General features: G+C 57.6%; 97 protein-coding genes and 2 pseudogenes (2 of these 99 only partly in view). 42 read left to right on the top strand and 57 right to left on the bottom strand.

All coding sequences use genetic code 11. The annotated features are described in order from the left end of the window. The 3 genes from ACZ5FP_RS21395 to ACZ5FP_RS21405 all read right to left on the bottom strand — a co-directional run. Window positions 1-692, bottom strand: partial view of a DUF2076 domain-containing protein gene (locus ACZ5FP_RS21395; RefSeq protein WP_464664069.1) — the 5' portion only. 16 nt of this gene lie to the left of the window's left edge; only the first 692 of its 708 coding nucleotides appear in the window; its start codon is at window positions 690-692; its stop codon lies off the left edge, out of view. A gap of 183 nt (window positions 693-875) precedes the next feature. Beyond that, a complete protein-coding gene (locus ACZ5FP_RS21400; protein ID WP_464664071.1) occupies window positions 876-2,432 on the bottom strand; it encodes a B12-binding domain-containing radical SAM protein in 1,557 nt (518 codons plus the stop codon). 210 nt (window positions 2,433-2,642) lie between these two features. After that, window positions 2,643-3,584, bottom strand: coding sequence for an adenylate/guanylate cyclase domain-containing protein (locus ACZ5FP_RS21405; RefSeq protein ID WP_464664072.1), 942 nt, complete (start codon window positions 3,582-3,584; stop codon window positions 2,643-2,645). A 179-nt stretch (window positions 3,585-3,763) separates the two neighbouring features. On the opposite strand from ACZ5FP_RS21405, the gene ACZ5FP_RS21410 reads away from it, so the two are divergent. After that, complete coding sequence (locus ACZ5FP_RS21410; protein ID WP_464664074.1) at window positions 3,764-4,396, top strand: PadR family transcriptional regulator; 633 nt, start codon at window positions 3,764-3,766, stop codon at window positions 4,394-4,396. Between the two features lie 30 nt (window positions 4,397-4,426). Then, window positions 4,427-5,769 (top strand): annotated as a pseudogene (locus ACZ5FP_RS21415) (FAD-dependent oxidoreductase). Here the strand turns inward: ACZ5FP_RS21415 and ACZ5FP_RS21420 are convergent. The 7 genes from ACZ5FP_RS21420 to ACZ5FP_RS21450 all read right to left on the bottom strand — a co-directional run bounded on the left by ACZ5FP_RS21420 (window position 5,766) and on the right by ACZ5FP_RS21450 (window position 12,677). After that, the gene (locus tag ACZ5FP_RS21420; protein ID WP_464664075.1) at window positions 5,766-6,434 is read right to left on the bottom strand and encodes a DUF2161 domain-containing phosphodiesterase; all 669 of its coding nucleotides are present in this window, start codon (window positions 6,432-6,434) and stop codon (window positions 5,766-5,768) included. The pseudogene ACZ5FP_RS21415 and the gene ACZ5FP_RS21420 sit on opposite strands and share 4 nt — an antisense overlap. 100 nt (window positions 6,435-6,534) lie before the next feature. After that, a complete protein-coding gene (locus ACZ5FP_RS21425) occupies window positions 6,535-7,608 on the bottom strand; it encodes an ABC transporter ATP-binding protein (protein WP_464664077.1) in 1,074 nt (357 codons plus the stop codon). Window positions 7,609-7,616: 8 nt separating this feature from the next. After that, window positions 7,617-8,393, bottom strand: a complete 777-nt coding sequence (locus tag ACZ5FP_RS21430) for a carbohydrate ABC transporter permease (RefSeq protein ID WP_464664462.1) — start codon at window positions 8,391-8,393, stop codon at window positions 7,617-7,619. Window positions 8,394-8,440: 47 nt separating this feature from the next. After that, window positions 8,441-9,343, bottom strand: coding sequence for a carbohydrate ABC transporter permease (locus ACZ5FP_RS21435; RefSeq protein ID WP_223615241.1), 903 nt, complete (start codon window positions 9,341-9,343; stop codon window positions 8,441-8,443). Window positions 9,344-9,411: 68 nt separating this feature from the next. Beyond that, entirely contained in the window at window positions 9,412-10,623 is a 1,212-nt protein-coding gene (locus ACZ5FP_RS21440; protein ID WP_464664079.1) for an ABC transporter substrate-binding protein, read from the bottom strand. Window positions 10,624-10,746: 123 nt separating this feature from the next. Next, complete coding sequence (locus ACZ5FP_RS21445) at window positions 10,747-11,643, bottom strand: sugar phosphate isomerase/epimerase family protein (RefSeq protein WP_464664081.1); 897 nt, start codon at window positions 11,641-11,643, stop codon at window positions 10,747-10,749. An 11-nt stretch (window positions 11,644-11,654) separates the two neighbouring features. Then, window positions 11,655-12,677 carry a Gfo/Idh/MocA family protein gene (locus ACZ5FP_RS21450; protein ID WP_464664082.1) on the bottom strand — a complete coding sequence of 341 codons (1,023 nt, stop codon included), beginning with the start codon at window positions 12,675-12,677 and terminating at the stop codon, window positions 11,655-11,657. Between the two features lie 164 nt (window positions 12,678-12,841). On the opposite strand from ACZ5FP_RS21450, the gene ACZ5FP_RS21455 reads away from it, so the two are divergent. Then, a complete protein-coding gene (locus ACZ5FP_RS21455; protein WP_464664083.1) occupies window positions 12,842-13,876 on the top strand; it encodes a LacI family DNA-binding transcriptional regulator in 1,035 nt (344 codons plus the stop codon). On the opposite strand, the gene ACZ5FP_RS21460 is transcribed toward ACZ5FP_RS21455, so the two are convergent. The 19 genes from ACZ5FP_RS21460 to ACZ5FP_RS21550 form a co-directional block, all read right to left on the bottom strand. Further along, on the bottom strand, window positions 13,869-14,612 hold the full coding sequence (locus ACZ5FP_RS21460; protein WP_223615246.1) for an ATP-binding cassette domain-containing protein: 744 nt from the start codon (window positions 14,610-14,612) through the stop codon (window positions 13,869-13,871). The genes ACZ5FP_RS21455 and ACZ5FP_RS21460 overlap by 8 nt on opposite strands. Before the next feature lie 10 nt (window positions 14,613-14,622). Then, complete coding sequence (locus ACZ5FP_RS21465) at window positions 14,623-15,822, bottom strand: alanine racemase (RefSeq protein ID WP_464664085.1); 1,200 nt, start codon at window positions 15,820-15,822, stop codon at window positions 14,623-14,625. Window positions 15,823-15,833: 11 nt separating this feature from the next. Further along, complete coding sequence (locus ACZ5FP_RS21470) at window positions 15,834-16,817, bottom strand: ABC transporter permease (RefSeq protein ID WP_464664087.1); 984 nt, start codon at window positions 16,815-16,817, stop codon at window positions 15,834-15,836. 67 nt (window positions 16,818-16,884) lie between these two features. After that, window positions 16,885-17,949 (bottom strand): substrate-binding domain-containing protein, encoded by a 1,065-nt coding sequence (locus tag ACZ5FP_RS21475; protein WP_464664089.1) that lies wholly within the window; start codon window positions 17,947-17,949, stop codon window positions 16,885-16,887. Window positions 17,950-17,998: 49 nt separating this feature from the next. Next, complete coding sequence (locus ACZ5FP_RS21480) at window positions 17,999-19,060, bottom strand: substrate-binding domain-containing protein (protein ID WP_464664091.1); 1,062 nt, start codon at window positions 19,058-19,060, stop codon at window positions 17,999-18,001. A gap of 36 nt (window positions 19,061-19,096) precedes the next feature. Beyond that, the gene (locus ACZ5FP_RS21485; RefSeq protein WP_464664093.1) at window positions 19,097-20,359 is read right to left on the bottom strand and encodes a M20 family metallopeptidase; all 1,263 of its coding nucleotides are present in this window, start codon (window positions 20,357-20,359) and stop codon (window positions 19,097-19,099) included. Further along, window positions 20,356-21,567: an ROK family transcriptional regulator gene (locus ACZ5FP_RS21490; protein ID WP_464664094.1), complete on the bottom strand. Its 1,212-nt coding sequence runs from the start codon at window positions 21,565-21,567 to the stop codon at window positions 20,356-20,358. Before ACZ5FP_RS21490 ends, ACZ5FP_RS21485 begins: the two co-directional genes overlap by 4 nt. Before the next feature lie 273 nt (window positions 21,568-21,840). Then, a complete protein-coding gene (locus ACZ5FP_RS21495) occupies window positions 21,841-22,191 on the bottom strand; it encodes a DUF779 domain-containing protein (protein WP_464664096.1) in 351 nt (116 codons plus the stop codon). 67 nt (window positions 22,192-22,258) lie between these two features. Beyond that, complete coding sequence (gene adh / locus ACZ5FP_RS21500; RefSeq protein ID WP_464664098.1) at window positions 22,259-23,776, bottom strand: aldehyde dehydrogenase; 1,518 nt, start codon at window positions 23,774-23,776, stop codon at window positions 22,259-22,261. 201 nt (window positions 23,777-23,977) lie between these two features. Continuing rightward, window positions 23,978-24,952, bottom strand: coding sequence for a GAF domain-containing protein (locus ACZ5FP_RS21505; protein ID WP_346306427.1), 975 nt, complete (start codon window positions 24,950-24,952; stop codon window positions 23,978-23,980). Between the two features lie 125 nt (window positions 24,953-25,077). Continuing rightward, window positions 25,078-26,880 carry an NAD(P)/FAD-dependent oxidoreductase gene (locus ACZ5FP_RS21510; protein WP_464664099.1) on the bottom strand — a complete coding sequence of 601 codons (1,803 nt, stop codon included), beginning with the start codon at window positions 26,878-26,880 and terminating at the stop codon, window positions 25,078-25,080. 75 nt (window positions 26,881-26,955) lie between these two features. Then, a complete protein-coding gene (locus ACZ5FP_RS21515) occupies window positions 26,956-28,032 on the bottom strand; it encodes a 2,3-butanediol dehydrogenase (protein WP_464664101.1) in 1,077 nt (358 codons plus the stop codon). Window positions 28,033-28,287: 255 nt separating this feature from the next. Then, window positions 28,288-30,195 (bottom strand): sigma-54-dependent Fis family transcriptional regulator, encoded by a 1,908-nt coding sequence (locus tag ACZ5FP_RS21520; RefSeq protein WP_464664104.1) that lies wholly within the window; start codon window positions 30,193-30,195, stop codon window positions 28,288-28,290. A gap of 151 nt (window positions 30,196-30,346) precedes the next feature. Then, window positions 30,347-31,189 (bottom strand): alpha/beta hydrolase family protein, encoded by an 843-nt coding sequence (locus ACZ5FP_RS21525; RefSeq protein ID WP_464664105.1) that lies wholly within the window; start codon window positions 31,187-31,189, stop codon window positions 30,347-30,349. 21 nt (window positions 31,190-31,210) lie between these two features. Beyond that, window positions 31,211-32,881, bottom strand: coding sequence for a dipeptide ABC transporter ATP-binding protein (locus ACZ5FP_RS21530; RefSeq protein ID WP_464664106.1), 1,671 nt, complete (start codon window positions 32,879-32,881; stop codon window positions 31,211-31,213). A gap of 2 nt (window positions 32,882-32,883) precedes the next feature. Beyond that, window positions 32,884-33,696, bottom strand: a complete 813-nt coding sequence (locus ACZ5FP_RS21535; RefSeq protein WP_464664108.1) for an ABC transporter permease — start codon at window positions 33,694-33,696, stop codon at window positions 32,884-32,886. Further along, window positions 33,693-34,637 carry an ABC transporter permease gene (locus ACZ5FP_RS21540; protein WP_464664109.1) on the bottom strand — a complete coding sequence of 315 codons (945 nt, stop codon included), beginning with the start codon at window positions 34,635-34,637 and terminating at the stop codon, window positions 33,693-33,695. Before ACZ5FP_RS21540 ends, ACZ5FP_RS21535 begins: the two co-directional genes overlap by 4 nt. 32 nt (window positions 34,638-34,669) lie before the next feature. Next, a complete protein-coding gene (locus tag ACZ5FP_RS21545; protein ID WP_464664111.1) occupies window positions 34,670-36,211 on the bottom strand; it encodes an ABC transporter substrate-binding protein in 1,542 nt (513 codons plus the stop codon). Window positions 36,212-36,278: 67 nt separating this feature from the next. Further along, window positions 36,279-37,424: a C45 family autoproteolytic acyltransferase/hydolase gene (locus ACZ5FP_RS21550; RefSeq protein WP_464664112.1), complete on the bottom strand. Its 1,146-nt coding sequence runs from the start codon at window positions 37,422-37,424 to the stop codon at window positions 36,279-36,281. A gap of 111 nt (window positions 37,425-37,535) precedes the next feature. Between ACZ5FP_RS21550 and ACZ5FP_RS21555 the strand changes: the two genes are divergently transcribed. From ACZ5FP_RS21555 to ACZ5FP_RS21580, 6 genes are all read left to right on the top strand, one after another. Further along, on the top strand, window positions 37,536-38,414 hold the full coding sequence (locus ACZ5FP_RS21555) for a GntR family transcriptional regulator (protein ID WP_464664114.1): 879 nt from the start codon (window positions 37,536-37,538) through the stop codon (window positions 38,412-38,414). A 160-nt stretch (window positions 38,415-38,574) separates the two neighbouring features. Further along, entirely contained in the window at window positions 38,575-38,826 is a 252-nt protein-coding gene (locus ACZ5FP_RS21560) for an acyl carrier protein (protein WP_223615266.1), read from the top strand. Further along, window positions 38,826-39,998: an acyl-CoA dehydrogenase family protein gene (locus tag ACZ5FP_RS21565; protein ID WP_464664116.1), complete on the top strand. Its 1,173-nt coding sequence runs from the start codon at window positions 38,826-38,828 to the stop codon at window positions 39,996-39,998. Before ACZ5FP_RS21560 ends, ACZ5FP_RS21565 begins: the two co-directional genes overlap by 1 nt. Window positions 39,999-40,004: 6 nt before the next feature. Beyond that, window positions 40,005-40,913: an amino acid--[acyl-carrier-protein] ligase gene (locus tag ACZ5FP_RS21570; RefSeq protein WP_464664118.1), complete on the top strand. Its 909-nt coding sequence runs from the start codon at window positions 40,005-40,007 to the stop codon at window positions 40,911-40,913. Then, on the top strand, window positions 40,904-41,932 hold the full coding sequence (locus ACZ5FP_RS21575) for a DUF1839 family protein (protein WP_464664120.1): 1,029 nt from the start codon (window positions 40,904-40,906) through the stop codon (window positions 41,930-41,932). Before ACZ5FP_RS21570 ends, ACZ5FP_RS21575 begins: the two co-directional genes overlap by 10 nt. Before the next feature lie 5 nt (window positions 41,933-41,937). Next, a complete protein-coding gene (locus tag ACZ5FP_RS21580; RefSeq protein WP_464664121.1) occupies window positions 41,938-44,418 on the top strand; it encodes a glycoside hydrolase family 2 protein in 2,481 nt (826 codons plus the stop codon). A gap of 3 nt (window positions 44,419-44,421) precedes the next feature. Here the strand turns inward: ACZ5FP_RS21580 and ACZ5FP_RS21585 are convergent, their stop codons facing one another. Further along, window positions 44,422-46,221: an alpha/beta hydrolase gene (locus tag ACZ5FP_RS21585; RefSeq protein ID WP_464664123.1), complete on the bottom strand. Its 1,800-nt coding sequence runs from the start codon at window positions 46,219-46,221 to the stop codon at window positions 44,422-44,424. Between the two features lie 188 nt (window positions 46,222-46,409). Between ACZ5FP_RS21585 and ACZ5FP_RS21590 the strand changes: the two genes are divergently transcribed. From ACZ5FP_RS21590 to ACZ5FP_RS21610, 5 genes are all read left to right on the top strand, one after another. Further along, window positions 46,410-46,712: a hypothetical protein gene (locus ACZ5FP_RS21590; protein WP_464664124.1), complete on the top strand. Its 303-nt coding sequence runs from the start codon at window positions 46,410-46,412 to the stop codon at window positions 46,710-46,712. A 182-nt stretch (window positions 46,713-46,894) separates the two neighbouring features. Next, window positions 46,895-47,797 (top strand): amino acid ABC transporter substrate-binding protein, encoded by a 903-nt coding sequence (locus tag ACZ5FP_RS21595; RefSeq protein ID WP_403184415.1) that lies wholly within the window; start codon window positions 46,895-46,897, stop codon window positions 47,795-47,797. 72 nt (window positions 47,798-47,869) lie between these two features. Continuing rightward, window positions 47,870-48,607 (top strand): amino acid ABC transporter permease, encoded by a 738-nt coding sequence (locus ACZ5FP_RS21600; RefSeq protein ID WP_464664126.1) that lies wholly within the window; start codon window positions 47,870-47,872, stop codon window positions 48,605-48,607. After that, window positions 48,607-49,299: an amino acid ABC transporter permease gene (locus ACZ5FP_RS21605; RefSeq protein WP_288194598.1), complete on the top strand. Its 693-nt coding sequence runs from the start codon at window positions 48,607-48,609 to the stop codon at window positions 49,297-49,299. The genes ACZ5FP_RS21600 and ACZ5FP_RS21605 overlap by 1 nt, the downstream gene beginning before the upstream one ends. 19 nt (window positions 49,300-49,318) lie before the next feature. Further along, a complete protein-coding gene (locus ACZ5FP_RS21610) occupies window positions 49,319-50,056 on the top strand; it encodes an amino acid ABC transporter ATP-binding protein (RefSeq protein ID WP_223615276.1) in 738 nt (245 codons plus the stop codon). A 66-nt stretch (window positions 50,057-50,122) separates the two neighbouring features. Here the strand turns inward: ACZ5FP_RS21610 and ACZ5FP_RS21615 are convergent, their stop codons facing one another. From ACZ5FP_RS21615 to ACZ5FP_RS21645, 7 genes are all read right to left on the bottom strand, one after another. Beyond that, window positions 50,123-51,019, bottom strand: coding sequence for a helix-turn-helix domain-containing protein (locus tag ACZ5FP_RS21615; RefSeq protein ID WP_464664129.1), 897 nt, complete (start codon window positions 51,017-51,019; stop codon window positions 50,123-50,125). Window positions 51,020-51,038: 19 nt separating this feature from the next. After that, on the bottom strand, window positions 51,039-52,133 hold the full coding sequence (locus ACZ5FP_RS21620) for an ABC transporter ATP-binding protein (RefSeq protein ID WP_464664131.1): 1,095 nt from the start codon (window positions 52,131-52,133) through the stop codon (window positions 51,039-51,041). After that, a complete protein-coding gene (locus ACZ5FP_RS21625) occupies window positions 52,133-53,179 on the bottom strand; it encodes an NAD(P)-dependent alcohol dehydrogenase (RefSeq protein WP_464664132.1) in 1,047 nt (348 codons plus the stop codon). The genes ACZ5FP_RS21620 and ACZ5FP_RS21625 overlap by 1 nt, the downstream gene beginning before the upstream one ends. A gap of 5 nt (window positions 53,180-53,184) precedes the next feature. After that, window positions 53,185-54,000, bottom strand: a complete 816-nt coding sequence (locus ACZ5FP_RS21630; RefSeq protein ID WP_464664134.1) for a carbohydrate ABC transporter permease — start codon at window positions 53,998-54,000, stop codon at window positions 53,185-53,187. Next, complete coding sequence (locus tag ACZ5FP_RS21635; protein ID WP_464664135.1) at window positions 53,991-54,860, bottom strand: carbohydrate ABC transporter permease; 870 nt, start codon at window positions 54,858-54,860, stop codon at window positions 53,991-53,993. Before ACZ5FP_RS21635 ends, ACZ5FP_RS21630 begins: the two co-directional genes overlap by 10 nt. Before the next feature lie 99 nt (window positions 54,861-54,959). Further along, window positions 54,960-56,225 carry an ABC transporter substrate-binding protein gene (locus ACZ5FP_RS21640; protein WP_464664137.1) on the bottom strand — a complete coding sequence of 422 codons (1,266 nt, stop codon included), beginning with the start codon at window positions 56,223-56,225 and terminating at the stop codon, window positions 54,960-54,962. Window positions 56,226-56,462: 237 nt separating this feature from the next. Then, a complete protein-coding gene (locus ACZ5FP_RS21645; protein WP_464664139.1) occupies window positions 56,463-57,290 on the bottom strand; it encodes a hypothetical protein in 828 nt (275 codons plus the stop codon). Between the two features lie 254 nt (window positions 57,291-57,544). Here ACZ5FP_RS21645 and ACZ5FP_RS21650 point away from each other — a divergent pair, with 254 nt between their 5' ends. Beyond that, window positions 57,545-58,123: a TetR/AcrR family transcriptional regulator gene (locus tag ACZ5FP_RS21650; protein ID WP_464664140.1), complete on the top strand. Its 579-nt coding sequence runs from the start codon at window positions 57,545-57,547 to the stop codon at window positions 58,121-58,123. Continuing rightward, complete coding sequence (locus tag ACZ5FP_RS21655) at window positions 58,120-59,529, top strand: apolipoprotein N-acyltransferase (RefSeq protein WP_464664142.1); 1,410 nt, start codon at window positions 58,120-58,122, stop codon at window positions 59,527-59,529. The genes ACZ5FP_RS21650 and ACZ5FP_RS21655 overlap by 4 nt, the downstream gene beginning before the upstream one ends. Window positions 59,530-59,733: 204 nt before the next feature. Here the strand turns inward: ACZ5FP_RS21655 and ACZ5FP_RS21660 are convergent, their stop codons facing one another. Beyond that, window positions 59,734-60,120 (bottom strand): ester cyclase, encoded by a 387-nt coding sequence (locus ACZ5FP_RS21660; RefSeq protein WP_464664463.1) that lies wholly within the window; start codon window positions 60,118-60,120, stop codon window positions 59,734-59,736. Window positions 60,121-60,472: 352 nt separating this feature from the next. Here ACZ5FP_RS21660 and ACZ5FP_RS21665 point away from each other — a divergent pair, with 352 nt between their 5' ends. Both ACZ5FP_RS21665 and ACZ5FP_RS21670 read left to right on the top strand, forming a co-directional pair. Beyond that, window positions 60,473-60,859, top strand: a complete 387-nt coding sequence (locus ACZ5FP_RS21665) for an SH3 domain-containing protein (RefSeq protein ID WP_223615373.1) — start codon at window positions 60,473-60,475, stop codon at window positions 60,857-60,859. 340 nt (window positions 60,860-61,199) lie between these two features. Then, window positions 61,200-62,384 (top strand): DUF2865 domain-containing protein, encoded by a 1,185-nt coding sequence (locus ACZ5FP_RS21670; RefSeq protein WP_464664144.1) that lies wholly within the window; start codon window positions 61,200-61,202, stop codon window positions 62,382-62,384. 38 nt (window positions 62,385-62,422) lie between these two features. On the opposite strand, the gene ACZ5FP_RS21675 is transcribed toward ACZ5FP_RS21670, so the two are convergent. Both ACZ5FP_RS21675 and ACZ5FP_RS21680 read right to left on the bottom strand, forming a co-directional pair. Further along, window positions 62,423-63,529 carry an NAD(P)/FAD-dependent oxidoreductase gene (locus tag ACZ5FP_RS21675; RefSeq protein WP_464664146.1) on the bottom strand — a complete coding sequence of 369 codons (1,107 nt, stop codon included), beginning with the start codon at window positions 63,527-63,529 and terminating at the stop codon, window positions 62,423-62,425. Between the two features lie 19 nt (window positions 63,530-63,548). Next, on the bottom strand, window positions 63,549-63,824 hold the full coding sequence (locus ACZ5FP_RS21680; RefSeq protein WP_105735295.1) for a hypothetical protein: 276 nt from the start codon (window positions 63,822-63,824) through the stop codon (window positions 63,549-63,551). A 377-nt stretch (window positions 63,825-64,201) separates the two neighbouring features. Between ACZ5FP_RS21680 and ACZ5FP_RS21685 the strand changes: the two genes are divergently transcribed. Both ACZ5FP_RS21685 and ACZ5FP_RS21690 read left to right on the top strand, forming a co-directional pair. Continuing rightward, window positions 64,202-65,674 (top strand): oligosaccharide flippase family protein, encoded by a 1,473-nt coding sequence (locus ACZ5FP_RS21685; protein WP_464664148.1) that lies wholly within the window; start codon window positions 64,202-64,204, stop codon window positions 65,672-65,674. A gap of 39 nt (window positions 65,675-65,713) precedes the next feature. Then, a complete protein-coding gene (locus ACZ5FP_RS21690) occupies window positions 65,714-66,718 on the top strand; it encodes a glycosyltransferase family 2 protein (protein WP_464664150.1) in 1,005 nt (334 codons plus the stop codon). Here ACZ5FP_RS21690 and ACZ5FP_RS21695 read toward each other — a convergent pair. After that, on the bottom strand, window positions 66,713-67,966 hold the full coding sequence (locus tag ACZ5FP_RS21695; protein WP_464664152.1) for a polysaccharide pyruvyl transferase family protein: 1,254 nt from the start codon (window positions 67,964-67,966) through the stop codon (window positions 66,713-66,715). The genes ACZ5FP_RS21690 and ACZ5FP_RS21695 overlap by 6 nt on opposite strands. A 200-nt stretch (window positions 67,967-68,166) precedes the next feature. Here ACZ5FP_RS21695 and ACZ5FP_RS21700 point away from each other — a divergent pair, with 200 nt between their 5' ends. The 5 genes from ACZ5FP_RS21700 (at window position 68,167) to ACZ5FP_RS21720 (ending at window position 74,668) form a co-directional block, all read left to right on the top strand. Then, on the top strand, window positions 68,167-69,363 hold the full coding sequence (locus tag ACZ5FP_RS21700; protein ID WP_464664154.1) for a glycosyltransferase family 4 protein: 1,197 nt from the start codon (window positions 68,167-68,169) through the stop codon (window positions 69,361-69,363). A gap of 37 nt (window positions 69,364-69,400) precedes the next feature. Continuing rightward, window positions 69,401-70,771 (top strand): glutamate-1-semialdehyde 2,1-aminomutase, encoded by a 1,371-nt coding sequence (locus ACZ5FP_RS21705; protein WP_464664156.1) that lies wholly within the window; start codon window positions 69,401-69,403, stop codon window positions 70,769-70,771. 145 nt (window positions 70,772-70,916) lie between these two features. Then, window positions 70,917-72,098, top strand: coding sequence for a glycoside hydrolase family 140 protein (locus ACZ5FP_RS21710; RefSeq protein WP_464664158.1), 1,182 nt, complete (start codon window positions 70,917-70,919; stop codon window positions 72,096-72,098). A gap of 142 nt (window positions 72,099-72,240) precedes the next feature. Beyond that, on the top strand, window positions 72,241-73,311 hold the full coding sequence (locus ACZ5FP_RS21715; protein WP_464664160.1) for an NAD-dependent epimerase/dehydratase family protein: 1,071 nt from the start codon (window positions 72,241-72,243) through the stop codon (window positions 73,309-73,311). Window positions 73,312-73,336: 25 nt separating this feature from the next. After that, window positions 73,337-74,668 carry a DUF4910 domain-containing protein gene (locus ACZ5FP_RS21720; RefSeq protein ID WP_464664161.1) on the top strand — a complete coding sequence of 444 codons (1,332 nt, stop codon included), beginning with the start codon at window positions 73,337-73,339 and terminating at the stop codon, window positions 74,666-74,668. 62 nt (window positions 74,669-74,730) lie between these two features. Here the strand turns inward: ACZ5FP_RS21720 and rfbC are convergent, their stop codons facing one another. Beyond that, on the bottom strand, window positions 74,731-75,273 hold the full coding sequence (gene rfbC / locus ACZ5FP_RS21725; RefSeq protein ID WP_464664163.1) for a dTDP-4-dehydrorhamnose 3,5-epimerase: 543 nt from the start codon (window positions 75,271-75,273) through the stop codon (window positions 74,731-74,733). A gap of 317 nt (window positions 75,274-75,590) precedes the next feature. On the opposite strand from rfbC, the gene ACZ5FP_RS21730 reads away from it, so the two are divergent. The 6 genes from ACZ5FP_RS21730 to ACZ5FP_RS21755 all read left to right on the top strand — a co-directional run bounded on the left by ACZ5FP_RS21730 (window position 75,591) and on the right by ACZ5FP_RS21755 (window position 83,106). Further along, window positions 75,591-76,886: a methyltransferase domain-containing protein gene (locus ACZ5FP_RS21730; protein WP_464664164.1), complete on the top strand. Its 1,296-nt coding sequence runs from the start codon at window positions 75,591-75,593 to the stop codon at window positions 76,884-76,886. Then, a complete protein-coding gene (locus ACZ5FP_RS21735) occupies window positions 76,883-77,695 on the top strand; it encodes a glucose-1-phosphate cytidylyltransferase (RefSeq protein WP_464664165.1) in 813 nt (270 codons plus the stop codon). The genes ACZ5FP_RS21730 and ACZ5FP_RS21735 overlap by 4 nt, the downstream gene beginning before the upstream one ends. Next, window positions 77,692-78,360: a PIG-L deacetylase family protein gene (locus ACZ5FP_RS21740; RefSeq protein ID WP_464664167.1), complete on the top strand. Its 669-nt coding sequence runs from the start codon at window positions 77,692-77,694 to the stop codon at window positions 78,358-78,360. Before ACZ5FP_RS21735 ends, ACZ5FP_RS21740 begins: the two co-directional genes overlap by 4 nt. A gap of 409 nt (window positions 78,361-78,769) precedes the next feature. Further along, a complete protein-coding gene (locus ACZ5FP_RS21745) occupies window positions 78,770-79,561 on the top strand; it encodes a LuxR C-terminal-related transcriptional regulator (protein ID WP_464664169.1) in 792 nt (263 codons plus the stop codon). A gap of 135 nt (window positions 79,562-79,696) precedes the next feature. After that, complete coding sequence (locus ACZ5FP_RS21750; protein WP_464664171.1) at window positions 79,697-81,811, top strand: GumC family protein; 2,115 nt, start codon at window positions 79,697-79,699, stop codon at window positions 81,809-81,811. Window positions 81,812-81,906: 95 nt separating this feature from the next. After that, the gene (locus ACZ5FP_RS21755) at window positions 81,907-83,106 is read left to right on the top strand and encodes a polysaccharide biosynthesis/export family protein (RefSeq protein WP_464664464.1); all 1,200 of its coding nucleotides are present in this window, start codon (window positions 81,907-81,909) and stop codon (window positions 83,104-83,106) included. A gap of 59 nt (window positions 83,107-83,165) precedes the next feature. Here the strand turns inward: ACZ5FP_RS21755 and ACZ5FP_RS21760 are convergent, their stop codons facing one another. Both ACZ5FP_RS21760 and gmd read right to left on the bottom strand, forming a co-directional pair. After that, window positions 83,166-84,158: a GDP-L-fucose synthase family protein gene (locus ACZ5FP_RS21760; protein WP_464664173.1), complete on the bottom strand. Its 993-nt coding sequence runs from the start codon at window positions 84,156-84,158 to the stop codon at window positions 83,166-83,168. Then, window positions 84,142-85,212, bottom strand: coding sequence for a GDP-mannose 4,6-dehydratase (gene gmd, locus ACZ5FP_RS21765; RefSeq protein WP_464664174.1), 1,071 nt, complete (start codon window positions 85,210-85,212; stop codon window positions 84,142-84,144). Before gmd ends, ACZ5FP_RS21760 begins: the two co-directional genes overlap by 17 nt. Before the next feature lie 431 nt (window positions 85,213-85,643). Between gmd and ACZ5FP_RS21770 the strand changes: the two genes are divergently transcribed. Genes ACZ5FP_RS21770 through ACZ5FP_RS21780 form a run of 3 tightly spaced genes read left to right on the top strand, consistent with a single transcriptional unit; the run spans window position 85,644 to window position 89,327 of the window. After that, on the top strand, window positions 85,644-86,843 hold the full coding sequence (locus tag ACZ5FP_RS21770; RefSeq protein WP_464664465.1) for a glycosyltransferase family 4 protein: 1,200 nt from the start codon (window positions 85,644-85,646) through the stop codon (window positions 86,841-86,843). Then, on the top strand, window positions 86,843-88,084 hold the full coding sequence (locus ACZ5FP_RS21775; RefSeq protein WP_464664466.1) for a glycosyltransferase family 4 protein: 1,242 nt from the start codon (window positions 86,843-86,845) through the stop codon (window positions 88,082-88,084). Before ACZ5FP_RS21770 ends, ACZ5FP_RS21775 begins: the two co-directional genes overlap by 1 nt. Window positions 88,085-88,121: 37 nt before the next feature. Beyond that, the gene (locus ACZ5FP_RS21780; protein WP_464664176.1) at window positions 88,122-89,327 is read left to right on the top strand and encodes a glycosyltransferase; all 1,206 of its coding nucleotides are present in this window, start codon (window positions 88,122-88,124) and stop codon (window positions 89,325-89,327) included. Window positions 89,328-89,345: 18 nt separating this feature from the next. Here ACZ5FP_RS21780 and ACZ5FP_RS21785 read toward each other — a convergent pair whose 3' ends face one another. The 5 genes and pseudogenes from ACZ5FP_RS21785 to ACZ5FP_RS21805 all read right to left on the bottom strand — a co-directional run. Continuing rightward, window positions 89,346-89,933, bottom strand: a complete 588-nt coding sequence (locus ACZ5FP_RS21785) for an LbetaH domain-containing protein (RefSeq protein WP_403184357.1) — start codon at window positions 89,931-89,933, stop codon at window positions 89,346-89,348. Between the two features lie 60 nt (window positions 89,934-89,993). Next, window positions 89,994-91,286: a hypothetical protein gene (locus ACZ5FP_RS21790; protein WP_464664467.1), complete on the bottom strand. Its 1,293-nt coding sequence runs from the start codon at window positions 91,284-91,286 to the stop codon at window positions 89,994-89,996. Beyond that, the gene (locus tag ACZ5FP_RS21795; protein WP_464664177.1) at window positions 91,283-91,945 is read right to left on the bottom strand and encodes a YdcF family protein; all 663 of its coding nucleotides are present in this window, start codon (window positions 91,943-91,945) and stop codon (window positions 91,283-91,285) included. Before ACZ5FP_RS21795 ends, ACZ5FP_RS21790 begins: the two co-directional genes overlap by 4 nt. Next, window positions 91,942-92,775, bottom strand: a complete 834-nt coding sequence (locus tag ACZ5FP_RS21800; RefSeq protein WP_464664179.1) for a glycosyltransferase family 2 protein — start codon at window positions 92,773-92,775, stop codon at window positions 91,942-91,944. Before ACZ5FP_RS21800 ends, ACZ5FP_RS21795 begins: the two co-directional genes overlap by 4 nt. Window positions 92,776-93,114: 339 nt before the next feature. Beyond that, a pseudogene (locus ACZ5FP_RS21805) lies at window positions 93,115-93,967 on the bottom strand (MraY family glycosyltransferase); the annotation flags it as partial. A 539-nt stretch (window positions 93,968-94,506) separates the two neighbouring features. Here ACZ5FP_RS21805 and ACZ5FP_RS21810 point away from each other — a divergent pair. The 6 genes from ACZ5FP_RS21810 to ACZ5FP_RS21835 all read left to right on the top strand — a co-directional run bounded on the left by ACZ5FP_RS21810 (window position 94,507) and on the right by ACZ5FP_RS21835 (window position 101,871). Continuing rightward, on the top strand, window positions 94,507-95,346 hold the full coding sequence (locus ACZ5FP_RS21810) for a helix-turn-helix domain-containing protein (RefSeq protein WP_464664181.1): 840 nt from the start codon (window positions 94,507-94,509) through the stop codon (window positions 95,344-95,346). Between the two features lie 715 nt (window positions 95,347-96,061). After that, window positions 96,062-98,083: a BTAD domain-containing putative transcriptional regulator gene (locus tag ACZ5FP_RS21815; protein WP_464664182.1), complete on the top strand. Its 2,022-nt coding sequence runs from the start codon at window positions 96,062-96,064 to the stop codon at window positions 98,081-98,083. A 33-nt stretch (window positions 98,084-98,116) separates the two neighbouring features. Further along, window positions 98,117-98,353, top strand: a complete 237-nt coding sequence (locus tag ACZ5FP_RS21820; RefSeq protein ID WP_464664183.1) for a hypothetical protein — start codon at window positions 98,117-98,119, stop codon at window positions 98,351-98,353. Between the two features lie 406 nt (window positions 98,354-98,759). After that, window positions 98,760-100,016, top strand: coding sequence for a YcaO-like family protein (locus ACZ5FP_RS21825; RefSeq protein WP_464664185.1), 1,257 nt, complete (start codon window positions 98,760-98,762; stop codon window positions 100,014-100,016). Continuing rightward, on the top strand, window positions 100,013-100,759 hold the full coding sequence (locus tag ACZ5FP_RS21830; RefSeq protein ID WP_464664187.1) for a TfuA-like protein: 747 nt from the start codon (window positions 100,013-100,015) through the stop codon (window positions 100,757-100,759). Before ACZ5FP_RS21825 ends, ACZ5FP_RS21830 begins: the two co-directional genes overlap by 4 nt. 245 nt (window positions 100,760-101,004) lie before the next feature. After that, the gene (locus ACZ5FP_RS21835) at window positions 101,005-101,871 is read left to right on the top strand and encodes a Hint domain-containing protein (protein ID WP_464664189.1); all 867 of its coding nucleotides are present in this window, start codon (window positions 101,005-101,007) and stop codon (window positions 101,869-101,871) included. Between the two features lie 173 nt (window positions 101,872-102,044). On the opposite strand, the gene ACZ5FP_RS21840 is transcribed toward ACZ5FP_RS21835, so the two are convergent. From ACZ5FP_RS21840 to ACZ5FP_RS21870, 7 genes are all read right to left on the bottom strand, one after another. Then, complete coding sequence (locus ACZ5FP_RS21840) at window positions 102,045-103,694, bottom strand: FAD-dependent oxidoreductase (protein WP_464664191.1); 1,650 nt, start codon at window positions 103,692-103,694, stop codon at window positions 102,045-102,047. 357 nt (window positions 103,695-104,051) lie between these two features. After that, a complete protein-coding gene (locus ACZ5FP_RS21845) occupies window positions 104,052-104,972 on the bottom strand; it encodes a carbohydrate kinase family protein (protein WP_464664193.1) in 921 nt (306 codons plus the stop codon). Continuing rightward, a complete protein-coding gene (locus tag ACZ5FP_RS21850) occupies window positions 104,969-106,003 on the bottom strand; it encodes an ABC transporter ATP-binding protein (RefSeq protein WP_464664195.1) in 1,035 nt (344 codons plus the stop codon). Before ACZ5FP_RS21850 ends, ACZ5FP_RS21845 begins: the two co-directional genes overlap by 4 nt. Continuing rightward, window positions 106,003-107,517, bottom strand: a complete 1,515-nt coding sequence (gene argH, locus ACZ5FP_RS21855; RefSeq protein WP_464664197.1) for an argininosuccinate lyase — start codon at window positions 107,515-107,517, stop codon at window positions 106,003-106,005. Before argH ends, ACZ5FP_RS21850 begins: the two co-directional genes overlap by 1 nt. Before the next feature lie 5 nt (window positions 107,518-107,522). Beyond that, entirely contained in the window at window positions 107,523-108,380 is an 858-nt protein-coding gene (locus tag ACZ5FP_RS21860) for a carbohydrate ABC transporter permease (RefSeq protein ID WP_403184319.1), read from the bottom strand. Window position 108,381: 1 nt separating this feature from the next. Beyond that, on the bottom strand, window positions 108,382-109,326 hold the full coding sequence (locus ACZ5FP_RS21865) for a carbohydrate ABC transporter permease (protein WP_223615318.1): 945 nt from the start codon (window positions 109,324-109,326) through the stop codon (window positions 108,382-108,384). A gap of 12 nt (window positions 109,327-109,338) precedes the next feature. Further along, a complete protein-coding gene (locus tag ACZ5FP_RS21870) occupies window positions 109,339-110,586 on the bottom strand; it encodes an extracellular solute-binding protein (RefSeq protein WP_464664199.1) in 1,248 nt (415 codons plus the stop codon). A gap of 256 nt (window positions 110,587-110,842) precedes the next feature. Here ACZ5FP_RS21870 and ACZ5FP_RS21875 point away from each other — a divergent pair, with 256 nt between their 5' ends. Both ACZ5FP_RS21875 and ACZ5FP_RS21880 read left to right on the top strand, forming a co-directional pair. Beyond that, entirely contained in the window at window positions 110,843-112,066 is a 1,224-nt protein-coding gene (locus tag ACZ5FP_RS21875; protein ID WP_464664201.1) for an ROK family protein, read from the top strand. 16 nt (window positions 112,067-112,082) lie between these two features. Beyond that, the gene (locus ACZ5FP_RS21880; protein WP_464664202.1) at window positions 112,083-114,482 is read left to right on the top strand and encodes a PIG-L family deacetylase; all 2,400 of its coding nucleotides are present in this window, start codon (window positions 112,083-112,085) and stop codon (window positions 114,480-114,482) included. Between the two features lie 63 nt (window positions 114,483-114,545). On the opposite strand, the gene ACZ5FP_RS21885 is transcribed toward ACZ5FP_RS21880, so the two are convergent. Beyond that, window positions 114,546-115,343 carry the 3' portion of an anti-sigma factor family protein gene (locus ACZ5FP_RS21885; protein ID WP_464664204.1) on the bottom strand. Its footprint extends 6 nt past the window's final position, so only the last 798 of its 804 coding nucleotides appear in the window; its start codon lies off the right edge, out of view — the gene reads right to left on this strand; it ends in the stop codon at window positions 114,546-114,548.

Here is a 115,343-nt window from a genome sequence, read left to right on the forward strand (position 1 = left end):
TCGTCGGTATCGCTGTCCTGCGCATCGTCATAGGCGTCGTCGAGACGGTCCATTTCGGCGTAATCGTTCTGCGTGCCGGTGCTCTTGTCATCGTTGTAGTAGTTGTTGATGACCGTCTCGCCAGCTTGCGGCACAGTGCCGGTTCCGCCGCCCGAGCCCCCAAACAACGAATTGCCGCCCATCATGTTCTTGATGCCCTCGAACATGAGCGCGCCGCCGGCCACACCGGCTGCCGTGGTCAATGCACCTTGCAGAAAGCCGCCGCCTTGGGCCTGCGGCGGGGCTGCCCAGCGCCCGGCCTGAGGCGGCTGTCCCTGTGCTGCATACGCGTCTTGGGGTGCTGCCCCGCCACCGCCCCACGGTCCGCTGAACCGGCCGGGAGAAGGCTGGGACGGCTGCGCACTTTGGGAACTGCCGAAGATCGAACCCAGCAAGCCGCCCGACTGTTGTTGCGGGGGCGGCGCATTCTGCAAATCCTTCACCTGCGCTTCCAGTGCCTGGATGCGCTCGTTACATGCGTTCAGGCCATGTTCCTGGACGATGACGGCCTGAGCCAGGAGATAGGGGGCCGAAGGCTGGCTCTTGATCTGGTCCAGAATGAAGCGCTCGGCTTCGGGGTCCCGGGGCGTATCGGCCGCCTGCCTTGTTCGGTCAAAGAGGCCACTGAGAAGTTTCTGTTCATCGGCATTCATTTTCACTCACCTCCTTTAGGGGAAATGTGATCTCGATCCAGATTCATGGCATTTAGATGGCCTTAACAAAATGTAATTTTGCAGCCGCAGCGGCCTTCCCGCCAATGTTTTTAGCCGCATAAATGGCTGCGGGCGCCGGAAAAGCCGAAGCACTCCCGGTCACGTCACCCGGCGTTTTACTCCCTAGAACGAGTTCACAATCGGGCCAGTCTGCATCCGCGCGATCATCGTATGGGCATGATAGTGCATCGCGCATTTTATCGCATAAATCTGCATTACCACCGGCGAGCGGCGGCGCTTCAACATGGCCCATATCCGCCGGCGGTAGGTGCGGCGCAGTTCCTTGTCGGGGACCTGCCGCATCAGGCGCAGAAAGATGCCGACGGCTTCGAGCATCCATTCCGCATTGAGCTTTACAAACTGCAAGGGATGGCGGCGCAAATGGCGCAGCCGCGTCTGCTCCGGTTCGATGCGCTCATCCAGATAAAGCGCATCGAGCCGGTCGAAATAGGCTTGGGGATTGTGAAGATCCTGCATGACCGCGAGATAGCCGTCGCGCAGTGCCTCGCGGCTGAGGTTGAGCGGAATGACATTGGTGCCAAAGGGCTGCTGATCCTCCGGATCAAGCCGCCCCTCCTTGAGCAACCGCGTGTAGAGCGGGGTCTTCGGTATGGCCGCCAGCATGCCAACCATGGCGTTGACGATCCGCGCTTCCTTGATAAAGGCGCGCTGCGCGTCGAAAATCGAGGCATCGTCGCTGTCGAAGCCGAGGATCATGCCGCACCACACTTCCATGCCTGAGCGCTGGATGGTGTGCACCTTTTCCAGCATGGTGGCGCCCTTGCGCAGATTCTGCAGCTTTTTCGTCTCCCGCAGTGCTGCCTCGTTCGGGGTTTCAATGCCGATGAAGACCACGCGAATGTTGGTATCGACCATCAATTGCATCAGTTCCGGATCATCCGCCAGATCAATGGAGGCTTCGGTCACGAAGGTCATGGGATAATTGTGCGCGACCTGCCAGGCGATGACCTCGCGCAACACTTCCTTTATCGCCTTCTTGTTGCCGATGAGGTTGTCATCGACAATGAAGGCCGTATCCATGCCTGTCGCCAGCAATGCCTCCACTTCGGCCAGAATCTGTTGACCCGTCTTGATGCGGGGCTTACGGCCAAAGACAACGATGATGTCGCAGAACTCGCAAGTAAACGGACAGCCCCGGGAGAACTGGATGCTTCCCACCGCATAATCGTCCATTTTCAGGAGATCAAAGCGCGGCACCGGAACCGTGCTCATATCTGTCTTGTCAGCCTGCTCGTACCGGCGTGAATGCCGGTGTTCAGCCCATTCGGTCAGGAATTGCGGCCAGGTTTCTTCGGCTTCACCAATGAACGCCACATCAGCGAGATCGGCGAAATAGTTCTCCTGGACAGTGATCCATGGGCCTCCGACCACGACAAAACAGCCCCGTCGCTTCAATTCCGTGATGATTTCCTTCATGCGGAAGCGCTGCACGATCATACCGGTAACCCCGACAATGTCGGCGCTGGCACACAGATCATAGTCGATGTCTTCCACGTTCTCATCGATGAGCGTGACCGTGTGTTCGGCAGGGGTCAGGGCCGCCAGCAAAGGCAGGCAGGCCACAGGAAGGTTGGCTTTTGCGTCGAATATGGGCAGGGCATGTTCCAGCCCCCAGTAAGAAGCTTCAAAACGCGGATTAATCAGCACGATATGGGGCATTGCAGTCACCCTTTTTGTTTGCTGTTAAAATGCTATATGTCTGTCCCGTTCCCGCTTGCGAATGGTATGCCTGTCTTTGAGGCTGATCCCTGCGACGTCATCGCCTTGAGAAAAAACCTGTTCCCGTCTGTATACTCCCCAATATCGGCCAATGATATCTCCAACTATCGGCCAAAATATGATGCGGCGAATAGTAAATTCATTGGCGGCTCAGCTCCGGACACCGCTCCTCTGGCGCGTGAACCAGCGGATGCTGCCGGCAACCGCAAAGGCAAGCAGCGGCCATGCGGCCCAGAACGTCCCGCTCCAGGTGATAAGGTTGATGCCGAGGAGGACGAACCCGACCATTGCCAGCATGGCGACGAACCGGTCAAGGCGGGTGGTCCGCACCCACAGACCGAAAGCAAGAGCAGCAAAGGCCAGGAGAGGCCACGCAGCCCAGAAATAGCCACTCCATGTGAGAAAATTGATGGCGGTAATCCCGGTGGCGATGGTTGCCAGCACACCGAACCGCCCTCTCCTGAACGGCAAAGGCTCCGGGTGTGCTTGCGTTTGGGTTCGCCGTAAATGGTCATGATGCGGCGGCGGCCCGGATTGCAGGGAAGGCCTCTGCGGACCGGATCCTCTGTCTTCTCCGATACGCACGGCATAGCTGGCTATACCGCCTTCAATGTTCTTGAGCGAAAGCTCGCCGAGATAGTCAAACCCGACGGTCAGCTTGTTGCGGACCTGATCGAAAACCGTGCTTGAAATCACGATGCCGCCGGGAGGGGCAGAGGCCTGCAACCGCGCGGCGACATTCACCCCGTCGCCATAGATATCGTCGCCTTCGGCAATGACATCCCCGAGATTGATACCGATGCGGAAAAGCATGCGGGCATCGTTCAAACGTTTGGCGTTATAACCGGCGAGCTCGTTCTGCACATCGATTGCCGCGCGCACCGCCTCGACGACGCTGGAAAACTCAGCAATGAGCCCATCGCCCCAAGTGTTGATGACCCGGCCGGCATGCGCTTCGATCAAACGTCGCATCGCATCGCGGTACTGGTTGAGCGTATCGAGCGTCCGCTCTTCGTCCACCTGCATGAGACGGGTGTAGTCTTGAACATCCGCAGAGAAAATCGTGGTGAGCTTGCGACGCGTTTCAGACATGGTCTTCATTTTCCCGGTTCCTGGCTCTGGCAAGAAATCCATCCGACGTCGGCGGAGAATATAGCGTGTCGCTGAATGTGGGAAGCACCTGCCGGGGCAGGAGAACAAATATCGAGACCTGCCGTTCGGGCAGCGCTTCGCAATAGGCTTGACATAGTATTTTTATTACTAGTATATATATGACTATGAAAACAATCAAACGCTCCCCGATCGCCCTTGCAATCCTCGCCATGCTGTATGAGGCACCCATGCATCCCTACCGCATGCAACAGCTCATCAAGGAACGCGGCAAGGATGAGGTCATCAATGTCACCCAGCGTGCAAGTCTCTATCAGACGGTCAACCGGCTGGAACGGGAAGGATTGATTGCCTCGCAGGGCACCTCCCGCGACGAGAACCGGCCCGAACGCACGGTCTATGAGCTCAGCCCGACCGGGCGCGCAATCATGCTGCAATGGATGCGGGAAATCCTTTCCACGCCATCACAGGAATTCCCGGATTTTCCCGCGGCAATCTCGTTTCTGCCGCTCCTGACGCCCGACGATGCCCGGCTGCAGCTCGAGCAGCGCGCCGTCGCGCTGCAGGCGGAAATCGACCGGATCGAACAAAATTTGCGCCACGCAATCGCGATGCCGGTGCCCCGTCTCTTTCTCCTGGAAATGGAATATCTGAGCGCAACCTATGGCACGCAGCTTGCGTGGGTGCGTGCTGTCACCGCCGACCTTCAGTCCGGCAAACTGACCTGGAGCGAAGCCTGGCTTCGCCAGATTGCAATGGAACTTTCCCAGCCCAGCGAACACACGTCTTCCTAGCGAAAGGCCAAGACCATGAAAACGAATACCTTGCAGGTGATCATCATCGGCGCGGGGACCGGAGGACTTTGCCTTGCGCATGGTCTCAAGCGGGCCGGCATCGGTGTCCGGGTGTATGAACGCGACCGCACGCGGCGCGATGGCCTGCATGGCTATCGCGTCGGCATCAGCCCTGCGGGAAGCCAGGCGCTCAAGAGCTGCCTGCCGCCAGAGCTTTTTGATCTCTTTGTTGCCACCTGCGCGCGGGCACCCCGCCATTTCAACATGTTGACGGAAAACATGTCCGAGCTGATATCCATGCCGGTACCCGGCAGCGATGATCCGGTCGACAGCGAAAAATCGGTCAGCCGCATGACACTGCGCCAAGTCCTGCTCACCGGGCTCGAGGATTGTGTCGTGTTCGACAAGACATTCTCAAGCTACCGGAACAATGAAGACGGCACGGTCACCATCGTCTTCGATGACGGTTCAACGGATACGGGCGATGTGCTGGTCGGTGCCGACGGCGCCAACTCGCGCGTTCGCCTGCAACGGCTGCCCGAGGCGCGCATGGAGGATACGGGCATCGCATCCATCGGCGGCAAGGTTGCGCTCACACCCGAAACCAGAGCGCTTCTTCCGGACAAGGTTTTTCACGGCATATCGATGATCATGGCACCGAAGGGCTATGGCGCCATTCTTCACGTCATGGAGTTCAAATGGGACAATGACGGCGTGAAGCACGGCGTCGGCGGCAATGATGCCGACCTGATTGCAGAATGGCCCGGACTGCTTTTCGACAACACCCGCGATTACATCATGTGGGGTGTCTGGGGTGCGCGCAAGAACCTGCCGGAGGATCCCGCGTCCCTTCCCGGCCCCGACCTTGCCAGGATCGCCGCGAAGATGACCCGGGACTGGCATCCCGACCTGCGCCGCCTGATCGCGCTTTCCGATCCAACCACCATCTTTCGCGTCAATATCCGCACGTCGGTTCCGGTTTCCCCGTGGCAATCGTCGAACGTGACGCTGCTCGGCGATGCCATACACACCATGACGCCCGGACGCGGCGTTGGCGCCAATACCGCCATGCGGGATGCTTCCTTGCTGTGCGGGCGGCTCACCGAGGTGCGGACGGTGTCATGCCGCTGGTGGAAGCCCTGCACGCCTACGAAGCCGAAATGCTGGAATACAGCGCGCGGGCAGTGCTCGAGTCACGCAAGCAGATGGACGCAAACGGCCTCAGCCACAGGCCGGTGCTCGGCCGCATCCAGCTGGCGGTCATCCGCGGCGCATTGCGCATCATCAATGCTGTCCCGGCTCTCAAGCGCCGCATGACTGACTCCGAAACCCGCCTGCGCAAAATCGACAACAAGCATGAATTTACGGCTTAGACGGGGTCGCTTGCCGGGGATGGAGGCCAGCGTTTCAACGCATCCATTCCTGCCTGCGTCAGGGCATAGACGCCCCTGTCGACACGCTCGAACCATCCGTAGACATTGCCGCGCAATATCTGCGGAGCATTGGGGGCAACGGCGCGCAGATCGCGCGGCCGCAAATGACCACGCTGCAGCGCCTCGGCACAGGCAAGCGCCTGCTGGCGGTATGCCGTCATGATCGGCGTGCGGGAACCGCCGCCCGATGTTGGATCGCCCTTGCGGCGCCGGTGCTCCGCAACCAGTCGCGAACGCTTGCGCGCATTGTTTCGCGGCATCGGCGCGGCCGGGCTGACAATGATACTGACCACACCGCCATCCGACACACCCAGCATGCCGAAACCCAGCCGGCGGCAGAGGTCGCGGAACCGGCGGTCGCTTTCGCGTCCCTTGCCCCGCGCCGAAATGCGCGCCGCAAGCCAGACTTCATCGCTGAGAGCCGCCCGGTCGACCGCCTGTAGGAGGAGCTCAAGATTGAAACTGAGCTTAAGTTCGCAAATGACCACCAAAGGCGGCTCACCATCGCTCAGCGCGACGATATCACAACCGACGATCTCACCTTTGACGCTATAGCCGGCCTCCTCAAGAAAGCCTTTGATCGGGAGATAGAGCGCAGTCTCCAAAGTGCATCCTTTACCATACATGCCATCCCCTCACGTTCGCAAAGCGAATGTGAGAGGCGGGTGTCGCCCTATAGCATTTGAGCGGGCAAAGCGGAAAGGGTCAGAAGACGGCAAGCTCCGTTTCCGGATCGAACAGGTGCACATTCCCCGGCGCGATAAAGAGCTCTGTCTCGCGGCCCCGGCTCACCCCCGGCCTGCCGCTATGGGCGGCCACCACCTGCTGGGAGGCGATGGATGCCGTCACGAATGTCATGCTCCCCGTCGACTCCACCGCTTCCACGACAACCTTGATCGCCAGATCACCGGCTTCGCGGGTGAAGGCAAGATGCTCCGGACGCAGGCCGGCCAGCAAACGCCGGCCGGGGGCCAGCGCGCGACCGAGCATGAGCGATTGAGCCTGATCCTTCTCCAGCATCAGCCTGTTGCCATCGGGCCCGACCGTGACCGGAATGAAATTCATGGCGGGCGACCCGATAAATCCCGCAACGAACCTGTTGGCAGGCCGGTCGTAAAGGTCGAGCGGGCTGCCCTGCTGCTCAACCACTCCGGCGCGCATGACAACGATATGGTCCGCCATGGTCATGGCCTCGACCTGATCATGCGTCACGTAGACCGATGTCGCCTGCAAGCGTTCATGCAGCTTGCGGATCTCGCTGCGCATGTGCACCCGCAGTGCCGCATCGAGATTGGAGAGAGGTTCGTCGAAGAGAAACACCTTGGGATTGCGCACGATGGCGCGCCCCATGGCGACGCGCTGGCGCTGGCCGCCGGACAGGGCTTTCGGCAGCCGGTCAAGCAGCGTGCCAAGACCCAGCGTTTGCGCGGCGGCACGGGTGCGCTCGGCAATCTCCTGCTTCGGGCGCCGCTTCAGGCGCATCGAATAGTTCATGTTGTGCTCGACATCCATATGCGGATAGAGCGCATAGGACTGGAACACCATCGCCACGTCCCGTTCGCGCGGCGGCTTGTGGACGACACTTTCCCCGGCGATGCGCAGATCGCCGGAACTTGTCTTCTCGAGGCCAGCGAGGGTGCGCAGCAATGTCGACTTGCCGCAGCCCGAAGGCCCCACCAGCGCAACGAAGGCGCCCTGCTCGATGGCAATATTGATGTCCTTCAGCGCGTGAAACCCGCCATAATGCTTGTTCAGGTGGTCGATTTCGATCTGAAACATGGTTCACCTCATTTCAGCGCGCCGGCGGTGAGACCGCTGACGATGCGCCGTTGCAGCAGCATGAATACGAAAAGGATGGGCGTGACGTAGATGGCGGCATAGGTCATGATCCCGTTCCAGTCGCTGGCATCGGGACCCATGAAGGTCTGCAGGCCAACCGTCGCCACCTGCAGCTCGTTCTTGGCAATCAGGGACCGGGCGTAAACATATTCACCGAAGGATTGCAGGAAGATCAGCACAGACGTGACGAGAATGCCGTTGCGCGCCAAAGGCAGCATGATGTTGAAGAACGCGCCGATGCGCGAAGAGCCGTCAACAAGGGCGGCATCCTCCAGCTCGCGCGGCACCTGCACAAATGTGGCCCGGCACAGCACGATATAGAGCGGCAGCATCTTGGCCGTCTGCGCCAGGATGACCGCCACGCGCGGGCTGGCCAGAAGGCCAATCTGATTGAACATGACGAAGATCGGCGTCACCATCAGCGAGGACGGCAGCACCTGCATCATCAGGATGGCGAAGAGGGCCATGTCCATCCAGATATTGCGGACACGCGAGAGAACATAGGCACATCCCGTCCCCATGAACGTGACGAGAATGGTGACTCCAACCGCGATCAGCAGCGAATTCCAGATATACCGCCCCATGCCCCGGCTCTGCCACACCTCGGCAAAACTCCACTGGGGATTTGTCGGCCAGAAAGTTGGCGGATATTGAAATATCTCGGAGCTGCCTTTGAAGGCGGTGAGATACATCCAGTACAACGGGAACAGGTAGATCGCCGTCATCACCAGACCGATGGCGAGGAGAATATAACGTTTCACCGGCGCTCTCCTCAGTAACTGTGTTCGTGGCGGGTGGAGCGGACATAGACGGCGGCAACGACAATGACGAAAAGGATCATCATGACCGAGACCGCGCTGCCCAGCGATATTTCATAGGTCTGGAAGGACAATTGCCACGACCAGTATTGCGCGACGTTGGAACTGTCGGCCGGACCGCCCTGCGTCAGGGCCGCAATGAGATCGAACTGCTGCAGGGTGAAGATCACACCGAGCGAAATGACCGCGCCGAGCTGCGCCCGCATCAGTGGCAGCGTGATCGACCGGAAGCGTTCGAAGGGTCCCGCGCCGTCGAGTTCGGCAGCCTCGTAGACATCGCGCGGAATGGCGGCAAGACCAACGGAGAGCAGGATCATGTTGAAGGGGATGCCGAGCCACACATTGGCAATGATGACCGCGTAAAGCGCGACATCCGGGTCGGACAGCCAGAAGACACGCTCACCGGCAATGCCAAGCGACATCAGCACATAATTGATGACACCGAAATCCCCGGCGAACAGCCATTTCCAGATCGCCCCGACCACCAAAGCCGGCATGATCCAGCCGGCCAGGAACAACCCGCGCAGATAGGTGGCTCCCGGGAAATCCTGCTGGAAAAACAGCGCAAGACCGAAACCGATCGACAGCTGGAAGACGATCGACAGGACAACGAACTTGACGGTGTTCCACAGCACTGCCATCGCAATGGGTTGCGATATCACGTCATAGTAGTTCTGCAGGCCGACGAAGGGGCGGTTGAACGAGGTGATCGTGAACATGTCCACCGTCTGCAGCGACATGATGATGTTGTAGAGAATGGGAAATGCCGAAAACGCGATCAGATAAGCCAATGCCAGACCGAGCAGCAGGATATCAAAGCCGCTCCCGTCCCTGATGGTCCTGATAATGCCCTGCATAGTGCCCTCCCGCCCCATGTGGATTGTTGGCCTGTCCCCGCATAACGAGTGCGAGGACAGGATTTGATCTACTTTTTCAGAACCACGTCGATCTGCTTCTGCGCCGCTGCCAAGGCCGTTTTCGGGTCGCTCTTGCGGGTGAGCGACGACTGTATGGCCGTGTAGATGGCCTTGGAGATCTTCGGCCATTCCGGATGCGGACCGCGGTTGCGCGCATATTTCATGCTTTCCTCGAAGACAGCGTAGATGGCCGGTGTTTTAGGATTGTTGGACTGAATCCTCGCCGCTGGCAGAAAGCCGAAACGGTTCCAGACATCCGGCATCTTACCGTAGAGAAATTCCAGCAGGATGAAGGCTTCCTTCGGGTGCTTGCTGTTGGCGAGAATGACATTGTCGCCCTCGCCCAGGGCCGAAGCCCGGGTGGCGCCCTCATGCGGAACCGGCAGCAGCGCGGCGCGGAAATCGAACTTCGCTTCCTTGCTCATGCGCGGCAGTTCCCATGGTCCGGAGATCGCCATGGCCGCATTTCCGGCATTGAAGGTGCCGGTCGAGTCATATTGCCCGCGGATGAGCGTATCGGGCGAGGCCAGCTTCTCATCGAGCAGCTTGCTCCAGAACTGCAGCACTTTCACACCGCCATCCGTATCCACCTTGTTGTAATCGCCACCCGCCATCTGCAGCCACGGGAGAAACTGGAACGTTCCCTCTTCCGTTGCCACGGCGGAAAAGGCCATTCCATAAATGTTCTTTGGCGGATCATTCAGGGTCTTGGCAGCGACATAAAGCTCATCCCAGGTCCTGGGCGGCTTGTCGGGATCGAGCCCCTTTGCCTTGAACATGTCGGCATTGTAGTAGAGCGCCAGCGTGTTGGCGCCGCGCGGAACACCATAGATCTTGCCATCCCATGTCACCGACGACAGCGGGCCCGGAAAAATATCGTCCTTCCTGATCACCTTCGATTCCGCCAGCATCGGCGAGAGATCAAGAAGCAGTCCGCGCGAGGCGAAGAGCGCCACTTCGGGATTGTCGATATAGGTGACATCGGGCGATTCACCGGTTGCGGTGGCGCGCGCCAGATCATTGACCATATCGCGGAATTGCACGGTTTTGACATTCAGCTTGATGTCCGAGTGCGCCTGCTCGAACTCGTCTTTCAGGAGATAGATATACTGATCCGGCCGGTCGATGGTCCAGATATCAAGCGTCACCGGCTCGGCATGCGCAGCCGTGCCCGACAGCATCAGTGCGGCAGCGGCAATCCAATGCGAAATACTCTTCATAGGTTTCCTCCTCGTGTTGCTCGACACCGGCATTGCGCTTCTTGGCGGCGCGTCTTTCCTGGTCGGATTTAATCTCCATCATCACCGGAACTCCCGTCCGGCAGCGGGCCCACTCGGGGGAAATCAGGGATTGGCGACGAAATCACCGCCACGGCTGTGTTTCAGATAATTCAGGGAATGCACCTGCCCGGTCATTTCCAGATCATTGCGATAGACCGGATCGTGCCAGCCCTCGATATCGATTGATCCCGACCAGCCGGCGAGGCGCAGTTCCGATATGACATCAGTCCAGTTGGTATCGCCAAATCCCGGCGAACGCATGAACACGAACTTCTCCTTGCCGAAAATCCCGTGCTCGCGGATAACCTCCCAGCGGATCGTGGCGTCTTTGCCATGAACATGGAAAATCTTGGTTGCCCATTTGCGGATCTGCGGCAGGGGGTCGATGAGATAGACCATCTGGTGACAGGGCTCCCATTCGAGCCCGAGATTGTCGGCCGGCACTTCGTTGAAGATCATTTCCCAGGCATCCGGCGTATGGGCGATATTCCAGTCGCCGGTTGCCCAGTTGCCGTCCATGGCACAGTTCTCAAAGGCAAGCCTGACGCCCTTGTCGGCGGCTCGCCGCGAAAGTTCGCCCCAGACCTTCTTGAACTGGGGCAGACTGTCTTCAATCCGCTTGCCGCGCACGCGGCCGGTGAACCCGGCAATGGTGTTGGCGCCGAAGAGATGGGCATTGTCGATCAATGCCTCCCAGCCTTTCAGCGTCTCACGATCGATGTCCGTGTCCTCAAGCGGATTGCCGAACATGCCGAGGGTCGAGATCATCACATCGGCGTCGCCAATGGCGTCCTTCAACTGCGCCGCGAGGGTCGGCAGGTCCTTGTTCATCACCTGCCAGAAGAATGGCTCGATGCTCTCGAAGCCATGCGGCAGGATGGTTTTGACATAGGCGGCGGGATCGGGTGCATTGCCTCTGATCATGGTGCCGATGCGGATCGATTGTGCCGGGTTGCTCATTCCGAATTCCTTCAGATCGTGATTTCAATACGCCGTCCGGTTTCGGCGCTTTGGATCGCACCGAACACCATGGCGAGGCTTTTGATATTTTCAGTCCCGGCCGTTTCCGGCGCGGAGCCGCCCCGGGTTGCCGCGATGAAATCCTGCATGACTCCGAGGTGACCGCCGATGCGGTGGGACGCATCAAGGGGAGGTATCTCGACGGCGGTCACCCCGGAGAACAGGCCATCCTTGCCGGAGGCGACGGCTTCGGCCCGTATGTCGTCATGCCCGTCCCAGACAATCGTTCCCTTGCTGCCGACGATGCGCCAGCTGCTTTCCCAGCTGGTCCGCAGACCGTCGGCGCACCAGCTGCCGCGATAGGTGAAGACGGCACCATTGCTGAATTCGAAGATCGCGGCGGCGGAAGAACCCTGACTGTACCAGGAATTGCTTGGCTCCCACTCCCGGGCATAAACCGCGCTGGCAGCGTCCCCGGCGAGAAAGCGCGCCGCATCGAACGTGTGGATCGCCATGTCCAGAAACAGCACATGGCGCATCTCCTCGCGAAATCCGCCGAAATGCGGCCCGAGAAAGAAATCACAATGCAGGCCGGTTATGTCGCCAATGGCTCCAGAGGCAACGAGCTGACGGATGCGGCGGATCTGGGCGAGATAACGCCTGTTCTGCACAACCGCATGAATGCGTCCGGCCCCGCGGGCACGCCCGACGAGGTCCCGCGCCTCGTCCATGGTTTCGGCCATCGGCTTCTCCGATAGCACATGACAACCCGCGTCAAGCCCGGCGGCCACGGTCGCATGGCGGGCGGCCGGAACGACGACGTCGAACAGGAGATCAGGGCTGGTCTTTGCCAGAACAGCGGAAAGACTATCTGAGGCGATTGCCGCGCCGAGGCCAAATTCTGCGATGCGCGCCTCCGCGCGCTCCCTCGCCAGGTCGACAACACCGACGATGTCGATATCGCCAATGCTCCGGGCTGCCTCGAACCATGCTTTGCTCATGGCTCCGCAACCGACTAAAACGGCACGCTGCATTGTCTCTCCTCCCAACGAAATTCACCAGAAACCGGCTAAATCGGTTGCAAATGTCTTCCGTAAACGTTTACGATTTCATATCGGCGAATTATTTTTGTCAATCCCCCTTTCGGTGTTTTAAGAATGAAAGGGCATCAGCGCCGAGTCGCACAGGGAGAAAAAGCGTGAGCATCCGGGACCTTGCCCGCCATCTCGATATTTCGATCGGAACAGTTTCCCGTGCCCTCAACGGGAAGGCTGACGTCAATCAGGAGACGCGCGAGCGTGTGCTTGAGGCGGCGAAGCAACTTGGCTATGTGCCGAACCAGTCCGGCCGCAGTCTGCGACAGGGCACCACCAACACGATCGGCTTCATGATTGAATCAACCATCGAGACGGTCGACACCGGCGGCAGCTTCTTCATGCCTGTCTTCGAAGGCGTTCAGTCAGTGTTCCGGCGCCATCACCTCGACCTCGTCGCACTTCTGTGCGGTACCGACGAAGAGCCTGCCGCCTATCTCAACCGCGTGGTCGCGCGTCGCTTTGTCGACGGGCTGATCATATCGGCAACCACACGTCACGATCCCCGCATTGATTTCCTGCTGGAGCGAAAAATTCCTTTCATCACGCTGGGCCGCAGCGAAACAGCGGGCAATTACCCATGGATCGACCTCGATTTCGAAGGCGTTGCAACGGCAGCGGTCAGGCGGCTTGCCGGGCTGGGTCACAGCCGCATTGCCATTGCCGTACCGGCCAGCGACATCAACCTCGGCTACATCTTTCTCGATGCCTACAAACAGGCCCTCGCCGCCAGCGGCATGGCGTTTGATCCGGACTATGTGTTCCGGTCCCATGCCAACGAGGAAGGTGGCTACCAGATTGCAAGTGCCGTCCTTGCCCAGGGGCGAATGCCGACAGCCATCATCCTCGTCAATGAAAACATGGCCCTCGGACTGTACCGGCGCTTCTACGAGTCCGATATTCACCCGGGCCGCGACATCGCCGTCATCGGTTTCCGCGAGAGCACCCAGAGTCGGTTTCTGTCGCCCACGCTGACCTGTTTCAGGATTTCCCTGCGCGATCTTGGCATCAAGCTGGCGGAATCCCTGCTTTCAACCATGCCTGCTTATGAAGACCATTATCCGCAGGAAAGGGTGCAGCTCGTCTGGCCGCTGCAACTGATCCCCGGCGAGAGCGACAGGCACCAGCCCGTCAATTGACGCCGGTGATCATCGATACGATTTCGTTCTTGTCCGTCTCGGACGTCTTGCGGATACCGATCTGCTTCCCGCGCCGCAAAACACAGATGCGGTCGGAGAGCTTGAAGACCTGGTCCAGACTATGGCTGATGATCAGCACACCGATGTTGCGGGTTTTCAAGGATTGCACGATGGCTTCGACCTTGGCCGTTTCGGCCACGCCCAGCGCCGCCGTCGGCTCATCCAGCAAGATCAGCTTGCTCGCCCAATGGGTTGCCCGCGCGATCGCCACCCCCTGACGCTGCCCGCCGGACAAATCCCGGATCGTGGCATGGGCCGAAGGTATCCGCACATCCAGCTCCTGGACCAGCTTTTCAGTATCGCTGATCATCTTACCGCGATCGAGCAGACCGAAGCGGTTGACCGGCTCGCGGCCGAGGAACATGTTCATGTAAACGGTCTGCTGGTCGGCGAGCGCCAGATCCTGGTACACGACTTCAATGCCATGGGCGCGCGCCATGCTGGCACTTGCCATCGTCACTGTTTCACCCTCGATGGTGATCGTGCCGGCAGATGGGGCGTATACGCCCGAGATGATCTTGATCAGCGTGGATTTTCCCGCCCCGTTGTCGCCGACAAGAGCAACGATTTCACCGGGAAAGATATCCAGCGAGAAATTTTCAATGGCCGTCACGGCATCGAAATTCTTGCGGATGTCGGTCAGTTTGAGAACAGGTGACACGTCGGTGACAGTCATTCGATTTCTCCTATACAGGCCAGGCGGCGGTTTCACCGAAACCGTTTTCGATTGTCTCGACCTTGGGCGCACCTTTTGAAATACCGGACACGCCGACAATATAGGCGCGCGTTACGAAAGCCTGGCCGCGGAAACCGAAAACGGCCGTATCGCCAGGGTGGGGTGAGCCGGGGGAAGTCGCGTCGATCATGGCGTAGTAATCAATGGCCGCGGGCGGCGGCACTTCAACACTGCGCAGCGCCGCGGCACTCACCGTCGGTTCGCGGGTGACAATCGCCTTCACGTCATAATCCGGGAAGATCGGGTCGATGTAGAAACCGCCACCGAAGCAATAGGCCTTGCCTCCGGCAAGATGCGATACCTCGGTCACATACAGTACGGCCGGAAGTTCCGGCAAATCCTCCATGACGTGAAGCGCCGTGGTTCCGTGCAGACCATTGCCCGGTTCGCATTGGGTGGCCCCCGCTTCGGCCAATGCGGCCAGCAACACTGACGATGTCGTTCCCGGCGCATTCACCTCGACATTGGTCCGGCCGGCCTTCTGCAGGGCCTCGGCAGCCTTGGTGAGCGTTGCCAGATTGGGCGTAGGTTTCACCTTGCGCGCGGCATGATCGAACAGGAGTGCCGGGAATGTCGTGATACCGGCGAAGCGGCCGCCCTCCACATCGTCGAGACGGTCGGCAACACCGGCAATATCGTCCGCATCAAATCCGCCCTCATGCCCGCGATAGAAGGTGTCGCCTTCAGCCTTGATGCGGGCAAGCAGGTTCTGCGTGTAACCGGCAGCGCTGGCGCCCTTGCCGGCCTCCGCCGCCTTTTCCGTGTTGAACACCGTCCAGTAGTCCGGGCGAAAACGGGCAGCTGCGGCGGCGGCTTCATGACGCGCGACCTGCTGCAAATGGCCGAGATGCCCGAGCTTGAGGCCTGCATTGTGCACGGCCCGGGCACAGGCCATATCGACGGCAACGGCGGCATCGATACCGCCGCGCTTGATGGCACGGCAGAATGAACTGGACCGGCCGACCTGCTTTGTCATGCCGAAGATTTTCAGGCCCTGTTTGTCCGCTTCCGACTTGAGGACACGCGCATTGGCTTCAACCGCGTCGAGATCAAGCACATAGGCATTGGCCGGAATGCGGCCGGCCTGATGCAGCTGGATTGCGCTTTCCACAAAGGCTGGGTTGCGGCGGCGTAGAATATCGAGAAACATGGAAAACTCCCTCAGCGCGACTTTTCGCGTAGCGAAACCGCCACGGCAGCAAGAATGATCAGACCGCGGACGATCATCTGGTCAGAGACGGACAGGCCCATCAGGATCAGACCGTTGTTCAGCATGCCCATCATCAGCGAACCGACCAGCGCACCGACGATGGAGCCTTTGCCGCCGTTGAGCAGCGTTCCGCCGACGATGACCGCGGCAATGACTGTCATCAGATCGGTTTCACCCAGCGTGTATTTGGCGGCCTGCAGGCGGCCGGCATAGAGGAGGCCAGCCAGTGATGCCAGCACGCCGCTCATCATCAGGACCGTCAGGCGGATGCGTGGAACGCTGATACCGGATACGCTCGCAGCCCGGTTGTTGTCTCCCGTGGCAAGCACATGCGCCCCAAAGCGGGTATGGCGGTAGACGATGTGGCCGATGCATATGGCCCCCACCGTCCACCACACCAGCGAGGGGACGCCGAGCAGTGTTCCGGAGCCGAAAAAGCCGGTGAAGGCGCTGTTTGTCACCGGGATCGAGCGAAGATCGGTCAGCGACCGGGCGACACCGGCAAACAATCCCATGGTGGCAAGCGTCACCAGAAAGGACGGAAGTCTTACGTAAGCAACGAGAACGCCATTGACCAGACCGATCAGCAGACCTGCACACAGACCGGCGGCAATACCGGCCGTCATGCCGTAGCCGTTCATGGCAACTGCGCCCGCAAGCGCGGAGACAGCCACGATGGACCCGATCGAAAGATCGATTTCCCCGGCGGAAAGGACAAACACCAAGCCGATTGCCATGATGGTCACCGGCGCTGTCTGGAGCACAATATTCGACAGGTTGCGGACCGTCAGGAAGCCGCTGTCTCTCAGCACGATCGCAAAGAACAGAAAGATGGCGAGAAACCCGAGATAGACGACATATTGCTGTAGATTCGCCTTGCCCAGAAGGGACAGCGACCGTCCGGACGGCACCAGGCTTGGGTTGGTTTTTGACATGGTATCTTCCTCAAAGGAAAGGTGAAACGGGAGCGGCCGATCCCTGCCGGGACGGCCGCCCGCACAGTCATTTCAATGCTTCGACGATGCTCTCGGGGGCGTCCTTGTTGAGCGAGGTCTTCCATCCCGCAAGGACGTTTTCTTTCGTCACAGCCAATGAGTCGACGACCAGAAAGGGTTCGGCTTTCTTCCCGATCAGCGACCCCGCCGCAGCGCGCGCGGCGGTGCGGCCAATATTGTAAGCCTCGTCGGCAACGAGCGCGGTGAAGCTGCCGCCCTTGACCATGTCAAGCGCTGCCGGTTCATTCAGGTCGAGGGCGACAATCCGGGTGCTGGTATTGCCAGCAGCCTTGAGCGCCGCCAGAACATTGAGCGCCGGTTCGGCCCAGGTGACATAGATACCGTCAAGATCGGGATGCTTGATCAAAAGCCCCTGGGCGATTTCCTCACTGCGCGCGGGATCGGCCATGCCGGCTTCGGCAACGATCTTCATATCGGGATATTTTGTCTCGATGGTTGTTTTGAATGCCCGATCCCGCTGATTGGTCACATAGAAATCGGCATCGTGATAGATGTAGCCGAGCTTCCCCTTCTTGCCGAGGGAGGCAGCCATGGCGTCGGCCGCCTTGCTGCCCATCTGGAACAGGTCATCGGAGACAATGGTCACATAGTCCTTGCCATGCTCGTATCCCGCCGGCGAATTGTCGATGAAGGCAAGCTTGACCCCGGCCTTGCGCGCGGGATCATAGACCGCTGCCGCGGTAGTCGGATCGACAGGCAGCGACACGATGATCGTCGGCTTCTTCGCCAGGACCGTTTCCACGTCGGACTGTTGGCGGGCACTGTCAAAGCTGGCATTGGTCTCCGCTACGATCGTGATGCCGAGCGCGGCGAATTCTGCTTCCGCCCCGCGATTGACCGCATTGGTGTATTCGCTCATCTCGTGCCAGACCAGCGCGGCGGTATAGTTGCCGTCCTTGATCTTCTGGACCTCGTCAGCGGTGAGGGTCACGCTGGCGGCGGGCGTCGGCTTTTCGCCATGCGGTCCGACGGTTACCCCTTCAGCCGCGAAGGCCTGCGTTGCGAAGATGCTGACAGCAAGCGCTGCCGACAATGTGAGAAATCTGGACATGACTGCCCCCTTGATTGGTTTGTCGAAAGTTGAACCGTACTGCTTCGCGCTATTTCACGGCGTCGAGGATGGATTGCGGTGCATCGCGGTTGAGCGATTCCTTCCAGCCTGAAGCGATGGTCTCTTTGGTTACGGTCAATGCCGGAGCGACGATAAAAGGCGGTGTTGCCTGATTGAGCAGGGATTTCAGGCCTGTCGCCGCCATTGTGCGGCCAAGCTCGTAGGCTTTGTCGGCAACCAGCGCCGTCACATTGCCGCCCTTGGCCATATCGAGACCCACGGGCTCGGCAAGATCGAGCGTGACGATCTTCGTCTTGGTGTTTCCGGCAGCGCGCAAGGCAGCAAGCACGCCGTCGGCGGGCTCCGCCCAGGTCACATAGATGCCGTCAAGATCAGGGTTCTGCAGCAGCATCGCACTTGCCAGTTCCTCGGCGCGTGATGGATCCGAAATACCCTTTTGGGCAACGATCTTGATGTCCGGATAGTCTTTCTCGATTGTCGATTTGAACGCATTGTCGCGCTGGTTGGTGACATAATAGGTAGCATCGTGGAAAATCCAGCCAACCCTGCCTTTGCCGCCGATGGATTTCGCCAGGGCATCGGCCGCCTGCTTGCCCATCTGGAAGAGGTCATCCGTCACAATGGCCGCATAATCGGAGCCTTGCTTGTAACCCGCCGGTACATTCGACAGGAACACAAGCTTGGTATGATCGGCAATCGCCTGCTTGAAGGCCTCGGCCGAGGTCACCGGATCAAGCGGCAGAGCCAGGACAACATCGGGCTTGGCGGCAAGCGCCGTTTCGATATCGCTGCGCTGGCGCGCGGCATCAAAACCGGCATCTGTCGTGACAACGACTTTCACACCGGCGCGGGCAAACTCATCCTTTGCGCCAGCTGAAACAGCATTCACGAAATCCGATGATGTATGCCAGAGCAGGGCCGCCTTGTAGCCCTTGTCTTTCAGCGAGGCGAAATCGGCATCAGACAGGGTAATGGCGGAGCTTGGCGTTGCCGCTTCTCCCGACGGTCCGACTGTCTGCGCAAATGACGCAGAAGCCGACAGCAAGAAACAGGTCAGAGCCGTTGCATTCAGAAATCTTTTCACAAGCATTGGAATGTTCCCTTTTTATTATTGTGGTGTCGTTGGTCATTCAATAACGCCGCAGTATTTGGCGATAAAGCTGGCAAACGCGACGATTCCGGCCAGGTATTCCTCCACGTCGACGCGTTCCTCATAGGTGTGGCAGTTGCGGATATCGCCCGGGGCGCAGTACACCGCCGGCGTTCCCAGTTGATTGACGAAGAATGGTGACTCGGACCAGAAAGGCGCGCCCTCGATCACGCCGCGCCCTTGCATTGCATCGGCAACGGCCTTTGACAGCATTGCAACCTCCGGCGCATGCCGGTCGATCTCGGCGGCGGTGCCGCCCAGCGGATGGTCGCGGCCCGCCGGATAGGAGATGTCGATCCTGATATCCGGATCGGTCACCGCGCCGCGAATGACAGCTTCCATCTCCGCTGCAGCCGTATCGAGGGATTCACCCGGTAAAAGCTTGCGGATCAGCGAAAGCGTGCACTCCTCTGGAACAGCAATGAAGCCGCCGCCCTTCAGCCCGGTAATCAACAGGAAGCCGCGGCCGATGAGGTCATGCTCCGCGCGCGCCGCCACCGCGTCAGAATGGTTCCACAGGGCCGACATGATGGCATGACTCGCCTTCAACGCATCCCTTCCGAGCTCCGGCACACCGAAATAAGCCGACTTTCCGGTTACCGTGATGTCGGCGATGAAAAAGCCGATCTGTGCCGAATAGACTGACAGCTGGGTCGGCTCGACATAGACGGTAAAGTCCGGCTTCGGGATGGCGCCTGCCTCGATGCGCGCGACATAATCCTTGATGCCCGCCGAGACGCCCGTTCCCGGCTGCCCGCTCTCCTCGTCCCCGACAAAGGCGAAGGCGACATCCCCGGCTAGCCGGATACCGGCCTTGTCCAGCAGCGATAGTGCGGCAAGCGCGGTGCATATGCCCGCTTTCAGGTCTCCGGCACCCCTGCCCCAGATTTGGCCGTCGATGACGGGAGCGGCGAACGGGTCCGCATGCGCGGCTCCCGCCCAATGTTCGGCCCAGCCATCGACATGGACTGTATCCGTATGGCCGATGAACAGGAGCCGCTTTCCACCGCCATTGCCCCGGCGCTCGCCCCAGATATTCGGGCGCCCCGGCAGAAAATCAGCGGTTTCAATGGCGGTGAGCGCACGGGCGCGCATCTGTTCGTTCAGATAGGCAACAAAATTTGCTTCATTTCCGGTGATGCTGTTGCGCCCGATTGCACCCCGCAGCAGTGCCACGGCGTCATCGGCATCGAGAACCTCGCGTAACCGCGAGGCGAGATTGCTTGCATCCTTCATCATACGACCTCCCGCAATGTGACTGTGCTGGCGGGTGGAAGCGAGATACGGCTATCGGGCGCATCGGCACCGAAGAGCGTATTGTGCAGGTGCCCCAACCCTATGGCGGCAGCGCCGATAATGGCGGCACGCGACCCAAGCACACTGGCCTCGACATCGATCGGATAGGGAAAACAGCGTGGCAGCAGGTCTTTTACCCGCGACAGCATCTCCGGCCGCAGGCCGATTGAACCGCCGAGGATGACTTTTTCCGGATTGGCAATGGCGGCAATGGCGCCGATTCCGCGCGCAAGAAGGCGGGCAGTGTCATCGAGAACCCTGTTGGCATTGGCATCGCCTGCCGTTGCGGCCTCAAAAATAGCGGGTACACCCAATGATATCCCCGACAGGGCCCTGTAACGCTCGATGATGCTCATCGAGGCGACCGCGCGCTCGAAGGCGCCTGCGCTCAGGGATTCCGGATCGAACGGATCGGAACCGAAGGGCAGAAAGCCGAGTTCGCCCGCCGCATGAATATTGCCGCGCACCAGTTGCCCGCCCACCATGAGGCCGCCGCCGATACCGGTTCCCAGCGCAATATAGGCAAGATTGTCGATGCCTTGGCCCTGGCCCAGCCAGTTCTCACCGATGACGGCGAGATTGACATCGTTCTCCAGCATGACGTCAACGCCGAACGCGCGTTCAAATGCTGTTGCCACATCCATGGTGTCGAAGCCGGCAATATTGGGCGCAAGCAGGATACGGCCGGTATCGCTGTCCGGCGCACCCGGCGCACCGACGACGGCAAGCCTGATCTTCTCGCGCGGGATAGCCTGACGAGCGGCCGCGTGAAAACACATGTTTGCGATCTGGTCGATAACCGCCTGCCCGCCCCTCGGATCCGTCGGTGCCGTATCCTCGGCAAAGACCTGGCAGGCCAGATCGACGATGGCCACACGTACCTTCGTGCCGCCCAGATCAACGGCGGCGATGTAGGCTGCGCTTGGAATGAGCTCATAGGTAACCGCGGTGCGCCCGACGTGACCGCTCGTACGTCCGGTTTCCTGAACCCAGCCTTCCGCTTCCAGCTGGCGGACAATCTCCGAAATCGTCTGTTTCGACAGGCCTGTCTGCTTGGAGATCGAGGCCCGCGAAATCGGACTACCCTGCACGATAGCTTCGATTACAGCCCGCTGGGAGAACTTACGGGACAGGCGCACAGCTTCGTTCAACACAGCCTCACATATTTAGTTCGTTCTATCACCGAACTAATAACGTCTTGTCAAACTTGTCAAGCGTGCAACGCCAAAAATCGAACTATTGCTGTGGCAGGATGAAGAATGTCGACCGGGTGCAATTCAGGGGCATGGAGCCGGCGACAAGGACTGTCTATGGCGCCGAGCCGGTTGCCGGGCGTTGCGGCGATATCCGGGCATAGGCGAGATCGGGTTCGGCAACCAAACCCGACGGGCCGTACCAGTCAGTTTTAATCAACCGACGGCTCACTATCTCGTCTCAAGCGGAGACACGACGCACACTTTCGAGCGCGTCAGGAACCGCACTTCGCGGCCATTGTCGAGCGAGAACATGCCGCCGCGGCCCGGCACGACATCGATGATCAGTTCGGTATGTTTCCACACGCCATATTGGGAGGCGCTGATATAGACCGGTGCGCCGCCGATTTCACCCAGACAGACGTCCTGGTCGCCGACGATGAAGTCCCCTTGCGCGTAGCACATCGGCGACGAGCCGTCGCAACAGCCGCCCGACTGGTGAAACATGATCGGCCCGTATTCCGCCTGCAGCGTCCGAATGAGATCGAGAGCAGCGGTCGTGGCACTGACCTGATTTTGCATGATGCTTCCCCAATGGTGACGCTGGCAGCGCCGCGCAGGCGCCGCCAGCTTTGCAACGTCAGAGTGCTCAGAAGAATCCGAGCTTCTTCGGGCTGTAGCTGACCAGCATGTTCTTGGTCTGCTGATAATGATCCAGCATCTTCAGGTGGTTTTCCCGGCCGATGCCCGACTGCTTGTATCCGCCGAATGCCGCATGGGCCGGATAGGCATGGTAGCAGTTGGTCCAGACGCGCCCGGCCTGAATGGCCCGACCGAAGCGGTAGCAGGTGTTTGCATCCCGGCCCCATATGCCGGCACCCAGGCCATAAAGCGTATCGTTGGCAATCGACAGCGCTTCGTCATTGTCCTTGAAGGTGGTGACCGAAACGACCGGACCAAAGATTTCCTCCTGGAAAATACGCATCCGGTTATGGCCCCTGAACACCGTCGGCTTCACATAGAAACCGCCGGCGAGATCGCCGGCCAACGCGTTGCGCTCACCGCCGGTCAGCACTTCAGCGCCTTCCTGCTTGCCGATATCGATGTAGGACAGGATTTTCTCCAGCTGCTCGCCGGACGCCTGGGCACCGATCATCGTCGCGGGATCAAGCGGGTCACCCTGAACGATCGCCTCGACACGCTTCAGCGCGCGTTCCATGAACTTGTCGTAAATGGATTCATGAATGAGGGCGCGGCTCGGGCAGGTGCAGACCTCGCCCTGATTGAGGGCAAACATGACGAAGCCTTCAATCGCCTTGTCGAAGAAATCGTCATCGTCGGACGTCACATCCTTGAAGAAAATGTTGGGTGACTTGCCGCCCAGCTCCAAGGTCACCGGAATGAGGTTCTGGCTGGCATACTGCATGATCAGGCGGCCGGTTGTCGTCTCGCCGGTAAAGGCAATCTTGGCGATGCGCGGACTGGATGCAAGGGGCTTGCCTGCCTCGAGGCCAAAGCCGTTGACGATGTTCAGAACGCCCGGCGGCAGGAGATCACCGATCAGTTCGGCCAGCACCAGAATGGAAGCCGGTGTCTGTTCCGCCGGTTTCAGCACCACGCAATTGCCGGCGGCCAGTGCCGGCGCGAGTTTCCAGATCGCCATCAGGAGCGGGAAATTCCACGGGATGATCTGGCCGACAACGCCCAGCGGCTCGTGGAAGTGATAGGCGACGGTATCATGGTCAATCTCGGAAATGCTGCCCTCCTGCGCCCGGATCACGCCAGCGAAGTAACGCAGGTGATCAATCGCGAGTGGCAGGTCTGCGGCGGTCGTCTCGCGGATCGGCTTGCCGTTGTCCCAGGTCTCGGCCTGCGCCAGCAGTGTCAGATTGTCCTCCATGACCTGCGCGATCTTGTTGAGGATGACGCTGCGTTCGGCAACGCTCGTGCGGCCCCACGCATCCTTGGCCGCATGGGCCGCATCGAGGGCTGCCTCGACATCGCTGGCGTCGGACCGGGCAATTTCGCACAGGACCTGGCCGTTCACCGGCGAGGTATTATCGAAATACCGTCCCGACTTCGGCTCGACAAACTTGCCGCCGATGAAATTGCCGTAGCGCTTCTTGAAATTGGGTCGAATGGTGCGGTTGAATTCTACCTTGTTCATGGTGTTCCTCCCTGTTGCAGGGCCCTCCGCGCCGTGAAAACTTCGGGAAGGCCATCTGCACGCTGATTGATACCGCCTCCTGCGGCCCGGAGAGGATCGCGCGCGGAGGTGCGGGTGTCATCCCGCATGGTCCATGCGGGCGAGCGCATTGTCTCACTTTTGAGACAATTGCCGGTGGCAATCAGCGAATACGCCGCAGCGTCAGTGAATACCGAGTTTCTTCAACTTGCGATGCAGGGTGGCACGCCCCATACCCATCATCGTGGCGGCAACCGAGATATTGCCGTCGGCTTTGGCAAGCACGCGCTGGATGACGCTGCGCTCGGCGGCAGCAAATTCCTGCTCGACATCCATGCTTTGCCCCAGGAGACTGGCCGCCGGCAGCGGCTTGCTCAAGGATTCATCGGTGAGACCCAGAACATGCCGGACAGTGCGGGAAGCCCCGATGACAAGGTCGTCTTCATCGACGGCAATCAGCGCGCTGGCACTGCGCTCATAGCTCACATCCGGCCCGAGCTTGGCGAGCATGATCCGCGCCTTGGGGAAGGCCAGACGAAAATTTTCCGCTTCCACGCGGCGCGCGGCATCAACGACAGCCATGGCGATCAGTTTGACGAAATCTTCCGTGAGGTCGTGACGCGCGGATGATACGTCAATGGCCGCCATCAGGCGCCCGCAATGATCGAATATGGGGGCAACGGTGCAGGACAAGGCCGTATTGCGGCTGCGGAAATGCTGATCCCGATGAATTGTTAAAGCCCGCTGTTCGGCCAGGGCGGTTCCAATGCCGTTCGTGCCTTCGCGTTCTTCGCTCCACACCGCTCCGGTCCACAGACCGATCTTGCAGAAGGTTGCATCGTCCGAAACGCTGCCGCGGCGGTCAACCGGCACGCCGTCCTTATCCGCCAGGAGCACGCAGCATCCGGCACCGCCAACGGCGGAATAGAGACGGTCCAGCGTCGCCTGCGCGGTGGTGATCAATGATCCCAGCCGTTCGCGGGCGTCCGTCAGTTCCCGTTCGCTCAAAAAATCCGGCGGCGTCCCCTCTTCAGGATTAAGCCCGTAGAGACGCATGGAGCGCCCCCAGGAGGCAACGAGCGCAGATTGCGCAGCGGCGCTTCCCAGAAGGGCGGACTGGATGTGTTCCGCATGCTGTCCATCGTACCGCGAAGCCATCGGTCTCCTCCCAAAGTCCAGGCGTCCTGACCCTAGGGTAAGCTAGTTTGCTTTTCGGTCAAGGGTGCGCCATGGCGGGTGAAGCAGCACGCGGCCACACGGCCGCATGCTGCGTTGTTTTCACGCTAGGACAGGTGATGCACCGTTTGAAGACCATAGACCGGTGTCGGAATACCTTCCATGCGGGCCTTCAGCTGGAGCGACAGGTACTGTGAGTAATGGCGTGACTGGTGCAGATTTCCGCCATGGAACCACAGGGCCTGCTGCTGCGTCGGCTTCCACATATTGCGCTGTTCGCCTTCCCACGGTCCAGGGTCCTTCGTGGTGTCCGAACCGAGCCCCCAGCACTTTCCGACCTTGTCGGCAACTTCGCGCGAGATCAGGTCCGCCGCCCAGCCGTTCATCGAGCCGTAACCGGTGGCATAGACAATCAGATCGGCCGGGAGTTCCCGCCCATCGTCCAACACGATACCGCCTTCATTCAGTTCGCGGATATTCACGCCGCTGATCAGCTTGATCTTGCCGTCGGCGATAAGGTCGCAAGCACCGACATCGATGTAATAGCCGGAACCGCGGCGCAGATACTTCATGAACAGTCCGGACTCATCGTCACCGAAGTCCAGCATGAAGCCAGCCTTTTCCAGCCGCTCGTAGAAGGCCGCATCCTTCTGACGGATCTTGTCGTAAACCGGCTTCTGGAACTCATGCATGATGCGATAGGGCAGCGAGGCAAAGATCAGATCAGCCTTGCGTGTGGTCATGCCGTTGGCGACGGCGCGCTCGGAATAAAGATCGCCCAGGCCGATTTCCATCAGGGAATCGGATTTGACAATGTGGGTCGAGGAGCGCTGCAGCATGGTGACATCAGCGCCCGCTTCCCACAGCGCTGCGCAGATATCGTGGGCGGAATTGTTGGACCCCACGACCACGACTTTCTTGCCCGCATAGGCTTCAGGGCCGGGATGCTGGGACGAATGCTGCTGCTCGCCCTTGAACACATCCATTCCCTTGAATTTCGGCCAGTTGGCTTTGCCGGACATGCCGGTTGCCAGGACAAGCTGTTTCGGCCGCAGCGTGATCTCCTTCCCATCCCGCTCGACGATGACGGTCCATTCATTGCGTGCTTCGTCGAACTGTGCCGACTTGCAAACCGTCGAGCTCCAGTAATTCAGCTCCATCACTTTCGTGTACATCTCGAGCCAGTCGCCGATCTTGTCCTTGGGAGCAAAAACCGGCCAGTTATCGGGGAACGGGATGTAGGGCAGATGGTCGTACCAGACCGGATCGTGCAGGCACAAAGACTTGTAGCGCTTGCGCCAGCTGTCCCCCGGCCGCTCGTTCTTTTCGATGATGATGGTTGGTACGCCAAGCTGCCGCAACCGGGCCCCAAGGGCGATCCCGCCCTGTCCGCCACCAATGATGAGGCAATAGGGCTGGACGGAGTAGCCAAGCTCAGCCGCTTCCGTCTCGCGCTTTTCCTTCCAGCTCTTCCGTCCAGGTTCGCTGCCATGCTGCGCACCCATGGGCCGCAGAAAACCCTTTGGTTCCTCATGTCCCTTCAATTCGGACATGGTCGTCAGCAGCGACCATATGCGGCCGTTCTTGAGGCGGATGTGCCCGTATCCCCGCGCCGCGCCGGTATCAAATTCGATCCAGCCCTGGGTGACACCATCATCCTCGGTGGCAACTTCGTTCAGATCCTGCCGCAGGTCATGCGGTTTGATGCGCGCCAGCTGTTCGGTCAGCATCGCACGGATCTGATCATGGCCTTCAAGGGTCTTCAGGTTCCATGTGAACGTGACAAGATCACGCCAGTAGCAGTCCTCCTGAAACAGGTTGACTGCCGCTTCAATATCGCCGTTCGCGAAAGCCTTTTCGAGCTTCCCGAGTACCGTTTCAATCTTCTGGTGGGGGCTGTCGTCAAGCATGAAATCTCCTCCATTCTGCCTGCCAATTGTATGAACTCTGTTAGATCGGATGCGGGCTCCTCCAGCCCGCCTGACCTATGACGTCAAATCGATCAATATTTTGAGATGCTTTCCCGCAGGATCAAGCAGGGTATCGAAACCCTCTGTCACCGCTTCATCCAGGGTGATCCGCTTGGTAACGACCTTATGTGCAGGCAAGAGACCAGAACTGATCAGTCTGATGACCCGCGGCCAATAATGCGTCGGGTAGGCCCATGATCCGCGGATATCGATATCCTTGAAGGTGACCTGGAACCAGTCGAGCGGATTTTCGTGCGGATGAAGGCCCGTTTGCACCACCACGCCCTGCTTGCGGACGGCATCGGTACAGGCTTTCAAAGCGTGTTCGTTGCCCACGCATTCAATGGCAACGTCGCAACCGACACCGCCTTCGGTTCTCGACCGGACGATGTCGCCGACAAGCTCACGCTTCGGGTTGATGGTGATCAAATCCGGCAGGATGCCGACCGCCAGTTCCAGCCGCGTATCGTTGATATCGGAGAGGAACAGTTGGGCGGCACCGGCAGCTCGGGCCGCAAGCAGCGTCAACACGCCAATCGGCCCCGCGCCGGTCACGAGAACACTGCTTCCGGCTGTCACCTCCCCGCGATCACAGGCATAGACCGCCACGGCAGTGGGTTCGACCAGCGCCGCTTCCTCGTCGGTCATTTCATCCGGGATGCGCTGCACATTGTATTCATTCAGGAGCGCATATTCCGCCATGCCGCCGGACTGCCAGCTCAACCCAGCCAAGGCCAGATCCGTGCTCAGGTGAAAAAGACCGCGATCGGCAAAATAATCGCCGGAGCGCGGCATGATCAAAGGCTGGACGGAAACGCGATCGCCCGGTTTAACCGACGTCACCCCCGCGCCGACCGCTTCAACGACACCGCCGAATTCATGCCCCAAAATCTGCGGCCCGCTGGCCCTGGTGAACGGATGCGGTTCTACCGGAATAAAGATGGGCCCCGACACATATTCGTGCAGGTCCGTTCCGCAAATGCCGACAAACCGGTTGCGGATCAATACCTGCCCGGCCTGCGGCGCCGACGAAGGCGCGTCGATATTTTCAAGACGAAGGTCTTTCGCCGCATGGAAACGCAGTGCTTTCATTCATTCCTCCCGGCCCCGTTTCGCGACAAGGCCTGTCTGTTGTTCGCATCAAGCTTCCAGCAGTGCGATCAACGCACGCAGCTGGTGTGCGAAAGCATTGCAAGGAACGTGCCAGCAGCCGGAGCGTCCTCTATCTGACTGACTTTCAAACGTTTTTATGACGAAGGAAGAATTGGCGACAGCGCGGTTGTTGCAATTCGCCACAGCTGTGGCGCGACGCCCTGCAACAGTTGCAACACCAGGGCAGGCCTGACATCAATGCGCTGCCTTTTGGCGGACGCGGCGCAGCTGCCTGTGTACGGTTGAACGGTCGACACCAAGCAGGCGCGCCGCAGCGGAAATGTTCCCGTCCGTTGCCGCCAGAGCTTCCGTCAACCGGGAGTGTTCATCATGCTGTTCACGGCCTGCGCTGACCGGATGATTTTGGGCCTGTCGCTGGACGTGCTCGGGAAGATCCGTCAGGTCTACACACCCGTTTTCACAGAGTGCCGCCGCAACATCAAGAACATTGAAAAGTTCGCGGATATTGCCGGGCCAATTGTGCCGCCGCAACGCCAACTTCGCTTCGGCGGAAACGACCGGAGCCGAACCCGTATCCGCCGTGCATTTCTTCAGGATTTCCGCGAGCAGCCAATCAAAATCGCTGCGGTCCCGCAGTGCCGGCAGTGACAGGGTGGCGGCGTTCAGCCGATAGAACAGGTCCTGGCGGAACGTGCCGTTGCGCACGAGTTCGGCAAGGTCGCGGTGGGATGCGGAGAGAATGCGTACATTGACCGGTTTGGCCCGCGATGCGCCGAGAGGCAAAACCTCGCCTTCGGCCAGTACCCGCAGAAGTCGGCTTTGCAGCGCCAAAGGCATGTCACCGATTTCATCGAGAAACAACGTGCCGCCATCGGCTTCCTCGACAAGCCCCTTGCGCCCCTTCGCCAAGGCTCCTGTGAAGGCACCCGGCGCATAACCGAACAGCTCGCTCTCGATAAGCTGCTCCGGCATGGCGGCACAATTGACGGCAATAAAGCGTCCGCTGGCACCACTACTGTCATGGATGGCGCGCGCCAGATATTCCTTGCCTGTACCGGTTTCGCCCTGGATCAGAATCGGCAATGACTTGCCGGCAAGCTTTGCCGCCTTTGTCTGCAGCCCAGCCAGATGCGGATCGCCGCCGCTCAACCGGCGCAGCGAGGCGGGGATGCGCTCCTGAACAATCGGTGCACCGCGCGATGGGTAGTGCGGTTCTATCGCATGCGCAAACAGAACATTGCCGTCCCGCGCGAACACCAGCCGGTCTTCGGACGGCCTCGTGCGGGTAAGATTGCCGAGATCGTCGACATCCATATCGAAAAACCGCGATATGGACTGCCCGATCAGATTCGCCGGCTGCCGCCAATCCAGCCCGGACGCGCGTGCCATGATCTTTGCGCCGTCGTGGGTCATGCCGATAATTCGCCCCGCACCGTCGATCGAGATCGCCGCTTCCGGATCGACGTCGAGAAATTCAGGAGAGCGCGAAAAACGCAACACCCACTCATTGCGCGTCTGGGCCATGAGATTGGCAAGCTCGATCCGCCGCGCCGTAGCCGTTACCAGGTGCAGCGCCAAGTTCTGGCTCGTCTTGATTTGCGGCGAACGCAGCAGCGAAATATCAAGCACGGCCGAAAACTGCCCTTGCGCGTCATAGATGGGTGCGGCGGTGCAGGTCAGCGGTGTATGGGTGTTGTCAAAATGATCGGTCTGATGAATCGTCAACGGCTCGCCTGTCTCCAGGCAGGAGCCAACGGCACAGGTGCCTGCCCGCGCCTCCGACCATTCCGAGCCGAGATAAAGACCCGCCTTGCGCAGATTGTTGTCGAACAGCGGATCGCCGAGGAATTCAACGGTGATCCCGTCGCGATCGGAAAGAAGCAGCACGTAGTTCTGACCGGCAACATGACGAAACAGGTTTTCGAGTCCCGACCGCGCGATTGAAATCAACTGCTCCGATTGCTGCCGATGCTCGCGCAACTGGGTTTCGGGAACGATGTAGGCCTCGCATGCCTGTGCCGGGTCCAGCCTGTGCTGCTTGATGCAGCGCAACCAGGATTCAACCACGGTTTCATCACGGTTGGTCGAGCCTCCCAGACTCACCGTCTCGATTTCGCGAATATGATCCGAATGCAGCGACATGAGATTTTGCCATGCGCCTCCCAGCGCACCGCTCTCCCTTCTTCAGCCAGACCAGTCTGCACGAGTTGGACTAATTGTAAATGCGCAGGGACTTCACAACTCAATGCAACTATAAGTCACAGTGCTGCGCCGCTGCCGGGATACTCCCGACCTATCCCGCACGCCGGCCCGCCAAAATGTCCGCAAGGAAATTCTGAACATGGCCGAGCACCTGCATGCGATCGTGCGAAATACCGGGAACAAGATCGAATTTCACGGAGACACCGGCACCTTCAAAGGAGCGCCGAAGAGCCGACAGCCGTTCCGGCCGCGTGCGCCCCGCATCGTTTGCCCCTGGCATCCAGTTTGTACTGCCCTCCGGAATGGTGATTTCCCATGTTTCCAGATCGGCATCGCCGACGACCATATGCATGGGGATACGAGCCAGCGCATCCCGGTCGAAGGTGATGCCAAACCGTTCCTGCAGATTGCGGATACCCACCCACCAGTCCTTGTCCGGATCAAGCAGGGTCACGGAACCGGGCGCGCCGATTGAGGCGGCCCAAAGTTTTTGCGGATGCAATATGGCAAAGCGGTGGGTGAAGTGACCGCCGCCGGAGAACCCGAACATGGCGAACATATCCCAATTCTGCTGGTACTTTGTGGCAACCTCCGCAACCATGTCCAGAAGAAGCAGATCGTAGCGGATATCGCCCTCGATCATGAACTTGTAGCCGCTGCGCGCGTCATCGCCCCGGACGCCGACGGGGAAAACGGGGCAAAGAATGGCGCAGTCGTTCCACCGGCCGAATTCGGCAAAGCCATCGCGGAAATCGAGAAACGATGTGCGTCCCGTACCGTGCACAGCCACCAGAAGATCGACCTTCCCGCCCTTGCCGACGATGGGAGGCACGTAAAGGCAATAATGAAACCGGGGATCGGATTTGCAGGCAAAAATGGCCGTGCGGCCAAGATCATAGATCGCTTGCGCCCGGTTTTCAGATGATGGTGACATGCTATTCCTCGCTACAATGATTCAAGACCGGCCACCGGCTGATTTCCTGCCAACTTCGTCAAAACGCCATCCCAGTTCGACGCCACCATTGTCGGTGCTGAACAGAGCGGGAATGGCCTGGAGCAGTTTGCGGGTATAGTCCTGTTGCGGATTGTCGAAGATCGCATCACGGCTGCCCTCTTCGACAATGACACCGTTGTTCATGACGATGACCCGGTCGGCGATCTGCTCGACCACAGCCAGATCATGGCTGATGAACAGGCACGAGAAGCCGTGCTTTCGCTGCAGCTCGGCGAACAGCTTGAGCACCTGCGCGCGGACTGTCACATCCAGTGCCGAAACCGGCTCGTCGGCGATGACGAATTGCGGCCGCCTGACAACGGCGCGGGCAATGGCCACGCGTTGTCGCTGGCCGCCGGACAGCTGGTGCGGGAAACGCGCAGCAAACGCCGAAGACAGGCCCACTTCGTCAAGAACTTCCGCGACACGCGCGCTCTTTTCTTTGCTCGTCAGTTCCGTCGAATGGCGAAGTGCCTCCCCGATCAGGCTGCCGATCGTCATGCGCGGATCAAGCGACGAATAAGGGTCCTGAAACACCATCTGACAATTGAGCCGATACTCCGTGTAATCGGCCGCCGATGTCTGGACCGACTTGCCGTTGAAAAGGATTTTGCCATCCGTCGGTTCGATCAATCCGGCGATGGTGCGCCCCAAAGTGGTCTTGCCCGATCCAGATCCGCCGACCACCGCAACGACCTCTCCGGGCATAACGCTCAGGCTGACGCCGCTCAGGGCACGCTTGGGCTGCCCCTTGCGCAACAGGCTGCGGCGCGCGGCAAAGTCGACGATGAGGCGATCGACAGTGATCCGCGCCACCGGCGAGATCTCCACAGCCCTTGCAGGCATACGGTGCGGCAGGGCGGAAAGCAGTTTGCGCGTATAGGGATGCTTCGGCGCACGCAGCAGATCCCGGGTATCCCCCTGCTCGACGATTTCGCCTTGCGACATGACCACGGCACGGTCCGAATATTTTGCCACCATCGCCAGATCGTGGCTGATCATGAGAACCGCCGTGTTGTTCTCGCGCGTGAGATCAACCATCAGTTCGAGCACATCGCGCTGGACCACCGCATCCAATGCCGTGGTTGGCTCGTCGGCAATCAGCAAGGCCGGTTTGAGCAGCATCACCGCAGCCAGCATGATACGCTGGCGCATGCCGCCGGAAAAATGATGCGGCATGGCTGCGAGTGCCGTCTGCGGGTCATTCAAGCCAACCCGGGCCAGCATGTCGACAATCAGCCTATGGCGTTGTCGTCCCGTCAGCCGCCGGTGCAGCCGCAGCCCCTCTTCCAGCTGGCGGCCGATCGTCATCGATGGATTGAGCGATGTCATCGGCTCCTGGAAAACCATGCCGATCCGGGCGCCACGCAACGCCTGCAGATCGCGCTTGTGCATGCTGCCGATTTCCCGTCCTTCGAAACATATCGTTCCGGCGGCACGCTGTACCGCTGGGGGATTGAGCGCAATGACGGCGCGGGCTGCCATCGACTTTCCGGAACCGGACTCGCCGACAATTCCGACGATTTCACCCGCTTTGACATTGAAGCTGATGGTCTTGAGTATCTGAATTCCCGTTCGTGCTACCTCAAGGGAAAGGCCGTGCACATCGAGCAGTGGTGTGTTCTCCCGCATCGTCAGCCCCTCATCCTTGGATCGAGTTTGTCACGCAGAGCGTCACCAAGCAGATTGATCCCGAGCAAAGTCAGCGAGATGCAGAGACCCGGAAATATGGCCAGCCACACCGCCTGGGATATGAAGGGGCGTCCGCTCGCAAGCATGTTGCCCCAGGTCGGCGCGGGCGGCGGCACGCCGAGGCCGAGGAAACTGAGCGCGCTTTCGGCAAGCAGCACCCAGCCGAACATCGACGTGGCGAGGACCGTAAGCGGTGCGACACAGTTGGGCAGGATGTGGCGGCCCATCGTATAGGCGTTCGAGTTGCCCATGACACGCGAGGCTTCGATGAACTCCCGCTCGCGCAGTGACAGGACGTTGCCGCGGACAATCCGCACGACAGTCGGGGTATAGGCGAGGCCAAGCGCCAGAATGATGCCATACTTGTTCGCCCCGACAATCGCTAGCAGCCCGAGCGCCAAGAGGATGCCCGGGAAGGCGAGCAGCGCGTCATTGAAGGTCATGACGATGCGATCGACCCAGCCGCGGAAATAGCCCGTCAGTATCCCGATCAGGGTGCCGGCGGTGACGGCGAGCGCCACGGTGAGCAGGCTTATCCAGAAACTGGTCGCAGCACCTGCCAGCAGCCGGCTGAGCACATCGCGGCCGAACTCATCCGTCCCCAGCCAGTGGGCGGTGCTTGGCCCGGCAAGTTTGAGCTTGAAGTCGAGGCCGAGCGGATCATAGGGCGTCCATACCGCCCCCATGAATGCCCCGGCCAGCAATGTTCCAATCAGCGCGCTACCGAGGAGCGCATTGGGAGCGAGATTTCTCATTCGGCAGTCACCCTCGGATCAAATAGGGGATAGAGCAGATCGACAATGAGGTTCACCAGCACGTACACCGTTGCAATGAGCAGAAGGCAGCCCTGGATCACCGGATAGTCCCTGGCGAAAATGGCATCGACAAGCAAACGTCCGAGACCGGGTATGGTGAACACCGTTTCAACCACCGCAATACCGCCGAGCAGATTGCCGAGGACGATGCCGATCAGGGTCCAGGTTGGGCCAAAGGCATTCTTGAACGCGTGCCGCCAGAGGACCGCGGATTCCGACAGGCCCTTGGCCCGGGCGTGGGTGATGTAATCCAGCTGCATGACTTCCAGCGTCGAGGCGCGCGCCATGCGCAGGATCACGCCGATCTCGTGCAGGAAGAGCGTCACCACCGGCAGGATGATATAGAGCAATCCCTGCGGAAGGTTCTGGGACATGGAGACATAACCCAGCACCGGAAGCCAGCCCAGCTTCAGCCCAAAGAACAACAGCAGGAGCAGCCCCATCCAGAACGCCGGGATGGAGAGCAGGATGGTTGCACCGCCGACCAGCGCCATGTCCGTCATGCTGTTTTGCCGCCAGGCGGCGATCATCCCCGCCGGCACGGCAACGATACTCGCCAGGAAAACTGCGATCAGGACGATTTCCGCACTGATGCGCAAGCGCGCCAGTATCAGCGGCAGAACCTCCTGCTGGTTGGTGATCGACCGGCCAAAGTCGCCGTGCATTATATTGCCGAGCCAGATTGCGAACTGGGCCGGAATGCTTTGGTCGAGCCCCAGCCTGGCGCGCAGATCCGCAAGGCTCGCCGGATCCGCCAGGTCACCCAGCATCAGCGATGCCGGATCACCGGGAATGAGGCGGATGAGAAAGAACACGGACACCGCCACGATGAACAATGTCGGGATCGCAGTGCCAACGCGGGTAATGGCGAACTTCAGCATGCTGACCTCTCGGGCTTATGGGAACACAGCGTCTACTGCTCGAGACCGAGCTCCCAAAGCCGGAGTTTTGCCTGCCAGACAGGCGTGCCCTTCAAGCGCTTGCTGTTGACGGTTTCACCCGTGCCATTGCAATAAATGATCAAGGGAACATCATGCAGCAGCTTTTTGTGAAGCTCGTCGAAGATGGCCTGCCGCTGCGTCTGATCCGACACCTCCATGGCTTTGGCAATCAGCCCCAGCGCCTCCGGATTGTCCCAGACCTTCCGCGGCTGTTTGTCCTTGGGCCCGGAGAACTGCTCGAAACTCAGAGCCGGATCGAGACGCGCGGAATAGGAGAAGGACATCATCTGGTATTTGCCGGAATTGTAACGGTCGAGCTGGGTTGACCAGTCGAGGACCTCAATGCGGGCGTTGATGCCGACGGCCTGAAGCATGGCCTGTGCCACCACCGCCGCATCGAAACTCGGTGCAGTGGGACGCTTGTTGGCGATGATGTTGATTTCCTCGCCCTTGTAGCCGGCCTTGGCAAGCAGGTCCGCCACCTTTGCCGGATCAGGGGCAAAGGCTTCTTTCTGGATCTCGCTGTAGTAGCGCGAGCCGGGAAAGATGGCGGAATTGTTGGGACGACCGGTACCGTTGGTCGCCTGTGCGACGAGGGTGGGAAGATCGAGCGCCGCGGCGATGGCTTGCCGCATCTCCACCTTGGAAAGGAGCGGATCCCTGGTCTGCATCAGGAATGTATGCTTGGAGGCTTCCGCTCCCGTCGTTACGGTGAAATTCGCATTGGCTGAAAACTCCGGAATGTCGGTGCTCAGAACCGATGCGACATCCAGCGCGCCGGACAATAGACCGGCTTTTACCGTCGCCGGATCGGGTACGACAAGGAATTTGATTTCCTTGATCAGCGGGCGCTTGGAGCCGACATAGCCATCGGCCTTGTCTCCGCCCGGCGAAACATAGTTTTCAAAGGCGTCGAGGGTGATGTACTCTCCGCGCTTCCAGTTGCCGAACTTGTATGGCCCGGTACCGATGGGCTTGTCCCAGCTGCCATCGGCCTTGACCGACGCCTTCTGCAGGACCGCGGTCATCCCGCAATCCGTGCGCGCCAGCGTATCGAGAAAAATCGCGCTCGGGTGATTGATCTTCATGACCACGGTTTGCGGATCGGGTGTCGTGACGGCGTCCACCTTGAGGCCATTGCGGCCGTCGAATTCCGGCAGGCAGCGCCACTCGGTCTTGGGGTCCATGTAACGGGTCCAGCTCCACAGCACGTCGGCAGCGGTCAACGGCTCTCCGTTGTGAAAGGTAACACCGGACCTGAGCTTGAACGTGTAGGTCAGCCCATCCGGCGAAAGCTCGAAGCTCTGTGCAAGCAGCGGCCCAACGGAGCCGTCTTCTTTATAGCCGACGAGACCCTCCACGGTGTGCAGGACCACAGCATCCGTATAGTCGTCGCGGTTGACGCCGGGATTGGAGCTGCGAATGTCAGCCGGAATTGCCGCGGTAATCGACTGGGCGGCGGCAGGCGCCGCGATCAGCCCCAATGCCAATGACATCAAAATAGCATTCTTCATATTCTGAACCCCATTATTCATTCGGGCTTAGGTGCCCGTTGGTTGAAGAAGGAAAGATTTCCGCCCTTTAAGCGGCCGCGACTTGAACCGGGTCCGACCGAAGGCTGTAACGGGTGAAGTTGCGGTTGATGGCCGGCAGGCAGGCAACCTCCATGGTGCCACTGGCGGGATGCATGATGACCATGGCAACCGTGGCCGAAAGGTTCCCTTCGGTGTTCAATCTCGGCGGCCTGCAAACGGCATAGGGCGTCAGGAAGTCATCGAAGAACGCGCGCTTCATATCGGCAATGCCGAGTTTTTCCCCGGCTTCCTCCAGTATCTTGCGCACGCGCCAGTCACGGTACGGGCTTTCCGGCACATGCGGCAGCCCTGTGTCCCGGAGTTTTGAAAGTGCCACGGGGCTCACCCAATGGTTGGCGTGAACAATCAACCCATTGGCCGGCAATATATGGAATACCTCGTCCGGTGCGCACTCAAGGTCGATTGCAAAACCCGCACCGGTCGAAAGGATCATGTTGTTGGAGCAGGCCTTCGGCGTTCCCGCCACCGCCCGCATCGCAAGGGCGAAATGCTCCTGCTCCAATGCCTTGCGCCGGATCAGCGCCAGGGGGACGCCCTGCTGCCGGTAGTCGCGATCGGATTCAAGATAGTTTGCGGTGATGCAGACGCCGGCGCTGTTCATGCCGTTCCGCGCAAGACCACCCGCTTCGACGAATGTCAGGAAATTCGGGCCGTCCTCCTGCAGAACCCGCAACACGATGGCCGTCTCGGCGCACTCGGTCTTCCAGTCCCAGTTCTGGCCGTGAATAAGAGTGCCGTCCAGGCTTCTCTCGGGAAGAATGACCGCTCCGGTGCATCCATCATCGATCTCATCTTCCTCATCCAGCGGAGCGTTCTTTTCCAGACGCGCCTTGGCGATGACTTCGGTGCGCGCATTGATCATGACGATATCGTCGAAAGCAACGCCAGCGCCCTCGGCGATGCCGCGCATCTCCTCGATGTAGTGCGCACCGAAATTCGCGATTTCCCCGGCAAACTCCTCGATAAGCCGCGTCTTTTCGGATGCGCTGTAGCCCAGTTTGGCAAGCTGGTCGCCATACAGCGCAACGCTTTTTTTCACGCGCTCGGGCACCGCCGCACCGTATTGGCGTCCACGCTCAAACGGCGTCCCGGAGACGGTTACGAAGGGAAAGGATGTCGGATATGAACTCATCGCTGTGCCTTATAGTGTATTTTGTTTAATTTACGTACACTTTAATACGTAATGATTGCGTGTCAATTGGCTTTTATGCAAAAATAAGCCGCATAGGATATGGAGCCAGGATTGACCGTCAGTGACCTGCAGATAGAAATCGCCCGCCAGATCGTTTCCTTGGCCTCGTCGGAGCGCTGGCCTGTCGGCGAGCGCGTGTCGGATTTTGCTTTGGCCAGAAGGCTGGGGGTCTCACGATCACCGATCCGCTCGGCTCTTGCTCTGCTGGCGAGCCGCGGCGTTCTGGCCCATGCGCCCGGCCGGGGCTATGTCCTGGCTCTCCTGCCTGATGGCAACGGCGATATCGATGGTATCGCGCCCCCATCGGAGCTCGAAGACATCCACAAACGGCTGATGGCTGACCGGGCGACGGGCGCAATACCGATGGAGGTATCAGAGACGCTGCTGGCGGAGCGTTACAGCTCCACACGGGGAACCATTCGCAAAGTCCTGCTGCGGTTTGCCGCCGAAGGCCTGGTCCAGCGCCAGAGGGGCCATGGCTGGGCCTTTGCCGAAAGCCTCGATACCGACCAGGTGGAGGAGGAAAGCTATCAGTTCCGCATGATCCTGGAATGCGGCGCCCTGCGGCATCCGGGCTTCAGGGTGGACAAGGACCATCTTACTTCCATCCGCGCCGCGCAGGCGGATATCATGCGCATTCCGCCCGCATCGGTTCAGCGCGATCAGTGGTTCAACGTCAATGCGTCGTTCCACGAAGCCCTGGCGGTCTGGTCGGGCAATCGCTTTCTCGTTCAGGCCGTTCGCCAGCAAAACAGCCTGCGGCGCATTACCGAGTACGCCTATTTCGAAAGGCTCCCGCACGAACGCATCCGTCAGGTCTGCATCGAACACATTGCCATTCTCGACGCCCTGTCCGAGAACGACGTGATCTTTGCCGAGGCCCTTTTGCGCCGTCACATCGAAGGCGCAAGCCGCTATGAGGTGGAATGACCGGATGCTGGACTTACTAGTCTCGGGTCATAATCAAACCCGTTCCTGCCGTGATTCCCAAAAAAACAACCATAACTAGAAATAAAGACTTCAGACGATAGAAACTGCCGACATATTCGCGTATTGCAGACAGCGATAAATATGTGCGGGGGTGCATCCAATGAATGAAGCCATTCGGGAACTTTTGGCTAAGGTAGGCGGTTTGCCGGTCGCGGTCGATCAGATCAGCGATGAAGAAGACCTATACAATGCGGGGTTGTCCTCGTTCGCCTCCGTCCAGCTGATGCTGGGCATCGAGGACACATTCGATATTGAGTTTTCGGACCAGTTCCTCAACCGCAAATCCTTTGCCAGCATCAAGGCTATCGAACGGACAGTGGAAGCGATCCTCAAGAACAATGAGGACGCCTGATGAACGCCGGCGCCGGTAACAGTCTGCAGCAGCGCGCGTCGCGCGTTGCTGCCATCGCCGCCCAGTTCGCCGACAATGTTGATACCGAAGCACGCTTTCCGCGCGAAGCCATCAATGCGATGAAGGCCGAGCATCTGCTTGGTATCCAAGTTCCCGCCGATCTTGGCGGCGAAGCGGCGCAGGTCGAGCAGATTGCGGAAATATGTTCCATTATCGGACAGTCCTGTGCTGCCAGCGCGATGATTTTCGCGATGCACCACATCAAGCTGTCGAGCCTGGTCGAACATGGCCAATCCGCAGAATGGCACCGGGCCTTCATGCACCGGGTTGCGGCCGAACAGCTGCTGCTGGCATCCGCTACCACCGAAGGCGGCATTGGCGGGGATTTGCGCAACAGCCTATGCGCCATCGAAATTGACGGCGATACCTGCCGCCTCGAAAAGAATGCGACAGTCATTTCCTACGGCACCGAAGCCGATGCGATCCTGATCACCTCCCGCTCGGGCGCGGAGGCCGCATCTTCCGACCAGGTCATGACCGTTTTTGTCAGGGACCAGTATACGCTGGAGAAGACAAACGGCTGGGATACCCTCGGCATGCGCGGCACCTGCTCGGAAGGCTTTGTTTTCCGGGGAGCCGGCAGCACGGAACAGATCCTGCCCCACCCTTTCGCGGAAATAGCGGCGCAGTCCATGCTGGCCATGGCACACCTCCTCTGGAGCGCGCTCTGGTACGGCATTGCAGTCGATGCCGTAACCCGGGCCCAGTCCTTCGTCAGGGCAGCAGCCAAGCGTGCGCCCGGTGTTCAGCAGCCGGGAGCATTGCGCGTCGCCGAAGCGTCGAACATGCTGCAGATGCTGAAGTCCGAAATCGTGGCCTGCCTCAATACCTACCGGCATGCCAAGGACGACAGCGACAAGCTCGCCTCGATGGGCTTTGCCATTACGATGAACAACCTCAAGGTTGGCGCATCGCAATCCATTCTGCAGATCATCAATCATGCCATGCTCGTCTGCGGCATCATGGGTTACAAGAACGGAACACCCTACAGCCTCGGCCGGCATTTGCGCGATGCCAATTCGGCTCAGCTCATGGTTTCCAATGAGCGCATTCTTGGCAACACGGCCACAATGCTGCTCATCCATAAACAGAACACCAGTCTCTTGGGGTAACACGGCATGGACGCTCAAATATCTTTTCTCGACCGCCTGTTTTCGGCTGGTCTCCTGCTCGATACCGGCGTTGACGGTCTTTATGGACGCAGCGGCCGTTTCGAGGACGTCATTGCCGCGTTCGAGCGGCTGATTGACCGCACCGGCGGCAGCGATGGTGCCGAAGCCATCCGCTTCCCGCCCGGAATGAACCGCGCCATCTTCGAAAAAAGCGGCTACATGAAGAGTTTCCCGCAATTGGCCGGAACCATCCACAGTTTCTGCGGATGTGAGCTTGATCATGTCAACCTCATCCAATGCATGGATGCCGGCAAGGACTGGACGAAGGAACAGCAAGCGACCGATATCGTGCTGACGCCGGCCGCCTGCTATCCGCTCTATCCCGTCGTCGCCCAGCGCGGCGACCTGCCGGCAGATGGCGGACTGTTCGACCTGCAGTCCTATTGCTTCCGGCACGAACCGTCGAAAGACCCGGCGCGCCAGCAGATGTTCCGCATGCGTGAATATGTCCGCATGGGCAAGGCCGACGACGTGACGGAATTCCGCCAGCTCTGGATCGAGCGCGGCACGGACATCATGCAGCGGGTGGGCCTTCCCGTTCACATCGACGTTGCCAACGATCCGTTCTTTGGCCGCGCCGGACGCATGCTGGTCAACAATCAGCGCGATCAGAACCTGAAATTCGAACTGCTTATCCCGATCACATCGACCGAGAATCCGACCGCCTGCATGAGCTTCAACTATCATCAGGATCATTTCGGTACGAAATGGGGCATTCAATTCGCTGATGGCACGACCGCCCATACTGCCTGTGTCGGATTTGGCCTGGAGCGGATTGCGCTTGCCCTGTTCCACCATCATGGCCTCGACATCGAAGCCTGGCCGGAACAGGTTCGTCAGGAATTGTGGGGCTGACCGGCGGCATGCAAGCTGTTTTCCCCCACATCGATCCGCAGACCTACCGGCCGCATGCCCTGCATGCGCAGGACCGGATTTGGCCGGAGACCAACTGCTACGTTGATCTGTGGATCGAGGTTCTTGCCGCACAGAACCTGCCGCCGGAAGCAATGCTGGGCTTCACCCTGAACCAGGACTTTGAAGGCGATCAGTTTACCTTTTTCAAGGTACCGCTGGAGGATCTGGAGACGCTCTACGGCATTCGCGTCGGCGAGCTTGCCATCTTTGACACGGTGGAAAGCCACGTGGCCGCACAGATGGCACGGGGCCGCCTCACCCTCGTGGAGATGGACAGCTATTTCATGCCGGACACCCATGGGGTGGGCTACCGCAGTGAGCACGGCAAGACGACGGTTGCCATCAACCGCATGGATACGCAAAACCGCAGCCTCGATTATTTCCACAATGGCGGCTTCTTCCGCCTGGACGGTGACGATTTTGACGGCCTGTTCCAGCGTCATCTGACTGATGAGGACATGCCGTTCCTGCCCTATACGGAATTTGCAAAATTCCCGGACCAGCCAGCCGATGCCGCGTCCATACGCGCGAAATCCGCACGTCTGCTGCCCGGCCATTTCGCCCGCCGGCCTGCAGCAAATCCCATTCGCGCGTTCATGGATGTGTTTCCGCTGCAGGCCGAGGTCGTGGCGGAACGGCCCTTTGCGTTCTTCCATAAATACGCCTTCAACACGATGCGCCAACTGGGCGCCAACTTCGAGCTTGCCGCCAGCCATCTCACATGGTTGTGCCCGGATGGGGTCTTTGCGGCGGCGGCAAACGATGCGATCCGTATTGCCGAGGTCGCCAAGGCGGCGCAGTTCCAGCTTGCCCGTGCCGTCACGCGCAAGAAATTTGCCCCGCTGGCGGATGCACTCCTTCCAGCCGCAGATGCATGGGACAGCATGATGGATATTCTGGCTTCGGAACTCGGCCATCCCAAAGTGCACACCGCTGCCGAAAGCCGCGTGGACGCTTGACGCGGATGGAGAGCGTGCCGCTGCCGATCAGCACCGGAGACGGCCAACGCCTCGATGAGGCGTGGCACCTCATCCTGACGGCATCGGGCGAGGCATCCGGACCGGATCAGGTGCGCCGCGAAGGCGCTTTGCCCAATGTCCCGGTACCCGGCACAGTGGCAGAAGCCCTGGAACAGGCCGGCCGGTTTGAACGTGACGCTCCCTTTCCACTCAATCAACAGGACGCCTGGTATATCAGGGCATTCGGCAACGAACCGGCGGGAACGGCCGTTCTCCGTTTCGAAGGGCTGGCGACAATCGCTGAAGTCTATTGGAACGGCAGCCGCATTCTGCAGTCCGGCAATATGTTCCTGTCGTCGGACGTTGCAGTCGAATTGACCGGCAGGGACGAGCTCGCCATATGTTTTCGCGCATTGGCGCCTCTTCTCAACCGGAAGGGGGCCCGCGCACGCTGGCGCACGCAACTGATGAACGAACAGGGCCTGCGTCTGCTGCGGACCACGCCTCTCGGCTACATGCCCGGCTGGTGTCCCGAAATTCATCCGGCAGGTCCATGGCGCCCGGTACGGCTGTTGCGGCCGGGCTCCGAGCCGATAGCGGATATTGACATCCACAGCGAATTGACCGGCGGTGGCGACGGCGTCCTCCGCGTAAGCTTTGCCTGGTCGGGCCCGTTCAAACACCCCGTGGTGGAATGTGCCGGCTGCAGCATCGAAGCCGTTCTGAACGATGACGGCCGCTGGCATGCGCGTCTTGATTTGCCCGGTGTGACCCAGTGGTGGCCTCACACGCACGGTTCGCCGGTCCTGCATGACGTCGTGCTCCGTGCCGGGGATGAAACATATCGGCTGGGGCGCACGGGGTTCAGGAGCCTGGAGATCGACCGTGGCGATGATAGTCAAGGCTTTGCCTTGATCGTCAACGGCAAGCGCATTTTCTGCCGGGGCGCGGTCTGGAGCTCCGCCGATATTGTCCGCCTGCCGGGCAAGCGCGAGGATTACGCAGTCTGGCTGCGCCTTGCCGCCGAAGCCGGAATGAACATGATCCGTATCAGCGGCATTACGGTCTACGAAAGCAATGATTTCTTCGATCTGTGCGACGAGCTCGGCATCCTGGTCTGGCAGGATTTCATGTTCGCCAATTTCGATTATCCCGTGAAGGATGCGGAGTTTTCAGCGCAAGTCGACGCGGAAGCCCGGCAATTGCTCAAGAGAACACGCGCAGCCCCATCCCTGGCGGTCCTGTGCGGTGGCAGCGAAATCTACCAGCAGGGCTCCATGCTGGGCTTGCCGGAAACCGTTTGGAAAGGGCCGCTGACCGAGGAAATCCTGCCGTCCCTGTCACGCAGTCTGCGTCCCGACGTGCCCTACGTCGCCAATTCGCCATGCGATGGTGCGCTGCCCTTTATCGCCAATGCCGGCGTCAGCCACTATTACGGCGTCAGTGCCTATTGCCGGCCGCTGGAGGACGCCCGCCGCGCCAATGTCCGCTTCGCCACGGAATGCCTGGCGTTTTCCAACGTTCCGGAAGCCCGCACATTGACGGCGCACCTGAACGTGCCTGCGGTCCACCATCCCCGCTGGAAGGCAAGGGTACCCCGCGACAACGGTGTATCCTGGGACTTCGAAGATGTGCGGGAGGCCTATCTCGCCATGCTGTACGGCTTCGACCCGACGACGCTGCGCCGCGAAGACATGCGGTCCTACCTGCACCTGTCCCGGGCGGTAACGGCCGAAGTGATGGAAGCCACCTTTGCCGAATGGCGGCGGCCGGGAAGCAGCTGTTGGGGCGGCCTGGTCTGGATGCTGCAGGATCTCTTGCCGGGGGCAGGCTGGGGCGTCATCGACAGCACGGGTGAGCCGAAGGCGGCATGGTACGGCTTGAAACGTGCCTCGCGCCCCGTCAATCTCACCCTCACCGATGAGGGCGTTAATGGTCTTGCGCTTCACATCGTCAATGAACGGCCGCACGGGCTGGAAGCCAGCGTGGAGGTCACATCCCTGCGCGCCGGGAAACAGCCGGTTGTATCAGACCACCGTGATCTGACGCTCGAACCCGGCCAATCATTGACGCTGGCAGCGACGGATCTGTTCGGTGCCTTCTTTGACACAACCTATGCCTATCGCTTTGGCCCGGTTTCCCATGACGTGACCGTGGCCCGCCTGAAAGACCCGCAGTCCGGCAGGGTTCTCGCCGAAGCTTTCCATTTTCCGCAAGGCCGGACGAAAGCCTTCCATGACGCGGCAGTCGAAACCGCCCTTACCCTGGAGGGGAATGTCTGGTTCCTTGAGCTGACCACACCCGTGCTCGCCCAGTCAGTCCATGTGGATATCGAGGGCTACCGGCCCGATGACAACTGGTTTCATCTGGCGCCTGGCGAGACCAGGCGGCTCGAATTGATCCCGCGGGACGGCACTGCGCTTTCAACCCGCCCAGCCGGCGAAATCCGCATTGCCGGAAGTCCTCGCACCGTCTGGTTTGAGTGATCGTTAGCCCGGAAAACGCACCGCCATCCGTTCGAGCGCGTCAATATAGATATCGCGGGCGTGTTGCGGTGTGAGATTGTGATCCGCATCGGCGATCTTCTTGACCGACACATTGGGATACCCGGCAATCCTGCCTTCCCGCGCATCGAAATAGTAGCCGAAATATTCAAGTCCGGGATCCCGGTAGCTGTAGAGCAGTTCAACGGGACTCTGCCTGTCCCTCAACACGCCGAATGCCTTGTAGACGGCCCGGCCTTCTGTCGTCCGGCCGCGAAGCAGATGCCGCGCCCGTTTGGCAATGCGCCGGCCCATTCCTCCGGCAACGTTTCGGGCAATGCCGACAAAATCCAGTTCGCCGCGGACGAGACGTTTGAATGTCGAGGCGCGCAACAGCCGGCTGCCATATTCTTCCAGGGTTCGGCTGCCTTCACGCACGGCCTCATCGACCGAACGTCCCGGTTCCCAGTAAAAGGTAATGGGATTGACGAGGACCGCGCCGGACAGCCGCGGATCGGCAACGATGTTCTGAAACCCGAGATAGGCGCCGCTGCAGCGGCCCGCAGCGATGATTGCCGGCGTGCCAAGACCACCTAGGAAAGACAGCGCTTCGGCAACGTCAGCATTCTGCGCATCATGATAAAGTACCTGATCCGGAATACCCGGCACCGGCGGACTATCGGACGCATTGGCCGTATCAAACCGGAGCGAGGCGACGCCGCGCCGTGCCAGCGCGCGCGCTATGGTGACAATCGTTCGTCCCCATCCCGCATGCCGGTCATAGGCAGAGGTCAGGAACAAGACCGTCGCCCCGCGCCGTGTGCCTTGCGGCTCGCACAACACGCCATAGAGCCGGTCACCACGACCGAAACGCAGCGGCGTTTCCGCAAAACCGTCGCCCTGCAACGGCCCGGCTTTCAGGTCCTGAACGACAGGTGCACGGGCTTCGATGGGCGGGAAGCGTCCGGTAACACCCGCGGCCCAGTCGACGATGCGGTCGGCAACGGCGAGCGGCAGCTGCGAGATGACAGGATTGGAAACCAGTTTGTCATAGCTGGTGTAGTCCTCGGTCACCGTATCCATGCCGAGCTGGCTGAGATGCGCCGCGAACTCCCGGTCGGACGGTCGGTCCACCCGCGCCAGGACCAGACACTCCGCTGCAATCTTGCTGCCAAGCGTCATCAGGTTTGCCCGGCGCAATCCTTCCGCCACTTCCGCAGGCAGTTTCAACGAGGCAATCGACACGCCAGTTTTGTCGCGCTGGGCTTCCGGCAAGCCAAGGTCAGCGTCAACCATGCCGGACCAGATCGATAGTTCACGCGTATAGTGCCGGCCTGAAACAACCGGCGCCATGAACGCAATGGCTTCGAGCCCGTCCATCCGAGCCGCTGCATCGGCGGCGACAACACAACCCAATCCCTGGCTCAGAACGATGATACGCTGGCAGCCCGAGAGGTCCTTCAACAGCCCCGCCCCGGCCACAAGCGCGTCACTCCAGACCGCCAGTCCCCTGGAAAAGTCGCCATCATCCAGCGCGTCACCGGTTCCTGGCCAATCGAAGCGGAAGGACGGGATGCCCTTCTCAGCCAGTTTCTCCGCAATGATGCGCCAGAATTTGCGGGTGCACAGTTCTTCCAGCCCCCACGGACTGGCGAAAAGCACCGCCGTACTGCCCGGATGATCCGAATCAGCCCTTTGAAAAAGTCCAATCGTCCGATTGAAAACAACAGGCTGCGCTGCCGCCCGCCCCCCTATCCTTATTGCGTCCGCAAGTTCCCCGGACTGGATATGGATTTCCTTGTTCATGGTCCGCCTCGCCCCCGATGCTGAAGGAACTGATCTAGCAGAGGAACAGGGGCAATGGCCACCGGCCCTTTCCATCCCGGTTACCAAACGCATAAGAATTCGACCTGCTGCACGCGAGAGCCAACAGCCGTAGTGACAATCGGCCGGAGTCTCCATTAACATCGCGCTGGATTACCTTGGGGTGGCCAATGGTTGAATCAGGTCGTTTTCCTGCTTCGCACCGGACGCCGCTGACCCGTATATTGACATCGCGGGAGAAAAGCATGGCCTCTTATAAATATGGAAAGTACCTGCTGAGATACGAGAGCGATCAGTTTGACAAAGAATTCGAACCCGGATCGATCCCCTACAATTCCGGAATATACCGCTGCAAAAACTGCGGTGAGGAAATAGCTGCAACAGAAGGCGTACCGCTGCCGGCTCAACACCGGCACTCGAATAACCTGCCAATCGTCTGGCAATTGCTCGTCTATGCGGCTCCGAGAGACTGAATATCCGGACATTGCAAGAGCTGGCGGCGTTCCCGTTCCATCGCCGCCCGCGGGCAGCAGAGGCCTTTCACAACAGTGGGTGTTCCACAGCCAAGCGACCCGGATTCGCAAATTGGAAGCCTAAGCGCTTTTCAATTTCGCCGAATGCGGCCATAGTTGCGGCGTTCGAATTGGAGGATTAAATGAAAAAAATTCTGATCACGGCAACAATACTCTTTGCTGCTCTTGGGTCAGCGGCACAGGCTGACGGAACTCTGGACAAGATCAAGTCCTCTGGCACCATCACGCAGGGTGTACGAGAGTCATCCGGATTGGCCTATACGCTCGGCAATGGCGTCTACACCGGCTATCACTACGATGTCTGCCAGAATATCATTGCGGACATCAAGAAGAAGCTTGGGCTTGAAAAGCTGGACATCCGGTATCAGCCCGTCACATCGCAGAACCGTGTGCCTCTGGTCCAGAACGGCACCGTCGATCTCGAATGCGGCTCAACAACGAACAACACCGCACGCGCAAAGGACGTTGCATTTGCCGATACCGTGTATGTCGAGGAAGTGAAAATTGCGGTCCGTGCCAACTCCAACATCAGCAAGCTGGAAGATCTGAACGGCAAGAACGTGGCGACCACGACCGGCACCACCTCCGTGCAGACCCTGCGCAAAAACAAGCGCGGCAAAGACATTACCTTCAACGAGGTCTATGGCAAGGATCACGCCGACAGCTTCCTGCTCCTGCAGAGCGGCCGCGCCGATGCCTTCGTGATGGACGCCTCGATCCTCGCAGCCAATATTGCCCGGGCACAAAAGCCAAGCGATTTCAAGGTTCTGCCGGAAGTCCTGTCCGTTGAACCGATCGCCATCATGATCCGCAAGGACGACCCCGAGTTCAAGAAGGCGGTCGATGAAAGCATCGTGGAACAGATCAAGGCGGGCACCATCGCCAAGCTCTACGACAAGTGGTTCATGCAGCCCATTCCGCCGAACAATGTTTCGCTGAACATGCCGGCCTCGGAAGCCACCAAGGAGGCATGGGCCAATCCGAACGACAAGCCGACCGAGGACTACAAGCAACCCGGTCAATAGGTTTGAGCTTACCAGGGCCGGGAAACGCGCAGTACCGGCCCTGTTGATGCAACACGTGCGGGTGGGCGAGAGATGATGGCGTATTGGCAGAACGTATGGGATCGCTGGCAGTTTCTTTGGGATGACCGGGGTGACGGCGTCACCTACTTTCAATGGATGCTGTCGGCTTGGGGCTATACGGTTGCCGTGGCCGCCACCTCGCTCGTGATCGCTCTGGTGTTCGGCATCGTCATCGGCACGTTGCGCACGCTGTCCGGACACCGGGTCATCTCCGCCTTCGCGGCGGGATGGGTTGAGCTTTTCCGCAATATTCCCATCCTCGTCCAGCTCTTCATCTGGTTCTTCGTGATTTCCGAACTCGTTCCGGGCATGCGGAACGTGCCGGGCTTCGTTTTGGCCTGCTGTGCGCTCGGCTTCTTCACCTCCGCCCGTATCGCCGAACAGATACGCGCCGGTATCCAGGCTTTGCCGACAGGCCAGCGCAACGCCGCCTATGCTGTCGGCTTCACCCAGTTCCAGACCTACCGCTATGTGATCCTGCCGCAGACCTTCCGCATCATCATCCCGCCGCTGACCAGCGAAGCGATGAATATCGTCAAGAACTCGTCAGTCGCCTTTGCGGTATCGATTCCCGAACTGATCAGCTTCGCCATGCAGACACAGGAAGAGACGTCGCGCGGGGTCGAGGTCTATCTGGCGGCCACGGTGCTCTATGCGGTGACCGCGCTGGTGGTCAACCGGGTCATGGCCTTCATGGAACGGCGGATGCGCATACCCGGCCTGACGGTCCAGACGCAGGGAGCGCACTGATGGCTACGCTCGACTTTTCGTTCTATACATGGGCCAATATCAGTAACTATCTGCTCAGCGGCCTCTATTTCAGCGTCTCGCTCACGATCGCCGCCACCATTGGCGGCATTGCCCTCGGCACCGTCATTGCCCTGATGCGCCTGTCCAACGTCAAGCCGCTGGAATATATCGCGACCTGGTATGTCAATGTGTTTCGCAGCGTGCCGCTGGTGATGGTGATCCTCTGGTTTTTCCTGCTGGTACCATCCGGTTTTTACGACCTCTTCCCCGGTGGAAGCGGCCAGAAATACCGGGCCGAGATTTGCGCCCTGATAACCTTCATTGTCTTTGAAGCCGCCTTCTTCAGCGAGATCGTGCGCGCCGGCATCCAATCCCTGCCGCGCGGCCAGACGAATGCGGGGCAGGCTCTCGGCATGACCTATGCGCAGAACATGCGCTACATCATCCTGCCCCAGGCGATCCGCAACATGCTGCCGGTCTTCCTGACCCAGACCATCGTGCTGTTCCAGGATACCTCGCTGGTCTATGCCATCGGCGCCTACGACATCCTCAAGGGTTTCGAAATCATGGGCAATACGTTTGGCCGGCGGATCGAAACCTATCTCCTCGCTGCCGTGGTCTATTTTGTCATCTCCTTTTTCTTGTCCATGCTCGTCAAGAAACTGAACCAGAAAATCCGCATCGTGCGCTGAACTGAAGGACGCAATCACAATGATCGAAATGAAAAGCGTTTCCAAATGGTATGGCACGACTCAGGTCCTCAACGACTGCTCGGTCAAGATCAACAAGGGAGAAGTTGTCGTCGTTTGCGGGCCGTCCGGCTCAGGCAAATCCACACTGATCAAGACCATCAACGCGCTTGAACCAATCCAGAAGGGCGAAATCTGGATCGACGGCGTCGCCGTTCACGACAAGGCCACCGACCTGCCGAAATTGAGAAGCCGCGTCGGGATGGTCTTCCAGCACTTCGAACTGTTTCCGCATCTGTCGGTCACCGACAATCTCATCATAGCCCAGATAAAGGTGCTTGGCCGCCGGCGCGACGAGGCCAAGAAACGCGGCCTGCAAATGCTGGAGCGCGTCGGGCTCATTGATCATCAGCACAAATTCCCCGGCCAGCTCTCCGGCGGCCAGCAGCAGCGTGTGGCTATCGCCCGCGCGCTCTCCATGGATCCGATCATCATGCTTTTCGACGAGCCGACATCGGCGCTTGATCCGGAGATGGTGGGCGAAGTGCTGGACGTCATGGTCGGTCTCGCCTCGGAAGGCATGACCATGATGGTCGTGACCCACGAAATGGGCTTTGCCCGGAAAGTCTCCAACCGCGTCATTTTCATGGATGTCGGCGGGCGCATTCTCGAGGATACGACCAAGGATGAGTTCTTCGGCAAGATCGAGGACCGCCAGCCGCGCACGCGCGAGTTTCTTAACAAGATTCTGCAGTATTGAGGTAGCGGCAGCAGCTTTGCCGCAGACTTCAGCTCCGGCATCGAACGTCACGGACACGTGCCTGCGCTATACCCTGTTCGAGCGCGGCACCCCCGCCAGCTTTCTGTAACCGGATGGCGTCAAACCGCACTCCCGTTTGAAGTGGCGATTGAAATTGGAGATGTTCTTGTATCCCACATTGAAACAAACCGACGTAATCGGCTCATCCAATTCATTGATCATATTGCACGCCCGGCCAATCCGTAGCTTGTGAACATAATCGACGAAGTTCTTGCCCGTCGTTCGCTTGAAATAGCGCGAAAAGGTCGAGGGTGTCATTTCCGCTAGTTCCGCGGCAACCGACATCCGGACCTCGTCGGTGATATTCCCGAGAATATAGGCGGTAACCCGCTGCATAACGGCCGCGCTGCCAGAGTCGAGATTGGGCGCGTAGTCATGGCTTGAAAGAACGGTCTTCTCGTCCGTTTCACTCATCAAGGCGATCAGTTCGAGGAACAGCGCAAACCGCTGCAATCCCTGCGCTGCCCCGATCCTGCGCATCAGGTCAATGCCCTGCTTCTCAGCGCGGCCATGAAACTGCAAGCCGCGCAGAGCCTGCTCCAAGAGCGCCCGGGGCGCGGCCATCTCGGGCATGATATTTGCAGCGCGTGCAAAGATCTGTGGATCAAACTGCAGGACCATGTCGCGGCCTGATAAGGTCTCATTGCCGAAATTTGTGCTCACCCATTCGTGCGGCAGATTGGAGCCGACGAGGCAGAGATTTCCCGGCTGGAAATCTCCGATATAATCACCGACAAAAGCGGTGCCGCTTGATTGGGTAATCAAGTGAATCTCATATTCCGGGTGATAGTTCCAACAGGCAAGCCGGTAGGGATAGTCGTGCGTAAACCAGCGGAAGGAGTGACCCGGATCACACAGAATGTGTTCGAGTTCCGCGCTCTTCGAAGCTCCCAATACGACCATTATCCTCTTGCCTTGTTCGTCATGACAAACTGCGGATCAATGTCAGTTCACTCTCCCGGTCGAATATATGAATATGTCTTTCATCGACCGTCAACCGACAGGGTTGTTTGCGTTGCGGGCATGCGTTGGAATCGAGCAGCGCGCCAATTTCAACACCGCCAAGCTCAAAATTCACCAGTACTTCATTGCCAAGATACTCGATGAGGTCAACGACGCCCGCAATAATGTTGCCATCATTGCCGTCAGAAGCGGGGACCAGATGGGCAGGCCGGATACCGACAATGACCGTCTGTCCGTCTTGGAGACGGTAGCGCTCCTTGCTCACTCTCAATCTGGTTGCAGCATTGGTGAGCACGAAGCTCGCTCCATTCGACGAAACCACCATATCGATGAAATTCATTGACGGTGTCCCGATGAAGCTTGCAACAAATTTGCTGCGGGGATTCTCGTAGATTTCCTTCGGTGTTCCCAGTTGCTCGATACGACCGTCTTTCAGAAGGACGATCCGGTCGGCCAGCGTCATCGCTTCCAGTTGATCATGGGTTACGTAGACAGTGGTGGTCTTGAGCGATTGATGCAACCGGGCGATTTCAACCCGCATATGGTTGCGCAGCTTCGCATCGAGATTGGACAGGGGCTCGTCAAAAAGAAACACGGCGGGTGTCTTGATCATGGCGCGGGCAATGGCCACCCGTTGCTGCTGCCCGCCGGACAGTGCCGCTGGCTTACGCCCGAGATAAGGCTCAAGGCCAAGCATTGAGGCCACATCCTTCACCCGCTGTTCAATCTCGGATTTTGCGACCTTCAGGCGCTTTAGACCAAAGGCAATATTATCGAAAACACTCATATGCGGATAAAGCGCATAATTCTGAAACACCATGGCGATGTCGCGGTCGCGCGGCGGCAGATCATTGACGACCTTGCCCGCGATGCTCAACTCGCCGTCGGAGATTTCCTCCAGACCTGCCAGCATCCGCAGGATGGTGGATTTACCGCAGCCGGAAGGGCCGAGGAAAACCACGAATTCGTTTTCCCTGACAGCCAGATTGAATGCGTGCACAACCTGATGATTGCCATAACGCTTGGTGATTTCATTGCAAACGATAGCGGCCATCACTGAGTGTCCTTCCCGAGATGTATCTGCAGTTTTATGTCGCGCGGCCGCCCTTCGGCCGCCCGTTCAAATGCCTGCACGCTATCTTCAAACGGATATGTTTCGGTGATCAGCGGTTTGAGATCGACCTTTCCCGAGGCAATGAGCGCCAATGCTCGATCATAGACGTTGGCATAGCGGAACACCGTTTCGATCCGCACCTCCTTCGATTGGGCGGAGACGATATCCAGTTGAACCGGCTCAACCGGCATGCCGACAAACACTGCGGTTCCGCCAGGGCGAATGAATTCAAAAATCCCCTTGAATGCACTCGGATGCCCGCTTGCTTCAAAGACGACGTCAACACCCCAATTGCTGGTAAACTCCCGTATGAAGCCGGCTAGGTCACGCTCGCGGCTATTGACAGCAACAATGCCGTCGTAACACCCGGCTATTTCAAGCTTGGGATTCTGGATATCCGAGATGATAACCGTACTACATCCCCCGGCGAGAGCCGCAAGCGCCACCATGATCCCGATGGGTCCAGCGCCGATTACCAGCGCCACGTCACCCGGCGTGACACGTGCCTTGGTGACAGCCTGCATGCCGACAGCAAGAGGCTCAATCATGGCGCCTTCGGCAAAAGAAACATTATCCGGCAGCTTGAAGGTCAGGTTGGCGGGGTGAACGACATGAGGCGTCAGGCAGCCGTGAACCGGCGGTGTCGCCCAGAAGACGACATCCGGGTCGAGATTGTAAAGGCCGAGCCGGGTGGCACGCGATTTGTCGTTGGCTATTCCCGGTTCCATGCACACCCTGTCGCCCGGCTTGAGAGCATGAACATTTGCGCCAACCTCAACCACCACCCCGGAGGCCTCGTGCCCCAGCACCATGGGTTTTTCGACGACATAGGGTCCGATACGGCCATGGGTGTAATAATGCACATCGCTGCCGCAGATCCCGACGGTTTCAATGGCGATTTTTACATCGTCAAGACCGAGAACAAGCGGTTGTTCCATGTCGCGCAGTGACAGGTGACGGGTTTTTTCCAGAACAAGAGCCTTCATGCCCACTAGTCCTTTTTCTTGAGTGCTGAATTGATGAAACCGCTCATGACGCCAACGAAAATCAGCGGCGGCAGGGACAGAACGATGACCGATGCGTTCAAGATGCCCCACGGCACGTTGCGGCCGAGCAGGGTGAACTCTGAGGCAATGATCGGAAGCGTCTTGGCATCTGATGTCGTGAGCATCAGCGCAATCAGGAATTCGTTCCAGACGAGAATGAAGCTGAAGATCACCGCACCGGTCAATGACTTCGCTGCGATCGGCAGAGCCACTTTGAAGAACACGGCGTAGGAGCTGTAACCGTCGACAATGGCCGCTTCCTCAACCTCGCGCGGCACGCGCGTGAACGCCGGGATAGCAAGCCAGATGATCGTTGACATGGTCAACAGCGTATAGGTGATGATCAGCGCCGTCCTGCTGTCGTACAGACCGAGATCCAGCCAGATGGCGATGAGAGGTATGGCCACGGCAACGGGCGGCAAAAAACGCAGTGACAAAACAAAAAACTGAATGTCATCGGAAAAGCGATTGGGATACCGCGCGACCGCATAGGCCGCTGGTATGCCAAGCACCGCTCCGATCAGCACCGACGCGCCCGCGATGACAACCGAGTTGATCAATCCATGCTGAACGTTGTCGCGTCCGAATACATAGATGTAATTGTCGAGCGTTGGCGTGAAGAACAGTTTCGGGGTCGTCGAGACAATATCGACGAGTTGCTTGAACGAGTTCAGGAACACCCAGAAAATCGGGAAAATAGCGATGGCAACGAAGATCGCAAGTGCCAACTTCGCCGTTGGAGATTTTGATTTCACTGCCATTTGCGCACCCATTTCCAAAGAACCGTGAAGGTAATAATGGTGGCGAGCATCATCAGAACCGCCATGCTGGAGGCGTAGGAAATCTTGCCCGCCTCAACGAAACCCTGTGAAAAGGCATACATATCAAGTGTTTCCGTTGCGATACCGGGACCGCCGCGGGTCATGACATAGATGAGGTCGAATGCACGCAACGACTCGACCATCTTGACGAAGACAAGACTGATCAAAGGTGCGGCAAGCATGGGAATGCCAATATAGAAATGCACTTCCCAGGTCTTCGCATTGTCGAGTCGTGCCGCTTCAAACGGTTGCGGCGGCAATGTCTCAAGTAGTTTCAGGACAATGACCGAGAAGAAAAGTCCCCATTGCCAGACGTCGACAACTGCGACCGATGCGAGTGCCGTTGCTGGCAACGACAGGAAATCAATCGGCGCGCCGGTCAGCAGCTTGACTGGATAGTTGATCAAACCAAACAGCGGATTGAACATGAACTTCCAGACGAAGGCAGCGGAGACGCGGGGCAGCATCACCGGAATAATGAAGAGGATCGAAACCAGGCTTCGCATGCGCGGTGAAGCGGTTTCGAAGAGGAAGATCGCCAGCAGCACTGCCACCACCATGGTTGCTGTCACCGTCACCACTTCCCAGATCAGCGATATCCATATCGCATTGATGAAACGCCGGTCACCGAACAGATCGACGAAGTTGGCAAACCAGACGTAGCTGCTGTTGGGAAAGCTCAATTCCCGATTTTGCAGCGCAATATTGACTGCAGCGACCGTCGGCACGAATGCCAGGATGGCCAGAATGATCAGCGGCGGTATCAGAAAAACCGCAGGAAGAGTTGTTTTTCGTTTCATTCCGGCAATCCTGTCGAACGATTGACTGGCTGGCCTGGAGGCTCCGCGTGGCGATGGTGCGAAGCCCCAGACAGCGTGACGGGAGGATATCGCCGTGGGTTAGCGGCGCGCGATCAGCTTGTTGGCGTAAGCTTCAAGTTCATCGAGCCCGCCCTTGATGTCCGTGCGGGTACCGGTGATCAATTCCTCAAGAATAATGCCCCACCGGTCACCCAGGTCCGGCCAATCCGCATTGACCCAGAAATTGACATCCGTGTACTGCGCCGTCTTGTTCAGGGCATTACCAATTTCAGCACCGTACTTCTTTTTGAAAGCATCGCTGTTGATGACACTGGTGCGGTTGATGTCGCCAAAAATACCCTGCTCCAGCCGCCGCTCTTCATTCTGTTTGGACGTCGCCCAGGCAATAAACGCGCCCGCGCATTTCCTCGCCGCATCGTCGACGTTAGCCTTTGCCCCGATAGCGAGGCCATGCCCGTAGCCGCCGCCAACCAATGGGCGCGGCGGAACGGTATAGCCAACCTTGCCGGCAACAGATGATTGCTTTGGATCTTCCGTCTGCCCGGCAAGCGGACTAGACTCGATGATCATGGCAACGTTGCCGGAGTTGAACGCCTCGGTGACCTCAGTCCAACTGCCGGTCTGGGTGCCGGGTGCGGAATACTGGAACAGTCGAAGATAGGTCTCGGTCGCTTTTACCGCAGCATCCGAGTTGAATGCCGGCCTGCCATCAACAAACCACTGGCCGCCGAATGCCTTGAAATACGTCATCCAGCGCCAGACATTGGCTCCGGAGCCACGGCCACCGCGCAGGGCTGTTCCGTAAAATCCCTTGGCCGGATCGTTCAATTTGGCCAGCGCCGCCTCGTATTCTTCAAGTGTCTTGGGCGGTGCTATTCCAGCCTTTTCCAGAACGTCCTTGCGATAGTAGAGCAGATCGCCACCGCCCTGAATGGGCGCGAAATAAGCCACGCCATTGTAACTGGCAACCTTTTTGCGGCCCGCATCGAAATCATCGTAACTGGCATCTGCCGGGTAATAATCGAGCAGCGGCACAATCCATTTTGACTCGGCAAACAGCGCAACATTGGCTTCGTCAATGTAGTAAACATTGTACTTGCCTGTTGTTGCCGCCTCCGCCCTTGATTTGGCACGGCGGTCATTTTCGTTCAGGTAGTCGAATTCAAACGATGCGCCCGACAATTTCTTGAATTCATCTTTGTAGCTTTCAAGCAGGGTAAGACTGTCGCGCGGCTGGGCCAGAACCCGCACAGTGCTGGTACACATCTGCGCATTCGCCACATTTGCAAAAATAAGCAGGCTGGCACCGCCCAAAAGGGCAATGTTATAAGACGTTCGTAGCATTGGTTATCCTCCCAAATTCCTTTTTCCCAGGATATGGCAGGCGTTTCTCCTCTTTCCTGCTCAATCCGGTAAGAAAAGTGGCAGAGGAAAGAGAGCTTCGATAGCAGCAAATTTTCAAAAAACTGATACGAATTTGCAAGGCTTATCCATCACCGGATGCAGTGGCAACCAACTGCGAACCATGCCCGCTTGGTGTCATCGCTTCAATAAGTAACAGCCCCGCTTTTGTTCAGGCCATCACTGGGCGCCGACCGGGCGTGGCGGATAGATGGCCTGCACCTGCGTGGACCTGGGCGTGCCAGATATCGCACCTGTCGTCATACCCGACGTGCCGGGGTGGGTTTTTCCGGCAATCAGCATATCTTCGTGCACCCAGCCGATCATGTCGGTAGCGGGAATCACGATATGATGCCATTTGCCGGTTTTGCCATAGGAGCGCATTTCGCGTCCCTTTTCCACGGTACCCGCCGGTTCGGATTTATCCCACGCATTGCGCCGCAAGGTCAGCCTTTCGCGCGCATACACCACCGATGGCGTCATGTTGGGCATGTTGATCCCGCGTGGCAGGTGAATGCCCGTCCGCTCAGCAGGACCAACGGCCAAGGCCGGCCGTTGCAATGGTTGCGGCTGCAGCAATGCTGCCCGCTGCAGCGGCGTGGGCACCACGGGATTCGGCTGTGCGCCGACGGGAATGGAGGGTCGTGGTATCGGAGCATTGAAAGCGGTAGCCGGAATGTTCTCCTGGCGCGGCGCGGCTTTTGCAGTCGGTTTCACATCTGCGTCTGGCTTTGCAGCGGCTGATCGACTGGTCTGTGCCGCTGGACGCTCGAACCATCCAGCGAAGGCTTTAAGCGGGCCTTTGTGCTGCGTTGCCGACCATACGCTCAATGCGCCAACGCCGACAATCACGGCAAGGGCCAGGAATATACCCGTCGAGGACCCGCGCGCTGCGGAGCGCGACGATAACCGCTTCGGCGAACGTGACGGTGAACGGGTGCTGCGCTTTCTCTTGGCCATATGAATCCTGCCCTCTTCGGCCCAGTCGCGGTTGGGCCAGATCAACATCGGGTTTGACAACGTTCCTGAGCGTCGAATCGCGATGTCACCCAGCCTGACAGGGCTTCCTTGGTATTTCGTTACCGGGCGGCAAGGACATGGTACATCAGCGGCTTGAGGGATGCGGTGGCTGGCGCTGCGGACGATTTTCATCCCTTTATGCCGAGCCCGATACTTTGCCGAACCCATTCCCTAAAGCCCAAGATCTTCGGCATGACTTCAGCCCAGTGTACATTGCACACAGATACGTGTACAAAGCACACATGACCATGGACCGGATCTTTGCGGCGGCCAAAGCCGTACTCGAACAAGACGGAATCGCGGGACTCACCATCCGCAAGGTGGCGCAGAGCGCGCAGATGTCGACGATGGCGATGTACCGCCACTTCGCCGACAAGAACGCTCTGCTGAACGCTTTGATGGCGGACGGACTTCGGGCCTGGGAAGAGCGCGCGCGCGCCATTGGCACATCCGATCCGATGGAATGGCTGGAGGAGCTCGGCGAAGCTTACTTGGACTTCGCCATCACGGAACCCCACCGGTTCGACGCGGCGTTCTTCCTGCCCGCGCCCGAGGCGCGCCGCTTTCCAGACGATTTTGCGGCCGGCCGCTCGCCCGTACTGACCATGGCCATGAAGCGCATCGAAGAGGCGCAGGCAGAGGGACGCATCGGGGACACGTCCGCGCTCGAAATCGCCTTGGCGCTCGCGGCGCTCGGTCAAGGCCTCGTCTCGATGCATCGCGCCAACCGCTTTTCGAGCGAGACGCAGTTCAAAGCGCTCTACCACACGGCCCTTCACCAATGTCTCGCTTCATTCGAATCTGCTCGGAGAACAAGATGATCGCCGTCCTCGCTGCGCTGCTGAGCGGCGCGATGTTCTACCTGTCACAAGGCCTCGACGACGTATGGATGCTGGCTTGGTTCGCACCGGTGCCGCTCCTGTGGCTGGCCTACGGAAAGCAGCCGATGTGGCAGGTGATGGCGGCGTGCGCGGCCGCGATCCTGGCAAGCGGCGGCTACATACTGCAACTGCCTTACATACCGCCGCTCTTCATAATCGTGCCGGTGCTGCTGCTTTACGTTGGCATGTTTTGCGCCGCCGTCTGGTTCGCGCGCTTTGTACACCTCTGGGCGCATCCGTTCGCCACACTCTTCGCGTTTCCAGCATGGTGGACGGCGTTCGAACTCCTGAGCCACCTTCCATCGCCCAACGGCACCTACGGCTCGTTTGCCTACAGCACGATGTCAGCGCCCATCCTGATCCAGAGCGCTTCGCTCTTGGGAATGTATGCCGTCACGTTCCTCATTTGCCTCTTCGCCAACACCATCGCCTTGGCGCTGCGCGCCAGACGGGAGACCATCGCCGCCATCACTCTGGGCATTGCGATCTGCGCGGCGAACTTGGCGTTCGGGTTCGTGCGTCTGGCCCAGCCACAGCCGTCCACCGTCCGGGTGGCAGGCATCGTGGATGAATCCATTGTAGCGAACGCCTGGCGCGCGCATGCTTTGCCGGAGGATCTTGCGGTGACGACAGCCTACGCACAGGAAATCCGTGAAGCGGCTCGCCAGGGCGCCCGTTTCATCGTGACGTCGGAAGGCGGCATGGCGTCGATCCCTGAGGCGCAGTCGGCCATCATCGCGCCGCTTGCGTCCGCTTCCAGGGAAACAGGAGCACGGATCATTACCGGCTTCCATTCCGACCACCCGCCAGCCGACTTCGCGCTTGCATTCGACCCCACGGGACCGACGCAGCGCTATGACAAGCGGCATCCCGTGCCGGGGCTTGAAGAGCGCTACGTGCCCGGTCACGCCTCCGGGTCCCTGGCCGACGGATTCGCAATGGAGATCTGCAAAGACATGGATTTCCCCAGCACCATTCGCTCCGATGCCGTGAACGGAGCCCGGCTGGCAGGTGTGCCGGCGGGCGACTTCGGCATCGACGGCTGGCAGCATGCGCGAATGGCCATCATGCGCGGCGTCGAAAACGGATTTTCAATGATGCGTCCCGCGCACCATGGTCTGGTGATCGCCAGCGATGCGCAAGGCCGTGTTGTCGCCATGAAGGAGGATGCGCCGACGGGCCTCACCATGGTGGTCACGGACCTTCCGCTTGGCCCCGGGCCGACGCTTTACACGCGGATCGGCGATCTCTTCGCATGGCTGTGCCTCGCTTCAACACTTTCGATCGCCATTCTCTCGATGTTGAAACGTCGGCGCGCAGTCACCGCTGCCGCTGCGCAGTCCTGATGCCGCCACCGGTTGCGCAAGGTTCGGATATCGAACTGGCGCTTAAACTTGCTGGTCCGCGACCATCAGGCAGCGGCCACTGTTAAAAAAGGATCGTCATGCGTGTCTCCGCCAAGTTGCAGTTGGTGGACAGACCATTGTGCCAATCTTCAATCCTGGATTACCGGAAATCTCGGGTTTTAGGGAATGGGCTCGGGATACGTGCTAGATCTGCGCTTCGATGGCGGCCTTGTCTATCACTGACCATACCCGACTGATCTTTCCGTCTCGAAACTGGTAGAACACGTTTTCGCTGAAGGACACTTTCCTCCCATTGATGGGGAGACCAAAGAAGTTCCCTTTTGGTGTCACGTTAAACAGGAGGCGGGCAGCAACATAGGATTGGTCGGAAATCAGCAGCTCAATATTGAAATACAGATCCGGAATTTCCACAAAGTCGTTCTCCAGCAGCCCTCGATACCCGGTCAACCCAATCAGCTTTCCGTTGTAGCGCACGTCCTCCTGAACGAACGTTCCGAGGTTCGGCCAATCCTGCCTATTCAAGCAGGAAATATAGGCGTTATAGATTTCCGCGAGGTTTGTCTCCGTCATGACAACTGCTCCTTGGCTGCCGGTGAGGTTCAGGACGAGGCGAATACGTGCATCGGTCATCGCATTAAGACTCGACCTATTGCGGCATGCCAACACTTATCCAGATCAGGTTCGAACCGGCCATATCCAGCGTTCACATCCGTTGGCCTTGAAGGATCAGGCAAATTGATGGGACAATTGAAACCAGAATGCCAGCGCCTCAGAATAACTTCTTGCGGCGGCAACTTTCTCATCATGCCGATGATCATCGGCTTATTCTGTAAAGCAACTGGACAAATCGCGATAATTTCAATCTATTAGACTGAAGATCCAAATTGAATCAGTGTTATTGCAGGGGGATTGAGCAATGAACATGAGAAGCTTTCTCACACTACTTGTTTTTTGTTCCACGATAATATTCTCGGCAGGTTCTGCTCTTGCTGATGTCGCCTATACAACCGGGAATGTTAATCTTCGCACCGGTCCGGCAACACATTACACCCGTGTTGGTACTCTGGCTGCGGGAATACGCGTGAATGTTCTGGCTTGCCAGTCAAACTGGTGCCGGATCGGACGGCAGGGCATCCGGGGATGGGTGTCAGCCAACTATCTCGATCGCGTGGCCGTTCACAGGCCTGCCATTGTGGTTCGGCCGACTATTGTTGTGCGGCCTCCCTATTATCATGGCCACCGCCCGCCGCCGCGGCCCCACCGCCCTCGCCCGAATTGCAAGATCGCGCCAGGATTCTCTTGCCGGTGAAATCTCGCCATTGTTCCTTCAACCGCACGGTTGGAGGAACGGCGCCATACTTTAATTTGCCCTGATCTGGTCAGTGTCCGCATTTGCGATGCTCCCGACGGACCGGTGTCCGTGTGCGGGTTGTGCGGCAATACCTGCCAATCCGTCTAGAATCATCCAAATGCCATTAACCGTAAATCGCCTTGCGGATCAGTAACATTGAAATAAATCATTTTCATTCCGCAGATTAGAGTGTAGAAACGCATTCTTATTTCTGAGATTTCGCATCTATCAATACCCATCTCAACTTGAATACAACTGATCCTCCCCCCTGAGTGTTGTTACGAGTAGGTATGCGTCGATGAAATTCATTAGCCGGAATATTCTCGGACTAGCTCTGCTCTTATTTTCCAGCCTCTTTCTTCATGTAAATGCCATGGCTGAACCAGGCATTTGCATCCGGCTTCGCCAGCAGCTCAAACTGCCAATCCGGGACGATCCGCAGGTCAATAGAGCTGTCCAAGAGCAGGCGATGAAGCTGCAGCAAGCACGCGCACGCGCCAATCAGGCGGGTTGCGGCAACACGCTCTTTTCCAGGGGAGACCCGAAGCAATGCGCGCGTTTTGAACAGAATATTGAAAGCATTGCGGCAGAGCTTGAGAGGCGCAAGCGTGCGGAAACCCGTTCCAAAAGCGCCCCTTCCTCCAAAGCGCGCATTCTTGCGGCACTGAAAGCAAATGGGTGCGCTGAAGAGCGGCGGCAGGGGCTGCTTGAGGCGCTTTTCGGCAGTTCAGCGTCCGGGCCGGAAGTAACGAAAGTCGCAACGCTTCCCAGGCAGGCGATCGAACGGAAACGGCCGCGGCAACCGACGCAAAACCCTGATGCGTCCAGTACGAAACTCTATCGAACACTCTGTGTGCGAACGTGCGATGGGTATTATTTTCCGATCTCTTTCGCCGTCCAGACCAAATATTTCGATCGCGACCAGAACACCTGCAGTGAAATGTGCCCCGCGTCGCCGGTAAAATTATACTCCCATGCCATACCGGAGCAGTCTTCCGAGGATATGATCTCCGTCGAAACCAAGATTCCCTACAAGGACCTGCCCACCGCGTTCAACTATCGTCTTACCGGCGCTCCGCCAGTGGCCAATTGCACGTGTCACAATGCGCAGCAATCGCTAAAAACATCGGTCAGCGCGGTGGCCCCCGCAGGTCAAGGAGCTTCAACAGCCCTTGGTCCTGAATTGCCAATCGCGCAACAACCCTCCGATGGAGAGACAGCAGCGGACACGGACGCCGCATCCAAAGGCAGCGGAAACCCCTTTGGCACCGTCTTGGCAGAACCCACCCAGGAGAATGATCGGCGAAATGTACGCGTCGTCGGTTCGGCTTATCTTCCCGATGAAGAACGGAAAATTGATTTCAAGGCGCCACGGCCAGCCGAGCCGCTTTTTACGCAAGACCCCGATCGAGCAAACAGGTTCACATTCGGCATGGCCATCGAAACAGTTGCGACCGATATACTGAAGCGGCTTGGAGACTAGGAATCAGCACTCGAAGCTCGTGCCAATCGACCTCCGCTTCAAACCATCGCCGCCACATATTGCGCAATGGGCAGGCAGGACGTCAGCCCCGGGCTTTCAATACCGAACAGATTGACCAGTCCTTTTACGCCGTGCGACGACGGACCCTCGATAAGGAAATCTGTCACTGTTTCGCCTGCAACACTCAGTTTTGGCCTGATGCCGCAATAGGCGGGCTGGAGAACTCCATCGGGCAACGCGGGCCAATATGTCCGTATTGCCTGGTAGAAACGCTCGGCCCGCGCCGGATCGACCGAATAGTCAATGGTGTCCACCCACTCGACATCCGGACCAAACCGCATGGTGCCTCCCAGATCGAGCGTCAGGTGGATACCCAGGCCTCCGGGCTCGGGCACGGGATAAATCAGATGTTGAAACGGCGCGGCACCCGGCACCGAGAAATAGTTTCCCTTTGCATATCGGCGCTCCGGCACATGATGCTTCGGCAATGCCGCAATTTTCGTCGCCAGTTCAGGCGCGTTGAGCCCGCAGGCATTGATGAACACGTCCGTACGAAATTCATACGGCCGGTCAGTTTCCGTCTCGATGGTGTGCACGACAAATCCATCGCTGTCAGCGTCCACGGACACCACCTTGGTGTGGAATGCGATCATTGCATCGTGCGCCTGCGCATCTCCAAGCAGCGCCAGCATCAGATCATGGCAATCAACGATTCCGGTAGACGGAGACATAATCGCGGCCGTGCAATCCAATTCGGGCTCAAGAAGACGGGCTTGCGCTCCGGAAAGGAATTGCAGATCACTCGCACCGCACCTACGGGCGCGCCCGGCAATTTCGGTCAGGGTCTCAACCTGCCGGTTATCAGTCGCAACGATCAGTTTGCCGCAGCGCTTATGCGCCACGCCGTATGCATTCGCAAACCGGTAGAGCGCGGCGTTACCTTCCACACAGAACTGCGCCTTCAAACTGGCTTCGGGGTAATAGAGGCCGGCGTGAATGACACCGGAATTGCGGGAACTTATTCCACTCCCCACCGCACCGCTCTCTTCGGCGATGAGCGTTTCAATGCCTCGTCTTGCAAATTCCCGCGCTATGGCAATCCCGATAACGCCACCGCCCGCAACAACGCAGCCTATGCGATCCACTCTTCACCCCATAGTAGATTCATGATGTCAGTTTTTTCTCCAGACTCTGCAGCGTCTCTATAATCTTGCTGCCGACCCGCTCATAGCTGGGATAGTGCAAAAGGTGTTCTTTGTCCCAGTCAGCCGGCGAGAGATCATTGGCCCCATCCTGCGGCGCAAAATTCTTCAGCTCATTGAGAAACTCCTGAACCGAGCGCGCCGTTGGCGGGGTTCCCGTCGCCGCATACAGAAAAAGGGCACGAAGCCAGAACTGGATCGCCATCATTTCTGTCCGTATCTGCTCGTCCTCGATCATGGAAATCCTGGCTCACACGCAACGCCCTCAGAACCATTTCTTTACCACTTTTGTGAGCCGGATTGGTAATTGGTCTGACGGATATCAGGTACATCCTTAAGCGTTCGGCCGAACTGTGAAGACAATAAAATCGATGATCTGCCGATATCTTTCAATGGACACGGTAGGGCCAATTATCACCATTCGATTCTTGCCCGCGTCGTATTGAGGACGCAGGTACGTCGAACGGCTTAGCCGCCTTTCAACTGAATAGACAGCTTAAACCGGCTTCTGCAAAGCGCTAGAGTTAATGCTGCCTGCGTGCCGCCGAGACGCAAAAATCCGGCTGGCAAACAAGCGCTCGAAAAACGGTCGACAATCATAAGAGAGGTCAGAGGGTGAGCGCTGTACGCCGGGCATTTTTCATGGCGATACTGGAACAGTATTCGCAAGTGATCGTCAGCGTGGCGATGATCACGATCCTGTCGCGCATGTTGAGCAGCAGCGAGATCGGGATAGCCGTCATCGGCTTGGGAATTGGCACGATTGCGCTCACCGTCAGGGAGTTCGTCACGTCAGAATACCTCATTCAGCGCGACACACTCATACGCGAAGACATAAGAACCAGTTTCACGCTGACCTTTGGGTTCTCGATGGCCACAGGCTGCGGCCTGTTTTTCTCGGCCCCGTTCCTTTCCCGATTTTACGCCGCGCCTGAGCTACTCGCATTCATCAAAATACTGGCATTCGCGGGCGTGATAGACTCTGCTGTCTGTCCGATCATTGCGCTGTTGCGCCGGGATCTTACCTTTGGTGCGGTAACCCGCATCAACGCCATCGGCGGCATAACCAATGCCGTTGTGACGATCGCATTTGTTGCCTTGCATTTCGGCTTCATGAGCTTTGCCTGGGGAACGCTGGCCTCGGCTATCGTGCGGACGCTTCTCGCTTTTCATACCAGACCAATCTTCTGGATGCTGAACCCTTGCCTGAAGAGCTGGCGGGCCGCTTTCGCCTTCGGCACATACAAAGGCGCCTCAACCCTGCTGGATCGGTCCTATGAAGCACTTCCCCAGCTTGTCCTGGGCCGGATCATGCCGCTCACGGCGGTCGGTCTCTACAATCGTGCAAACCTCGTTTGCGGGTTGCCGGACAAGATCCTGCTCTCGGCGATATTTTCCGTCGCCTTTCCCGCATTTGCATCGGAAGTCAGAGCGGAACGCGACGTCAAAGCCGCTTATCTGCGCATCATAAGCTACATCACGGCCCTGTACTGGCCAGCAACTCTGGCAATGGCCATTCTGGCCTATCCCATTGTTCGCATCGCACTGGGTCCCCAATGGTCGGAGACAGCGCCTCTTGTCCAGATTTTTGCGCTTGCCGCGCTCTTCTGGTTTCCCAATATCCTGACCTTTCCCGTTCTCGTCGCAATGGGCGCAAACAGACAGGCATTTGAAGCCAATTTCATCGGCCGGGGATTGTCGATGCTCGTGATCTGCGCCGCCAGCTTTTTCGGGCTCTATGCTCTGGCACTAAGCCAGTTCATTGTCCTGCCCTTTCAGATGTACCTTTCGCTGGTCTATGTCCGCCGGCAGGTTCCCTTTGCGTGGGACGAACTGTTTCACGTTTTATACCGAAGCGGTCTGGCGACGATATGGGCCATTGCAGGTCCGCTGCTCGTTCTTGCGGCGAACCGCTTTCAGTTTGACCTGTCGATTGCGCAAGCCTGCATTGCGGGTCTGTTCTCGGCGATAGGATGGTTGGCAGCCTTGGCTTACTTCAGGCATCCTTTCCTCGACGAAGTGGAAAACATTGCAAGAATCGCAATGCCGACACTGCTGGCAAGGATAAACGCCGCGGCTGTCAAATGAGCGGCCCCGTGCTTCGGCTCAAGAATTGGATTTTCGACGATGAAATCCATTGACGTGGTCATACCGAACTACAATTACGCTCACTATCTGAAAAACTGTGTCGATAGCGTGCGCAACCAGTCTGCTGAGAGACTGCGCATTCTGATCATCGACAATGCCTCTACCGACGACAGCGCGGCTGTTGCCAGGATGCTGGCCAGTGTCGATCCCAGAATAGAACTGATGCTGCGCCCCAAAAACCTCGGTGCGCATGCGTCATTCAATGACGGTATCGATTGGGCACAATCGGACTATTTTCTGATCCTTTGTTCCGACGATTACCTGGCACCGGGAGCTCTTGCCCGGGCGATGGCCTTCATGGAGGACAATCGGGATGTTCACCTGGCGCATGGCAAGACCCATTTTCGCGCAAACAACACGGAAGGCGATGGACTGCCGGACAATCCATTGCCTTCGGACTGGTCAAAGCAGGACGGCATGTCCTTTCTGAAATCCCTCTGTCAAAGCGGAAGGAATTTTGTGAGCGGCCCCACGGCGATCGTCCGCACGGCAATTCAGAAGAAAGTCGGGTATTACAAGCCCGCCCTGATCCACACGGATGATCTTGAGATGTGGCTGCGTTTTGCCCTTCACGGTGCAGTGGGCCGAACGGACAATATCCAGGCGGTCGCAAGGGTTCATGATTTCAATCAATCCGCGACTGTTCGCACCCTGGAGCAGTGGAGCATTGAATTCGAAGCGGCGTTCCAGTCATTCTTCGAGAATGACGGGGCAATCCTGACGGATGCTGACGTCCTTCTACGGCAAGCGCGCAATGCACTGAGTGAAAGGGCCTACTGGTCGGCAGTCGCGCAATTGTGCCGGGGTGAACCGGAGGCTATGGCATTGATGCGTCATGCCATCAAGCTCCGGCCGTCCGCAGCCTGGCTGCCGCCTCTCCGCTACCTCTTGCGCAGATCAGATGCCTCGGCATTGATTGGCCGCAGCGTCAAGGCTCTTGGGCAGCGACTTGGTACATCCACGACACCAGACGGCCGGCTATGATGACATGACAGGCTGCGCAGTGAAAAGCGGGCCAATGACCCTCTCTTCCAGCAGTTTTTCCTGAATGGAAAGCTGCCGTTGAACGCGCGCATTCACTCTGGCCAGTTCCAGATGCACCTCATTGAGGTTCGCAAGCATGCGCCGCGTCTGGTCTTTCAGGATCTCGACATCGAAGGTTTCAATATGCTGGCATGCGTGCTGATCATATTGTGCCAGCAGTTCATCATTCTTTTGGGCATATCCGAGCGAGATCGTGGGGCGAGCGAGCTTCAAGGCGCAGACAACGTTGTGATAACGCGTCACGACCACAATATCGGTCTTGCCTATCTCCCGCATCAGATCGTGGAGAGTGGCACCATGCTCCACGGTTACGCGTTCTTCGGGCTTGTCATGGGCAGGAACCGAGACTCTTTCGACAATGTCACCCACCGCCCGCCAGTCCCGCTCGTCGCCGGTCAACAAGCGGACATTGTGCCCCTCATCGAGCAGCCATTGGATAAAGGAAGCCAATTTGCCGATGTATGAGCGGTAGATTGCTTCACCAAACACCGCATCCTTTGACCATCCGCGGTAATCCATAACGCCTACGCCGACTGTTACGGGACTGTTGTATTTGGGAGGCGAGGAAGATGGGACCGGAAGCCGAAACGCGATATCGGGGAATAGGCCATCACGCTCGACGGAAAGGCCCATCCTTTTCATATAGGCCAAGGAATAAGCGTCGCGATAGGATCGGTACTGCGCCATTCTGGCCGCCGACCGCAGGAACCAGCGGCTGAGGGGATGCTCGATCGGACCTGCACCAATGCTGACGAATGCGATGTCCGCCCCACGCAAGCGGGCTGCCAGGCACCAGCGGAAGAGCACAAACGGCCAGCCAAAGGGCGTCTCCTGAAAATCATCCAGGATACCGGTGCCGGGGATGATCAACAGATCCACCCCGCTCAGGCTTGCAAACAGCATATAGATACTGGCGATACGGCGCGGGATGTCAGCAAGAAACGCGTTCATTCGAATGAACCACTGGTCTTGCAGAACCAGACCACTGATCCCGATCGATTTGATCTTGTATTCCTTTTCGACCAGTTCCGGGTTGGAACAGATGCACATGAGCTCGGCTTCGGACGGCAATGAACGCAGGAAATTCACCATAGCTTCGAGTGAACCGTCGTTCCCGGTATTACCGCTGCCAAATTGACCCAGTAAGCATATTTTCATCCACGCATCCTCAGCGTCGCGCGCGATCAATGGGATATTTTGTCCACGGAAGTTTGCTGCCGCCGCCGGGCAAAAAACACATGGTCTTTGGAACACCGCACCCAGCCTAATGAGCAAGGGGCTTCCCCCAAAGGGTTATAGGCCTCACCCGCCGCGACACATTCAATTCCCGCGGCTCCCGGTTCATGCTGTTTTCCGGATGAAGCCGAAAAACCCAAGGACAGGACTTCATGAAGTTCGCTTATTTCGTCCGCCCCCATATTGGCGGCACATATACGGTGTTCAGACAGCTGCGCGCCGCGCTGGCTGAAAAGGGAATTGACGTCCATTGGCTGGGGATGGCCACCTACGGCACTTCTTACGATGCTCAATGGCGTCCTGAGTTCTCTTACGGTTCCCTGGTGGAAACGCCCAACGGAGCAAGCGAACGGGATCAGGCCGAGGCCCTTGCGGAAGCCCTGGAAGAGGGCGAATTTGACGGAATATTCATCAACGTCCTCAGCGATCGAATTCAAACGAATATTGCGCGTTATCTGCCCGACAAATTCCTGCGCATCATGATCGTACACAACATCACTGCCGGGACTTACAGCGCGGCAAACGCGATCAAGAACCACGTGCATGCGACCGTCGGCGTTTCCGATCGCATTCGCAGTGACCTGGTCAGGAAACTGGACTTCCCCGTAGACCGAACCTTCGCGATTCCTCATGCTGCGACGGCGCCAACCCTGCGGCAATTCCGAAGGGAACCCAACCCCGCCGATACATTGCGGGTTATTTTCCTTGGCCGTATTGAGGACGCGTCGAAAGGGGTGTTCTGGTTGCCGGAAATTTTCGCCCATTTGCCGCAGTCCATTCATCTGACTGTTGCCGGCGATGGGCCGGATCTCGAAAGCTTGAAGTCAAAGATGGCAACCCGCCAACAGCAGACCACCTTTCTCGGCGCGGTTCATCCCGAAGCTGTTTTCGATCTTCTGCTTCGGCATGACGTACTCGTCATGCCCTCGCGTTTCGAAGGATTTGGGCTGACCATCACCGAAGCAATGTCAGCCGGCTGCATACCGGTTGTTTCGCGTATCCGGGGAGTTACCGACACCATCGTCGATGATGGCACCAACGGTTTCCTCTTCACCATTGGAAATGTCAGGGAAGCAGCTCAGATCATCGGCCAGATCCATTCCAGCCGGGAAACCGCGCAATGGATGTCTGACGCGGCACGACACAAGGCCAATAGCACATTCACCATCGGGAATATGGCTGAACGGTATGACGACGTGATCCAGCAGGTCACGACGCACAGACCTGCCATCGCACCACCGCTCAAAATGCGGGATTGGTCCATGCCGAAAGGCTTGCGCTCAGGTTTGCGAACATTTGTACCACGCCCGGTGAAGAATTGGCTGCGCATGATGCGGGAGCGCATTTGAAGAGATATCGGCAGATCAGGTAAAAGGGGTTTGGCACATGACTGCATCGATCCGCAATTTTGAAAATTCAGATCACCTGCGCGAACTCGCGCATGATCTGATTCCCGGTGGCGCACATACCTATGCAAAAGGCGATGATCAATATCCCCTGCTGTCGCCTGGCTTCATCGCCAGGGGCTACGGCAGTCATGTATGGGATATCGATGGCAATGAGTATATCGAGTACGGCATGGGCAACCGTGCCGTCGGATTGGGACACGCTTATCCTCCCGTCCTTGAGGCGGTCATGCGCCAGCTCCAGCTCGGCTGCAACTTCACCCGCCCTGCCGAAATCGAGGTCGAATGTGCAGCGACCTTCCTTGAGACGGTTCAGTCAGCTGAAATGGTCAAATTCTGCAAGGACGGCTCCGATGCCACATCTGCGGCCGTTCGATTGGCCCGGGCCGTCACAGGGCGGGATATGATCGGTATTTGTGCGGATCATCCATTCTTCTCGACAGACGATTGGTTCATTGGTTCAACGGAAATGAACGCCGGCATTCCAACCGCCATTCAGGCACTGACCGTTGGCTTCAAGTATAATGATCTCGAAAGTGCGCGCGCACTCTTTGAACGATATCCCCACAGGATCGCCGCGCTCATACTTGAGCCCTCGCGCAGTGATGGCCCGGCCCAACCGTTTCTGAACGATCTGATGGAGCTGTGTCATGAAAATGGCGCTCTGCTCATTCTCGATGAAATGATTACGGGTTTCCGCTGGCATGCCGGAGGCGCACAGAAGCTCTTTGGTATAGAACCCGACCTGTCGTGCTTTGGCAAAGCGCTCGGCAATGGCTTCTCTGTCTCGGCGCTCGCAGGCAAACGCGAGTTCATGAATCTCGGCGGCATTACGCAAGTGTTCAGACCGAGGGTTTTCCTGCTGTCGACCACACACGGTGCGGAAACCCACGCCCTCGCCGCGGCGATTGCCACCATGCGGATATATCAGAATGAACCGGTGATAGAACATCTTTACGCGCAAGGACAGCGGCTGAGGAGTGGTGTTCAACAGTCGATTGCCCGGCATGACCTCACCGGTTACGTCAGCGTCACCGGCGCCAATTGCTGCCTTGCCTACGCCACGCTGGATACGGAGCGCTTGCCTTCGCAAGCCTTCAGAACGCTGTTTTTACAGGAAACGATACGCCGCGGCATTCTGATGCCATCGCTGGTCGTGAGTTATGCGCATACGGATGAAGATGTTGACCGCACGATAGACGCGATTGATGGAGCGCTCGGCGTGTACAAGAAAGCGCTGCAGCACGGGGTGGACAAGTATCTCGTCGGCCGCCCGTCGCAGCCGGTCTTCCGCCGCTTCAACAGTCCCGACACGCCCGCTCCCGTTTTAAAACGCGCCAGCAATGCTTGACGCATTTCCGAGGCGGGTTCTGCTATGGGCGTTTTTGTTACTCCTTGGATTGTGCACATCGGTTAATGCAAAAGAAGCTGCGTTTCCCCTGCGCATCTCAACCAACCAACGCTATTTGGAAGATGCTGCAGGGCGGCCATTCCTGATGACAGCGGACACGGCATGGTCCCTCATAGGGGATCTGTCCCGCGAAGAAGCCGATCACTACCTGGAGGATCGCAAGAAACGCGGTTTCAACACCATCTTGGTTTCGCTTATCGAGCACCGCTTCAGCCGCAACGCACCGGGCAATTTCTACAAGCGAAAGCCATTTGCGGCAGGCGGCTTTGTCGCCCCCAACGATGCCTATTTTGACGATGCCGAGTGGATTCTGCGCCGGGCGCAGGAGCGGGGATTTCTTGTACTGCTCGTCCCGGCCTATCTCGGTGTGAATGGCGGAGATCAGGGATGGTATGGCGAGATGCGCGATGCCGGTGTCGAAGCAATGAAGGCCTATGGAACCTACATCGGCAAAAGGTTTGGAAAATTCAACAATATAATCTGGATACAGGGCGGCGACTACGATCCGCCGGATATGAGCCTGGTCGAGGCTTTGGCCGGATCGATTGCACGCGCTGACCCGGATGCACTACAAAGTGTGCATGGCGGGAGGGATGCAAGAACAGACCTTGTCTGGAAAGCACCCTGGAAAAAGCTCGATACGCTCTACACCTATGGCAATGTTGGAGAGGCTGCGCTCATTCAATATCTAGTCTCACCGGCAAGACCCTTTTTTCTCATTGAGGGGATGTATGAGGGGGAGAACGGTGCAACGGAGGAAACGGTTCGGGTAGCAGCTTATTCCGCCCTTCTGTCCGGCGCCGGCGGCCAGGTATTCGGCAACAATCCCGTATGGCATTTTTCCGGGCCCGGCATACATAAGGAAACGGTGCCCTGGCAAAAAGCGCTCGCAAGCCGCGGTGCCCAAAGCATGACCTATCTCAAACAATTCTTCGAAACCATTCCCTGGTGGGATCTTGTACCCGATCAGGGCAAAGTGCTGACGACACAAGGCCAGCCGGCAGCGGGCATCGCGGTGGCCGCGCGTTCGCCCGGCGAAAGACTTGTCGTGGTCTATCTCTCGGGTATGAACAACGTCGTTCTCAACGCACAGGCAGACTGGCAGTCCACCAGAGATATCCGTTGGTTCGATCCATCCTCCGGACAATATATGGCTGCCAAAGAGCCAATAGTGAGCGTCGCCGGCGCATTGGAATACCGTGTTCCTGCAACCCGGAATGCGTCGGGTTACCGGGACTGGCTTCTCGTTGTGAAACAGCGCGATTAACACAGATCAGGCAAAAGAAGTAGGCGCTTCGCCGAAGGTTCAGCCAATTGCATTTGCGATCCTCCAAACTCCTCTCTCGTCCCAGCCCGCCCACTGGAAGTACCGTGGCATCAAAGACGGTTTCTTTGAAAGGGTTGGAACAATGAAGGTACTTGTGACAGGACATCGCGGCTATATCGGTTCAGTCATGGTTCCCTTCTTGCAAAAGGCAGGCCATGAGATTCACGGCTTCGACAGCGAACTCTACCGGAATTGCCATTATGCGCCCGGTGGAGCCCTGCCTGACATACCGGGATTATGCAAAGACATACGCGATGTCACCGCGGACGAACTGGCAGGCTATGATGCTATTGTTCATCTCGCAGCACTCTCCAACGATCCGCTGGGGAACCTCAACCCGGAGGTCACCTACGACATCAATCATCGCGCAAGCGTTCATTTTGCGACAACCGCGAAGAAGGCCGGCGTTCCGCGTTTCCTTTACGCTTCTTCGTGCAGCAATTACGGTCAATCCGGCAGCGACATAATCGATGAAACCGGAGCATTGAACCCGGTCACTGCCTATGGTTGTTCGAAAGTATTGGCCGAACGCGACATCGCGGAACTCGCCGACGAGACGTTCAGCCCAACCTATTTGCGACCGGCAACGGCCTATGGTCTTTCACCCATGCTGCGTTTCGATATCGTCTTGAATAATCTCGTGGCATGGGCCGTGACGGAAGGTGTCATCCTTTTGAAATCCGACGGAACCCCGTGGAGGCCAATCGTCCACATCGAGGATATCTCACGGGCTTTCCTGGCGGTGTTGCAGGCACCCCGGCATGCCGTACACAACGAAGCATTCAATGTCGGGCAGTCCGAACACAATTACCGTATCCGCGATATCGCTGAAATCGTCGCGGATATCGTTCCGGGCTGCCGGCTGGAATTTGCACCCGGCGCCGGCCCCGATACACGTTCGTATCGGGTCAGCTTCGACAAGATCAGGCGGGTTCTTCCCGATTTCAAGCCACGCTGGGATGCAAAAGCCGGGGCCGAGCAATTGCATGCGGCCTATGTAACCGCGAATTTGACACTGGCGGAATTCGAAGGCCCCCGCTATCAGCGGATCAGCCATATCCGTCAGTTGCTCGATGATCGGAAACTCACCTCCAGCCTGCGCCGTATTTCAGCAGTGGAGCGCCATCCAGCGCTGTCCGATGCCGTCATATGATCATCCCGCGCCAGTTGTTAACAACATGGTAAATGCGCCCGACCGGACAAAGTCCTCCGTTGGAACAACGACAGACATCGGCCTTTCCATTCACACCCTGGCCGCCCGTCTGTTTCCTATATGTCGCAGCATCACGGGCGACGGCGTCCGTGACACCTTGGCCATTCTGGGCCAGCAAATTGATATGGTCGTGCACGAAGTCCCCACCGGAACCCCGGTGTTCGACTGGGTGGTACCGTCCGAATGGAATATCCGCGATGCCTACATCAAGGATGGCTCCGGCCGCAAGCGCATCGATCTCGCCAAATCCAATCTGCATGTAGTCAGCTACAGCAATCCCATTCACCGTATCATGCAACTGAGCGAACTCAGACCCCACATCCACACACTACCCGATCAGCCCGACCTGATCCCGTATCGAACCTCATATTACAGCGAGCAATGGGGTCTGTGTACAAGCCATAATGCCCTTCTTGCGCTCGCGGACGGCGAATACGAAGTCCTGATTGACGCTGAAAAGACTGACGGTCATCTCACCTATGGTGAATACCTCCACAAAGGCACCACCGATAGAGATGTGCTGTTTTCCGCCCATATCTGTCATCCCTCGCTTGCCAATGACAATTGTTCCGGCCTCGCCCTCTTGACCCTGCTCGGCAAGAGTTTGCAGTCCCGCAAGACACGCTACAATTATCGCTTCCTCTTTGCGCCGGGAACGATCGGCGCGCTGACCTGGCTTGCCCGCAACGAAGACAAGGTTGCACGCATCGATCACGGCCTGGTCGTGTCGTGTGTTGGGGACGGCGGCGGCCCCACCTACAAGCGCAGCCGTCAAGGCAACGCCATTATCGATCGGGCGATGGAAAGCGTCCTGTGCTGCGGCAATCGACAGGCAATCATGCAGGACTTCAGTCCCTACGGATATGACGAGCGGCAATATTGCTCCCCGGGATTCAACCTTCCCGTCGGTCTGTTCCAGCGCAGCGGTTTTGGAACCTTCCCTGAATATCACACCTCAGCGGACAACATGGCGCTCATTACACCCGAAAACCTTGCGCTTTCCTTCCAGATGATCAGCGAAGTCATCGATATCATTGAAACGAACTGGACCCCGGTCAACCTTTTTCCCAAGGGCGAACCGCAGCTGGGCAGGCGCGGCCTCTACGCCTCGCTGGGCGGTGACAAATCGGCCGTGCAGACCTCGATGGCCTTTCTCTGGGTTCTCAACCTCGCAGACGGAAATCACAGCCTTCTCGACATGTCGCTGCGTTCCCGCCTGCCCTATCCGGATATTTTCCGCGCCGCGCAATTATTGCTGGAAAAGGGTCTGCTCGGCGGGGAGCTGCCGCAGGCGTGATGGGATGAGCGTGGTTGGGGCCGGACAGGCTCCCTATATCCTTTGCCACATCCATGTTTGGGTTAACCGCAAAGCTGCTCGCTCAGGAGCGGCCAGGACCGGTCCTTGTCAGAAAGAACCGCTGGGGGCGCCGGCCAATCGATCGCAAAGGCCGGGTCATCAAAACGCACGCCGTCAGCAGCGGCTGGATGGTAAAATTCTGAAATCAGATAGGACACCACGGCATCATCGCTCAGGGTTTGGAATCCGTGCGCAAAGCCCTTGGGTATATAGAGCTGGCAATGGTTGCCATCCGACAGGTCAAATCCGGCATAACGCCGGTAGTTCGGCGAATCCGGCCGCAGATCAATGATCACATCCCATATTGCGCCTCTTATGCATGAAACCAGCTTGACCTCCGCATGGGGTGCCTTCTGGAAATGCATGCCGCGAACTGTGTGCATTGTCAGTGAATGCGAGGCGCTGTGCTGAACGAACTCGGTGGCAAGCCCATGTTCACGGAACTCCTGCGCGCAGAAGGTCCGCGCAAACGATCCCCGCGTGTCATGGTGGGGAAGCGTCTCGATAAGCCATGCTCCGCTCAGTTCTGTCTCGGTGAACCGCATCTGATCCCGCCTCGTCCACGACGACCTGCCAATGATAGGCACAATCTTGTCAGAGCCCCGGCAGGAATGAAACTCTCCAATAGAGGTAGCGAAAACTGTACTTGAGGTTGTCTGCGGCACCATCCCGCCCGTTTCGCTGCGGTGCCGTTTCAAAGCACACCGTTTGACGGAACGCCGCTTTCGCGGGTCATCCGTTCGGATGATCCGTTTGATCGCATTGGCAGGTCGCCTACCATCACGTGAGGCCATAGATTCAGACTGGGGAAGACAATCATCCCCCGCATCCAGGACACCGACAATTCATCGGGAGCGAAGGTATGAATCTACTGGCGAACACGTTTTCCCTGGCGAACCAATCAGGCAGCAGAACCCATTTCTGCCGCCTTTGCAGCGCGCCGCTCAGGCATACATTCGTTGATCTGGGTATGTCGCCGCCGTGCGAGAGTTTCGTTGCCCGCGACCGGCTGGATGATATGGAACCCTATTATCCGTTGCACGCCTTCGTTTGCGAGGAATGTCTGCTTGTGCAACTGAACGAATATGTCACCCCGCAGGCCATCTTCGAGGAATATGCTTATTTCTCCTCCTATTCGACCAGTTGGGTCGAACATGCGAAAACCTACTGCCATCAGATAGCAAAGCGTTTGCAGCTCGATACGCAAAGCCTTGTTGTCGAGCTCGCCAGCAATGACGGATATCTCCTACAGCATTTCATCCCGATGAAAATTCCGGCGCTCGGCATAGAACCGGCGGCAAACGTCGCCAAGGTCGCGATCGAAAAAGGCGTATCCACGCGTGTGGAATTCTTTGGAGAAGCCTATGCCCACCAGCTGGTCACGGAAGGCCTCCAGGCTGACCTTATCGTTGGAAACAATGTTTTAGCGCAGGTGCCAGATCTCAATGATTTCGTTGCTGGCATGGTTGCGTTGTTGAAACCGCAAGGCGTTATAACCCTCGAATTTCCGCACCTTGAGAAATTGATATCGCAAGGCCAGTTCGACACGATCTATCACGAGCATTTCTCCTATTTCTCGCTGCTCACCATCGAACATCTGGCGAAACGGCATCACCTCAAAATCATCGATGTGGAAGAATTGTCGACCCATGGCGGATCGCTGCGGGTGTACCTTACCCACGCCGCCAGCACATGGCTCGTGCGGGAAAGCGTCGCCCGGATCAGGCAGAATGAGATAAACGCGCATCTTGATCAGCTTGTCACCTACACCGCCTTCGCCAGCCGCGCCCGCAAGGTCAAGCGCGATCTCCTGACATTTCTCATAGCGGCCAAAACTGAAGGCAAGACGATTTGCGGATATGGCGCGCCCGGCAAGGGCAACACCCTGCTCAACTATTGCGGCATCGGGCCTGACTTCCTCGATTTCACGGTGGACCGCAACCCCTACAAGCACGGCCGTTATACACCCGGGATGCATATCCCGATCGAGCCTGTGGAGGCGATTGACCGGCTCAAGCCTGACTACATCCTCATTCTTCCCTGGAACCTCAAGGACGAAATCGTGAAGCAAATGCATCATGTTCGCGAATGGGGTGCCAAATTCGTCGTACCCATTCCGGGTGTCGACATTGTTGATCCGAGAGGTGACGAGCTATGAAAGTGGTTCTGTTCTGCGGCGGTATGGGTACCCGTATTCGCGAGTACTCGGAAAATGTACCCAAACCCATGATACCACTCGGTTCCCAACCCATATTGCGCCACGTGATGCAGTATTATGCCGACTATGGACATGAGGACTTTATTCTTTGTCTGGGTTACAAGGCAAATGTCATCAAGGATTTCTTTCTCAACAGCAGGCCGCAGACCTTTGCCGATTGCGTCGTCAGTGGCGACGGGACTGTCGAGGTTTTGGGTGAATCCCAAAAGGACTGGCGCATATCCCTGATTGATACCGGCATATGGCGTAACATCGGCGAGCGTCTTTGGGCAGTGCGCGATCAGTTGCGCGGCGAACGCGTCTTTCTCGCCAATTACAGCGATGGGCTCACCAATGTCGATCTTGACGATATGATCGAAAAATTCGAGGCGAGCGGCAAGATCGCCTGTTTTCTTGCCGTGCGCCCGCCCCTTACCTACCATCTTGCGGATATTGCCGATGACGGCCGCGTTTGCGAGTTTCGATCCTCCGACCGTTCGGACATCTGGATCAATGGCGGATATTTTCTCATGCGCAGTGAAATATTTGATTACATGCGCGAGTCCGAAGAACTGGTGCTTGAGCCTTTCAGCAGGCTTATCAAGGACAACATGCTCATGGCTTACAAGCATGAGGGTTTCTGGCGCTCCATGGATACGCTTCGTGACTGGCAGGCACTGCAGGAGATGGTGGAAAGAGGCGAAATGCCATGGATGGCCCATGCACCCGCCCGCAGTAACTCCAGGGCGTCAAAGGTCAAAGTTTTATGAGGTCATTGCCCTTTGCCTACCACGGGCAACGGCTGTCGGTATTATGCCTCGGCGCCCATTCCGACGATATCGAGATTGGTGCGGGCGGTACGATCCTGCACATGATTTCGGGCGGCGCCTTGCTTGACGTTCACTGGTGCGTGATGAGCAGCCCGGGTGACCGGGCTACGGAAGCGCGCGCATCAGCCGATGCGTTTCTTGCCGGCGCATCATCAACGCGTGTAGAGATCGCCCAGTTCGAAGACAGTTACTTTCCAAGTCAAACACGCGAGTTGAAAACGTGGCTCAATGCGTTGCGCGACCGCGTCTCGCCTGACATTATTTTCACCCACGCACGCCATGATGCACATCAGGACCATCGCGCGATCAACCAGCTCACCACAAACGTGTTCCGGGACCATCTGGTGCTGGAATATGAGATTCCCAAATGGGACGGTGACCTGACCGAGCGCAATGTCTACGTTCCCCTGACCGAAGAGATCATGCAGCGCAAAACGGAACTCCTTCTGAAACACTTCGGAACGCAGCGATCCAAAGACTGGTTCGACGCGGATACATTCCGCGGTCTTGCGCGCCTCAGAGGCATTGAATGCCGGGCACCGGGCAGATTTGCAGAAGCTTTCACAGCCCGGAAACTGGTGATCAGCATGGGCACCGGTCAATAGGGCAAACCGCCTTGCCTGGTTGCAGCCGAATTATCCGGCGATGGGGTGAGCTGCTTCCGGCCGCGGTACACATCGACTCAAGCGAAACAGAGCAAACGTCGTTCGCCCCGATTCGGAACCATCGTTTTGTAACGTCTGCGCGGTCTAGAACGCAGGTCTAAATCCCGCGATAAAGCCAGTAATACGCCCGTTCTATTTTGACCGGTTTACCCCTCTATTTTAATTATACTAATGGATTAGTCATTTCATAATTGCCTGCTTGCTTCCCATCCAAAGGACTACGCGTGGGATTAAAGACTTTCCTCCATGGAAGGCGTAAATTGATATTGCCAAAAGAAGTGCAATTGAGCGGAACAATCCGTTCATGACAAACAAACATGCAAAAAAGCATCAAACTTGGGGATAAATTATGGAAAACATGCATGGTAACCATACTCTAGACGAACTGGTAGATGAGGATATTCATAAAATTATAGAAATCACTGATAACTCATCTTACACAACAAGTGCCAACGAAAACAAATTCCAAAAGTATTCTACCAACGACTATTTGCTTATCATTGACCGCCGTGCCCTTGAGAGGGAGTGTCTGGCCCAGGCTTTAGCCGCCCATCACATGGGTTTGAAGGTTAAAACCTGCGGCTCGCTGCAGGAATGGCAAGCTTCCATCAACAATCCTGCTGGGCTGCGTGCCGTACTCGTCAACACGGGAAACCGCAATCTGAGCGACGGCGATCTCTCCGCAGAAATATGCGAACTGGTCGAAGCGTTCCAGAGGGTGGCTGTCGTCATGGTTGCGGACAATGATGATCTGACAACCATTCTCAAGGCCCTCGAACTGGGCGTGCAAGGTTATATTCCGACAACCGTTGGAATTGAGATCTGCATGCAGGCTATTGAACTGGCGATCGCCGGCGGGAAATTCGTTCCTGCAAGCTGCGTTCTGTCTCTCAGGAAACTGATGGGTGGCCGCAGCGATGAATTCCGGCACATAACGACCTCGTTTACGGCACGGCAATCGGCAGTCGCCGAGGGGCTGCGCCGGGGCAAGGCCAACAAGATCATCGCCTATGAGCTGAACCTGTGCGAGAGCACGGTGAAGGTTCACATACGCAACATCATGAAGAAGCTGGGTGCAACCAACCGGACAGAGGTGGCCTACAAGATCGGCGACATGATTCCACACGAAACCAGGTTTTGACGCTGGCTGGACCCCAGCCGCTCGCCATCCGATTTTGCAGGAACTCACGCAATGATTTTCTCCGATAGCATTCCTCACGCATCAGGGCCGGCAATCCATCGCCTTGTTTCAGTTGTTCTCAAGCGGCGGAAGACAATGCTTGCAGCGTTGTCGGCATGCCTCTTGCTGACCACTGCCGCCTATACGACGACGCCGGCCCAATACGTGTCCGAGGCGATCCTTGCTCTGGACGTTCGCAAGTTGCAGGCCCTGCCAACCGAGTCTGTTGTCTCTCCCTTGCCGCAGGAGAGCCCGGTGCTGCGCACTGAGCTCGATATCATCAGCTCACGCATGATGGCCGCGAAAGTGCTGACCCGGCTCGATAGCCTGAACTTTGATGCCGATGGACGCATCAATCCCGTCGATCAGCAACCACCCACAAATACAGCTGGCCCCGATCAGATCAGCCCTTTGCCGGCGCAATCGGACGAGGACCGCAATCGCAGCCGCATTGACAAATTGCTCTCCAACGTCAGCGTCGTGAATGATGGCAGGTCATACACCATCTACATCAGTTACAGGGCAGACAACCCCCAGTACTCCGCTGCGGTGGCCAACGCGTTTGGCGAAGCCTATCTCGACTATCAGGTCGATCTGCAAACATCCGCAACCCGGCGTGTGAGCGACTGGCTTGGCGGAAAACTTGTCAGCCTGCGCGCGACACTTGAACAATCGGAGCGGGCAGCCGCGGACTTCCGCGAAAAATCGGGCCTTGTCAAAGCCAATGGCATGACCCTCCAATCGCAGCAGATCGCTGCCCTCAACACGGAACTTGCCAATTTGCGGGCGAAGCTCGCGGGCGCAGAGGCGCGCCTTTCCACCGCAATCGACGCGTCGAACAACAAAGCCGGCGTTGCATTGTCTGAAATTCTCGGCTCGCCGGCCATACAGCAGTTGCGTGCCGAGCAGTCGCGCGTCGAGCGATCGCTCCAGGAAATCAGCCAGAGCGGCGCCGTACAAAGTGTGCAGCTACCTCAGTTGAACTCGCAACTTGCCTCGTTGAAGAGCCAGATTGCCGGCGAAGTACAGCAGGTTATCGACAGTTTGAGGAACGAGATCAACGTCACGCATCGCCAGCAGGCGGCAGTGGAAGCGAATCTTAGGGAAATGCAGGAAGGCATGTCCGCAGCGAACCAGGCACTGGTGCATGCTGACCAACTTGACCGCGAGGCGAGCGCAAACCGCGCAATCTACGAGAGCTACCTGACCAGATATAAACAAACCATAGAGCAGGACGGCATAGCAACGGCTGAAGCCCGCATGATCTCACGTGCCGTACCGGCACGGTCGAGAGCAAGCCCCCACCTTTCAACGTGGATGGCGCTTGGCATCATTGGCGGCACATTCCTGGGCATATGCGCATCCTTCCTTCTTGAAATAAGGGACAAGTCAATCCGGTCGGCGCAAGCGCTCGAAAATGCGACCAGAACCCCCATCATCGGCCGGATCCCCAAATTGTCCAGCCGCGAGCGCAAAAATGCCGCGCTGATTGTCAGCGAAGGGCGCTACGGCTTTGCGCGTGCGATTGCGGATTTGCAGGCTCACCTCCTTCTGTCTTCGCCACAGAAAATGGCCCGTGCCATCGCTGTCACATCAGCCGGGACCCAGGAGGGCAAAACGCTCATCATCGCCGGACTGGCCCGGTCATTGGCCGCGACAGGTGTTCGTGCCATCATCATCGACGCCAATTTCACCGCCCCCATGGTTGGGCAGGAATTCGGCGATCAGTTTGGGCCTTATCTGGAGGATGTGATCAGAGGCAGGCACACGCTGGAAGCCGTGATTCAGCACGATGTATTCTCATCGATCGACTTTGTGGCAACGCAAGCCTGTTCCGTTCCCGCTGAATTCCTGCTGGGACACGAGCAATTTGCCAAGGTGATCCATGCCCTGAAGCATCAATATGACATCGTGCTCATCGATACTCCGGCGGTTTGCCTGGGTGCGGACGCGATCCGTGTGGCCTCGCTGGCCGATACCACAATCCTTGTCGCACAATGCGAACGGGCCAACATGGACGACATTCTCAACGCCGTGAAGGTGCTCAGTTCCGACGGGCGAAGACTGAGCGGCATCGTCATCAACAGCGATCCAAGCATAAAGGATGCCTCGCCCCCCGATCACCAGCCGCCAGCACCCGCCACAGCGAAGCGCTTCGTGCTGGAAATCGCCAGCCACAAGAAACTCCGCTCTTCAGCGGCCAAGGTATGAGGGCGAAAATGCTCAAAGGACAAAGGAAAAGCCCGGCATCTCTGCTATCGCGGATAAGCAATCTCCTCATAGCGGGAACCGTATCGTCAACGCTCTTGTTTTCCCTGGCGGCTGCCCCTGCCCAAGCAAATCAGGAGCCGTACAAGATCGCTTCGGGAGATGTTCTGCTCATAACAGTCTATGGAGATGCCGGATTGACGGGTATCTTTCCTGTCAGCGTCGACGGAACAATTGCCTATCCCATTCTTGGCAATATAGCCGTTGCCAACCATACGATCACTGAAATCGGGCAAACCATCACACAATCGCTTCTGCAGCATATACCCGGTCTTTCCGTTTCTGTTGCCGTGAAGGAATACGCACCCGTTTTTGTCATCGGGGATGTCCAGAAACCCGGAAAATATGAATATCGGCCGGGAATGATTGCCTTGGAATTGTTTGCGTTGAGCGGAGGTTTGCGGCAGGCCGCCGACAAGCTCGACACCGCGGGTATCCAGCTGGTTGCGGCACGGCAGGAATATACCGACACATCGCTGCAACTCTTTGCACAGGATGTGAAGCGCGTGCGTCTCGAAGCCGAATTGAATGGAAAGCAGTTTGACTATGATCTGACAGCGAGCCTCGATGCGATCGATGACAAGGCCGAGCGGCAGCGGATCGTCGATTCCGAGCGAAAGCTTTTCGATCTTCGTCTTTCCGCCCTGCAAAGCGAAGCAACTGCGCTTGAGGCGCAGAAACAGAACTATGCCGAAGAAATCACCACGCTGGAAGAAAGCACAAAGTTGCGCAACGAGGAAATTTCACTTCTTGAGCAAAATGTGAAGGCGTCCCAGAGCCTGGTGGACAAGGGCCTTACGGCGCAATCAACATTGCGCGATACCCAACGCCAGCTTTCGGCGATGCGCCGGGATGCGCTCGAATTCGGCTCGTTCCTGGCACGCGCAAAGCAGAATGAGAATGCGATCCAGCAGCGCCTGCTCGCCCTGCACGATTCACGCTCCAATGATGCGGCCAAAGATTTGCGGGACATTGATCTCGATATCCTGAGATTGCGCAAGAAAATGGCATTCATCGCACAAACCATGGGTGAAATCGGAGCCGCGGCCCAGCGCGTGTCGTCGCGTGAAGAAACGGTCAAGCTGACCTTCACGGTGGTTCGGGTGGTGGATGGAAACTATCAGGAAACGGCCCTATCGGAACATGATGAGATCAGGGCCGGCGATATTCTGCGTGCGCAACTTGAACTGCCCAACGCGGCAACACCCGAGGCGATCGTGCCCAAGGCCGTCAACTGACTGTGCGTGTCTTGTAGTCAGAGCCTTCCGCCAGGGCGTATTCCAACGCCCCGCGTTCATCAGGATCCCGTCTGCGCCAACCCGTTTGAAGGCGCCAACGACGTCTGCCAGCGGCTGTAGAGATCGCGAATACCGGCCTCCAGCTCGATACGGGGATGCCATCCCATAGCCTCCATCTGCGACGAATCCAGCAACTTTCGCGGCGCCCCGTCTGGCTTCGACGTATCGAAATCCACGCAACCACGATAGCCCACGATCCTGGCGATCAGGAGCGCAAGGTCGTGGATGGAAATCTCTGCACCGGAACCGATATTGACGTGGCTGGCCGAGGCATAATTTTTCATTAGAAAGACGCAGGCATCGGCGAGGTCGTCGACGTGGAGAAATTCGCGCCGGGGCGTTCCCGTGCCCCACACGACAGCTCTGGGGCTACCCATCTCCTTGGCCTCATGCATTTTGCGTATCAGCGCCGGCAAAACATGGGCCTGTTGCAGATCGAAATTATCATTCTGCCCGTAGAGATTGGTTGGCATGGCTGTAATGAAGCATTGTCCGTATTGGCGCGCATAAGCCTCCGCCAGTTTCAGCCCCGCGATCTTGGCAATCGCATAGGCCTCATTCGTCGGCTCAAGGCTCCCTGTCAGCAATGCCTGCTCTTCGATGGGCTGGTCGGCATATTTCGGATAAATGCAGCTTGACCCAAGCCATAGGAGTTTCTCCACATCAAGCCGGTGCGCTGCATGCATGATGTTCATGGCGATCATGGTATTCTCGTAGAGGAAATCTGCGGGATGATGGGCGTTTGCCAGGATTCCGCCCACGCGCGCCGCAGCGATGAAAATGACGTCCGGCCGCGCAACCGCCATCCATTCCTCTGTCTCGCGTTGACGTGTCAAATCAAGCTCGGTGTGATCGATCGTGATGAGGCGGCATTCTTCCCGCCTCAGCCGCCGCACCAGAGCGGAGCCCACCATGCCGGTATGTCCGGCAACCCAGACCCGTTTACCGCGAAGCTCGAAATTGCGCCGGGACACCTCAACCATAGAAGTCATTGCGGCTTTCTTCCCGCATGATGGTCCGCATATCCGATTCTACCATTTCCGATACGAGATCTTCAAAAGCGGTCGTGTGACTCCAACCCAGCTTGACGCGCGCCTTTTCAGGGTTTCCCAACAGCAGGTCAACTTCCGCCGGCCTGAAATAGCGCGGATCGATCTCGATGATCTCCTTGCCGCTCTTGCGGTCGTAGCCGATTTCATCAACGCCGGTACCGCTCCATTCAATGGATTTTCCGACGGTTGAAAACGCTCTTTCGACGAATTCGCGCACCGTGTGGGTTTCGCCTGTCGCCAGAACATAATCATCAGGATCGTCCTGCTGGAGAATACGCCACATCCCGTCGACATAGTCGCGTGCATGGCCCCAATCGCGCTTGGCTTCGAGGTTTCCCAGACGAAGCTTATCCTGCAATCCACGCTCAATCGCGGCGACGGCACGCGTGATTTTCCTGGTCACGAACGTCTCACCGCGGATCGGGCTTTCATGGTTGAACAGGATGCCATTTGAGGCGTGAAAGCCATAGGCTTCCCGATAATTGACCGTTATCCAGTAGGCATAGAGCTTGGCCACCGCATAAGGGCTGCGCGGATGAAACGGCGTGCCTTCATGCTGAGGTGCCTCAATGCTTTTGCCGAAGAGCTCCGATGTCGAGGCCTGATAAAAACGGCAGGTCTTTTCGATCTTCATGATGCGCATCGCCTCCAGCAGGCGCAAAGTACCCATCGCGTCGGCATTGGCCGTGTATTCCGGCGTTTCGAAGCTGACCTGCACATGGCTTTGCGCTCCGAGATTGTAAATCTCGTCAGGCTGAATTTCCTGAACCACCCGGCAAAGGTTGGTAGCGTCCGTCAAATCACCGAAATGCAGATGAAACCGGACATCGTCATCATGCGGATCCTGATAGAGATGGTCGATACGGGCCGTATTGAACGACGACGATCGACGCTTCAGTCCGTGCACGATATAGCCCTTTTTTAGGAGAAACTCGCTGAGATAGGCTCCATCCTGTCCCGTAACCCCAATGATCAATGCCGTTTTCTCAGTCATTCGCAATTCCCGTCCGTGTGTCCTTGAAGTGTGGTGACAAACGCATTGCCGTGCCGAATTCCATCATGGAGAAACCCGCCCATCAGCAATGGATGGAAGCCAAGTATAGGCGGCGACATCGAATAGACACTTCGGGAATAGGGATAGGAATACTGATCGAAAACAGCGATTCCGCCATGTTAGGGCCGATAATGGCAAGACGGCATGCACGCCTGTCCGCCTCACCCTCTCCAGAAGGCGTAGGGGCTTAAGCCCCGCCAGGGCCGTCTGTAGTGCGTTTGTTGATCTTGCTTGCGCGCGCCGCCACCTGCGAAACTTCATTCCTAGCTTTGCCTGCGGCCACACAAACGGCCCGGGCATAGGAAGGATCCGGAATGAGAATCGTTTTCGCAAACCGCTATTTCCTGCCCGATCAATCGGCCACAAGCCGCATGGTATCCAGCTTGGCGTCCGCGCTTGCGCACCACGGCTTCGATGTCACGGCAATTGCAAGCCGCACACTTCACGACCACTCGGGTGTCGTTCTTCCGGCGGAAGAGATGATTGCCGGCGTTGCAGTGAAACGGCTTTGGGCCACCCGGTTCGGACGCCATCACCTGGCAGGAAGGATCGTTGATTATCTGACATTCCACATATCGGTTTTCATATGGTGCCTGAGGTATCTTCGCTCCGGCGACTTGTTCGTCGTTTGCACCGATCCGCCCTTGCTGTCGGTGACGACCGCCCTGCCGGCCTTGTGGCGCAACGCCCGGATAATAAACTGGGTCATGGATCTTTTCCCCGAAGTCGCCATGGAACTGGAGATGCTTTCGAGTAAAGGCATTCCGGGGAGAATCAGCAAAATGCTGCGCAACTGGTCTATGCGCAAGTCGACCATGATTGTCTGCCCGACCGAGATGATGGCGTCCTATTTGCAAGGCAGTGGCATTCCGGGCGATCGGATTCGTGTCATGCACCATTGGTCGGATGGCAGCGAAATCTATCCGATTCCACGATCAGACAATGGCCTGAGACGGCACTGGGGACTGCAGGATAAATTCGTCGTTGGTTATTCCGGCAACTTTGGGCGGGCACATGACTTTACCACCCTGATTGAAGCGGCAGCCCTGTTGAAAGACGACAGCGATATACAGTTTCTCCTGGTCGGGGGCGGGCAGCAGCGGGCACGTATCGAGGAAATTGCCCAGAAGCGTCAGTTGAAGAACATCCTGTTCAAGCCATTACAGCCACCGGAAAATATTTCGGAAAGCCTGAGTGCCGCCGACGCCCACATTGTCTCGCTCATTCCCAGGCTTGAGCATTGCATTGTCCCGAGCAAGTTTTACGGCATTCTGGCAGCTGGCCGCCCCACGCTCTTCGTTGGAGCGTCCGATGGGGAAGTGGCAAACGTGATTGCGTCAACCCGGTGCGGAGAGGCCGTTGAAATCGGCGAAAGTCAAAAGCTTGCGGGCCTGATCGTCCAGCTGAAAAACTCCCCCCAGCAATGCACCCAGATGGGGTGCAACGCCCGGGACCTGCTGGAAACGGTCTATTCGCGGGACAACGCAGTGCAGTCATGGTCCGACGTCATGTCTGCGTTTCAGCAACCGGGTACGGATCCGTTGAGGTCCACCATTTTTAGGTCAGCATGATGGGTGGAACAGTTGTCGTCAGTCAGTTGGGCGCGCGAATGCATTATGCCGTCCCCCGCATACTCGCCGCGCAAGGCCGGCTTGCGCATTTTTACACGGACATCTGCGCGACCGATAGCTGGCCCCGCGTGATCAACACCGTGCCCCGATCGATGCTCCTGCCATCCCTCAAACGCTTGATCGGCCGCGTGCCCAAAGGTGTGGCGCCAGACCTGACCTCTACCTTTCCCGCATTCGGCGTCATCTCGGCCATCCGCCGGCTCAGAGTTACAAATGTGATTGAACACACAAAGCATGCCGTTTGGGCCGGCACCCATTTCTCACAACTGGTGGCATCCAGCGGATTTCATGGAGCAGCCGGCCTCTACGCTTTCAGCGGCGATGCGCTCGAGCAAATGCAAGCGGCCAAAGCACAGGGAATGTGGACGGCCGTGGAACAGATGATCGCGCCGCGCCAGGTCGTTGAAGAACTTGTTCAACAGGAACAACGCAGTTTTCCCGACTGGGCAGGGAAATATGAAGTGAACCACTATGCGCAAACCTTCGCCGCACGTGAGAAGGCCGAATGGGCGCTTGCGGACATCATCATCTGTCCGTCCGAATTTGTACGCCGCAACGTCGTCGCTTCCGGTGGCCCTTCTGATCGATGCGTCGTCGTTCCCTATGGCATCGACTCTGAATTCGAAGATCGCAAGACCATTCGAACGGATGGTCCCCTGCGTGTGCTGACCGTCGGCGAGGTGGGGTTGCGCAAGGGCTCGCCCTATGTGGCCGAGGCGGCAAGGTTGGTTGGACCATCCGCACAGTTCCGCATGGCCGGGCCAACGATACTGTCGGCTGACATCCGGCAGAAGCTGGCTGCCGTAGTGGAACTGCGTGGCATCATACCTCGGTCGGAGATGATAAAGGAATATCAGTGGGCGGACGTCTTCCTTCTCCCCTCGATATGTGAAGGCTCCGCCACTGCGATCTACGAGGCGCTCGCCGCAGGTTTGCCGGTCATTTGTACCGAGAACGCCGGAAGCGTCGTCAGGGATGGAATAGACGGTTTCATCGTTCCTATCCGCGATAGCAGCGCGATCGCAGACGCACTCCTGCGGCTTGCAAAAAATCCGGCATTGCGTGCCCGGATGTCGAGCCAGGCAAAGGAGCGGGCTTCCGAATTCACCGTCGAGCGCTACGGCCAGCGGCTTATGGACGTTCTGGCTCCCCGTCTTCAAAAACAATTCGCGGTGGAATGATAGGTATGGAAATTCACCCCATGCAGCCTTTGTCTGAATGGACACCAAGCAGGAGAGTTCCGATATGCGTATAGTTCATATCATTTCTTCCATTGATCCTGCGCACGGCGGCCCACAGGGCGGGTGCATCCGTTTGGCAGCGGCACAGTCCAACCAGGGCCATGATGTTCATATCGTCAGTTATGGGGGGCCGGACATACAAAGGCGGGCTTTCAAGGCCGCAGATACTGTCCCGCATTTCGCTTCGATAAAGTGGCATTTGCTGGCAGATCCGGATATGAAAGAGCGCATTCTTTGCCTGCAGGGCCGCAAGCAATTGCGGGCAATTCTCGACGCGGCATCCTTCGTCCATGTCCACGGTGTCTGGGAGCCGTTGCTCAAGGTGGCGGCAAAAATCGCACACGGCAAAGGCATTCCATATTGCGTACAACCGCACGGGATGCTCGATGTGTGGAGCATGAAACAGAAAGCCTTCAAAAAGCGGATTGCGCTGTTTTTGGGGTATCGCGCAATGCTGAACAACGCCAAATTCATTCTGGCGCTCAATACAGACGAAGCGCAACTGCTGAAACCGCTCGAACTCGCATCGCCCAATCTCATCATTCCCAACGGGGTATTTCTGGAAGAGTTCGAAGAGCTTCCCTCGCACGGGTTCTTCAAGGAGCGGTTTCCGTTAATCGGCAACAAACGCGTCATTTTATTTCTATCGCGGCTTCATACCAAGAAGGGACTGGATGTCCTGGCAACAGCTTTCGCCCGCATTGCCGGCGCCTATCCCGATGTCGATCTGGTGGTAGCAGGTCCGGACGGTGGCGCGCGCGACGCGTTCATCAATCTAGTCGGGCAGTTGCACCTGAACGACCGCGTTCATTTGGTTGGCGGCCTTTATGGCAAGGACAAGCTTCGCGCCCTGGTTGATGCCACCTGTTTTTGCCTGCCAAGTCGCCAGGAAGGCTTCAGCGTCGCCATTCTCGAAGCGCTTGCGTGTGGATTGCCGGTGGTCATCAGCGACGCCTGTCATTTTCCGGAAGTCCGGTCAGCCCGCGCCGGCGCGGTTGTAACCCTTGCACCGGATGACGTCGCATCTGGTCTTTGCGATATTCTCAGCGACGCCGGAATGGCACATGCAATGGGCCGAAACGGCCGTCAGCTCGTTCGCGACCAATATACCTGGCCGCAGATCGCCGCATCGACGATCAATGGCTATATGGGGAGCATTCGCCCAACGCTGCCGGCCTCGTAACACGGCATATGGCGAGGTTCACACCGGACCGCCACGCCGTGGCCTCACCGGTTTCGCCGGATTGCCGACATAGATCGTCCACGGATCCAACGCGCGCGCGGCCACGGCTCTGGCACCAAGGACAGCACCCTCCCCGATGACGACACCGGGGCCGACGAAGGCCTCTGCAGCCACCCAGGCATTCGCCTCGATGATGATGGATCGACTGGTCAGCGGAAAATCACTGTCATCGACGTCATGGGTGCCGGTACACAAATGGGCACGCTGCGAGACGATCGCAAAATCCCCGAACGTTATTTCGGCGACATTGTAACAAAGCACGCCCGGCCCCATTGACGCGTGCTGTCCCATCACAAGATTGCCGGGCCACCAAATCCGCGCACTGCCGCGAACAATCGCCGTGGGGTGAATCCGGGCTCCAAAGCGCCTCAGCAACCAGATGCGCCAGCGGCTGCACGGCGAAGGGGTCCACGCCGCCAGCAGGGTCCAGCAGATCATCCAGCTCAATCGCATCAGCCGGAATCGCAGCGCGAAAGTCGCACCGCCGAAACGAGGCAATGGCTCTCCTGATGTATCCAAGGCTGTATCGGCAAAACGTGATCGCATTGCATTATCTCCCTTAAAACATTGCCTCAGCCGTTCAGCTGTCGATCTGACCATCCAGGTTTAGTGTGATACGACCGGGCGTAGATGCGGAGGCGCCGACATGACATGAGATTGCACAGGTGGCGCTTGGGATGCTGGACGCCGTGCCCATGCGAGGGCAGGCACCAGGAAAATCAGCATATGCACCCACACAATTAGCGCCCAATCCGTCTGATGAGAAATGGCATGCATGGCGGGGACGATCGACAGTATGTAAACAATCTGGGCCGTCGTCGCGCCGGCATTCGCAGAGACCCACAATCTTCGGACGATATAGGACAGAAGGAGAAATTTGAGGGCGCCAAAGTACCAGAAGGACTGAAAAGCGTCAGCCATTCCTGTTTCAGTAGTACCGGTCAAAGGATTGTACTCGCGCCCCAGAGAGGGAAGCGTTGCCATCAGCGCGGTTTTGAACTTGTCGCCAAAAATCTGCGCGGGAACATAGTTGAAGACAAGGCGATTCCAGTGGAACAAGCCATAGTCGAATTCCAGTGACATATCCGTGTTGTAAACGCGCAATATGGCATTGCGCATTTCGGGGCCGCCGTTCTTCAGCAGATTGTCGAAATTGGATGTGATATCGATCCGAGAGATATCCCCCCAGATGGGTCCCGAGTTGGCGCGTGTTATGTCGCGATAATCGCTCATCGAGCTCATCAGCAACATTCCCATCACAATGCCGATGATAGCGAATGCCCGCGGCACAACCCATGATCTCTGGAACCAGTATGCCAGCACGAAGATCGCAATCAGTTCTACCGCTTCAGCCCGCTTGCCGGTCACCACTATCCGGTCGAGATAGAATATGAGATCCACGGCAATGATGATGGCAGCCATCCAGGAAACGCGGCGTGCGAAACACAGCGCAGCAATGGCAAGGCCATAGCTCATGAACCGGGCAAAGAACAGCCATGCCACCGGAGCGCCGCTCATCTGCACGCCGACCGAAACATCTCCGGGTAATCGGCTCAGTTTGTAGTAGAAATATGCGCCCGTAACCGACAGAAGCAATGAAACAATCAGGAGCTTCCTTTCTTCAAAGGACTGTTGAAGGAAGCGAAGCGGTTGCGCATTCTCCGACCATCCGAGCCAGCACATGATGAGGCAAAGAATCGAGAATGCTATCGTCTTGACGTAAGCCCCCTGCGGCAGGAACGGGTCAGCAGCGAGCGCCGGAATCTGCGGCAGGATAAAGCTGAATGTGATGACGCCGACCAGAAACGGAAACTGGTAAAGCCTTTCGCGCTGCAGGAGGCCCCAGCCGATCAGCCAGAGAACGGTAACGAGCATCAGCCATGTGAAAAGCCAGTTCATGCCAACATTCCCATGGCGAAGGTTCGGGCATCGCGTTCGCCGCGATCTTTCCACAACGAAGAACGCAACACATACCAGAGGCTCTTCGGGTACTCCTTGAAAATCTGAATGCCGTCCTGCTCGACCGCGATCCGCCACATGGGAACGTCCGGCTCAACAGGAACCGATTGCCATTGGATATTGAACGCGATCTTTTTGAAACTGTTTAGAGCGCGGCGGGAATGAAACCAGCTGGTGACAAGAATAGCTTTACGCACCTGCATGCGTTGCAAGATGGGATTGGAGAAAAGCGCGTTCTCCCACGTGTTTCTTGACTGGCACTCAACCGTGATTGATCCGGCATCGACGCCAAATTCCAACAGGGATTTGCGTATCCAGTAACAATCCCCGTCGCCGGTTATCAGAATTTTCTGCGCCATGCCAGCCTGCCACAAGCGCGCGGCCTGCGCGGCGCGAGCGGGCCCGTCTCCACCCAGAACAACAATAATGTCCGCCTGGGTTGCCGGGTTGCGCACGCTCAGCAGCGTGTTGGCGAATACAATTGCCAGGGGATAGCTGCACAGGGCAAACAGTCCGAGGAAAAGGATGGCGGCGAACCTCCAGCGGCGAACCAGACCACCGCGTCGACGCTTCGAGATGGAAGCTGGCAACGGCGTCATATCGAAAGACCATGTTCGCGGCGGCGCTGCTCCTGAATCTTGATTACAATCATGTACTCGTAAGCGGCAATAAGCCGGCAATAATGGTAGCCTTGCCAGCCATCCAGGAATCCGCCTCGCAACAGATACATATAGACAAAGCGGGCCGCTGGACGGAACGGCACCCGATAGGACAGTTCCTTGAGCGCTCTGCGGCGAGCTTCAGGAGTCGGGCTGAAAAAGTCCTTCCATGGGATGCCTCTGTCGCGCAGGATCTGCAGCGACTCCTTCGCCTCAAAACCGGAATACCTGTTGTGTTTGTCAAACCAGGCAGTCAGGCCCTTGCTGAAACTATAATGGATGAAATGGGAGTTCAGCCGTCCCGTCGGACCGTCACCCACGCAACGCGAATGGCACTCGCGCTCATATCTCACCCGCTCCGGGCGGCACAGCCGCGTTATCCATGTCGGATAAAGGCTGCTGTGCTTGACCCAGCGTCCCATGAACATGTTCTTGTAGCGGACGCGGAAAAGTGCCTCCGGCCGGTCTGGATCGCGCGCTATCGCCAGCATTTCGTCGCGCAGATCATCAGGCGTAATTTCGTCCGCGTCCGGCATGTAGACCCACGGATGCTTGAACTCTATTTCCTTGAGGCCGTACATGCGCTGCTTGGTTTCAGTTTCATATTTGTGCTGATAAATCCGCGCGCCTGCCTTTCGGGCAATTTCGAGCGTTTGATCAGTGCTGAAGGAGTCCAGAATGACGATGTCGTCACACCAGGACAGTGATGCCAGACAAGCCGGAAGACTTGCTTCCTCATTTAGCGTCATGATCAGGACAGATACTGACACGTGAACACTCCATTCGCAGGTGCTAAACCGGATCCGACAATATGCCGGGTTTCGGTTGCGCCGATTGATGATTTGTGCCGAAGTTCTTGCTCGCCTCCGCGCGGAGAAGAACTGGCGAAACAGGATTGAGCTGGCCCATCGTTACCGGACGCATACGGACGGTGTTGCTGGTGCCATTCGACACGAAAACGAACGCCGAATGAATGATGACCGGTATGAACAGTCCAAATGTCATGAGGTAGTTGGAGGCACCCACCAGAATACCGACGGCCCCGACGCCACCGCAAATCGCGGATGATGCCACAATGATGTTTGTGGTCATCGCGTGGGAGTGCGATCTGTCCAGCAGCAGGTGATGCAGATGCCAGCGATCAGCCGTTAGCGGATTACGCCCCGCATGCATCCTTCTCACGATAAGACTGATGGTATCCGTGACTGGCACAATGACGATCCAGAGCAAGACAGGAAAGGCAGTCTCGCTCTGCCGCGACAAAGTGATGATCAAATAGGCAATGGCTGCACCCAGCGCTGTACTGCCGGCATCGCCAAGAAATATTTTTGCCCGTGCAGACCAGGGGCTTCGCATGTTGAACAGGAGAAAACCGCAAACCGCGGCGAGAAGAACGAGGCCGGAAACACCCAGTTCTCCAAGCCCCTTATAAAACGAAAGCAGGCTTATCCAGAAAAGGGCAGCTGCAGCACAACCGCCTGCAAGTCCATCCACGCCATCAATCATGTTCCATGAATTGACCAGCCCAATAACGAACAGAATAGCAATGATTGTGAGGACAGGCAGCGCTGAACCAATAAGGGCGAGCGGCAGCATGTTTGCTACATAGATACTCGGTGCTGCCAGCGGGATTATCAGAATGGCGCTTGCCAAGAATTGCACAACGAGCCGCGTTCGAGCCGAAAGTTCCGTTCGATCGTCCATCACGCCGATGCCCAGGATTATCAGAATCCCGATCCAGAAACTGACCGGAAAAGGCGCTACGCCTCGGGATAAAAGACTGACCAGAAAAAATGCGGAAAAGATCGCGATCCCGCCGCACAACGGAACAACGTTTTCGTGTTGTTTTCGGCTATCCGGATAATCGACGAGCGCCAATGTATGGGAAGCCTTTTTGAGAAATCCGATAAGCAATACCGTCATTGACAGCGTTGCGAGACAGCTGGTGAACCAGAACAACAAGGTCTACCCCCACTTGGTCGTGCATTCACCAATGCCAAGTGTCATCACCTTCATTGTTGACGTGAATGCTTTTCCCAAAAAGGTAGCGCGACGCTCGAACCAATTCCATTTAGGAGAAAAGACGAGAAGGTCCGCCTGAAGTATGAGGTAGCATGGACCTTTTGAGTACGGTCACAAACATGGGTGCCATCATATCTGCCCGGCACCGCATTTCCTTCACATACTTCGCGAGCAAGGCCTACTAAAGCTTTGGTATAACAAGCCTATCAGACTATATTTTCCCTCCAGGTAAAAACTTTGAACTACCGGAACTATGACCTTGGCCTGAATAAGCAAACTATCTGGCCTATATGAAACAGCTCCAAATAATCAACCTTCGTAGTCAAGTCACGCCCGCGTCACTCTCAAATAACTAAGTTAATCTTTATTAAAGCCATATGGGCATTTCCACGTAGATCAATCTTATTGATTACTTGGACAAAAATAACAGAAAAAACAAAAAACTTGCAGGTCTATTCCTGCCAAAAATGGGGGCAAGTATGAACGGTAATGTACCTTTTAATTTAAGCGAATGCGTGAACTACGAACCCGGAAAGAATTTTGAAAGCAAATCTGAAAATGCCATCTTCATTTATGCTGAAACGGGGGTCGTCTTTCAAGGACTTGTGAAGTCATTGGAAAGAACATTCGCTGATATTCGGATAACACTGTCGAGTTTTCTGCCGGACTCCCAGGACCCCGACATGGGCGTTGGATTGGTCCTTTTGCAGACGGAGCTGATCACCGACCTCTCGGATTGTATTGAACGCTGCAGGACAAGTTTTCCGAATGCATCCATCACGCTCATGATCAATGGCGACGGATTTGCATCGCAGGGGTTGAACAGGTTGTTCTGCGACCGAAGAATCCAGGGCCTGCTTCCGTTTACCTTGAAGCTGGACATCTGGCTGGCTGCCATATGGCTGCTGCTCAATGGCGGCGAGTATTACCCATACGGTGCCATGCAATCGCTGGAAAAGCTGGCGAAGGACGGCCACGCCCGCCATCAGCAACCGTCACTCGTGGAGGGTAAAAGGGGACCAATGTCCGGCACCAAGCCGATCGACACATTGACGTTGCGCGAACATCAAATTCTCGAGCTTCTCTCCGAAGGGCTGCAAAACAAGACCATCGCTGACCGGCTCAGCCTTTCCGACCACACGGTCAAAGTCCATGTTCACAATCTCATTCGGAAGCTCAAGGTACACAACCGTACACAGGCCGCGGCAGTATACCGTAATCACCTTGATCATGAATCTCTGCAATCGGCTTTCAGCCGGAATACCGAGCGAGCCTTCAGCCGCAATACGGAGATAACGGAATTAATGATCAATATCTGAAGGAGAGCGCCGTGAACCGGCCTGTCTCAGAATGACATGGCGCTCTTCGGATTGTTCGGCCCAACCGAACCCATCCCCACGCAACGAATGTCGGATGTTGCCTTATGAACCTGCTTTCCCCCCACGGCGGTGGGCGTCAAACGGCCTCAACCATCGACATTGTGCATACCCTGTGCCGCGGCCGGGCCATGCACAATGTCGATGCGAGTTGGATGAGCGGGCTTGGCGCACACTCGTCAACGGCGATACGCACAGACGCGGAATACTCCACAACATTGCCAACATCGCTCAATATAAATATATCTCGCAGTATCTTTTGTATATAATTACCATATTTGGTATTCATATATTTGTGGAAAATCATAAATATGTGAATACCAAATAATGTAAAAATAAAATATAATGAATCAGTAAAATTGACTTATTTATAATTGATTCGTTATATCACCCGTTCGCGCCATGTTCGAAGCAATCCAAGGCCGAACGCATTTTATATCAAAATCAACCATTTCGGGGTAATTTTAAGCTCAGCATACATCATTGGGTGAAATGGCGACCGCCCTGCTTAATTCCAATTTATTACGACTTAGGTTGATAATTACTATAGAGAACTACTGCAACCTATAGTAGATTTGATTGCGAGGACAGGAAGTAAACAACAATAATACGCATCTCTAATCATAAATAAGGGTGACATACGGGGGCTTTAGCCATCATGCGGTTGACGGTTTTAGGAGAGGCTACGGTTAGTATCGGCGGGCACTTGGTCCCGCGCGCACCTACGAACTTCCTACGCATTGTCACCTACATCCTCCTGGAGAGCAACTGCCACTCGGTATCGCGCGCTAAGCTGGCACAAATACTCTGGTCGGAAACCGACCAAGCCCATGCCAGCATGAACTTGCGCCAAAGCCTCGCGCGCATTCGCAGATTTCAGGAACAATTCGGCATCACCCTGATTGAAAGCGATGCTGCCTATGTCAGGCTCAATCTAGCCTCCGTCAGTCAAGGCCTTCTCGAAATAGACCTTGTCGAGTTTTTCAACTGCGCCGAACAAGGGGGGCCAGAATCAGCCCTCAAGATCTCCGAACTTTATCACGGCGATCTTCTGGCGCAGAATGAGCCAGACAACTCTGATTTCGACGAATGGCTGGATATCAAACGCGCTAAACTTCGTGACGACGTGATCCTTACTCTACGGTCCAGTCTTGATCTGCCGCATTTCAACATTGATGAAAGGCGGCAATGTGCACGCAAGCTGATCGAAATCGATCCCTACCAGGAGATTGGCTATCGCACGCTCATGCAAACTGCATCCCAACTTGGGATGATCACAATGATCGAGAGAACCTTCCGGGAGTGTGCTAAAAAATTACGCGATGACCTGGATATCGATCCAGAGGTCGAAACAATTGAGCTTTACCAGAACCTGCATTCGAAAAGATCTCTCAACCTGCCGCAAGTTGTCAGCCACGCACCGCTGCTGGGGTCTTTGTCTCTCAATGATGTGGACCATCACCGGTCGTATTTTCTTCAACCGTCAAATACGCTTGAATTATCGAAGCAACCCATACTGCCAAAAATCATTGTATTGTATCTGCCGCAAAGCATTGCAGACCCCATGGAGCAATTGGCCGCGTCTCTGGTCGACGATATCACGATAGGACTATGCCGGTTGCGCACACTGTCAGTGGTTGCGCCCTATACGTCCATCCGGGTTGTCACGGAATCCAGCATCAATGGCTTTTCTGACCTTCACGAACAATTGGGTGTGGACTTTGTTTTCGACAGCAGGCTCATGCGCGGCGATGGCTTTTGTTTCCTGTCGGTAAAACTCATCAACACGCGTACGCGGGAGATCGTCTGGGCGGAAAAGCAGAAATTTGATTATACATTGCCCGAACAGCAGTATCGCCATCTGTCCATGCGCATCGTTCTATCCATCGTTTCCACCATCGAAAGAGAAGAGCTGGATCGCTACAACAGGCTGATTCAGAATCCCGATGCCTATTACTGGTACCTTGTCGGCAAGAGAGAGATCGACAGCCTGGATCTAACAAAAGTCCGCACGGCGCGGGACGCTTTCAAGAACGCCTTGACCGCAGCGCCAGACTTTGTGCCGGCGCTGAGCGGTGTCGCGCGAACGATGCAGCGCGAATGGCTTGTTCTGGCGCGCAATGAAAAGGATATTCTGCTTGAGGGTGAGCAGATCGCCAAGAAAGCCGCGCCAAACGACCCGGATGACGAGCGGCCTTTGCGTGAGCTTGGCACCATCAATATGTATCTTGGCAAGTATGACGAAAGCCTGGAATATTTTGATCAGAGCGAAGCGCTCAACCCGCAACACGCCGACCTTCTTGCCGATTATGCCGATGCCTTGACCCATTCCGGCGAGCTTGAGTTGGCTCTCAGTAAAATCCAGCATGCGATTGCTTTAAACCCGCTGGCGCCGGATTATTATTATTGGGTCGGCGCAGGCACCTTTCACTATCTCGATCGCTATGCCGAGGCCATCGCGTTCATACAGAAGATGAAAAACCCGCGCGCGGCAGCCCGCTTGATGGCAGCGTGCTGCGCAAGATTGGGTGAACACGAACAAGCCGCTGAATACAGAAACTATGCTCTGCAAGATAACCCGTCGTTCCGAATTGATGAATGGGTAAAGTCGATGAGCCTCAGAGTGCCTGCCCACCGTAGGATGTATGAAGAATCTTTACGCGAAGCGGGATTCCAGTGACAGAACGTCCAATCCAAACAGGGGAAAACATGCATGGAAAAGTATTTTATCATTGGGGAAGCCGGGACTGATGAACTTTGGCTTGTTAACACGAGCGAAAACCGTGTTGAGAAGTTGAGCGGTGTTGCCGCAGGACCGGTTATCGAAACAATCAATACAGCACGGAAAAACGGATTGACGCTCATCAAGGGCATAAGTATCGCGATTGCCACAAATAGCCGAACGGGCGCGGATGTAAAAATGTCAGTTACCGATCCAACAGTTAAGTAAAATAGAAATGTCGTTGGATAAGAAACCTTATCAATAATAATGAATTGATCTAGAAACGAATCAACGTACGGTTGCTATGTGGTTCTCCTTCATGGAAAGGTTACTCGCATGGCAAAGTTTTACATTATCGATGAGCCCGAGACAGACACGCTTTGGCTGGTCAATCTGGAAGAAAAAACCGTTGAGAGTCTTGATCGGAGCATGATTGAATGCTCTGGATCGGCCGGGCATGACTTCATAAAGACTATAAGTAGCCGTTCAGAAAACATAATGATTACTGAAGGTTACCGGAACGGACCCGCAGAAAGACTATCGTCCGCGAGCCCCTTGCAATAGGCAGCGCTATTCCAGAGGATCATTGCATTTATCGATATGGTCACGATGATATCGGTTCGCTGGAGTAACAATGGAGCAATTGGCCGAGACTTCAATTCTGGATAGGCTGGCGGCGGACGAGGTAAATCTTTGTTCCGCCGCCAGCGTGGAACAGCAATCTTCGACGAGATTGATGGACGCAGATTTGACGGTGCAGAAATTGCGCCCATATTTTTCCCGTTTGGGTATTGTCCGGCTGGCTGAGACAACAGGGTTGGACCGGATAGGAATCCCCGTGTGGATGGCGGTTCGCCCGAACAGCAAGACCCTGGCGGTGAGCCAGGGCAAGGGGATCACCACAGCTCACGCGCGCGCTTCCGCTGTGATGGAAGCTGCTGAGATTGCCATAGCTGAAAACATACCGCTCGCGTCGATCAACGCCAGCCGCCAGGATTTACTGCATGCCGGCAAAGCAGTCTTTGACGGCCGGATGCTGATTATGAAGGGTGCCGATGAACCTCCGTCCGACGCGGTTGATGAGTGGCTCGAGGGCTATGATCTCCTGAAAAAGAGCAAGGTTTTCGTTCCGAGAGAACTCGTATCTCTGGATTTTACGTCGGCGCGAAAGTCTCGCCATTACTGCCAGTCAACCGATGGCCTTGCCTCGGGCAATTGCCTGCTTGAAGCTGTTATTCATGGTCTGTGCGAGCGGGTTGAACGCGATGCCACCGAATTATGGCGTTTCAAGCGTGACGGCGCAGTCCATGCCCAATGCGTTGACCCCGCCGTGCTCTCAGATGCCGGCATCAGTTGGTTGGCAGAAAGGATTGCGCAGGCGGGTTTTCTGCTGCGTCTTTTCGATATTCGTTCCGATATTGACCTTCCGGTATTCATGGCAACCATCAACCCCATCGCACGGAAGGGCACCTATCTGCATTTCGATCTTGCTGCGGGTTATGGTTGCCACCTGTCGCCCCGCGTGGCTGCCATGCGGGCAATCACCGAAGCGGCCCAGACGCGTATCACCAATATTTCAGGCGCGCGGGACGATTTCGATCCTTCGGAATATGCACAGCGCCTCGCTCCGGACCTTGGTGTTTATATAAACGCAGAGCCAAGGGCTCATTGGCAGTTTGATGAACCGGTGCCGTCTCAGCGCGCGCGTCTCGATACTTATCTCGACCCGTTGCGCAAACGCGGTATCGGCAGTGTGATTGTTGTTCCGCTCGGCGGCGAAGAGTGCGGAATGTCCGTTTGCCGCGTCCTGATCAATGAGCTGGAAAGTCCAGCCGGCATACGCAAACATCGCTTTGGTGGAAGGGCGCTGAACGCCATGTTGCTGCAATGAAGATCCTGTTTGCAGGCCCAAGTCTTTCGGGAACCGAGTTTGTGCCGCTGCGCTCAAACGAAGACCGGTTGCTGCCCCATCTTTCATTGACATGTCGAGGCCCTGCGAAGTGCGGCGATCTCACCCGTGCCGTGGACGAAGGTTACAACGTGATCGGGTTGATCGACGGCCGATTTGAGGACGTTGCTGCGGTCTGGCACAAGGAAATACTGTATGCGCTTTCGCGTGGCGTTACGGTCCTCGGCGCAGCGAGCATGGGCGCGCTGCGCGCTGCCGAATGTCATCCATTCGGCATGATCGGTATTGGGGATGTTTTTGCGCGCTACGCTTTCGGCGGATTGGAAGACGACGCTGCAGTGGCACAGGTGCACGCGCCGGCCGAGTTTGGCTATACCGCCTTCACGGAAGCCATGGTCACTGTAGATGCCACCCTGGATGCCGCATTGGCTGCATCGGCGATCGCTCCCGGGGAGCACGCGCTGATCCGCGACAAAGCCAATGCAGTGTTCTTCAAGGACAGGAGCTGGGCTCGTATATTCGACGTCCTGGCTTCCGATATCGTTCACGCCGCCGAGCGCCTGAAGCCTTTCATTCGCAATGTCAAAAGACAGGATGCACAAGCCTTGTTGAAAGTGCTGCTTGAAGGCAAACACCCGGACGAAGCCAAGAAGTCAGGGGCGCCTCTTACCGGCTGGTTGTTCAACGAAACGACGCAGTGGCAAAAGCTCCGGGCTCAGCACTGAGGCGATCAAGCGGGGCGGCAAAAAGCCTATCCTTGGAAGATGTAAGCGCCAGCACATCTTAGATGTATGATCCCTCCTCCAAAAGGATGCGGCTTTCGCTCCTGGTTGGTTTTTTTCAGCACCCAGTAGGCCGATTTCAGCATCGGACAGCCGCCAAAATCCAAAGCGTTTCTCGCCATGCCTTCCTATAGGATGGTCATCGGAATATTTGGATTGAAAGTTGCACTGTAACCACGGAGGGGACTATGTCACCAACTACAGAGCGGCACCGGCCACTCAGCCACGCGCGACGACACTTTCTCGGCGTGGTGGTTTCGACAAGCGTCAAGGTCGCGGCAATCACCGGCCTGGCCACGGCCATGTCTTCCTTCCCCGCGCGGGCTATGGGACGGAGATGGTGGAGACATAGCGGCGAGCCCAGCCACAACCCGGGCGGCAACAATCAAAATTGTTTTCTCCGGGGAACATCCATCAAGACCCCGACAGGTGAGGTTTGCATTGAAGATCTTCGGATCGGCGATGACATCGAAACCATACGTGGCAAAGCTGCCACCGTGAGATGGATAGGGCGCCAGATTTACAAAAGGAACAGCCCGTCCTGGGCAGCCAGCGTGATGCCAATCCGTATTTCACGCCACGCTTTTGATCAACGAACACCCCACTCGGATCTCTACCTCTCCCCAAATCACGCGCTGTATATCGATGGCGTTCTCATCCGTGCAAAAGACCTGGTCAACGGCCTCTCCATTGCACCATCCCTTCCCGCTGACCGTCAGATCATCGAGTATTTCCACATCGTGCTTGATACCCATGAGGTGGTCTTCGCCGAGGGTGCACCTGCCGAAACCTTCCTGCTCCGCGACAGCAATCATGAAAGCTTTACAAATTTCGCTGAATACACGCGACTCTATCCTGCAGGGCTCTGCCCACCCATGGTGCCGTTCGCACCGATCGTTGGTTATGAAGGCGGGCGCGAGAACCTGATGGCTCTTCTGCGTCTCGGCATACCCCGCTTCATGGGCTTGCGTGACCCGGTTCAGCGCGCCCGCGACAGGTTTGCCCTGCGTGCACGGGAAACCGCCGGCGCTGGCCAACTGTACGACACCGCCTAAGCGGGGAACGCCACGGCAAGGAAGCGGTCATACGCAACAGGTTGAGTATTATAAGCAGGTGTTTCCTTCCGGGAACACCTGCTTCGAAACGTTCAACAATGATTTTTGGATGTCATTTGCAAGGCGTTCCCGGCACCCCAAAATGGCTTGCCTGGCCGGAACCCATCAGTTCTTTACACGGCTTGAGCGCGTTCCTCGCCTGTCGCAAAAGCTCCGATACTCTCATGAACGCCATGCAGAGCCTTGATATGATCGGCAAGGCGCAACGCGAGCGCGACAATTGTCAATGTCGGCATATCATTGCCACATGTCGGAAACACCGAACTGCCGGCGACGTGCAGGTTGTGGATGCCATGCACCGTGCAGTTCTGGTCCACGACGCCCATATGCGGGTCGATATGCATCCGGGTCGTTCCCATATGATGATTGCATCCGATGATCGAAAGCTCCGGCTCCACGGCCGTCCGTTCCAGATCGACATGTCCGACGCCGGATGCTTCAAACTCGTCCTTTATCAATCCCAGCATCCGTGAGTGGGTGCGTTTTTCCAGATCACCAACACGCCAATCAAGCGCTGCCCGATTGAGACCCAACCTGTCCCGTTGCTCTGACAGGGTAACCCTGCTCTCTTTGTTGGGAACGGGTTCGATAACACTCTCAATCTGAAAATAATCGGACTTCGCGGCAAGCCGCAGCTTCCGATAGAGCAAGGATGCCATCAGATTGGGGCTGCCGAGCGCGACAGTGGCAAACGTTCTCAGTTTGAAGTCGCGATAGTGCCGCCAACAAATGGCGTTGTATATCTCATGGAACCGCTCGGTGAGTTTGCTGTCTTCGCCAGCCCGGCACGCCCGGAAATATGTACGGCATTGTACCAGTTCTTCATCCCGCTGAACCTGTTCGGTCAAGCCGAGATGCGCGCTTGCACTGGTACCATCCACGGCTAACTTGGGGTTGTGATAGGTGTAGCGGGCATCATAGAAGCGAAACGCGGCGGCATTGACCGCAGGTATCATCTGGCCGCGGCGAATACGCGGGTGCTCCATGAAATAGCGGCCGACCACATCGTGCTGATTGCCAAGCCCTCGCTGATCACGCCGATTGGAAAGCAGGAGAAGACGCGCGTTCTCGATCCCGCCCGCGGCAAGAATTACCCTATTGGCCCGCACGAACATCATCTTTTGCCCATACGTCGCAACATGCACGCCGGTCACGACCGATGGATCTTCAAGCGTTGCAATCTCTGTCGCATTGGCGTTCAGCAGCACTTTCGTCGTTTGGGCGGTGCGTAGAAACATCCGATAGTCGCGGCCAAAACGTGTCGGTGGGCTAAACTTGCTTACCATTGTCTCAAGCGAGGCGTCATTCAGCTCCAGCAGTATGGAACGGTCACCCACGAGGTGTTTGTGCCAGAACTGCGGTTCAAAACCATGATCATTGACCTGAACCAGGTTGCTAGCACGTGCATAGAACCGCTCCAACTCCGTCAGATCAAACGGCCAGCCGCTGTTGGGCACCCAGTGCCGTGGCTCAAAATCAATGCCGATGAACGGTCGTATCCACCCGCCCCAGCAATTGGAACTACCGCCGAATTGCCGGGTTCTGGTCGCTTGAAGGTCGTAAGGGATACCAAGATTTTCGCCTTGGTAAAGGGATTGCGACGCGGCGTTGAAGTTCAATCCGCCGCCTTCGAGAACGATTGTTTCAATGCCCCGTTTCTGGAATTCGAGTGCAAGCGTGATCCCTGCAACGCCACCGCCAACGATGCATATTGCGGCATCCAGGACCGAACCCGCTGGAAGTTCTCTGGCGTCAACAAACATGGCGTGAAAGCCCCGATTGAGCAAAGCTTAAAACAATATTGAGCGATATGACCTGTTCCATTGCCGATCGACCTCAAGCCAGAACGAGCAAGACGAATGTTAGTGCTCACAGAGACAATCCGCCGGTTGGCGGCTTGTCTGTCCCCATTGGATATTTGAAGGCGATTATAGGGCCGGATGGCCTCGGAGCGGAATATGCTGCGGCGGTTAGGACAAGTAGCCCTTTTGAGTAGCGCCCTCCCCATTCGGGCTACTGCTTACACCCCCGATTAGATAAATCGAAAGCCAGACGGCCATTTCTCTTGAGATCCGATGGGCCAAGGCATTTCCCGAAATGCGGGCTTGGAAAGCCAGCAATTATGATGCGATGCCAGCCACATCCATTACCTGCCCAAGTGCTGTAGCGCCGCCGGCAGCCTGGACAGCCAAACTTCCCAGAGCAACCCCGGCATCGAGGCAGGACTGCGGATCCAGCCTGTTGAGCCAGGCATTGATGAACCCGGCATCGAATGCATCGCCTGCACCGGTCGTGTCAACAACCGCGACGCTCGGAGCGACGCTGTAGAAATAACGGCCATCCACCATCAGATGTGCGCCGCGTGCGCCGGATTTGACGACAACGATCGGAAAGTCTTCAGCGAGCTTGCGCAGGCTTTCAACCGGGTCGGACAGGCCGGTGATCGCCGTCGCCTCTTCCTCATTCGGCAGGAAGATGTCCACATCCGCGCAGTTTCCGATAAAGGCAGGATCAAAAATCAGGGTTTCATCCCAGCTGGGATCGAGAGAAACCGTCAAACCATGCGCCTTCGCATTCCGGACCAGATCAGGGATCTCAACGAGAGTGGCATATTCAGCGATATGAAGATGTGTCGCCTTCTCCCAGGCGAGAGCCGGCAGCAACGCCGCCGGCCGCGCAGACCCGGCCCGCCGCGACAGGAACGCCCGCTCATGACTGTGATTGATCGCAACGGAGACCTGGGGACCTGCATCCGGTGCCTGCTCAAGAAAGCGCAGATCAATGCCACTTGTCCCGAGTTGATGCAGCAGTCCTACGGACAGGGAGTCCGTACCAAGCCGGGCAAGAAGCGCCGTGGTCCTGCCCGTATGGGCCAGATAGGCCGCGACGATGAACGCGCCGCCGCCGCCGGTGATGGCCATGTTGCTGGCAAAGACTTCACGCCCGAGCACCGGCATTGTCTCAAGCCCGGTAAAAATCAGGTCACAGTAAATCCTGCCGATACTCAGAACGGCATTCATTTCGGCTGAATTGGATTTCATAAACGGCCCAGCGACTTCTCGGTTTTTGCATCGAAGAGGTATAGTGCCGTAGGCGCGGCATAAGCAGTGACCATGCTTCCTGTCGTCGGAATCAGTTTGCCCGGTGCTGTTGCAATGACCGATTGTCCTGCGACATCGAAATGCACCAGCGTTTCGGATCCAAGCGGCTCGACCGCCGACACAACACCTTCCAGTTTGAAACTGCCCGGCGCTGCTGCCCCGATCACCAGATCGTGCGGGCGAATACCGATCAGCATGGTGCCACCGGCTTCCACAATGACGCCCGTATCCATCCGGCGGCCGGGAATGAGGTTCATTGAGGGGCTGCCGATAAACTTTGCGGTAAACACGTCCAGCGGGTTTTCGTAGATTTCCATCGGCGTTCCGGTCTGCAGGATATGGCCGTCGCGCATGACCACGATCCGGTCGGCCATGGTCATGGCTTCCACCTGATCGTGGGTGACATAGACGATGGTCGTGCCCAGCCGCTGATGCAGACGTTTGACCTCGATGCGCATTTGCGCCCGCAATTGCGCGTCAAGATTGGACAACGGCTCGTCGAACAGGAAGGCGGAGGGATTGCGCACCATTGCACGGCCGATGGCGACGCGCTGGCGCTGGCCGCCGGACAATGCCGAGGGACGCCGTTCGAGCAAGGCGGTCAGTCCAAGCATTTCGGCGGTCTCATCGATGCGCTTGTCCTTGTCTTCCCTCGACATTTTCGAGGTATAAAGACCAAAGCCGATATTCTGCCGGACGGTCAGGTGCGGATAAATGGCATAGTTCTGGAACACCATCGCAATGTTGCGTTGCTTGGGTTCCCGCTCATTGACCACGTCACCACCGATACGCAGCGTACCTCCGGAAATATCCTCGAGGCCCGCAATCATCCGCAGCGTCGTTGATTTGCCGCAGCCGGACGGACCGACGAAGACAACGAATTCGCCATCGGCGATCTCAAGGTCGATGCCGTGGACCACATCGGTCTTGCCATAGCGCTTGACCAGGCCCTGAAGTTCAATTGTCGCCATCAGGCAGCTCCTACCAATGCTTTGAAATTACAGTCGAGTTCATGGGCCGCCCGGCTCTCGCTGGCTGCGTGATCGGTCGCCAATTTCGCGAACGTCGAAGCCCTGTCGCGATAGGACGATAACGCCTCGGCCATGGGTTCGGCGGCAGGACCGCCGAACCGGCTGCGGACACGGACAAAATAGTCCGGCGATACGATTTCCGCGAACTGATCGCGATCAACTGACGGCTTGCGTCCGGTCGCATGTTCGAAGGCCGCCAGAAACGGCTCGAAACCGTCGGTGGGCAGACCGCCTTGTTTGGCAACGACTGCCTTGGCGACCGTGGCGGCGATTTCATGTGCTTCCCTGAACGACAGGCCTTCGCGACGCACCAGTGAATCGGCAAGTTCGGTGATGGTAATGCAGGAGCGGCGGATATTGCCGGCGACACGTTCTGAATCGATACGGATCGCCGACACGAAGGACCCCATGAGATCAAGAACGCGCCCTGCGGAAACAAAGGCCTCATAGCCCATCGACTGGGTTTCGCCCTCGCTGTCATTCATGTCAGTGAACGGTGTGTTGTGCATGACGTCAAGCACGGTCCGCGCCCGGCCGAATGTCTGGCTTGCCAGCAGCCGCATGTGCTCGATGGGCACCGGATTGCGCTTCTGCGGCATGATCGACGAGATTTGCACCAGCGCATTCGGGACATAGACCTGCCCCACTTCAAAGCTCGTCCAGAACTGGAAATCCTGGATCAGCCGGCCAAGGTGCAGGAACAGCAATTCGATGGCACTGTAGGTGGAGGTGATATAGTCGACCGCGGCGATGCAGCTGTAGGAATTGCGCAAGGGAGCGGAAAAACCGAGAAGCTCCGCCACGCGGGCGCGATCGATTGCAAATCCGGAGGTGGTGATCGCTGCGGCACCCATGGGGCTGAGATCGACGATCTGCCGCGCTTCCTCGAAACGGTTCATGTCGCGTATCAAAACTTCGATGACGGCAGACAGGTAATGACCGAAGGTCGTCGGCTGGGCCGGCTGGCCATGGGTATAGGCAACGATCAGCGTTGCCTTCTCGCGCTCGGCGGCATCGATCAGGGTATCAAGCAGATGGCACGCCTTGCCCATCAGTGCATCGATGCGCGTCTTCAACCCAAGCTTGAAAAGCGTATGATCGATATCATTGCGCGAGCGGGCCGTGTGGAGACGTCCTGCAATATCGGCGCCAACCCGGTGTTTCAGTTCCTTCTCGATCAGAAAGAAGAAGTCTTCCACTTCGCCCGTATAGACGAGCGAGGCCGGATCGATGTCGCGGTCAATGGCTTCGAGCGCTGCCCCGATCTTGGCGGCCTGATTACGCTCGACGATACCCGTTTCCACCAGCATCACCAGATGGGCGCGGTCGATGCGGCGGAAGCCATCGACATGATGCGACTTGGCGCCGTCAAACAGGGGGCGCAGCACCGCTTCCTTGTAGACCGGATCGGGAAAGATACTTTTGTCCGAGAGACGCGGATCATTCAACGTCATGGCGATTATCCTTTCAGTCCGGCCAGCATCACGCCGCGCACGATGTAGCGCTGCAGCACCAGGAAAACGATGAGCGTCGGCAGCGTGGCGATGGCCGCACCCGTCATGATCAGCTCCCACTGAATCGACTGTTCGACGGCAAAGCTCGAGAGGCCGACGGGAAGTGTGTAGAGTTCCTTGCTCGTGGTCACGATCAGCGGCCAGAAGAACGCCGTCCAATTGCCAAGGAAGGTGAAAATGGCAAGTGCAGACAGCGCCGGCGTAACCAGCGGCATCGCCACCTTCCACCAGATCTGGAACTCGTTCAGGCCATCGATCCGCGCAGCTTCCAGAAAGTCGTTGGGGATGGTGTCGAAGAACTGCTTCATCAAGAAAGTCCCGAAAGCCGTCATCATGCCCGGGAACATGATGCCCCAATAGCTATCCAGCCAACCGAGCTGGCTTGACATCAGGTACCACGGAATAACCAGCATCTCGGTCGGTATCATCAGGGTCGACAGGATGGCGAGGAAGATCAGGTAGCGGCCGCGGAATTCGAACTTGGCCAGCGTGTAGCCGACAAGGCTATCGAAGAAAACGTTGGAAAGCGTCACCGTGACGGCGACAATACTGGAATTGAGAAACCAGCGCATGAAGCGGCCGTCCAGCAGCACCTTGGCATAGTTCTCCAATGTCGGCGCTGCGGGAATGATGCGCAGATCGTAGACCTGGCCTGCCGTCTTCAGCGAGGTGGAGAACATGAACAGCAGCGGCGTGATCATGATCAGACCGCCGATCAGAAGAAGCGTCCAGACAATGATCTGCGTGGGTTTTATGTTGGCGCGGTACAATCCTGCCGGCTTCGGGAGCGTAGCACTCGTCATATCATTTATCCCTCAAGACGCGCAGCTGGAGCAATGACACCACCAGCAGGATGGAAAACAAGACAACCGTCTGTGCCGCCGCATAACCCATCTGGTAGGATGAAAACGCTGTCTGGAAGATCATCAGCACCAGGGGTTTCGTCGAGCCCAAGGGACCGCCGGGATCGTTGGTGGTCATGTTGTAGACCTGGTCAAAAATCCGCAGGAAGCCGATGGAGGAAAAAACCACCAGAAAGACGGTCGTTGGTTTGAGCAACGGCAAGGTGATGCGGCGCAGGATGGCCCACTCGCCGAGGCCATCGATGCGGGCGGCTTCATAGTAGGTACCGGGAATGGCACGCAGACCAGCCATGAAGATAATGATCTGGAAGCCAAGACCAGCCCAAATCGACGTCACCATGATAGATGGCAATGCCTGACTGACCGATCGGATGAACGGCTGCTGCGGCAAGCCGAAAAGCCCGAGGACATCATTGATGACGCCGATCGGTGCCGGCTGATAAAACCATCGCCATACCCAGGCCATGGCGGCTGCCGTGGTCAGAAACGGCAGGAAATACAGCGCCCGGATGAAGGCGTGCATGAACCGCACGCGATCGAGATAGTAAGCTATGGTGAATGCAAGGAGCAGGCTGATCGGTGTGCCGATCAACAGATAGGTGAAAGTATTGCGGAAGACTTTCCAGAACTGCGGATCGGTGAACAACCGCTCGTAATTGCCCAGACCGATGAACACCGGCGGCCGCATCAAATCCCAATCCGTCAGCGACAGCCAGAAGGCTTGCAGGGTCGGATAGAAACGGATGACGCTGTAGAACAGGATGGGCAGGGCGAGAAACGACCAAACCCAGATCAGCCGCTTGGTTTTCATGGACAGCCGGTCCCACACGGGCCCGGTGGGGCGGCTTGCGACCGCCCCTTCCGTATTGACAGGTGTGGAGACCATTGGACGGTGCCCTTACTTCTTGGCAGAATCGATGATTGCCTGTTCGGCGGTTGCCGCCTGGGCAATCGAGGCTTCCGGCGACTGTCCTTCCAGAAGAACACGGTTGGTCATGTCCATGGCCGTCTGGCGCTGCGCGGCCTCGTCGACGAATTGCGTGGTATGCGCATATTCAAGACCCTTGAGGAACGGGCCAAAGATCGGATCGGCAAGATTGGCTTCCGTCAGGGCGGCGGAACGGCGCGCGGGCAATTCGCCCACTGTCTTCAGCCAGATGTCCATGGCTTCCGGTGACGAGATATAGGCCAGGAACTTCTTCGACGCTTCCAGTTTTTCCCCGCTGACGCGTGCGCCAATACCGTTGGCGAAATAGCTCGCATAGTTGGACCGCACGCCTTCCGCATTGGCGGGCAGCTCGGTGACACCCCATTCGAAGGTGTTGATCGTCTTGAAGGAGCCGAGACGGAAAGTCCCGTCGATGGTCATGGCCGCCATACCAGCGCGAAACGCCGCCTGGCCTTCGTCCATGAAGCCGACCTGGCCGATCTTCTTCTCCGTCTGCAGGCTGGTGTAGAACTTCAGGGCCTTGATGCCGGCGTCACTGTTGTATGTGACCTTGGTATTGTCGGCCGAATAGGGTTCGCCGCCATATTGCCGGATGAGAATTTCACGCCACCACTGGTGATCTTGCCCTGCCATATCCAGCGTGGTGCCGGCGACGACAAGGTTTCCGGCTGCATCGCGCTTGGTTGTCGCAACGCCCGCTGCAACAAAATCGTCCAGCGTCTTCGGCGGATTTTCAATGCCCGCTTCTTTCAGCAATTTCTTGTTGTAGAACAGCGCCAGCGAGCGGACAGCCGTCGGCAGGCCATAATAATCATTGCCCCTCTTCATCGCTGTCACGATGGGGAAGAAGTCGCTTTCAATCTTGTCGTGCGGAAACGTGTCGACCGGCAGCGGCTGCAGCAGCTTGCCTGCAACGAACTTGTCGAGCCATCCGTAAAACAGCTGCATGACATCCGGACCCTTGCCGCCCATATTGGCTGCAACGATGCGTGTCTGGTAATCGGCATAGGGGAAGGTCGTCTGCTTGACGGTGATGCCGGGATTGGCCTTCTCGAAATTGGCAATCAGCTGATCCATTGCCTTGACGCGGGTTTCGTACACATACTGCCAATATTCGATCTCGACCGCCTGCGCCGTGCTTGCGGCAAACGTGGCGAATCCGGCAAGCAGACCGGCCAATAGAATTCCTTTACGCATATAAACCTCCTGTGCCCTGCCATATCCATCATCGGATGCAGAGCTTCCTTGTTCCCCAGGCATCGGCGATGCCCATGACCTCATCCCACCGCATGGCAATGTTTCTGCTGCAGCAACCGCGAACGTTGTCGCGGCTTACTTATAAGCTTCACCGTCAGCGATGATTTGTCAATAACATACTTTACTTGAATTATTGTATTGCGTCAGAACGCCTCTTGGAGGTATCGGTAAAAGACTGGAATCGAAGGTTTGCGATATGACCCGACAGATGAGCGGTACGCATCAGATTGCCATCGGCAAAAATCCCGAGCGCAGCCGGCATCACAACCGGCGCGTTGTGCTGGATGTCGTGCGCATTCATGGCTCGCTGGGACGCATGCACATCGCCAAGCTCACCCAGCTGACCGCCCAGGCGGTGGCCAATATCGTCGACGAACTGGTCAGCGACAACCTGCTGATGGAAGTCGGACGCCTGCGGTCCGGTCGCGGCCAGCCTCCCATACAGTTCGCAGTCAATCCCGAAGGGGCCATTACCATCGGCATCGAGATTGCCGCGGATCACATGGTGATCGTTGTTTTGGACCTTGCGGGCCAAGTGCGTTCCAAGGAAATCGTTCCCGTCAAAAACACCACGCCCGAACATTTCATTCCCCGCTTTGTCGGCGAGGTGGACAAGATTCGGAGCCTCTTCAAATCGAAGCTGCTTGGTATCGGCGTGGTGATGCCCGGACCGTTTGAGATCGATGGCATGACGTCCGTTGGCCCAACCACCCTTCCCGGTTGGGGAACGATTGACACTGCAAAAGTTCTATCCGAGGCGAGCGGCGAACTGGTCATCGTTGAAAACGACGCTACTGCGGCCGTGGTAGGCGAGCGGCTGTTCGGTGCCGGCCAGACAATTTCTGATTTCTGCATGATTTACTTCGGAGCCGGTATCGGCCTTGGCGTCATCCACGAGGGAACACCGTTCCGCGGTGCTTTCGGCAATGCCGGTGAAATCGGACACATCGTGGTCGCACCGCGCGGAAAGCAATGCCCGTGCGGCCAGAGCGGCTGCCTCGAACTCTACGCCTCGCTGCATGCCCTGAAGGAAAAGCTGCGCGAGGCAGGCATCGCCGCCAGCGAATTTTCCGACCTTGAAGCCCTTCATACCGCCAACCATCCCGTTCTCAGAGCGTGGATTGGCGAGGCCGCTGACTATTTGAGCCCGATGGTTTCGATGCTGGAAAATATTCTTGATCCGGAAACAGTGATGCTGGGCGGAGCCATGCCGGATGCAATCATCGATGACATCATTTCCGCCATGCATCATTTGCCGGTGTCCGTAGCGAGCCGCCGTGCGCGCTCCCTCCCGCGCGTCCAGCGCGGCCAGACGGGTCAATTGACCGCCGCACTTGGCGCGGCCGCGCTGCCGCTCTTCGAAGTCGTGACCCCCAAACTCGATACATCGCCAACAGACATAGCCCACAACACGTTATAAGCGGCAGGAGGATACCGTGCTGACGTCCCATGAGCGGATCGAACGACAAAAGTCCCGGCCGGCCCTCGTCCGGCTGCACCATGCGCTGTCCCGATTGACATCGACCTTGACTGTCATGAACACCGGCGCTCATCCCGATGACGAGCAAAACGGTCTCTTGGCCATGTTCCGCTTCGGCCTGGGAATGCGGGTTGTGATCGCCTGCTCGACCCGCGGTGAAGGCGGGCAGAATGCGCTCGGGCCGGAGCGGCTGGGGGCGCTCGGCGTGCTGCGATCGCGTGAATTGGAGGAGGCGGCCCGGCAGCTCGATGCGGATGTCCATTGGCTCGGACACGGGCCGGAAGACCCGGTGCATGATTTCGGTTTTTCCAAGGACGGCGATGCGACATTTGCCCGATGGGACGAAAAGCGCATCGTCGAGCGCCTGGTGCGCGCCTATCGGCAGGAGCGGCCGGATATCGTCATTCCAACATTTCTGGATGTTCCCGGACAGCATGGTCATCACCGCGCCATGACCCGCGCTGCCGAAGCGGCCATTGCCCTCGCAGCGGATGCCGAGGCCTATCCCGAACATTTTGCCGAGGGCCTGACGCCGTGGCGCGTGGCCAAGTACTACCTTCCCGCCTGGCCGGGCGGCGGCGACACCTATGATGACGAGATTCCCCCGCCGGATGCAACGATTGCCATCGACGCCTCGGGTACCGAAGCGGCAACAGGAGCCGCTTACGATCATATCGGCGAATGGTCACGCGCCTATCATGCCTCCCAGGGCATGGGGGTCTGGCGCGATATGCCGCGATCGGCGTGGCCGCTGCATCTGCTGTATGGTCCGAGGGGAAGCCGATCCGAGCGTTCCATTCTCGAAGACATTCCGGCGACATTTGCAGAGCTTGCCAACACTGCAGATCATTCCGTGAGCCAAGCGCTCGCATCGGTCCACGACGCCCTCAATGCAGCCATCCAGGCCTTTCCAGACCGCGACCGCATCACCGCGTTTCTCCTGGATGCTGCCAGCCATATCGACGGTGTCGAAACGCTGGCCTCACCGGATTTCGTGGCACGGCACGGACATCGGCTGGATCGCAAGCGCCGGGAAATTGACGCGGCATTGCTTGAGACGGCCGGGATAGACGTGCGGGCGGTTACAGAACCGCAGCACCTGTCACCCGGAAGCACCGGCCACATTACGGTGCACATGGACAATCCGTCCGTCCCGCTCCCCGGCGATATATCGATCATGCTGCCATCCGGCGTAACTGTTACGCGATCGCAGGACGCCGCTAGGTCCCGCTCCTTCGACATCGAAGCGTCTGCGGCGGCAGCGCTGACAAACCCATATGGACGCACCTGGTCCAGCCTCGGTGGAAACGGCGTGGCTTTCGCCAATGTTACCGCCAGAATTGGCAACCGGCAGGTTCAAGGCACGTTCGATCTTGAAGAGCCATTGAGCATCGTGCCCAGGCATTCCCTGACACTCCTGCCCGAGGCCATCATCGCCAAACGCGGTGACCAGACGCGCTGCTGGCAGATCGGGGTCGACGGGATGGATCCCGCGGTTGCTTTGCGCTTTGACGCGCCGCCCGGCTGGACAATCAAGCCGCAGGACGGCAAATGGCTGCTGTCTGCTCCGGAGACGCCGCCCGCCGGGATCACCCAGATCACGCCGGAGATATCCGGGCACCCGGCCATGCGCACCACATCCATTTCCTACCCGCACACCGGACGCTCGGTATTCATCGCCCCTGAACGGCTACGGGTGTTGACGCTGGACTTGAAGCTGCCGGAAGGCGCCAAGATCGGTTACGTCGGCGGCGGAGCCGACAAGGTCGCTCTGTGGCTTCAGCGCATGGGGCTGGATGTCACGGAACTCGACGCGGAGGCCCTTGGCGGCGACCTCTCGTGTTTTACCACCATTGTCGTGGGCATTTTCACATTCGGCCTGCGGAAAGACCTGAGCGCAGCGACATCGCGCATTCACAATTTTGTTGAAAACGGCGGCCATCTCGTCACGCTGTACCATCGTCCCAGTGACGGCTGGATTTCCAGCGTCACGCCGCCGCGCTATCTGAAAATCGGATCACCGTCACTGCGCTGGCGCGTGACCGACCCCCATTCCCCGGTCACGATATTGTCACCCCGGCACCCCCTGCTGACAGGCCCCAACATCATTGGGCCAGCCGATTGGGACGGATGGGACAAGGAACGCGGGCTTTATTTCGCATCGGATTTTGACAATGCCTATGAGCCGCTATTGTCCATGCATGACGCCAACGAACAGCCGCTGAACGGCGGGCTGATTTCGGCCCGCATCGGCAAGGGCAGGCACACCCACACCGGCCTTGTCCTGCATCATCAGCTCGACAAGCTGGTGCCAGGCGCGTTCAGACTGATGGCCAATCTCGTGCAAACGGCCTGACGAACATGAGCATAAGGACGAGCCGCTGCGGCCCGTCATCCGAATATCTGTTCCTCTGATCTGCTATTTCTCGGCGGCCGCGACAAAATCCGCGCGGAAGGCCGCAAGATCAGCAACGCTGACATCCGACACCGCCCAGAATGTCAGGCCGCCACTGGACCATTCGGCAAAATTATAGCCCTCGCGTGTCCTGCTTGCCGCTGCAATGGGAGATGCCGGCCAGACGAACACATTGATGACGTGACCGTGCCGGCGGTACACCAGAACCGCCACCACCCTGCCATTGATATAGTCCACGCGGCCGCCGACAAGGGGAAAACCCTGCGCTGAGAGGTCGATGACCGGGGGAGAATAATCGATCTTGCCGTTGAACCAGGGTTTGACCGTATGTTGATCGGATGTCTGCACATCGGTCAGGTGGTCGACGAGCAGGGATCGCACATGGCTGGCAAGAATCTCATCCTGGAGTACAGCGGTCTGGGGTGGCACCGACAATACAAGAAAAATACTTGCAGCCAATGCCGCAAATGACGGAACAAAACTCCAGCGCCTGATGAAATCCGCGGCTGTCCGCCACGTGCCAGGGCGATATGCCGATGCGGGGGAGCTTGATGACGCGCCGTCGATCTCATGTGAAAGTGCTGACACGATCCGCTCGCGAACACGCTCGGGCATCTGCCACCGGACACCGCCCTGACCAATGATGTTTTTCAGTTCCGTGAACTTCTCCAGCTCCGCCGTACAATTTGCACAGGTGGCAAGATGCTCTTCAAATTGCAGCGCGTGCATTGAGTCGAGCTCGCCATCAATGAAGCCGTGCAGCATGACAGCCCAGTCGGAGCATTTTTCCGGTTTGGTCTC

The sequence above is a fragment of the Phyllobacterium sp. T2-21 genome (genome assembly GCF_055378485.1).

Excerpts from the sequence above, each read along its gene's own strand:
- ACZ5FP_RS21605 (WP_288194598.1), top strand. The coding sequence starts at position 48,607 with ATGGCTACGCTCGACTTTTCGTTCTATACATGGGCCAATATCAGTAAC.
- ACZ5FP_RS21550 (WP_464664112.1), bottom strand. The coding sequence starts at position 37,424 with ATGAGTTCATATCCGACATCCTTTCCCTTCGTAACCGTCTCCGGGACG.
- ACZ5FP_RS21840 (WP_464664191.1), bottom strand. The coding sequence starts at position 103,694 with ATGTTTGTTGACGCCAGAGAACTTCCAGCGGGTTCGGTCCTGGATGCC.
- ACZ5FP_RS21625 (WP_464664132.1), bottom strand. The coding sequence starts at position 53,179 with ATGAAGGCTCTTGTTCTGGAAAAAACCCGTCACCTGTCACTGCGCGAC.
- ACZ5FP_RS21585 (WP_464664123.1), bottom strand. The coding sequence starts at position 46,221 with ATGAACAAGGAAATCCATATCCAGTCCGGGGAACTTGCGGACGCAATA.
- ACZ5FP_RS21465 (WP_464664085.1), bottom strand. The coding sequence starts at position 15,822 with ATGTTTCTCGATATTCTACGCCGCCGCAACCCAGCCTTTGTGGAAAGC.
- ACZ5FP_RS21690 (WP_464664150.1), top strand. The coding sequence starts at position 65,714 with ATGAAATCCATTGACGTGGTCATACCGAACTACAATTACGCTCACTAT.
- ACZ5FP_RS21450 (WP_464664082.1), bottom strand. The coding sequence starts at position 12,677 with ATGCAGCGTGCCGTTTTAGTCGGTTGCGGAGCCATGAGCAAAGCATGG.
- ACZ5FP_RS21665 (WP_223615373.1), top strand. The coding sequence starts at position 60,473 with ATGAGAAGCTTTCTCACACTACTTGTTTTTTGTTCCACGATAATATTC.
- ACZ5FP_RS21785 (WP_403184357.1), bottom strand. The coding sequence starts at position 89,933 with ATGCGATCACGTTTTGCCGATACAGCCTTGGATACATCAGGAGAGCCA.
- ACZ5FP_RS21600 (WP_464664126.1), top strand. The coding sequence starts at position 47,870 with ATGATGGCGTATTGGCAGAACGTATGGGATCGCTGGCAGTTTCTTTGG.
- ACZ5FP_RS21460 (WP_223615246.1), bottom strand. The coding sequence starts at position 14,612 with ATGACTGTCACCGACGTGTCACCTGTTCTCAAACTGACCGACATCCGC.
- ACZ5FP_RS21740 (WP_464664167.1), top strand. The coding sequence starts at position 77,692 with ATGAGGTCATTGCCCTTTGCCTACCACGGGCAACGGCTGTCGGTATTA.
- ACZ5FP_RS21480 (WP_464664091.1), bottom strand. The coding sequence starts at position 19,060 with ATGCTTGTGAAAAGATTTCTGAATGCAACGGCTCTGACCTGTTTCTTG.
- ACZ5FP_RS21510 (WP_464664099.1), bottom strand. The coding sequence starts at position 26,880 with ATGCTTGACGACAGCCCCCACCAGAAGATTGAAACGGTACTCGGGAAG.
- adh (WP_464664098.1), bottom strand. The coding sequence starts at position 23,776 with ATGAACAAGGTAGAATTCAACCGCACCATTCGACCCAATTTCAAGAAG.
- ACZ5FP_RS21560 (WP_223615266.1), top strand. The coding sequence starts at position 38,575 with ATGAATGAAGCCATTCGGGAACTTTTGGCTAAGGTAGGCGGTTTGCCG.
- ACZ5FP_RS21635 (WP_464664135.1), bottom strand. The coding sequence starts at position 54,860 with ATGAAACGAAAAACAACTCTTCCTGCGGTTTTTCTGATACCGCCGCTG.
- ACZ5FP_RS21795 (WP_464664177.1), bottom strand. The coding sequence starts at position 91,945 with ATGACGCCGTTGCCAGCTTCCATCTCGAAGCGTCGACGCGGTGGTCTG.
- ACZ5FP_RS21620 (WP_464664131.1), bottom strand. The coding sequence starts at position 52,133 with ATGGCCGCTATCGTTTGCAATGAAATCACCAAGCGTTATGGCAATCAT.
- ACZ5FP_RS21405 (WP_464664072.1), bottom strand. The coding sequence starts at position 3,584 with ATGTCTGAAACGCGTCGCAAGCTCACCACGATTTTCTCTGCGGATGTT.
- ACZ5FP_RS21870 (WP_464664199.1), bottom strand. The coding sequence starts at position 110,586 with ATGCGTAAAGGAATTCTATTGGCCGGTCTGCTTGCCGGATTCGCCACG.
- ACZ5FP_RS21610 (WP_223615276.1), top strand. The coding sequence starts at position 49,319 with ATGATCGAAATGAAAAGCGTTTCCAAATGGTATGGCACGACTCAGGTC.
- ACZ5FP_RS21720 (WP_464664161.1), top strand. The coding sequence starts at position 73,337 with ATGGTAAATGCGCCCGACCGGACAAAGTCCTCCGTTGGAACAACGACA.
- ACZ5FP_RS21825 (WP_464664185.1), top strand. The coding sequence starts at position 98,760 with ATGGAGCAATTGGCCGAGACTTCAATTCTGGATAGGCTGGCGGCGGAC.
- ACZ5FP_RS21730 (WP_464664164.1), top strand. The coding sequence starts at position 75,591 with ATGAATCTACTGGCGAACACGTTTTCCCTGGCGAACCAATCAGGCAGC.
- ACZ5FP_RS21850 (WP_464664195.1), bottom strand. The coding sequence starts at position 106,003 with ATGGCGACAATTGAACTTCAGGGCCTGGTCAAGCGCTATGGCAAGACC.
- ACZ5FP_RS21645 (WP_464664139.1), bottom strand. The coding sequence starts at position 57,290 with ATGTTGATCTGGCCCAACCGCGACTGGGCCGAAGAGGGCAGGATTCAT.
- ACZ5FP_RS21745 (WP_464664169.1), top strand. The coding sequence starts at position 78,770 with ATGGAAAACATGCATGGTAACCATACTCTAGACGAACTGGTAGATGAG.
- ACZ5FP_RS21705 (WP_464664156.1), top strand. The coding sequence starts at position 69,401 with ATGACTGCATCGATCCGCAATTTTGAAAATTCAGATCACCTGCGCGAA.
- ACZ5FP_RS21515 (WP_464664101.1), bottom strand. The coding sequence starts at position 28,032 with ATGAAAGCACTGCGTTTCCATGCGGCGAAAGACCTTCGTCTTGAAAAT.
- ACZ5FP_RS21580 (WP_464664121.1), top strand. The coding sequence starts at position 41,938 with ATGGAGAGCGTGCCGCTGCCGATCAGCACCGGAGACGGCCAACGCCTC.
- ACZ5FP_RS21670 (WP_464664144.1), top strand. The coding sequence starts at position 61,200 with ATGAAATTCATTAGCCGGAATATTCTCGGACTAGCTCTGCTCTTATTT.
- ACZ5FP_RS21495 (WP_464664096.1), bottom strand. The coding sequence starts at position 22,191 with ATGCAAAATCAGGTCAGTGCCACGACCGCTGCTCTCGATCTCATTCGG.
- ACZ5FP_RS21435 (WP_223615241.1), bottom strand. The coding sequence starts at position 9,343 with ATGCAGGGCATTATCAGGACCATCAGGGACGGGAGCGGCTTTGATATC.
- ACZ5FP_RS21710 (WP_464664158.1), top strand. The coding sequence starts at position 70,917 with ATGACAGCGGACACGGCATGGTCCCTCATAGGGGATCTGTCCCGCGAA.
- ACZ5FP_RS21525 (WP_464664105.1), bottom strand. The coding sequence starts at position 31,189 with ATGTCACCATCATCTGAAAACCGGGCGCAAGCGATCTATGATCTTGGC.
- ACZ5FP_RS21400 (WP_464664071.1), bottom strand. The coding sequence starts at position 2,432 with ATGCCCCATATCGTGCTGATTAATCCGCGTTTTGAAGCTTCTTACTGG.
- ACZ5FP_RS21680 (WP_105735295.1), bottom strand. The coding sequence starts at position 63,824 with ATGATCGAGGACGAGCAGATACGGACAGAAATGATGGCGATCCAGTTC.
- ACZ5FP_RS21430 (WP_464664462.1), bottom strand. The coding sequence starts at position 8,393 with ATGACGGCGATCTACCTGTTCCCGTTGTACTGGATGTATCTCACCGCC.
- ACZ5FP_RS21540 (WP_464664109.1), bottom strand. The coding sequence starts at position 34,637 with ATGCTGAAGTTCGCCATTACCCGCGTTGGCACTGCGATCCCGACATTG.
- ACZ5FP_RS21470 (WP_464664087.1), bottom strand. The coding sequence starts at position 16,817 with ATGTCAAAAACCAACCCAAGCCTGGTGCCGTCCGGACGGTCGCTGTCC.
- ACZ5FP_RS21865 (WP_223615318.1), bottom strand. The coding sequence starts at position 109,326 with ATGGTCTCCACACCTGTCAATACGGAAGGGGCGGTCGCAAGCCGCCCC.
- gmd (WP_464664174.1), bottom strand. The coding sequence starts at position 85,212 with ATGACTGAGAAAACGGCATTGATCATTGGGGTTACGGGACAGGATGGA.
- ACZ5FP_RS21830 (WP_464664187.1), top strand. The coding sequence starts at position 100,013 with ATGAAGATCCTGTTTGCAGGCCCAAGTCTTTCGGGAACCGAGTTTGTG.
- ACZ5FP_RS21815 (WP_464664182.1), top strand. The coding sequence starts at position 96,062 with ATGCGGTTGACGGTTTTAGGAGAGGCTACGGTTAGTATCGGCGGGCAC.
- ACZ5FP_RS21715 (WP_464664160.1), top strand. The coding sequence starts at position 72,241 with ATGAAGGTACTTGTGACAGGACATCGCGGCTATATCGGTTCAGTCATG.
- rfbC (WP_464664163.1), bottom strand. The coding sequence starts at position 75,273 with ATGCGGTTCACCGAGACAGAACTGAGCGGAGCATGGCTTATCGAGACG.
- ACZ5FP_RS21590 (WP_464664124.1), top strand. The coding sequence starts at position 46,410 with ATGGTTGAATCAGGTCGTTTTCCTGCTTCGCACCGGACGCCGCTGACC.
- ACZ5FP_RS21750 (WP_464664171.1), top strand. The coding sequence starts at position 79,697 with ATGCTTGCAGCGTTGTCGGCATGCCTCTTGCTGACCACTGCCGCCTAT.
- ACZ5FP_RS21770 (WP_464664465.1), top strand. The coding sequence starts at position 85,644 with ATGGTATCCAGCTTGGCGTCCGCGCTTGCGCACCACGGCTTCGATGTC.
- ACZ5FP_RS21570 (WP_464664118.1), top strand. The coding sequence starts at position 40,005 with ATGGACGCTCAAATATCTTTTCTCGACCGCCTGTTTTCGGCTGGTCTC.
- ACZ5FP_RS21760 (WP_464664173.1), bottom strand. The coding sequence starts at position 84,158 with ATGACTTCTATGGTTGAGGTGTCCCGGCGCAATTTCGAGCTTCGCGGT.
- ACZ5FP_RS21700 (WP_464664154.1), top strand. The coding sequence starts at position 68,167 with ATGAAGTTCGCTTATTTCGTCCGCCCCCATATTGGCGGCACATATACG.
- ACZ5FP_RS21595 (WP_403184415.1), top strand. The coding sequence starts at position 46,895 with ATGAAAAAAATTCTGATCACGGCAACAATACTCTTTGCTGCTCTTGGG.
- ACZ5FP_RS21775 (WP_464664466.1), top strand. The coding sequence starts at position 86,843 with ATGGGTGGAACAGTTGTCGTCAGTCAGTTGGGCGCGCGAATGCATTAT.
- ACZ5FP_RS21485 (WP_464664093.1), bottom strand. The coding sequence starts at position 20,359 with ATGATGAAGGATGCAAGCAATCTCGCCTCGCGGTTACGCGAGGTTCTC.
- ACZ5FP_RS21835 (WP_464664189.1), top strand. The coding sequence starts at position 101,005 with ATGTCACCAACTACAGAGCGGCACCGGCCACTCAGCCACGCGCGACGA.
- ACZ5FP_RS21425 (WP_464664077.1), bottom strand. The coding sequence starts at position 7,608 with ATGTTTCAGATCGAAATCGACCACCTGAACAAGCATTATGGCGGGTTT.
- ACZ5FP_RS21545 (WP_464664111.1), bottom strand. The coding sequence starts at position 36,211 with ATGAAGAATGCTATTTTGATGTCATTGGCATTGGGGCTGATCGCGGCG.
- ACZ5FP_RS21875 (WP_464664201.1), top strand. The coding sequence starts at position 110,843 with ATGACCCGACAGATGAGCGGTACGCATCAGATTGCCATCGGCAAAAAT.
- argH (WP_464664197.1), bottom strand. The coding sequence starts at position 107,517 with ATGACGTTGAATGATCCGCGTCTCTCGGACAAAAGTATCTTTCCCGAT.
- ACZ5FP_RS21640 (WP_464664137.1), bottom strand. The coding sequence starts at position 56,225 with ATGCTACGAACGTCTTATAACATTGCCCTTTTGGGCGGTGCCAGCCTG.
- ACZ5FP_RS21630 (WP_464664134.1), bottom strand. The coding sequence starts at position 54,000 with ATGGCAGTGAAATCAAAATCTCCAACGGCGAAGTTGGCACTTGCGATC.
- ACZ5FP_RS21615 (WP_464664129.1), bottom strand. The coding sequence starts at position 51,019 with ATGGTCGTATTGGGAGCTTCGAAGAGCGCGGAACTCGAACACATTCTG.
- ACZ5FP_RS21780 (WP_464664176.1), top strand. The coding sequence starts at position 88,122 with ATGGACACCAAGCAGGAGAGTTCCGATATGCGTATAGTTCATATCATT.
- ACZ5FP_RS21650 (WP_464664140.1), top strand. The coding sequence starts at position 57,545 with ATGACCATGGACCGGATCTTTGCGGCGGCCAAAGCCGTACTCGAACAA.
- ACZ5FP_RS21790 (WP_464664467.1), bottom strand. The coding sequence starts at position 91,286 with ATGAACTGGCTTTTCACATGGCTGATGCTCGTTACCGTTCTCTGGCTG.
- ACZ5FP_RS21535 (WP_464664108.1), bottom strand. The coding sequence starts at position 33,696 with ATGAGAAATCTCGCTCCCAATGCGCTCCTCGGTAGCGCGCTGATTGGA.
- ACZ5FP_RS21530 (WP_464664106.1), bottom strand. The coding sequence starts at position 32,881 with ATGCGGGAGAACACACCACTGCTCGATGTGCACGGCCTTTCCCTTGAG.
- ACZ5FP_RS21735 (WP_464664165.1), top strand. The coding sequence starts at position 76,883 with ATGAAAGTGGTTCTGTTCTGCGGCGGTATGGGTACCCGTATTCGCGAG.
- ACZ5FP_RS21505 (WP_346306427.1), bottom strand. The coding sequence starts at position 24,952 with ATGGCTTCGCGGTACGATGGACAGCATGCGGAACACATCCAGTCCGCC.
- ACZ5FP_RS21520 (WP_464664104.1), bottom strand. The coding sequence starts at position 30,195 with ATGTCGCTGCATTCGGATCATATTCGCGAAATCGAGACGGTGAGTCTG.
- ACZ5FP_RS21810 (WP_464664181.1), top strand. The coding sequence starts at position 94,507 with ATGAACGGTAATGTACCTTTTAATTTAAGCGAATGCGTGAACTACGAA.
- ACZ5FP_RS21845 (WP_464664193.1), bottom strand. The coding sequence starts at position 104,972 with ATGAAATCCAATTCAGCCGAAATGAATGCCGTTCTGAGTATCGGCAGG.
- ACZ5FP_RS21860 (WP_403184319.1), bottom strand. The coding sequence starts at position 108,380 with ATGACGAGTGCTACGCTCCCGAAGCCGGCAGGATTGTACCGCGCCAAC.
- ACZ5FP_RS21820 (WP_464664183.1), top strand. The coding sequence starts at position 98,117 with ATGGAAAAGTATTTTATCATTGGGGAAGCCGGGACTGATGAACTTTGG.
- ACZ5FP_RS21475 (WP_464664089.1), bottom strand. The coding sequence starts at position 17,949 with ATGTCCAGATTTCTCACATTGTCGGCAGCGCTTGCTGTCAGCATCTTC.
- ACZ5FP_RS21410 (WP_464664074.1), top strand. The coding sequence starts at position 3,764 with ATGACTATGAAAACAATCAAACGCTCCCCGATCGCCCTTGCAATCCTC.
- ACZ5FP_RS21445 (WP_464664081.1), bottom strand. The coding sequence starts at position 11,643 with ATGAGCAACCCGGCACAATCGATCCGCATCGGCACCATGATCAGAGGC.
- ACZ5FP_RS21660 (WP_464664463.1), bottom strand. The coding sequence starts at position 60,120 with ATGACGGAGACAAACCTCGCGGAAATCTATAACGCCTATATTTCCTGC.
- ACZ5FP_RS21565 (WP_464664116.1), top strand. The coding sequence starts at position 38,826 with ATGAACGCCGGCGCCGGTAACAGTCTGCAGCAGCGCGCGTCGCGCGTT.
- ACZ5FP_RS21440 (WP_464664079.1), bottom strand. The coding sequence starts at position 10,623 with ATGAAGAGTATTTCGCATTGGATTGCCGCTGCCGCACTGATGCTGTCG.
- ACZ5FP_RS21655 (WP_464664142.1), top strand. The coding sequence starts at position 58,120 with ATGATCGCCGTCCTCGCTGCGCTGCTGAGCGGCGCGATGTTCTACCTG.